Annotated in this window: 114 protein-coding genes (2 of these 114 only partly in view); 47 read left to right on the plus strand and 67 right to left on the minus strand. The window is 65.3% G+C overall.

The annotated features are described in order from the left end of the window. The 7 genes in view from FBY33_RS05335 to FBY33_RS05365 are tightly spaced (at most 38 nt apart) and all read right to left on the minus strand, a layout consistent with a single transcriptional unit that may run on beyond the window. Window positions 1-388, minus strand: the beginning of a protein-coding gene (locus FBY33_RS05335; RefSeq protein ID WP_142029617.1) for a Gfo/Idh/MocA family protein. Its footprint begins 728 nt before the window's first position; only the first 388 of its 1,116 coding nucleotides appear in the window; it begins with the start codon at window positions 386-388; the stop codon falls past the left edge of the window. Continuing rightward, window positions 373-1,071 (minus strand): ThuA domain-containing protein, encoded by a 699-nt coding sequence (locus FBY33_RS05340; protein ID WP_142029618.1) that lies wholly within the window; start codon window positions 1,069-1,071, stop codon window positions 373-375. The genes FBY33_RS05335 and FBY33_RS05340 overlap by 16 nt, the downstream gene beginning before the upstream one ends. 38 nt (window positions 1,072-1,109) lie before the next feature. Next, complete coding sequence (locus FBY33_RS05345) at window positions 1,110-2,114, minus strand: sugar phosphate isomerase/epimerase family protein (protein ID WP_142029619.1); 1,005 nt, start codon at window positions 2,112-2,114, stop codon at window positions 1,110-1,112. Between the two features lie 34 nt (window positions 2,115-2,148). Beyond that, window positions 2,149-3,339: a Gfo/Idh/MocA family protein gene (locus FBY33_RS05350; protein WP_142029620.1), complete on the minus strand. Its 1,191-nt coding sequence runs from the start codon at window positions 3,337-3,339 to the stop codon at window positions 2,149-2,151. 28 nt (window positions 3,340-3,367) lie between these two features. Then, window positions 3,368-4,273, minus strand: a complete 906-nt coding sequence (locus FBY33_RS05355; RefSeq protein WP_142029621.1) for a carbohydrate ABC transporter permease — start codon at window positions 4,271-4,273, stop codon at window positions 3,368-3,370. Window position 4,274: 1 nt separating this feature from the next. Further along, window positions 4,275-5,210, minus strand: coding sequence for a carbohydrate ABC transporter permease (locus tag FBY33_RS05360; protein WP_142029622.1), 936 nt, complete (start codon window positions 5,208-5,210; stop codon window positions 4,275-4,277). After that, complete coding sequence (locus tag FBY33_RS05365; RefSeq protein ID WP_142029623.1) at window positions 5,207-6,535, minus strand: extracellular solute-binding protein; 1,329 nt, start codon at window positions 6,533-6,535, stop codon at window positions 5,207-5,209. The genes FBY33_RS05360 and FBY33_RS05365 overlap by 4 nt, the downstream gene beginning before the upstream one ends. 238 nt (window positions 6,536-6,773) lie before the next feature. On the opposite strand from FBY33_RS05365, the gene FBY33_RS05370 reads away from it, so the two are divergent. Both FBY33_RS05370 and FBY33_RS05375 read left to right on the plus strand, forming a co-directional pair. Then, window positions 6,774-7,817: a LacI family DNA-binding transcriptional regulator gene (locus tag FBY33_RS05370; RefSeq protein ID WP_142029624.1), complete on the plus strand. Its 1,044-nt coding sequence runs from the start codon at window positions 6,774-6,776 to the stop codon at window positions 7,815-7,817. A 10-nt stretch (window positions 7,818-7,827) separates the two neighbouring features. Continuing rightward, window positions 7,828-9,015 carry a mandelate racemase/muconate lactonizing enzyme family protein gene (locus FBY33_RS05375; RefSeq protein WP_142029625.1) on the plus strand — a complete coding sequence of 396 codons (1,188 nt, stop codon included), beginning with the start codon at window positions 7,828-7,830 and terminating at the stop codon, window positions 9,013-9,015. 77 nt (window positions 9,016-9,092) lie between these two features. Here the strand turns inward: FBY33_RS05375 and FBY33_RS05380 are convergent, their stop codons facing one another. Continuing rightward, a complete protein-coding gene (locus FBY33_RS05380) occupies window positions 9,093-10,259 on the minus strand; it encodes an endo-1,4-beta-xylanase (protein WP_142029626.1) in 1,167 nt (388 codons plus the stop codon). Between the two features lie 188 nt (window positions 10,260-10,447). Between FBY33_RS05380 and FBY33_RS05385 the strand changes: the two genes are divergently transcribed. Next, window positions 10,448-11,476, plus strand: a complete 1,029-nt coding sequence (locus tag FBY33_RS05385) for a LacI family DNA-binding transcriptional regulator (protein ID WP_142029627.1) — start codon at window positions 10,448-10,450, stop codon at window positions 11,474-11,476. Window positions 11,477-11,576: 100 nt separating this feature from the next. Further along, entirely contained in the window at window positions 11,577-12,308 is a 732-nt protein-coding gene (locus FBY33_RS05390) for a polysaccharide deacetylase family protein (RefSeq protein ID WP_142029628.1), read from the plus strand. A gap of 128 nt (window positions 12,309-12,436) precedes the next feature. On the opposite strand, the gene FBY33_RS05395 is transcribed toward FBY33_RS05390, so the two are convergent. The 6 genes from FBY33_RS05395 to FBY33_RS05420 all read right to left on the minus strand — a co-directional run bounded on the left by FBY33_RS05395 (window position 12,437) and on the right by FBY33_RS05420 (window position 18,599). Continuing rightward, entirely contained in the window at window positions 12,437-13,297 is an 861-nt protein-coding gene (locus FBY33_RS05395) for a phosphogluconate dehydrogenase C-terminal domain-containing protein (protein ID WP_142029629.1), read from the minus strand. 2 nt (window positions 13,298-13,299) lie between these two features. Next, window positions 13,300-14,100: a sugar phosphate isomerase/epimerase family protein gene (locus tag FBY33_RS05400; RefSeq protein WP_142029630.1), complete on the minus strand. Its 801-nt coding sequence runs from the start codon at window positions 14,098-14,100 to the stop codon at window positions 13,300-13,302. After that, entirely contained in the window at window positions 14,097-14,900 is an 804-nt protein-coding gene (locus FBY33_RS05405; RefSeq protein ID WP_235010456.1) for a triose-phosphate isomerase family protein, read from the minus strand. Before FBY33_RS05405 ends, FBY33_RS05400 begins: the two co-directional genes overlap by 4 nt. Further along, entirely contained in the window at window positions 14,884-15,354 is a 471-nt protein-coding gene (locus FBY33_RS05410) for a ribose-5-phosphate isomerase (protein WP_142029632.1), read from the minus strand. Before FBY33_RS05410 ends, FBY33_RS05405 begins: the two co-directional genes overlap by 17 nt. Next, the gene (locus FBY33_RS05415) at window positions 15,351-17,123 is read right to left on the minus strand and encodes a dihydroxyacetone kinase family protein (RefSeq protein ID WP_142029633.1); all 1,773 of its coding nucleotides are present in this window, start codon (window positions 17,121-17,123) and stop codon (window positions 15,351-15,353) included. The genes FBY33_RS05410 and FBY33_RS05415 overlap by 4 nt, the downstream gene beginning before the upstream one ends. Window positions 17,124-17,234: 111 nt before the next feature. Next, on the minus strand, window positions 17,235-18,599 hold the full coding sequence (locus tag FBY33_RS05420) for an MFS transporter (RefSeq protein ID WP_142029634.1): 1,365 nt from the start codon (window positions 18,597-18,599) through the stop codon (window positions 17,235-17,237). A gap of 229 nt (window positions 18,600-18,828) precedes the next feature. Between FBY33_RS05420 and FBY33_RS05425 the strand changes: the two genes are divergently transcribed. Then, window positions 18,829-19,572 (plus strand): FadR/GntR family transcriptional regulator, encoded by a 744-nt coding sequence (locus FBY33_RS05425; protein ID WP_142029635.1) that lies wholly within the window; start codon window positions 18,829-18,831, stop codon window positions 19,570-19,572. Window positions 19,573-19,583: 11 nt separating this feature from the next. Here the strand turns inward: FBY33_RS05425 and FBY33_RS05430 are convergent, their stop codons facing one another. Then, complete coding sequence (locus FBY33_RS05430) at window positions 19,584-20,693, minus strand: LacI family DNA-binding transcriptional regulator (RefSeq protein ID WP_142029636.1); 1,110 nt, start codon at window positions 20,691-20,693, stop codon at window positions 19,584-19,586. A 181-nt stretch (window positions 20,694-20,874) separates the two neighbouring features. Here FBY33_RS05430 and FBY33_RS05435 point away from each other — a divergent pair, with 181 nt between their 5' ends. The 5 genes from FBY33_RS05435 (at window position 20,875) to FBY33_RS05455 (ending at window position 25,674) form a co-directional block, all read left to right on the plus strand. After that, the gene (locus FBY33_RS05435) at window positions 20,875-21,723 is read left to right on the plus strand and encodes an ABC transporter substrate-binding protein (RefSeq protein WP_200831440.1); all 849 of its coding nucleotides are present in this window, start codon (window positions 20,875-20,877) and stop codon (window positions 21,721-21,723) included. A 107-nt stretch (window positions 21,724-21,830) separates the two neighbouring features. Then, entirely contained in the window at window positions 21,831-22,619 is a 789-nt protein-coding gene (locus tag FBY33_RS05440; protein WP_142029638.1) for an amino acid ABC transporter permease, read from the plus strand. Then, complete coding sequence (locus FBY33_RS05445) at window positions 22,616-23,419, plus strand: amino acid ABC transporter ATP-binding protein (RefSeq protein ID WP_142029639.1); 804 nt, start codon at window positions 22,616-22,618, stop codon at window positions 23,417-23,419. Before FBY33_RS05440 ends, FBY33_RS05445 begins: the two co-directional genes overlap by 4 nt. Before the next feature lie 14 nt (window positions 23,420-23,433). After that, window positions 23,434-24,477 (plus strand): Gfo/Idh/MocA family protein, encoded by a 1,044-nt coding sequence (locus FBY33_RS05450; RefSeq protein ID WP_142032569.1) that lies wholly within the window; start codon window positions 23,434-23,436, stop codon window positions 24,475-24,477. Window positions 24,478-24,552: 75 nt separating this feature from the next. After that, window positions 24,553-25,674, plus strand: a complete 1,122-nt coding sequence (locus FBY33_RS05455; RefSeq protein ID WP_142029640.1) for an NAD(P)/FAD-dependent oxidoreductase — start codon at window positions 24,553-24,555, stop codon at window positions 25,672-25,674. Window positions 25,675-25,749: 75 nt separating this feature from the next. Here FBY33_RS05455 and FBY33_RS05460 read toward each other — a convergent pair whose 3' ends face one another. After that, window positions 25,750-27,249, minus strand: a complete 1,500-nt coding sequence (locus FBY33_RS05460) for a SulP family inorganic anion transporter (RefSeq protein WP_142029641.1) — start codon at window positions 27,247-27,249, stop codon at window positions 25,750-25,752. Window positions 27,250-27,444: 195 nt separating this feature from the next. Here FBY33_RS05460 and FBY33_RS05465 point away from each other — a divergent pair, with 195 nt between their 5' ends. Continuing rightward, complete coding sequence (locus tag FBY33_RS05465) at window positions 27,445-27,834, plus strand: MerR family transcriptional regulator (RefSeq protein ID WP_442858319.1); 390 nt, start codon at window positions 27,445-27,447, stop codon at window positions 27,832-27,834. Between the two features lie 189 nt (window positions 27,835-28,023). After that, the gene (mptB, locus tag FBY33_RS05470; protein WP_142029643.1) at window positions 28,024-29,643 is read left to right on the plus strand and encodes a polyprenol phosphomannose-dependent alpha 1,6 mannosyltransferase MptB; all 1,620 of its coding nucleotides are present in this window, start codon (window positions 28,024-28,026) and stop codon (window positions 29,641-29,643) included. 12 nt (window positions 29,644-29,655) lie between these two features. Here the strand turns inward: mptB and FBY33_RS05475 are convergent, their stop codons facing one another. Together FBY33_RS05475 and FBY33_RS05480 are read right to left on the minus strand one after the other, a co-directional pair. Then, entirely contained in the window at window positions 29,656-30,912 is a 1,257-nt protein-coding gene (locus FBY33_RS05475; RefSeq protein WP_142029644.1) for a glycosyltransferase 87 family protein, read from the minus strand. Window positions 30,913-30,940: 28 nt separating this feature from the next. Then, entirely contained in the window at window positions 30,941-32,209 is a 1,269-nt protein-coding gene (locus FBY33_RS05480; RefSeq protein WP_442858343.1) for a glycosyltransferase family 87 protein, read from the minus strand. A 384-nt stretch (window positions 32,210-32,593) separates the two neighbouring features. On the opposite strand from FBY33_RS05480, the gene FBY33_RS05485 reads away from it, so the two are divergent. Continuing rightward, the gene (locus tag FBY33_RS05485) at window positions 32,594-32,797 is read left to right on the plus strand and encodes a hypothetical protein (protein ID WP_142029646.1); all 204 of its coding nucleotides are present in this window, start codon (window positions 32,594-32,596) and stop codon (window positions 32,795-32,797) included. A 12-nt stretch (window positions 32,798-32,809) separates the two neighbouring features. Here the strand turns inward: FBY33_RS05485 and FBY33_RS05490 are convergent, their stop codons facing one another. Together FBY33_RS05490 and FBY33_RS05495 are read right to left on the minus strand one after the other, a co-directional pair. Continuing rightward, the gene (locus FBY33_RS05490; RefSeq protein WP_142029647.1) at window positions 32,810-33,067 is read right to left on the minus strand and encodes a DUF3072 domain-containing protein; all 258 of its coding nucleotides are present in this window, start codon (window positions 33,065-33,067) and stop codon (window positions 32,810-32,812) included. Window positions 33,068-33,216: 149 nt separating this feature from the next. Further along, entirely contained in the window at window positions 33,217-34,266 is a 1,050-nt protein-coding gene (locus FBY33_RS05495; RefSeq protein ID WP_142029648.1) for a TerC family protein, read from the minus strand. A 201-nt stretch (window positions 34,267-34,467) separates the two neighbouring features. Between FBY33_RS05495 and FBY33_RS05500 the strand changes: the two genes are divergently transcribed. The 4 genes from FBY33_RS05500 to FBY33_RS05515 all read left to right on the plus strand — a co-directional run bounded on the left by FBY33_RS05500 (window position 34,468) and on the right by FBY33_RS05515 (window position 38,887). Continuing rightward, on the plus strand, window positions 34,468-35,340 hold the full coding sequence (locus FBY33_RS05500) for an NAD(P)-dependent oxidoreductase (RefSeq protein WP_142029649.1): 873 nt from the start codon (window positions 34,468-34,470) through the stop codon (window positions 35,338-35,340). Window positions 35,341-35,560: 220 nt separating this feature from the next. After that, window positions 35,561-36,928 carry an MFS transporter gene (locus tag FBY33_RS05505; RefSeq protein WP_142029650.1) on the plus strand — a complete coding sequence of 456 codons (1,368 nt, stop codon included), beginning with the start codon at window positions 35,561-35,563 and terminating at the stop codon, window positions 36,926-36,928. Between the two features lie 127 nt (window positions 36,929-37,055). Continuing rightward, window positions 37,056-37,721: a GntR family transcriptional regulator gene (locus FBY33_RS05510; RefSeq protein WP_142029651.1), complete on the plus strand. Its 666-nt coding sequence runs from the start codon at window positions 37,056-37,058 to the stop codon at window positions 37,719-37,721. Then, window positions 37,718-38,887, plus strand: coding sequence for an MFS transporter (locus tag FBY33_RS05515; RefSeq protein ID WP_142029652.1), 1,170 nt, complete (start codon window positions 37,718-37,720; stop codon window positions 38,885-38,887). Before FBY33_RS05510 ends, FBY33_RS05515 begins: the two co-directional genes overlap by 4 nt. Window positions 38,888-39,014: 127 nt before the next feature. Here FBY33_RS05515 and FBY33_RS05520 read toward each other — a convergent pair whose 3' ends face one another. From FBY33_RS05520 to FBY33_RS05535, 4 genes are all read right to left on the minus strand, one after another. Beyond that, window positions 39,015-39,587 (minus strand): MOSC domain-containing protein, encoded by a 573-nt coding sequence (locus FBY33_RS05520; RefSeq protein ID WP_142029653.1) that lies wholly within the window; start codon window positions 39,585-39,587, stop codon window positions 39,015-39,017. A 21-nt stretch (window positions 39,588-39,608) separates the two neighbouring features. Further along, window positions 39,609-41,978: an ATP-binding cassette domain-containing protein gene (locus tag FBY33_RS05525; RefSeq protein WP_200831442.1), complete on the minus strand. Its 2,370-nt coding sequence runs from the start codon at window positions 41,976-41,978 to the stop codon at window positions 39,609-39,611. 111 nt (window positions 41,979-42,089) lie between these two features. Continuing rightward, window positions 42,090-42,509, minus strand: a complete 420-nt coding sequence (locus tag FBY33_RS05530) for a VOC family protein (protein ID WP_142029655.1) — start codon at window positions 42,507-42,509, stop codon at window positions 42,090-42,092. Continuing rightward, window positions 42,506-42,955, minus strand: a complete 450-nt coding sequence (locus FBY33_RS05535; RefSeq protein ID WP_142029656.1) for a helix-turn-helix transcriptional regulator — start codon at window positions 42,953-42,955, stop codon at window positions 42,506-42,508. Before FBY33_RS05535 ends, FBY33_RS05530 begins: the two co-directional genes overlap by 4 nt. A gap of 258 nt (window positions 42,956-43,213) precedes the next feature. Between FBY33_RS05535 and FBY33_RS05540 the strand changes: the two genes are divergently transcribed. Continuing rightward, window positions 43,214-43,618, plus strand: a complete 405-nt coding sequence (locus tag FBY33_RS05540) for a CBU_0592 family membrane protein (RefSeq protein WP_142029657.1) — start codon at window positions 43,214-43,216, stop codon at window positions 43,616-43,618. Window positions 43,619-43,651: 33 nt separating this feature from the next. Here the strand turns inward: FBY33_RS05540 and FBY33_RS05545 are convergent, their stop codons facing one another. The 12 genes from FBY33_RS05545 to FBY33_RS05600 all read right to left on the minus strand — a co-directional run bounded on the left by FBY33_RS05545 (window position 43,652) and on the right by FBY33_RS05600 (window position 56,707). Next, window positions 43,652-44,287, minus strand: coding sequence for an ANTAR domain-containing protein (locus tag FBY33_RS05545; RefSeq protein WP_142029658.1), 636 nt, complete (start codon window positions 44,285-44,287; stop codon window positions 43,652-43,654). Window positions 44,288-44,462: 175 nt separating this feature from the next. Further along, window positions 44,463-45,812, minus strand: coding sequence for an MFS transporter (locus tag FBY33_RS05550; RefSeq protein WP_142029659.1), 1,350 nt, complete (start codon window positions 45,810-45,812; stop codon window positions 44,463-44,465). 160 nt (window positions 45,813-45,972) lie between these two features. Beyond that, window positions 45,973-46,770 (minus strand): IclR family transcriptional regulator, encoded by a 798-nt coding sequence (locus tag FBY33_RS05555; RefSeq protein WP_142029660.1) that lies wholly within the window; start codon window positions 46,768-46,770, stop codon window positions 45,973-45,975. A 97-nt stretch (window positions 46,771-46,867) separates the two neighbouring features. Next, the gene (locus tag FBY33_RS05560; RefSeq protein WP_142029661.1) at window positions 46,868-47,605 is read right to left on the minus strand and encodes a fumarylacetoacetate hydrolase family protein; all 738 of its coding nucleotides are present in this window, start codon (window positions 47,603-47,605) and stop codon (window positions 46,868-46,870) included. A gap of 19 nt (window positions 47,606-47,624) precedes the next feature. Beyond that, on the minus strand, window positions 47,625-48,677 hold the full coding sequence (locus FBY33_RS05565; RefSeq protein ID WP_142029662.1) for a D-2-hydroxyacid dehydrogenase: 1,053 nt from the start codon (window positions 48,675-48,677) through the stop codon (window positions 47,625-47,627). Window positions 48,678-48,990: 313 nt separating this feature from the next. Continuing rightward, window positions 48,991-49,335, minus strand: a complete 345-nt coding sequence (locus tag FBY33_RS05570; RefSeq protein WP_142029663.1) for a DUF202 domain-containing protein — start codon at window positions 49,333-49,335, stop codon at window positions 48,991-48,993. A gap of 3 nt (window positions 49,336-49,338) precedes the next feature. Next, window positions 49,339-49,740, minus strand: coding sequence for a YidH family protein (locus FBY33_RS05575; protein WP_142029664.1), 402 nt, complete (start codon window positions 49,738-49,740; stop codon window positions 49,339-49,341). Continuing rightward, complete coding sequence (locus FBY33_RS05580) at window positions 49,658-51,442, minus strand: thiamine pyrophosphate-binding protein (RefSeq protein WP_235010458.1); 1,785 nt, start codon at window positions 51,440-51,442, stop codon at window positions 49,658-49,660. The genes FBY33_RS05575 and FBY33_RS05580 overlap by 83 nt, the downstream gene beginning before the upstream one ends. A 40-nt stretch (window positions 51,443-51,482) precedes the next feature. Continuing rightward, window positions 51,483-52,862 carry an FAD-binding oxidoreductase gene (locus FBY33_RS05585; RefSeq protein ID WP_142029665.1) on the minus strand — a complete coding sequence of 460 codons (1,380 nt, stop codon included), beginning with the start codon at window positions 52,860-52,862 and terminating at the stop codon, window positions 51,483-51,485. Between the two features lie 16 nt (window positions 52,863-52,878). Continuing rightward, entirely contained in the window at window positions 52,879-53,763 is an 885-nt protein-coding gene (locus tag FBY33_RS05590; RefSeq protein WP_142029666.1) for a formylglycine-generating enzyme family protein, read from the minus strand. 98 nt (window positions 53,764-53,861) lie between these two features. Continuing rightward, window positions 53,862-55,196: an MFS transporter gene (locus FBY33_RS05595; RefSeq protein WP_235010459.1), complete on the minus strand. Its 1,335-nt coding sequence runs from the start codon at window positions 55,194-55,196 to the stop codon at window positions 53,862-53,864. A 56-nt stretch (window positions 55,197-55,252) separates the two neighbouring features. Continuing rightward, window positions 55,253-56,707 (minus strand): sulfatase-like hydrolase/transferase, encoded by a 1,455-nt coding sequence (locus tag FBY33_RS05600; RefSeq protein ID WP_142029667.1) that lies wholly within the window; start codon window positions 56,705-56,707, stop codon window positions 55,253-55,255. A gap of 71 nt (window positions 56,708-56,778) precedes the next feature. On the opposite strand from FBY33_RS05600, the gene FBY33_RS05605 reads away from it, so the two are divergent. Then, entirely contained in the window at window positions 56,779-57,690 is a 912-nt protein-coding gene (locus tag FBY33_RS05605) for a LysR family transcriptional regulator (protein WP_142029668.1), read from the plus strand. Between the two features lie 298 nt (window positions 57,691-57,988). Here the strand turns inward: FBY33_RS05605 and FBY33_RS05610 are convergent, their stop codons facing one another. From FBY33_RS05610 to FBY33_RS05630, 5 genes are all read right to left on the minus strand, one after another. Next, window positions 57,989-58,555: a recombinase family protein gene (locus tag FBY33_RS05610; protein WP_142029669.1), complete on the minus strand. Its 567-nt coding sequence runs from the start codon at window positions 58,553-58,555 to the stop codon at window positions 57,989-57,991. A gap of 261 nt (window positions 58,556-58,816) precedes the next feature. Continuing rightward, window positions 58,817-59,221 (minus strand): universal stress protein, encoded by a 405-nt coding sequence (locus FBY33_RS05615; RefSeq protein ID WP_142029670.1) that lies wholly within the window; start codon window positions 59,219-59,221, stop codon window positions 58,817-58,819. Between the two features lie 13 nt (window positions 59,222-59,234). Continuing rightward, window positions 59,235-60,788 carry a tripartite tricarboxylate transporter permease gene (locus FBY33_RS05620; protein ID WP_142029671.1) on the minus strand — a complete coding sequence of 518 codons (1,554 nt, stop codon included), beginning with the start codon at window positions 60,786-60,788 and terminating at the stop codon, window positions 59,235-59,237. Continuing rightward, entirely contained in the window at window positions 60,785-61,312 is a 528-nt protein-coding gene (locus FBY33_RS05625) for a tripartite tricarboxylate transporter TctB family protein (protein ID WP_142029672.1), read from the minus strand. The genes FBY33_RS05620 and FBY33_RS05625 overlap by 4 nt, the downstream gene beginning before the upstream one ends. Continuing rightward, window positions 61,309-62,316 (minus strand): Bug family tripartite tricarboxylate transporter substrate binding protein, encoded by a 1,008-nt coding sequence (locus tag FBY33_RS05630; protein WP_200831326.1) that lies wholly within the window; start codon window positions 62,314-62,316, stop codon window positions 61,309-61,311. Before FBY33_RS05630 ends, FBY33_RS05625 begins: the two co-directional genes overlap by 4 nt. A gap of 160 nt (window positions 62,317-62,476) precedes the next feature. On the opposite strand from FBY33_RS05630, the gene FBY33_RS05635 reads away from it, so the two are divergent. Next, window positions 62,477-63,253, plus strand: a complete 777-nt coding sequence (locus tag FBY33_RS05635) for an IclR family transcriptional regulator (protein ID WP_142029673.1) — start codon at window positions 62,477-62,479, stop codon at window positions 63,251-63,253. 12 nt (window positions 63,254-63,265) lie between these two features. On the opposite strand, the gene FBY33_RS05640 is transcribed toward FBY33_RS05635, so the two are convergent. Continuing rightward, window positions 63,266-63,985, minus strand: a complete 720-nt coding sequence (locus tag FBY33_RS05640; RefSeq protein WP_160141940.1) for an IclR family transcriptional regulator — start codon at window positions 63,983-63,985, stop codon at window positions 63,266-63,268. Window positions 63,986-64,169: 184 nt separating this feature from the next. On the opposite strand from FBY33_RS05640, the gene FBY33_RS05645 reads away from it, so the two are divergent. The 8 genes from FBY33_RS05645 to FBY33_RS05680 all read left to right on the plus strand — a co-directional run bounded on the left by FBY33_RS05645 (window position 64,170) and on the right by FBY33_RS05680 (window position 70,973). Continuing rightward, window positions 64,170-65,120: a hydroxymethylglutaryl-CoA lyase gene (locus tag FBY33_RS05645; protein WP_142029675.1), complete on the plus strand. Its 951-nt coding sequence runs from the start codon at window positions 64,170-64,172 to the stop codon at window positions 65,118-65,120. Beyond that, window positions 65,117-66,328, plus strand: a complete 1,212-nt coding sequence (locus FBY33_RS05650; RefSeq protein WP_142029676.1) for a CaiB/BaiF CoA transferase family protein — start codon at window positions 65,117-65,119, stop codon at window positions 66,326-66,328. Before FBY33_RS05645 ends, FBY33_RS05650 begins: the two co-directional genes overlap by 4 nt. A 60-nt stretch (window positions 66,329-66,388) precedes the next feature. Further along, complete coding sequence (locus tag FBY33_RS05655; protein WP_142029677.1) at window positions 66,389-67,315, plus strand: SMP-30/gluconolactonase/LRE family protein; 927 nt, start codon at window positions 66,389-66,391, stop codon at window positions 67,313-67,315. 144 nt (window positions 67,316-67,459) lie between these two features. Next, window positions 67,460-68,215 (plus strand): amino acid ABC transporter ATP-binding protein, encoded by a 756-nt coding sequence (locus tag FBY33_RS05660; RefSeq protein WP_327436742.1) that lies wholly within the window; start codon window positions 67,460-67,462, stop codon window positions 68,213-68,215. A gap of 12 nt (window positions 68,216-68,227) precedes the next feature. Next, window positions 68,228-69,115 (plus strand): glutamate ABC transporter substrate-binding protein, encoded by an 888-nt coding sequence (locus FBY33_RS05665; RefSeq protein WP_142029678.1) that lies wholly within the window; start codon window positions 68,228-68,230, stop codon window positions 69,113-69,115. Window positions 69,116-69,164: 49 nt separating this feature from the next. Next, complete coding sequence (locus tag FBY33_RS05670) at window positions 69,165-69,812, plus strand: amino acid ABC transporter permease (RefSeq protein ID WP_142029679.1); 648 nt, start codon at window positions 69,165-69,167, stop codon at window positions 69,810-69,812. After that, complete coding sequence (locus FBY33_RS05675) at window positions 69,809-70,621, plus strand: amino acid ABC transporter permease (protein ID WP_200831327.1); 813 nt, start codon at window positions 69,809-69,811, stop codon at window positions 70,619-70,621. Before FBY33_RS05670 ends, FBY33_RS05675 begins: the two co-directional genes overlap by 4 nt. A 64-nt stretch (window positions 70,622-70,685) precedes the next feature. Next, window positions 70,686-70,973: a hypothetical protein gene (locus FBY33_RS05680; RefSeq protein ID WP_142029680.1), complete on the plus strand. Its 288-nt coding sequence runs from the start codon at window positions 70,686-70,688 to the stop codon at window positions 70,971-70,973. 246 nt (window positions 70,974-71,219) lie between these two features. On the opposite strand, the gene FBY33_RS20325 is transcribed toward FBY33_RS05680, so the two are convergent. From FBY33_RS20325 to FBY33_RS05710, 6 genes are all read right to left on the minus strand, one after another. Further along, entirely contained in the window at window positions 71,220-71,393 is a 174-nt protein-coding gene (locus tag FBY33_RS20325; protein ID WP_160141941.1) for a hypothetical protein, read from the minus strand. A 91-nt stretch (window positions 71,394-71,484) separates the two neighbouring features. Continuing rightward, window positions 71,485-72,399, minus strand: a complete 915-nt coding sequence (locus FBY33_RS05685; protein WP_142029681.1) for a hypothetical protein — start codon at window positions 72,397-72,399, stop codon at window positions 71,485-71,487. 275 nt (window positions 72,400-72,674) lie between these two features. Next, window positions 72,675-73,550: an RNA polymerase sigma-70 factor gene (locus tag FBY33_RS05695; protein WP_142029682.1), complete on the minus strand. Its 876-nt coding sequence runs from the start codon at window positions 73,548-73,550 to the stop codon at window positions 72,675-72,677. A gap of 4 nt (window positions 73,551-73,554) precedes the next feature. Beyond that, complete coding sequence (locus FBY33_RS05700) at window positions 73,555-74,550, minus strand: NAD(P)/FAD-dependent oxidoreductase (RefSeq protein ID WP_142029683.1); 996 nt, start codon at window positions 74,548-74,550, stop codon at window positions 73,555-73,557. Window positions 74,551-74,878: 328 nt separating this feature from the next. After that, window positions 74,879-75,985, minus strand: a complete 1,107-nt coding sequence (locus FBY33_RS05705) for a GTP pyrophosphokinase (RefSeq protein ID WP_142029684.1) — start codon at window positions 75,983-75,985, stop codon at window positions 74,879-74,881. 47 nt (window positions 75,986-76,032) lie between these two features. Beyond that, a complete protein-coding gene (locus FBY33_RS05710) occupies window positions 76,033-77,022 on the minus strand; it encodes a LacI family DNA-binding transcriptional regulator (RefSeq protein ID WP_442858344.1) in 990 nt (329 codons plus the stop codon). A gap of 215 nt (window positions 77,023-77,237) precedes the next feature. On the opposite strand from FBY33_RS05710, the gene uriH reads away from it, so the two are divergent. The 3 genes from uriH to FBY33_RS05725 are packed head-to-tail and all read left to right on the plus strand — an operon-like array spanning window position 77,238 to window position 80,755. Beyond that, window positions 77,238-78,350, plus strand: a complete 1,113-nt coding sequence (gene uriH / locus FBY33_RS05715; protein ID WP_142029686.1) for a uridine-preferring nucleoside hydrolase UriH — start codon at window positions 77,238-77,240, stop codon at window positions 78,348-78,350. Then, on the plus strand, window positions 78,351-79,796 hold the full coding sequence (uriT, locus tag FBY33_RS05720; protein WP_142029687.1) for a uridine transporter UriT: 1,446 nt from the start codon (window positions 78,351-78,353) through the stop codon (window positions 79,794-79,796). Continuing rightward, window positions 79,793-80,755 carry a ribokinase gene (locus FBY33_RS05725; RefSeq protein ID WP_142029688.1) on the plus strand — a complete coding sequence of 321 codons (963 nt, stop codon included), beginning with the start codon at window positions 79,793-79,795 and terminating at the stop codon, window positions 80,753-80,755. Before uriT ends, FBY33_RS05725 begins: the two co-directional genes overlap by 4 nt. A 98-nt stretch (window positions 80,756-80,853) precedes the next feature. On the opposite strand, the gene FBY33_RS05730 is transcribed toward FBY33_RS05725, so the two are convergent. From FBY33_RS05730 to FBY33_RS05740, 3 genes are read right to left on the minus strand one after another with little or no spacing between them, the layout of a single operon-like run. Continuing rightward, a complete protein-coding gene (locus FBY33_RS05730; protein WP_142029689.1) occupies window positions 80,854-81,591 on the minus strand; it encodes an SDR family NAD(P)-dependent oxidoreductase in 738 nt (245 codons plus the stop codon). Between the two features lie 39 nt (window positions 81,592-81,630). Beyond that, window positions 81,631-82,362 (minus strand): hypothetical protein, encoded by a 732-nt coding sequence (locus FBY33_RS05735; protein ID WP_142029690.1) that lies wholly within the window; start codon window positions 82,360-82,362, stop codon window positions 81,631-81,633. Window positions 82,363-82,386: 24 nt separating this feature from the next. Next, complete coding sequence (locus tag FBY33_RS05740; protein WP_142029691.1) at window positions 82,387-83,148, minus strand: DUF5058 family protein; 762 nt, start codon at window positions 83,146-83,148, stop codon at window positions 82,387-82,389. Window positions 83,149-83,418: 270 nt separating this feature from the next. Between FBY33_RS05740 and FBY33_RS05745 the strand changes: the two genes are divergently transcribed. After that, window positions 83,419-84,861 carry an amidase family protein gene (locus tag FBY33_RS05745; protein WP_142029692.1) on the plus strand — a complete coding sequence of 481 codons (1,443 nt, stop codon included), beginning with the start codon at window positions 83,419-83,421 and terminating at the stop codon, window positions 84,859-84,861. Here FBY33_RS05745 and FBY33_RS05750 read toward each other — a convergent pair. The 4 genes from FBY33_RS05750 to FBY33_RS05765 form a co-directional block, all read right to left on the minus strand. Next, window positions 84,842-85,795 (minus strand): Lrp/AsnC family transcriptional regulator, encoded by a 954-nt coding sequence (locus tag FBY33_RS05750; RefSeq protein WP_142029693.1) that lies wholly within the window; start codon window positions 85,793-85,795, stop codon window positions 84,842-84,844. The two genes, FBY33_RS05745 and FBY33_RS05750, sit on opposite strands and share 20 nt — an antisense overlap. Before the next feature lie 84 nt (window positions 85,796-85,879). After that, complete coding sequence (locus FBY33_RS05755) at window positions 85,880-86,251, minus strand: hypothetical protein (RefSeq protein ID WP_142029694.1); 372 nt, start codon at window positions 86,249-86,251, stop codon at window positions 85,880-85,882. A gap of 83 nt (window positions 86,252-86,334) precedes the next feature. Beyond that, complete coding sequence (locus FBY33_RS05760; protein ID WP_142029695.1) at window positions 86,335-87,288, minus strand: hypothetical protein; 954 nt, start codon at window positions 87,286-87,288, stop codon at window positions 86,335-86,337. A gap of 121 nt (window positions 87,289-87,409) precedes the next feature. After that, a complete protein-coding gene (locus FBY33_RS05765) occupies window positions 87,410-88,057 on the minus strand; it encodes a cyclodeaminase/cyclohydrolase family protein (protein WP_142029696.1) in 648 nt (215 codons plus the stop codon). A gap of 147 nt (window positions 88,058-88,204) precedes the next feature. On the opposite strand from FBY33_RS05765, the gene FBY33_RS05770 reads away from it, so the two are divergent. Next, entirely contained in the window at window positions 88,205-89,002 is a 798-nt protein-coding gene (locus FBY33_RS05770) for an alpha/beta hydrolase (RefSeq protein WP_235010460.1), read from the plus strand. A 42-nt stretch (window positions 89,003-89,044) separates the two neighbouring features. Continuing rightward, window positions 89,045-89,992, plus strand: coding sequence for a carbohydrate kinase family protein (locus FBY33_RS05775; RefSeq protein WP_235010461.1), 948 nt, complete (start codon window positions 89,045-89,047; stop codon window positions 89,990-89,992). A gap of 149 nt (window positions 89,993-90,141) precedes the next feature. On the opposite strand, the gene FBY33_RS05780 is transcribed toward FBY33_RS05775, so the two are convergent. Together FBY33_RS05780 and FBY33_RS05785 are read right to left on the minus strand one after the other, a co-directional pair. Further along, a complete protein-coding gene (locus FBY33_RS05780) occupies window positions 90,142-90,897 on the minus strand; it encodes a matrixin family metalloprotease (protein ID WP_235010462.1) in 756 nt (251 codons plus the stop codon). A 431-nt stretch (window positions 90,898-91,328) separates the two neighbouring features. After that, window positions 91,329-92,507, minus strand: coding sequence for an ABC transporter substrate-binding protein (locus FBY33_RS05785; protein ID WP_142029700.1), 1,179 nt, complete (start codon window positions 92,505-92,507; stop codon window positions 91,329-91,331). Between the two features lie 240 nt (window positions 92,508-92,747). On the opposite strand from FBY33_RS05785, the gene FBY33_RS05790 reads away from it, so the two are divergent. Next, complete coding sequence (locus tag FBY33_RS05790) at window positions 92,748-92,894, plus strand: lmo0937 family membrane protein (protein WP_142029701.1); 147 nt, start codon at window positions 92,748-92,750, stop codon at window positions 92,892-92,894. A 57-nt stretch (window positions 92,895-92,951) separates the two neighbouring features. On the opposite strand, the gene FBY33_RS05795 is transcribed toward FBY33_RS05790, so the two are convergent. Together FBY33_RS05795 and FBY33_RS05800 are read right to left on the minus strand one after the other, a co-directional pair. Further along, window positions 92,952-94,250 carry a Y-family DNA polymerase gene (locus tag FBY33_RS05795; protein WP_200831328.1) on the minus strand — a complete coding sequence of 433 codons (1,299 nt, stop codon included), beginning with the start codon at window positions 94,248-94,250 and terminating at the stop codon, window positions 92,952-92,954. 23 nt (window positions 94,251-94,273) lie between these two features. Continuing rightward, window positions 94,274-94,705 (minus strand): LexA family protein, encoded by a 432-nt coding sequence (locus FBY33_RS05800; RefSeq protein WP_142029702.1) that lies wholly within the window; start codon window positions 94,703-94,705, stop codon window positions 94,274-94,276. A gap of 134 nt (window positions 94,706-94,839) precedes the next feature. On the opposite strand from FBY33_RS05800, the gene FBY33_RS05805 reads away from it, so the two are divergent. From FBY33_RS05805 to FBY33_RS05815, 3 genes are all read left to right on the plus strand, one after another. After that, window positions 94,840-95,658 carry an HAD family hydrolase gene (locus FBY33_RS05805; protein ID WP_142029703.1) on the plus strand — a complete coding sequence of 273 codons (819 nt, stop codon included), beginning with the start codon at window positions 94,840-94,842 and terminating at the stop codon, window positions 95,656-95,658. 111 nt (window positions 95,659-95,769) lie between these two features. Beyond that, window positions 95,770-96,063: a hypothetical protein gene (locus FBY33_RS05810; protein ID WP_142029704.1), complete on the plus strand. Its 294-nt coding sequence runs from the start codon at window positions 95,770-95,772 to the stop codon at window positions 96,061-96,063. Further along, entirely contained in the window at window positions 96,060-96,884 is an 825-nt protein-coding gene (locus FBY33_RS05815; protein WP_142029705.1) for a glycerophosphodiester phosphodiesterase, read from the plus strand. Before FBY33_RS05810 ends, FBY33_RS05815 begins: the two co-directional genes overlap by 4 nt. Here FBY33_RS05815 and FBY33_RS05820 read toward each other — a convergent pair. After that, complete coding sequence (locus tag FBY33_RS05820; RefSeq protein ID WP_142029706.1) at window positions 96,881-97,327, minus strand: hypothetical protein; 447 nt, start codon at window positions 97,325-97,327, stop codon at window positions 96,881-96,883. The two genes, FBY33_RS05815 and FBY33_RS05820, sit on opposite strands and share 4 nt — an antisense overlap. A gap of 135 nt (window positions 97,328-97,462) precedes the next feature. On the opposite strand from FBY33_RS05820, the gene FBY33_RS05825 reads away from it, so the two are divergent. Then, window positions 97,463-97,699, plus strand: a complete 237-nt coding sequence (locus tag FBY33_RS05825) for a DUF6480 family protein (protein WP_142029707.1) — start codon at window positions 97,463-97,465, stop codon at window positions 97,697-97,699. Between the two features lie 54 nt (window positions 97,700-97,753). Here FBY33_RS05825 and FBY33_RS05830 read toward each other — a convergent pair whose 3' ends face one another. The 3 genes from FBY33_RS05830 to FBY33_RS05840 form a co-directional block, all read right to left on the minus strand. Further along, window positions 97,754-98,824: an EAL domain-containing protein gene (locus tag FBY33_RS05830; RefSeq protein WP_235010463.1), complete on the minus strand. Its 1,071-nt coding sequence runs from the start codon at window positions 98,822-98,824 to the stop codon at window positions 97,754-97,756. A 171-nt stretch (window positions 98,825-98,995) separates the two neighbouring features. Next, on the minus strand, window positions 98,996-100,546 hold the full coding sequence (locus tag FBY33_RS05835; RefSeq protein WP_142029708.1) for a putative bifunctional diguanylate cyclase/phosphodiesterase: 1,551 nt from the start codon (window positions 100,544-100,546) through the stop codon (window positions 98,996-98,998). Window positions 100,547-100,566: 20 nt separating this feature from the next. After that, window positions 100,567-102,258, minus strand: a complete 1,692-nt coding sequence (locus tag FBY33_RS05840) for a hybrid sensor histidine kinase/response regulator (protein WP_142029709.1) — start codon at window positions 102,256-102,258, stop codon at window positions 100,567-100,569. 184 nt (window positions 102,259-102,442) lie between these two features. Here FBY33_RS05840 and FBY33_RS05845 point away from each other — a divergent pair, with 184 nt between their 5' ends. The 5 genes from FBY33_RS05845 (at window position 102,443) to FBY33_RS05865 (ending at window position 106,441) form a co-directional block, all read left to right on the plus strand. Next, window positions 102,443-103,219: a class I SAM-dependent methyltransferase gene (locus FBY33_RS05845; RefSeq protein ID WP_142032583.1), complete on the plus strand. Its 777-nt coding sequence runs from the start codon at window positions 102,443-102,445 to the stop codon at window positions 103,217-103,219. Window positions 103,220-103,374: 155 nt separating this feature from the next. Then, window positions 103,375-103,824, plus strand: coding sequence for a hypothetical protein (locus FBY33_RS05850; RefSeq protein WP_200831329.1), 450 nt, complete (start codon window positions 103,375-103,377; stop codon window positions 103,822-103,824). 89 nt (window positions 103,825-103,913) lie between these two features. Next, window positions 103,914-104,357, plus strand: coding sequence for a hypothetical protein (locus tag FBY33_RS05855; protein ID WP_142029710.1), 444 nt, complete (start codon window positions 103,914-103,916; stop codon window positions 104,355-104,357). A 48-nt stretch (window positions 104,358-104,405) separates the two neighbouring features. Further along, on the plus strand, window positions 104,406-105,215 hold the full coding sequence (locus FBY33_RS05860; RefSeq protein WP_142029711.1) for an SDR family oxidoreductase: 810 nt from the start codon (window positions 104,406-104,408) through the stop codon (window positions 105,213-105,215). Window positions 105,216-105,316: 101 nt separating this feature from the next. Further along, window positions 105,317-106,441, plus strand: coding sequence for a glycerate kinase (locus FBY33_RS05865; protein WP_142029712.1), 1,125 nt, complete (start codon window positions 105,317-105,319; stop codon window positions 106,439-106,441). A 5-nt stretch (window positions 106,442-106,446) separates the two neighbouring features. On the opposite strand, the gene FBY33_RS05870 is transcribed toward FBY33_RS05865, so the two are convergent. The 3 genes from FBY33_RS05870 to FBY33_RS05880 all read right to left on the minus strand — a co-directional run bounded on the left by FBY33_RS05870 (window position 106,447) and on the right by FBY33_RS05880 (window position 108,080). Further along, window positions 106,447-106,812, minus strand: coding sequence for a LuxR family transcriptional regulator (locus FBY33_RS05870; RefSeq protein WP_142029713.1), 366 nt, complete (start codon window positions 106,810-106,812; stop codon window positions 106,447-106,449). Between the two features lie 80 nt (window positions 106,813-106,892). Further along, window positions 106,893-107,555: a DUF6766 family protein gene (locus tag FBY33_RS05875; RefSeq protein WP_142029714.1), complete on the minus strand. Its 663-nt coding sequence runs from the start codon at window positions 107,553-107,555 to the stop codon at window positions 106,893-106,895. A 3-nt stretch (window positions 107,556-107,558) separates the two neighbouring features. Then, entirely contained in the window at window positions 107,559-108,080 is a 522-nt protein-coding gene (locus FBY33_RS05880; protein ID WP_142029715.1) for a DUF6328 family protein, read from the minus strand. Window positions 108,081-108,300: 220 nt separating this feature from the next. Between FBY33_RS05880 and FBY33_RS05885 the strand changes: the two genes are divergently transcribed. The 3 genes from FBY33_RS05885 to FBY33_RS05895 all read left to right on the plus strand — a co-directional run bounded on the left by FBY33_RS05885 (window position 108,301) and on the right by FBY33_RS05895 (window position 110,715). Then, on the plus strand, window positions 108,301-109,200 hold the full coding sequence (locus FBY33_RS05885; protein WP_142029716.1) for an SDR family oxidoreductase: 900 nt from the start codon (window positions 108,301-108,303) through the stop codon (window positions 109,198-109,200). A gap of 48 nt (window positions 109,201-109,248) precedes the next feature. Next, a complete protein-coding gene (locus tag FBY33_RS05890; RefSeq protein WP_142029717.1) occupies window positions 109,249-109,614 on the plus strand; it encodes a hypothetical protein in 366 nt (121 codons plus the stop codon). Between the two features lie 231 nt (window positions 109,615-109,845). Beyond that, a complete protein-coding gene (locus tag FBY33_RS05895) occupies window positions 109,846-110,715 on the plus strand; it encodes a glycosyltransferase (RefSeq protein WP_142029718.1) in 870 nt (289 codons plus the stop codon). A gap of 7 nt (window positions 110,716-110,722) precedes the next feature. On the opposite strand, the gene FBY33_RS05900 is transcribed toward FBY33_RS05895, so the two are convergent. After that, window positions 110,723-110,972, minus strand: the 3' portion of a protein-coding gene (locus tag FBY33_RS05900; protein WP_142029719.1) for a TolB family protein. 632 nt of this gene lie beyond the right edge of the window; the window shows 250 of its 882 coding nt (coding positions 633-882); its start codon lies beyond the right edge, outside the window; it ends in the stop codon at window positions 110,723-110,725.

Raw genomic sequence — 110,972 nt, forward strand, 5'->3', positions numbered from 1 at the left:
CGGTGCCCAGTACAGTGTCCGGAGCACAGCCGACGACGACGCCTGCCTGGCGTGCCGCATCCAGCACCTGGCGTGCCTCCGCAGTTGTGGCGGCCAGCGGCTTTTCGCCGTACACGCTCTTGCCCGCCGCGATTGCCTTCAGTGCCACGTCCGCGTGCGCGGCGGGGATGGTCAGGTTCAGGACCAGGTCGACGTCGTCAGCTGCGAGCAGTTCCTCCACGGAGACAGCGCGGACGCCGTCGTAATCATCCGCCACCGCCTGGGCACGTGCCGGATCCAGGTCCGCTACGGCTACCAGCTGGACCTGGTCCAGCCGCCGGAAGTTGGTGAGGTACTGCGCGATGATGGCTCCGCAGCCAATGATTCCGACTTTCAACGGCTTGCCCACAGCAGGCCCCTTTCAATGATGGTGCGGACGTTCTGGTCCTGGAGGATTTCCACGCGGTGTCCCGGGGTGGCCACGAAGATCCGGCCCTTGCCCCACTGGCGGGTCCAGATGGCAGGTGATGTCACTTCGCGGTTCCACGGGTCCCACTCGCGGACTTTTTGGGTGGTGGTGGCCAGGACGTCGATGTAGTCGTCCGAGAGCACCCAGTACTGCTCGGTGACCAGGTCGAAGTCCTTGAGGCCTTTGGTGATGGGGTGTTCCGCGGCTGCGGGGAGCATGTTCACGGTGTAGGGGACGTAGTTGTCCGACTGCTCGCCGATGCGCTCGTCCGGGTGCTTGCCGGGGTGGCAGGCGAACTGGCCGCCGATCAGGTGGAGGTAGTCGGAGTTGTTCCGGTAGGAGTCGGCGATTCCGCCGTGCCAGCCGGCCAGGCCGGTGCCGTTTTCGACGGCGGCGCGCAGCCCCGCGAACTCGTCCTTTTCGATGGTGGTCATGGTCATGCACTGCATGATCAGGTCCACGCCCGCCATGTATTCGGCGTCCGCGTAGACCTTGGGGGATTCCTCCACGCGGACGTCGTAGCCATTGTCCTTGAGGAAGGGGATGAAGAGCTCGGTGGCCTCGTAGGGCTGGTGTCCGTCCCAGCCGCCCCGGACCACAAGGGCTGTCTTTTTCTCGGTCATGAAGTGGTTCCTTAATATGTGGAAAGGTGGCGTAGGTTTCAGCGGCTGGAAAAAGCGGCGTCGAAGGCAGCTGCGGGCGGGGCGATGCGGGCCAGGTCCTGGACCATGGCCAGCGCCTGCGGGGCGCCGATGAGGCGGTCCATCCCGGCATCCTCCCACTCGATGCTCGTGGGACCCTCGTAGCCGATGGCGTTCAGGGTCCGGAAGATCCTGTTCCACTGGACATCGCCATGTCCGGCAGTGACGAAATCCCAGCCGCGCCGCGGGTCCGCCCAGGCCAGATGCGAGCCGAGGCGGCCATTGCGGCCGTCGAGCTGGCGGACGGATTCCTTTACATGCACGTGGAAGATCCTGTCCGCAAAGTCCTGAAGGAACATCACCGGATCCAGGTCCTGCCAGATGAAGTGCGAGGGATCGAAGTTCAGGCCGAAATTCTCCCTGTGGCCAATCGCCTCAAGGGTTCGTTTCGCCGTCCAGTAGTCGTAGGCGATTTCGGACGGGTGGACCTCGAGTGCGAACCGGACGCCCACCTCGTCAAAGACGTCGAGGATGGGGTTCCAGCGGTCCGCGAAGTCCTGGTATCCGGCGTCGATCATTGCCTGGGACGCCGGCGGGAACATGGCCACCGCCTTCCAGATGGAGGAACCGGTGAACCCCGTCACGGTCTTGACGCCAAGCCGCGCGGCCGCCCTGGCGGTGTCCTTCATGGCTTCCGCTGCCCGGCGGCGGACTCCTTCAGGCTCGCCGTTGCCCCAGACCTCCGCTGACAGGATGCCCTGGTGGCGCTCATCGATGGGGTCATCGCACACGGCCTGACCGGTCAGGTGGTTCGCAATGGCGAAGACCTGGAGGTTGTTCTTCTCGAGGATGTCCAGCCGGCCCTGGAGGTAGTTGTCGTCCTCCGCTGCCCGGCGGGTGTCCAGGTGGTCGCCCCAGCAGGCGATCTCCAGCCCGTCAAAGCCCCACTCGCCGGCAAGCCGCGCCACCTCTTCAAAAGGCAGGTCGGCCCATTGCCCTGTAAACAACGTGATTGGTCGTGTCATGTGTGTTCCTTGGTCGGTTGAAGCTGGACGTTGCTTAGACTTTTTGCCACTGGCTGGAGTTCGCGGCGCTGGACTCCACTGCGGCGAGGACCCGCTGCACCTGCAAAGCGTCGCCGAAGGACGGCTCCGGCTGGTGGCCTTCGCCGATTGCGGTGACCAGGTCCACCACCTGGTGGGTGAAGCCGTGCTCGTAGCCCAGGCCGTGGCCGGTGGGCCACCAGTTTCCGACATAGGGGTGCTCGGGCTCGGTGACGAAGATCCGGCGGAAACCGGCGTCAGGGGATTCGGCCGCATCGTAGAAGGACAGGACGTTCATCTCCTCGAAATCGAAGGCGAGGGAGCCTTTTGTGCCGTTGACCTCCAGCCGCATGGCGTTCTTCCTGCCCAGGGCGTAGCGCGTCGCCTCAAACACGCCGATGGCACCCGGCGAAGCGCCGCCGTCGAACTTTGCGCTGAAGATGGCCGCATCATCCACGGTGACCTCCCCGCGCGGGGTGTCGCTGCTGAGGTCACCATGGCCGCCAAGGCCCACCAGGTCGCCGGCCAGCGGACGCTCCCGGACAAAGGTTTCCAGCATCGCGGATACCCCGCTGATGTATTGGCCGGTGACCCACTGGGCGGCATCGATGCTGTGGGCTCCGATGTCGCCCAGGGAGCCGGAGCCGGACTTGCTCTTGTCCAGCCGCCAGGTCATGGGGGCGTTTGCGTCCGAGAGCCAGTCCTGCAGGTACTGCGCCCGCACATGCCGGATCTCTCCCAGCCTGCCCTGGTCCACGAACCGCTTGGCCAGTGCCAGGGCGGGGGTGCGGCGGTAGCTGAAGCCGCACATGGAGAAGACGCCGTTTTTTGCGGCGGTTTCCGCAGCGAGCGTCATCCGTTCGGCCTCCTCCACGGAGTTTGCCAGCGGCTTTTCGCACAGTACGTGCTTGCCGGCTTCAAGGGCGGCGATGGCAATCTCGGCATGGGTGTTGCCGGGGGTGCAGATGTCGATGAGGTCGATGTCGTCACGCTCAAGCAGGCGCCGCCAGTCAGTCTCAACCGACTCCCAGCCCAGTTTGTCTGCCGCCGCGCGAACGCCGTCGGCGTTCCTGCCCGCCACCGCGGTGAGCTGTGGCTGCAGCGGCAGGTCGAAGAACCGTGGTGCCGTGCGCCAGGCATGGGAGTGGGCGGCACCCATGAAGGCGTAGCCCACCATTCCTACGCGCAGGGGTTTGGTCTGTGTCATCGGTGATCCTTTCTACTTGCTGAAGCCGTTACTTGCTGAAGCCGGCCGTCAGGCCTGCGAGCAGCTGGCGGCGGCCGATGACGTAGAGCACGAGGATGGGCAGGGTGCTCAGCACCACCGAGGCGAGCACGGCGGGGATGTTGACGCTGAACTCTCCCTGGAAGCTCCACAGGCCCAGGGGCAGGACCCGCAGGCTGGGGCTCTGGGTGAGCACCAGAGGGAGCAGGAAGCCGTTCCATACATGCAGGCCGTTGTAGATGGCGACGGTCACGATCGCCGGGCGGGTCAGCGGCAGGGCGAGCCGCCACATGGTCTGCCACTCGCTGCAGCCGTCCAGCCGCATGGACTCGAACAGTTCGTTCGGTACGTCGCGGATGAAGTTTGACAGGATCAGTACCGTCAGCGGGATGGCAAAGGCAATGGACGGCAGCATCAGCGCGAGCAGGCTGTCATACAGGTTGAGCCGGATGATCATCAGGTAGATCGGGATGATCGTCGCCTGCAGCGGGATGGCAAGGCCCATGAGGAACATGCCGTTGACCAGCTTGAGGAATCGTCCGCTGCCGCGGACGATGGCGAACGAGGCCATGAAGGAAATCAGCACGGTGGGAATCACGGAACCGAGCGTCACGATGACGCTGTTCATGAAATACGTTGCGAAATCCTTTTCCAGAACCAGCTGATAGTTCTCCAGTGTCGGTGACGTGGGCACCGCCAGGGGATTCTGGCCAAAGTAGCCGGCCTGGGTCTTCAGGCTGGTGATGACCACGTAGTAGACCGGCAGGATGATGATCGCCAGCCAGATCCAGCCGCCCAGGCCGCCCGGGATGTTGAGGCGCCTCAGCCGTGAGCCGAGTCCCCGCCTGGGGCTCGGGGCGTTGGTGGGGGAGCCGGAGGGAGCCCCCGCCGTGCTGCTTTTCAATACGGTGCTCACCCTACAAACCTTCCAATTGGCTGCCCTGCTTGTCCTTGCCCCCAAGGCGCTGGAGGAACAAGGCAAGTGCAAGGCCAATGATGACGAGAATGACGGCGATGACGCTGGCCGGGCCCATCAGGTTGGCCCGGAAGCCCCGGAGGTACATGTCCAGTGCCAGGATCCGTGTGGAGTTTCCCGGGCCGCCGCCGGTGAGGATGAAGATCAGGTCGAAGTACGTCAGCGAGCCGACCACCATGAGGGTGGACGAGGTGATGATGGTGTACTTCAGCTGGGGGAGGGTGATGTGGAAGAACTGCTTCACCGTCCCGGCTCCGTCGATTTGCGCGGCTTCGTAGAGGGACTTCGGGATCTGCCGCACGCCGCCTTGGTAGATGAGGGTGTGGAACGGGACGAACTGCCAGGCGATGACAAAGATGACCAGGCCGACGGCGAGCTGCGGGACCCCCAGCCAGTCCTGGGCCAGGAAGGGTAACCCCAGGCCGGTGGCCAGGCCGAAGTTGGGATCCAGCAGGGCCTTGAAGGCGATGGCGACAGCAGCGGATGACAGCAGCAGGGGCAGGAAATACAGCACGGCCAGTGCCGCCCGGTACCGCTGGCTTCCTGCCGTGAAGACACCCAGCAGCAGGCTGATCGGAGTCTGGACAAGCCAGGAGACGATCATGATCAGGAAGGTCAGGCCCAGGGCGTTATACAGCCCGGGATCCACAAGCACGGAGAACCAGTTGCTCATGCCCGCCACCCCGATGGCACCGATGCCGTCCCAGCTGGTGAAGCTGAGGATGAGCACACCGGCCAGCGGGATGACGGCGAACACCACGAAGAAGAAGAGTGCAGGCACTGTCAGCCACGCCAGGGCGGCCCCGCGCTTTTCGGTTTGCTTGGAATCGTTCACCCCGGCGGCGGCCCTGGGGGCAGTGGAAACAGCGTTACTCATTTCCCGAGGGTGCCATTCATGTTCTCGGCGAACTGCTGCGGGGTGATCGACTTCAGGAACAGCTGGTCGATGTTGTTCAGCAGGGCCTCCGCTGCGGTGGGGCTCAGCGCCTGGTCCCAGGACTGCTGGAAGCTCGGCGCGTTCTTGGCCATGTCGTAGACGTAGTTCAGGAACTCCTTGTCAGGGGAGGTGTTCAGCTTGTCCTCGATGCCGTTGACAATGGGAACCGAGCCGGAGTTGATGTAGGCGTCAATGACGGTGTCGGTCAGGATCCCGTCCTTGAAGAACTTCTTGGCGGACTCCTTTTCCTTGTCACTGGCCTTGGCGGAAATGGACATGTAGGCGGCCGGGTTGCCGACGCCGTTCTTCGGGTCACCCTTGCCGCCGGCAACGGTGGGGAACGGGACGAAGCCGAGTTTTCCGTCCTGGACGAAGTTCTGGCCGGCCTTCTTCATGGCGCCGTAGGTCCAGGAACCGTGCAGCATCATGGCAGCCTTGCCGGAGAACAGGAGCGCCTGGTCTGCCTGGGAGTCCGCGGTGATGGAGGAGAAGCCCTTGATGAAGCCTTCGGCAGAGACCAGTTCCTGGATTTTGGTGCCGGTCTCGATCACGGCAGGGTCCAGCCAGGCATTGGGCTTGCCTTCGAAGATGGCCTTGAAGACCTCGGGCCCGCCGATGCGGTCCAGCAGGTATTCCAGCCACATCATGGAGGTCCAGCGTGACTGGCCGCCCAGTGAGAACGGTGCAACACCCATCCCATTGAAGGTCTTCACCAGCGACATGATGTCGTCCCAGGTCTTGGGCGGCTGGACGCCTGCCTTCTGGAAGAGTTCCTTGTTGTAGAAGAGCACGATCGGGGCGACGTACTGGTTGGGCAGGGCATAGATCTTGCCGTTGACAGTGGCTGCTCCGAAGACGGACGGGAAGAACTTCTTCTTCAGGTCCGGGTTCTGGTCAAACCAGCCGGTGAGGTCCTCCACCTGGTTGGCCTCGGCGTAGGTCTTCAGGCCACCGCCGCCCCAGCCGTAGATGATGGTGGGTGCCTGGTTGGCGCCGATCGCGGTCTTGATCTTGGTCTTGTACGCGTCGTTCTGGAAATAGGTGACCGTGATCTTGTCGGCGGAGTTTGCCGAATTGAAGGCATCCACCGCTTTCTGCATGGTGGTCTGGTTCGGCTCGCCGGACAGGTACCACATGCTGGCGCCCCCGCCGCCGCTGGAGGCGCCCGGTCCGGACGTCCCGCAGGCACTGGTTGCGGCAACGGCAAAGGGAGTAAGGGCAGCGAGGGCGAGGAAAGAGCGCCGGGAGGTCTGGGGTTGCTTCATTGCTTCTCCATTGTGATTTGCAGTTGGGTTCCGGTCGTCATCTTCGACAGTCCTTCGAAATATTTCGACTCGGTGATATAAGTCACGTTGTAAACTAAAGCGGGAAAATCCCGCGCGGTCAAGGGATCATGGAGGATATTTTTTCCGTCACGACCCGAGTTCCTCATGGGCCTTGACCCGCGAAGAGCCTGTTCTGCACAATGAAAACGTTTCCCCACCTTCGAAAGATTGCGAACCCATGACGACCAGATTGTCGGAGCGGAATAAGCCCACGCTCGCTACGGTGGCCAGGCAGGCAGGGGTTTCGGCCCCCACGGTGTCCAAAGTGGTGAACGGCCGTGACGACGTTGCCCCCGAAACCAGGGCCAGGATCCTTGCCGCACTGGAGCAGGCGGGGTATCAGTCCCCGCTGCAGCGACGGGCCGCCGCGGAAAGCGGGACCGTGGTTGAAGTGGTGATCGACGTGCTCGACTCCGCCTACACCATCCAGGTCCTGAACGGCATCCTGCAGTCCGCGGCCGGCGCCGACGTCGAAATCCTGGTCAGCGTGACCGGTCAATCCACCCCTGGCCGCCACACTCCGGAGCGCCGGGCGCAACGGATGCTGGAAGAGGGCCGGGCCGGGATGATCGTGGTGACCTCGGCCTTCAGTGAGGCGCAACTGCATGCGTTCAGGCGCCGCCAGATTCCCGTCGTCGTCATTGATCCCCTGAATCCGCCCTCAGCGGATGTTGTCAGCGTTGGCGCCACCAACTGGGCCGGCGGAAAAGCGGCCACCGAACACCTGTTGGGACTGGGACACCGCCGTATCGCTTACATCGGCGGCATAGAGGGCGCCGAATGCAACCAAGCGCGGTTGCACGGCTACATGGCCGCCCTCATGGCACAGGGCATCAAGGTGGACCCCAGCTACATTGTGTCCGGCGGCCGGTTCCGGACCGAGAGCGGGGTCAGCGGCTTTAAGGAGCTGCTGAAGCTCGACTCCCTTCCCACGGCCATCTTTGCCGGCAGCGACGCCATTGCCCTGGGTGTGCTGAGCGAAGCGCGGCACCATGGGATCAGGGTTCCCGAAGACATCAGCCTCATCGGTTTCGACGGCACCAACCAGGGTGAGCAATCCGTGCCATCGTTGAGCTCTGTGGCCCAGCCGCTCGAGGAGATGGGCCGGGCGGCCCTCGGGTCGCTGCTGCGCCAGGTGCGCGGCGAAGTCCTGGATTCCCACCGGGTGGAACTGGCCACCCAGGTCATCGTCCGTGAATCCACCGCTCCTCCGGCCGGCTGAAAGACGTTAGATGAAAATAACCAACCTCGATACGGTGGTGGTGGACTTCTACCGGACCAACCTCATCTTCGTGCGGCTCACGACCGATGAAGGCCTCACCGGTATCGCCGAGGCCACCCTCGAAGGGCAGGAACACGCGGTCCGCGGCGCGGTTGCCGTCCTCGCCGATGCTGTCAGGGGCAAGGACCCCACCAGGATCACGCAGACCATTTATGAGGTGAACCGGGACGCCTATTGGCGTGGCGGCCCGGTGTCCATGACGGCACTCAGCGCCCTTGAGATGGCGATGTGGGATGTTTCGGCCCGCGCCCTTGGGGTCCCGGTCCACCGGATGCTGGGTGGACAGGTACGTGACAGGGTCCGGGCCTACGCCAACGGCTGGTTCTCCGGAGCCAAGACGCCTGAAGAATTTGCTGAGGCAGCCGTACATACAGTTGCCCAAGGTTTCCGTGGACTGAAGTGGGACCCTTTCGAGGCCGCGGATCTTTTCCTGGAACCGCGCGACCTGCGGCGCATGCTTGAGCCCGTTGCCGCGGTGCGGGAGGCGGTGGGCGATGACGTTGAATTGTTCATCGAAGGCCACGGCCGCTTTGATGTCCCCACGGCCATCCGGGTGGCACGTGAAATGGAGCAGTTCCAGCCGGTGTTCTTCGAGGAGCCCTGCCCGCCGGACGGAATCGATGCACTCATCGAGGTGCGCAGCAAGTCCCCGGTTGCCATTGCCGCGGGCGAGCGGTGGATGGGACGGAACGTCTTCATCCCCGCCCTGGCAGGCAAGGCTGTGGACTATATCCAGCCGGATGCCACACACGCCGGCGGACTGCTGGAACTCTCATTCATTTCCACGCTCGCCTCAGCCCACTATGTGCCGTTCGCCCCCCATAATCCGAGCGGGCCGCTCAGTACTGCGGCAACGCTGCAGCTTGGCGCGGCGCTGCCGAATTTCCGGTACCTGGAAATCATGGCCACGGATGTGCCGTGGCGCAGTGAGATTTCGAACGAGCGCCTCGAGTTGACGGAGGAGGGCGACGTCATGATCCCAGAAGGAGTCGGACTTGGTATCGAGCTCGACTTTGACGCGATCGCCGAGCACCCTTTCACACCGCATCCCATGCGGATCTTCAGCGACGTGGTGGCCGATATCCGGCCGCCGGACGCGCGGTCCTACTTCAACCTCGAGCGCACGTCCGCCAAGTGAACCGATAGGCGTGGAACAATGCGGCCCGGACCGACATGGTCCGGGCCGCAGTGCTTTTGGCGGTATTTAGCAGGCTGCTACTTCTGGTAGGCGGGGTGGTGGGCGTCGCGCTGCTCTCCGCCCGGGTTTGCCTTCAGGAGGGTGGACTGCAGCGCGTAGTACGAAGGCTTGCGGGTGTAGTCCTCCCACATCACGGTAGCCTCCCCCTCCTTGGCGAAGAAGACCGGGACCCAGGAGTACTTGTCGTTAAAGCCCCAGATGGTGAACGACTTGCAGTGCCCGACGTTCAGGCATGCTTCGAGGGCCAGCTGGTAGTAGCTTGCCTGCTTCTGCAGTTGTGCCGCGGTGGGCTTGGTTCCCGCGGGGACGTCCATCCGTACGTCGATTTCGGTGATGGACGTTTCCAACCCCAGATCGTTGAAGCGCTGGAGGTTGGTTTGCAGGTCTCCGGGGAAGCCGTACCGCGTGCTGAGGTGCCCCTGTACCGCGAAGCCGTCGACCTGGACGCCTGCGGCCCGAAGCTTCGGAATGAGCGCCAGGTAGGCGTTGCTCTTCGCGTTGACGCTTTCCACGCCGTAATCATTGAAGAAGAGCTTGGCGTTCGGATCCGCTTCGTGAGCCCACCGGAAGGCGTCGGCGATGATCTCCGGGCCAAGTTCCCGGATCCAGATGTTGTCCGTGGTCCTGAGGGTGCCGTCGCCGTTGAAAATCTCATTGGCTACATCCCACTGCTGGATCTTGCCTGCGTACCGACCAACAACTGTACTGATGTGGTCCTTCAGGATGGAACGGAGTTCGACCTTGCTGAAGCTGCCCTGCTCCAGCCAGGCGGGGTTCTGGCTGTGCCAGAACAGCGTGTGGCCGCGCACAACCTGGCCGTGCTGCTGCGCGAACTCGACGATGGCGTCCATCTCCGCGAAGCGGTACTGGTCCCGCTGGGGGTGGATGAATTCCCACTTGGCTTGGTTTTCGGGTGAGACCGAGCTGAATTCCGCGGCCAGGACCTCACGGTATTGCTGGTCATAGGTGAAGGGGTTGGGGTAAGGCATGTTCTCATGATGTCCGCCGCCGGCAACTGCGGTGCCGATCCGGAAGTCCTTTGGTGCCGCCCAGCGCAGGGTGTCCTGCTTGGCAAGGCCTGGGGGCTGCGGGTTTTCGTTCCCGCCTGCGGAAGCAGGCAATGCAGTCGGAAGGACGAACGTCGACGCCAACAACGCGGCGGCCACAAGTTTTGCAACCTTCATCAAGAGCTCTCCTTTGAGATACGAGGTTTGGCAGCAGTGATGCGCTGACCGGGACCTTCCGGAAATTTCCGGAAGGTCCCGGTTGAAGCCTAGAAACATTCCGGAGAGAACGTCAAGGGTTTTCAGAGAAAGTGTCCAGCTTTACGCGGCGGAGAGGGCCTATACTTGCAGCGGACCAGGAGGAATGCGTGCAGGAAAGCCAACGCCCGGCAGTCACGATCTCGGCCATTGCTGCCGAAGCGGGCGTGTCAGTGCCCACCGTTTCCCGTGTCCTTAACGGCCGCTCCGATGTTGCGCCGCGCACGCGTGAGCGCGTTGAAACCCTTCTCCGCGACCACGGATACCAGCGGCGCGGAGTCCGCCCGGAAGGCCGTTCAGGCCTTATTGACCTGGTCTTCAATGACCTGGACAGCCCTTGGGCCGTAGAGATCATCCGCGGAGTTGAGGAAGCCGCCAATGAGGCCGGCGCATCAACCGTAGTGTCGGCAATCCATCGCGGAACCAAGCCCGGCTCTACCCGCCAGTGGCTGGACAACGTCAGCGCCAGGGCAAGCGACGGGGCCATCCTGGTAACTACCGACCTCGACTCGTCCCTGCGGGCCGAACTGCAGCGCCTCCAGGTTCCCGCCGTTGTCGTGGATCCTGCCGGCGTGCCGGACCTTGACGTGCCCACCATCGGCGCCACGAACTGGACCGGCGCGGTTGGGGCAACGGAACACCTCACCGGAATTGGCCATCGCAGGATCGGCTTCGTAGCCGGAACGCCGGGGCTGTGGTGCAGCCGGGCCAGGCTGGACGGCTACCGGGCCGGTCTTGATGCGGCCGGAATCCCCTTCGATCCCAGCCTGGCGATCGAGGGCGGCTTCGACTACCAGTCCGGGTTCCGGGCGGGGTGGAAACTGCTGGAACTGCCCGAGCCCCCCACTGCCGTCTTCGCCGCCAGCGACCAGATGGCGCTCGGAGTCTATGAGGCCGTCCGCAAGAAGGGCCTTCGTGTTCCCGAGGACATCAGCGTGGTGGGCTTTGACGACCTGCCCGAGGCCCGGTGGGCATCTCCTCCCCTCACCACCGTGCGTCAGCCCTTGGCTGAGATGGGAAAGCTCGCCGCCCGCACTGTGCTCCGGATGCTGCAGGGCGAAGTTGTTGAAAGCCCCCGCGTGGAACTCTCCACAAGGCTGGTAGTCCGCGAGAGCACCACTGCACCCCGCCAGGCCTGATCCACCAGCCTGCACCCTTGACGCGGCACCGGAGACGACTTTACGCTTGGCCCACTCCGGAAACTTCCGGAAACTTTTCAGCGACTTCAGTGAGGCAGCGATGAATTTTCCACCACGACGCCCGGCGGCTGTGCGCAAGGCGGTACTGCCCATCTCTGCCACCATGTTGGCATTCGGCGCAGTCATCCCGGCGAGCCTTGCAGACGCCGTACCTGCCCACGCGGACCAGGCAACCACCGCCACTGTTGATTCCACCCGGCATGAGGGCAAATATCTGAGCCTGACGTTTGACGACGGCCCCGACCCCATCAACACGCCCAAATTGCTGGCCGTCCTCGAGAAGCACCACGTCAAGGCAACCTTCTGCCTGTGGGGCGACCATGTAAAACAGTATCCGGACATCGTTCGCCAAATCGCGGACGCGGGACACCTGCTGTGCAACCACACCATGCACCACGACGACATGACCAACTGGAGCGCCGACGCCATCAGGGCCGACCTTGAAGAGACGAGTGCCGCGATTCGCGATGCGGTTCCGGATGCCGAAATCAACTACTTCCGGGCGCCCTATGGAAGCTGGGGCGGAACCCCGCAGGTGGCCGCGGACATGGGAATGCAGCCCCTGGGCTGGGCCACCGCCTTCGGAGATTGGGAACCGCCGGGAACGGCGGAGCTGGTTCGGCGCCTGAGGGAAGGCATCACGCCAGGAGGCGTCGTGTTGATGCATGACGGCGGTGGAGACAGGGCCCAGACCATTGAAGCGGTTGACCAGATTATCCCCGAACTGAGGTCAGAGGGGTGGCGCTTCGACAAGCCCGCCCGCCGCGGCTGACTTTTCCGCGCGGCCCAACTCTCCCGGGGTCGGTCCGTCCGCGCGCGGAAGCATCAACCAGCAAGACCAAAGACGGCTGCCACCCCCGCCAAAAGAGCAGGGTGGCAGCCGTCGTTTGCAGGGCGTTCCTAGCGCTTGACTGCCTCGAGTTTGAGCATCTTGGCGATGACGCCGTCGAGTTCGGAGTCGTCGAAGATCCTCTTCCAGTCGTCCTTGATGATGGTGTCCTTGCCATACTGGATGGCGATCTCGCAGGCCTCGGAGAACGGGTTGGAACCGCGCAGGGCGTTGGTGAGAGCGATCTGGACGTGGCCGAACAGCATGGCCTTGGCGGCTTCTTCCGGGACGCCGGCCGTGTGGACGGTCTCGTGCAGGGCTTCGTTGAGCAGGGTGCCGATCATGCAGGCAACAGTTTCCACCAGGGTGGGTTCCAGAATGGCGAGCTGCTTGACGGTCACCCAGTGGACGTCGATGACGGGGGCGTAGATGGTGCGGATGACGGCTTCAGCACTGTCGCGGGTCGCAGCGGGGGCGTCCTCGTCGATGGCGGCCACGACGTTCTGGGGGGCGCCTTCGCCACCGAAGGTGTCGGCCCATTCTTCCTTCGTGGTGCGCTCCAGGAACACGGACGGGTGGCACGGGTGTGCAACTGCCTGGACGACGTCGTCGCGCTTTGCCAGCAGGCCGGCGTATGCGGCGGCGGGGTCCAGGGTGAGGAGGATGGCGCCGGACTTCATCTGGGGGACAACGCCTTCGGAGACGATGCCCAGTACGGTGTCCGGGACGGCCAGGATCACCACGTCGGCGCCCTTGACGGCGTCGTCGGTGGCGGTGATATCCCGGCCTTCTGCCTGGACGCGTTCCTGGCCGGCAGGCGAGTTTTCGCTGTAGAAGACGGTGTGGCTGGATTTCTGGAGGTTGCGCGAGACGCGCATCCCCATCTTGCCTCCGGCTCCGATGACGGCGACGGTCAAAGTTTCTGCTGACATTTTCACTTGCTCCTTAGGAATTCGATACTTTGCCGGGTCCACTGGTTTTCGAGGCGGATGGTTTCCGCCTCGGAGTCCTGCCAGGGCAGCCAGTGTTCGAGAATCTGGTTGATGTTTCTTTCGTGCGGCCGGATTTTTTCGACCATGTACGTGTAGTCGAGCAGACCCTCGCCAAGGGGTGCGCCCGAGTATGTGAAGCCCACCCACCCGTCCTTGCGGCTGAAGGCAAAGTCCTTGATGTGCATGTTCAGGACATGGGGCGCGACGGCGTCAATCACCTCACGCGGCATCTCCAGCGCCGCGACGGTGTTGGCGGGGTCGCTGCAGATCCCCAGGTACGGGCTGTCCACGCCGCGGACCACGTCCAGGACCCGGGACGTGGGCACCTGTTCGTAGGTTTCCACCGCGATCTTCACCCCGGCCGCCTCGAACTGCGGCAGCACCTCCGTGAAGATGGCCACCGCTTCCTCCGTGGCGGGGGTGTGGCCCGGGACGTTGAACATGGTCCGCAGCAACGGCGAGCCGAGGATCGCGGCGATGTGCAGGAACCTGCGCAGGTGATCCGGGCGGATGCCCTTGGTGCCCAGCTCCAGGTCGATGCCGAGCCGGTCTGCGGTGCTCCGCACGGCCTGGAGTTCACCATCCGTCATGGCTTCCAGCGGGGCGTAGTCGCAGACCTGGAACAGGTCCACGCCCAGGTCCGCGGTCCGCTCGAGCGCCTGGTGGATGCTCAACGGCTCCGAGACCTTGTCCGAGAGCTGCCAGAAGAACGCGTAGCTGCTCAGGCCGATCCGCGAGGTCATACCGCCACCTCCACTGCGGCGGGCCTGGCGGCGGCCTCGTCCAGGATGGCCTTCAGTGCCTTCGGGTCGTGGGCAAAGCGGCCCAGGAACAGGCCGGCGACGGCGTGATCCAGCTGGGGGATCAGGCCGGGGCCGGCGCTGCCGCCGTAGATCACCCGGCTGTTTTCCTGTCCCGGCAGGCTGCGCAGGTGCGCGTCCAGGCCATTGATGATCGCGCTGATGTAACCGGGGGTGGCTGGTTCCGGGGCGCCGATGGCCCACTGCGGCTCGTACGCCACGATGGTCCGGCCCGCGGGAACCAGGGACGAAGCGCGGTTAAGTGCAGCGCTGATCTCCGCGGAGCACTGTGCGATGGCTTCCTCCACGGAGCCCCGGTGGAGTTCCCCGACGCAGAGGACGGGGGTCAGGCCGTTGCGGTAGGCGGCCGCGGTCTTCAGGCCGATGACCCGGTCATCCTCGCCGAAGATGCGGCGGCGTTCGGCGTGACCCACCTCGGCATAGCGGCCGCCCAGTTCGGCGATCGTCTTGCCGCCGACTTCGCCGGTGTAGGCGCCTTCGTCTTCCCAGAAGATGTCCTGCGCTCCGCTGGCAGCGCCGGCGGGGCCCAGGATCCGGGCGGCCTCCGGCAGTGCCGGGAGGATGGGCAGGATGAACAGCTCGATGTCCCCGCTCTGCACCGCCGGGTGGGCGAAAGCGATGGCAGCCACGTTGCGGCAGTAGTCCACCGAGCGGGCGTAGCCGAAGTACATCTTCAGGCTGACGCCGATGATGGCCTTGGGCTTCTTAGCAGGAAGTGACACCCTCATAGTCCTTAATCAGGGAGACCTTCTCTGCCGAGGCGGAGGTTTCATCGAAGGTGTAGGTGAGCCATTCCCTGGCCAGGCGGCGGGCGAGCTCCAGGCCGACCACGCGCTGGCCGAAAGTGAGGACCTGGGCGTTGTTGGACAGGATGGCGCGTTCAACGGAGAAGCTGTCGTGCGCGGTGACGGCGCGGACGCCGGGGACCTTGTTCGCGGCGATGGCCACGCCGAGTCCGGTGCCGCAGACCAGCAGGGCGCGGTCGGCCTTGCCGGCGGCGATGAGCTCTGCGGCGGCGATGGCTACGGACGGGTAGGGGGTGTGGCTGGTGGCGTCCACCCCCACGTCGGTCACGGATTCGACCAGTTCGGAGGCTTCCAGGTCAGCCTTGAGGGCTTCCTTGTAGTCGAAGCCGGCGTCGTCGGCTCCAATGACCAGGCGGAGTTTGGTGCTCATGCGTTCTCCTTGATGGTGTTGTACGCGGTGTTGTTGTTCTGGTTGAGGGTGTTGTGGATGGCCCGGACAATCAGGGCCATGGAGACGGCGCCGGCATCCGGGGTGCCCAGGCTCTTCTCCGCGTGCGGGCGGGCGCGGCCTATGAGGGGGAGCAGGTTGGCGGTGTCCTCGGCAGCCTGCTGGGCCGCGGTGGCGGCAGCGTCCCAGGCATCGGCCAGGGACTTCCCGCCGTCCACGCCAGCAGCCAGGACATCGCGGAACGGGACCAGCACGTCCACCAGCGTCTTGTCACCCACCTTGGCCTTGCCGAACTTCATGATTGCCGCGGCCGCACCGGCCACGCCGGTGGCGACAGCACCGGCGTCGGGAGCTGTCTTGTCCCCAACAGCGTTGCCCACGGCGCGGAGGGCCATTCCCCACAGGGCGCCGGAGGTTCCGCCGGCTTTGTCCGCCCAGGCGTCGGCGGCGAAGTACAGGGTGGTGGCAGCCCCGGCACCGCGGGCGACGGCGTCTGCCGCGGCTTCCACGGCGGCACGGACACCGCGCTCCATGCCGATGCCATGATCGCCATCGCCGGCGACCGCATCAATGCGGCCCAGTTCCGCGGCGTTGGCTTCCACCACGTCCTTGGCGGCGCCGAGCGCTGCCAGGACACGGGCGGCGCCGGCGCGGGACTCGGCGGTCGCTTCGGGGATGGAAAGTTCGACGTCGGCCGCCTCGCTTCCGTCACTTGCCTGCAGGGCTTCGGCGCTGACGGCGCCGCGGCGGAAGGCCGGGGCATCGGCGGGGGCGTTCCAGAGGGTCTCGAGCTCGTCGTCGAGCCAGAAGAGGGTCAGGGAAGTGCCGGCCATGTCGAAGCTGGTGACCAATTCGCCCACCTGCGGATCCACCGCTTCCAGTCCTGCTTCGGCCAGGAGCTGGGCCACGCGGCGGTAGACCACGAAGAGCTCCTCGTACTTCACGCCGCCCAGGCCGTTGAGGATGGGAACCACACGGGCCCCTGTGCTGGTTCCTGCGGCCGCGACTCCATCCGGCACCTCAGTCAGGAGCTTGGCCACGAGCAACTCGGCGAGTTCATCCGCCGTCGGAATGTCCGTTTCCCCGATGCCCGGCTCGCCGTGGATGCCCATGCCGACTGCCATCCGGCCCTCAGGGACGGAGAACAGCGGCGTTTCGGCGCCCGGGAGGGTGCAGCCGGTGAAGGCGACGCCGAAGGAACGGGTGCGGTGGTTGGCGCGTTCGGCGATCTCCACCACCTGGTCCATGCCGTAGCCGGCCTCCGCGGCCGCGGCGGCCACCTTGAACACCGTCAGGTCCCCGGCAATGCCGCGGCGCTTGGTATGTTCCTCGAGCGGGGCGGAGGAGACGTCGTCGGTGACGGCGATGCTGCGGCAGTCGATACCTTCCCTGATCAGCTTTTCCTGGGCCTGGGTGAAGTGCAGGACGTCGCCGGCGTAGTTGCCGTAGCCCAGCAGCACGCCTGCGCCGTTGTTGGCCGCCTTGGCCACGTTATAAACCTGCTGCGCCGATGGCGAGGCGAACAGGTTGCCCATGGCGGCGCCGTTCGCCAGGCCCTGGCCCACGAGTCCGGCGAAGGCGGGGTAGTGCCCGGAGCCGCCGCCGATCACCAGGGCCACGGTGTCCGGGGTGCTCCTGGTGTTGCGGACAACACCGCCGGACACGCGCTTGACCCAGCGCTGGTGGGAGGCGACGAAGCCTTCGATCATTTCGTCAGCGAAGGCTGAGGGGTCGTTGAACAGGCGGGTCATGGGAAAAGCTCCTGGGCCTAGCTGGGAAGAGTCTGCGGGGATGGGCGGTAGTTGGTGCGGGGACGCCCCCGGACAAGGAGGGCGCCCCCGGGTTCTTGCGGCTTTACGCCCTTAGGGTTCGGCGTGCTGCCCGGCGCCGGCGGGATCCAGGGCCTCGGCCCGGACGCCCTCGGCCGTGCGGCCGGAGCGGCTGAGGGCGACCATCAGGACGGCTGAGAGGAGCATGAAGCCGCCCACTACGAACATGGGCACAATGTAGTCGCCGGTCCAGTCCTTGAGCCAGCCGGTGATGTAGCCGGCGCTGAAGCCTGCCAAGTTGCCGACCGTGTTGATCAGGGCGATGCCGGCCGCTGCTGCCGCGCCGGTCAGGAACTGGGTGGGGACTGTCCAGAAGTTGGGCAGGGCCGCGAAGATTGCCATGGCCGTGATGGTGATGACGGCGATGGTGGCCGCGGGGGAGCCTGCGAACAGTGCCAGCGGGATGCTCAGTCCACCCACCAGGGCGGGGACGGCGATGTGCCAGGTCTTGACGCCGCGCTTGGTGGCGTCCTTGGACCAGAAGTACAGCGCGAAGGCTGCCGGCAGGTACGGGATGGCGGTGATCAGGCCCTTCTGGAACACATCGAACTTGGTGCCGTAGATGCCTTCGAAGCCGGAGATGATGGTCGGCAGGAAGAAACCGAGGGCGTAGAGGCCGTAGATGAAGCCGAAGTAGATCAGGGAAAGCATCCACACGCGGCCGTTGCCGAAGACGGTGCGGACGCTGACGTGCTTGTTGCCCGCGGCCCTTTCGTTCTTTTCCTTCTCCAGGGCGCCGGTCAGCCACGTTTTTTCCTCGGCGGTGAGCCACTTGGCCTTGGCGGGGGAATCGGCCAGGTAGAACCAGGAAATGATGCCGATGAGGATGGCGGGGATGGCAACGCCGAGGAACATGACGCGCCAGCCTTCGAGTCCGAAGAGGCCGTGCTGCTGGATCAGGATGCCGGCCAGGGGTGCGCCGATGACGGTGGTCAGCGGCTGGGCCAGGTAGAACAGGGCCAGGATCTTGCTGCGGTGCCGGGCGGGAACCCAGAGGCTGAGGAAGAGGATGGCGCCGGGGAAGAAGCCGGCCTCGGCTACGCCCAGGATGAAGCGCAGGATGTAAAGCTGCTCAACGTTGGCTACCCAGGTGAACAGCAGCGAGACGATGCCCCAGCTGACCATGATGCGGGCCAGCCAGCGGCGGGCGCCGAACTTGTGCAGGGCCAGGTTGGAGGGGATCTCAAGAAGGATGTAGCCGATGAAGAAGACCCCGGACGCGAAGCCGAACTGCGCGGCGTTCAGGGCCAGGTCCTTGTTCATGCCATTGGGCCCGGCAAAAGAGATGGCGGTGCGGTCGAGGTAGTTGATGAAGAACATCAGGGCGACGAACGGCACAAGCCGGACCGCCACTTTCCTGATTGCGGATTTTTCGACCACCGATTGTGTGGTGTCCACATTGACTCCTAGATGTTGGTGTCCCGGCCGCGTCCGTCACTGGAGGCGTGTGGGGCTGTCTCAGATACGCGCGGCCTTTGGCGCCACGTTCATGAAGCTGTGAGTTCCACCATAGGGTCGAATCCAAAATTGGTCAACCGGTTGACTTATTTTTTACGTCGGTCGTGGGTTGGCTGCTGCTGGTGCACCGTTGCACGTGGCGGCAAAAACCAGTTGTTACGCTTGGGGGGTGTCCGTAGAATCCGCCGCCGCGACGGCCAAGATCAGCGCCGCCCTCGGTTCCCTGGGGCAGGGCTCGGTGGTGTCGGAAGTCGCGGAGCGCCTGCTGGCCTTCTTCACCAGCGGAGACATCGCACCGGGCACCAGGCTTCCGGCAGAGCGGACGCTCGCTGCCTCTCTGGGGGTCGGCCGCTCAGCCGTCCGTGAGGCGCTCGCAGCCCTGGAGATACTCGGGATCGTGGTGGTCCGCCCTGGCTCCGGCACCTATCTGCGTGACGGCATCTCCGAACTCCTGCCGCGGACGCTGAGCTGGGGCCTGATGCTGGGCGCGCCCCGCACGCGGGAACTCGTCGAACTGCGCAGCGGCCTCGAAGTCCAGGCCGCCCAACTGGCCGCGGACCGCATCACCGACGAGGCGCTCGAGCGCATGCGGGGGAACCTTGACACCATGGCCGGGACCTTGGACGACCTGGGGGCGTTCGTCGAGGCGGATGCCGCCTTCCATCGTGAGATCGCGGCGGCTTCCGGCAACCAGGTCCTGCAGGAACTCCTGCAGAGCATCCGCTCACTGCTCCGGATCTGGGTGGATAGGGCCCTCACGGACGAAGGGCATGCCGCGGCGGCCCTCAAGGAGCACACCAAAATCTACGAGGCTTTGGCCGCCAGTGACGTGGAGGCGGTCACGGCGACCATGAGCTCACACATGCAAACCGCGTCCCGGCGGCTGCTGGCCGGCCTCGACGCTTCGCAGTAGTTTCCCGCCTCTCAGTTGAGGGTGGCCGCCAAGTCCTCCTTCGTCGTCGGCTGCCCGTCCGGCCGCCGGGGGCCCACTGAACCCCGGCGGACCAGGGTGGCCGTGAACTGCGCCGGAGCGGCAGGCGGCAGCCCCTCCATCTGGCGGATCAGCGCCTTGGCCGCTGCCACACCCATGTTGTAGACGGGCTGGGCGATGACGGTCAGGGGCGGCGTGGTAAGCCTCGTCCAGGCGAAGTCGTCGTACATCAGGAACGAAACATCGGCCGGAATGGACAGGCCCAGTTCCTGGATGGCCTCCACCACGCCGAGGGCGATCAGGCCGTCGGAAGCAACCACCGCTGTGGCGTGGTCCGGGCCGCGGAGCACCTCGCGGGTGATGCTGCGGATGGAGTCGGCGTCACCGGCGTTCAGCCTGACAAGGTCCTCCGGAAAGTCCAGCCCCGCCTCAAGGAAGGCCTGCCGCATGCCCGCCAGGCGGTCGGCGATCTGCGATGACTCAAGGGGCATTCCAGCGGTGTAGGGCGCGTCGGTGGTCAATGTTGAAATGAAGGCAATGCGCCGGTGCCCGGCGTCGAGCAGGTACTGGGTGGCCTCCCGGGAAATGCGTGCCATGTCCACGGCCATGGTCTCCACCTGCAGGTCCCCGGCGGTGCGGTCGATGAAAACCAGCGGGCGTCCGGACCGGTGCACCTCCTGCAGGTGTTCGGTGTCCACGGAGGAGGCGGGAGCGACAATGAGGCCGTCCACCCGCTTGTCCAGCAGGACCCGCACCGCGTCCACTTCCGCCGCCTGGTCCTCATCGGTGTTGACCAGGATGACGTTGTAGCCGGCTTTCTTCGCCGTGTCCGTGATGCCGCGCGTGGCGAGGCCGAAGTGCGGGTTTTCGATGTCACCCACCACCACGCCGATGGTGTGGGATTTGCCGGTGTTCATGCTGCGGGCAAGCTCGTTGGGCCGGTAGGACAATTCCTCCGCGGCAGCGAGGACGCGCTCGCGCACCTCGTCGCTGACGGCCCCGTAATTTCCCAGCGCGCGGGCGGCCTGGGCCTTGGATACTTTTGCAGCCTTTGCGACGTCGGCAACGGTTACGTCCCGCCGTCGTGCTCCTTCACCGTTCATCTTCACCTTTCGACGGGGTGTTGACGCCCCTTGTGACTTCGGCTACATTTCTACTCATCGATGTGAGTCCGGTCTCAATCCTAGGGTGTGAGACCGGACTCAACAAGAGCATCGGCGACTTTCTTCGGCGGCCCTGACAGCACCGCCTTCCCACCAACGATTGGAAAACGCTGTGAAGAAAATGAAATTCCGCCCGGCCGGCATTGCCGCGGCAGCACTCGCCGGGGTCCTGGCGCTCTCGGGCTGCAGCTCCACCTCGGCGGCCTCCACCACCGAGAACAACCCCTACGGCCTGATCCAGCCCGGCACCATCCGGGTGGCCAGCCTGGGCGACTCCAAGCCCTACACATTTGCCGACGCCTCCGGTAACTTCACCGGGTTCGATGTGGAACTCTTCAAGGACGTGGCCCACCGGGCCGGTGTGGACAATGTGGTCTTCACCGGGCAGGACTTCTCCGGGCTCCTCGCAGCGGTAAGCAACGGACAGTTCGACGCCGGCGTTGCCGCCATCGGCATCACCGACAAGCGCAAGCAAACCGTCGATTTCTCCGACGGCTACCTTGCCGGCTACCTGACCGTCATCACCACCAAGACCTCCGGCATCACCAATGCGGACGGCCTGGCAGGAAAGCGCCTCGGCGTGGTCCAGGGAACCCTCCAGGAGGCCTACGCGGTGAAGAACTTCACCACAGCCAGCCTGGTGCGCTTCCCGGACAACAACACCGCCATCGCCGCCGTGAACAGCGGAAGCGTGGACGCCCACTTCCTGGACTACGAGGCCGCCAAGGCCTACGAGGAACAGCACGGCCTGGTCAGCGCCGCGGACATCCCCTCCTTCGACGCCCCGGCAGGCTTCGCGGTGGCCAAGGGCAAGACGTCGTTCAGGGAGGCCCTGAACAAGGGCCTCGCCGCAGCCATGGAGGACGGAACCTGGAAGAAGCTCTACCAGAAGTGGTTCCCGGGCTCCCCGATGCCCGAGCAGTACCTGCCCAAGGCCGAGCAGACCGCGTCCACGGCGCCGAGCAAGTAAGCACCGGCACGTAAGCGCCCAGCAAGCAGGCCTTCGGCCGCCTGACCGGACGGGCCGCAGCACGCGGCCCGTCCGGAACCTCTACACCCCTACGTCTGAGAGCAACCATGGACTGGCTCAACACCATCATCCGAACCTTCTTCGACTTCGGCGCAATGGCCGAGGTCCTGCCCCAACTCCTGGCGGTCGGCCTGCTGAACACGCTGATCATCTCCATTGCCGCCACCGTCCTTGGCACGATCCTGGGCATGGTGGTCGCCGTCATGGGCATCTCACCATCCAAATGGGTGCGGGTGCCGGCCCGGGTCTACACAGACCTGTTCCGCGGCCTGCCCGCCATCCTCACCATCCTGCTGATTGGCCAGGGTTTTGCCCGCCTCAGCCAGTCGGTCTTCGGCCCCTCGCCCTACCCGTTGGGCATCATCGCGCTGAGCCTGATCGCCAGCGCCTACATCGGCGAAATCTTCCGCGCGGGCATCCTCAGCGTGGACAAAGGCCAGGGCGAGGCCTGCCGCGCCCTGGGCATGAGCTACCCCAAGTCCATGGCCCTGGTGGTGGTGCCGCAGGGCGTCCGCCGGGTGCTTCCGGCACTGGTGAACCAGTTCATCGCCATCGTCAAGGATTCCTCGCTGGTCTACTTCCTGGGCCTGCTGGTCACCGAACGCGAACTCTTCCGCGTGGGACAGGACGCCGCCGTCCTGTCCGGCAACCTCTCGCCGCTGGTGGCATCCGGCCTCCTCTACCTGGTGGTCACCGTTCCGCTGACCCACCTGGTCAACTACTTCGACAACAAGTTCCGCACCGGCCGCCGCCGTGCAGCACCGCCCACCAGCGGGCTGAAGGAAGTCAAGGAACTCGACGCGGCCTCGCCGCTCACTGCCGGGAGCAACACATGAACACGCCCACCCCCACCACTAACAACACGGCCACCCGCACGGGTGCGCACGCTGCGTCGGACGTCCCGACATTCCACGGATCAAGCCTGGAACTGCGAAACATGACCATGGCCTACGGCGACATCGAAGTACTGCGCAACGTCAGCCTCACCGTGGCCCCGGGCACCACCACCTGCATCATCGGCCCTTCCGGTTCCGGCAAATCCACCCTGCTCCGCGGCGTTAACCGGTTGCACGAACCCAAGAGCGGTGACGTGCTGCTGGCCGGCGACAGCACCCTGGCGGCCAACCCGGACACCCTCCGCACCCGCATCGGCATGGTGTTCCAGCACTTCAACCTCTTCCCGGACCACACCGCCGAGGAAAACGTGGCCCTTGCCCTTTGGAGCGTCAAGGGCATGCCCAAGGCCCGCGCCATGGAAACCGCCCGCCGCCGGCTCGCCGAAGTAGGGCTGGCCGAACGGGCCGACCACCGCCCCCGGGACCTCTCCGGCGGCCAGCAGCAACGCGTCGCCATCGCCAGGGCCCTGGCCATGGAACCGGAGGTGATGCTCTTCGACGAGGCCACCAGCGCCCTTGACCCAGAACTGGTCAAAGGCGTCCTGAACCTCATGGCCGGCCTCGGCAGCCGCGGCATGACCATGCTTGTGGTCACCCACGAAATGGGCTTCGCCCGCAAAGTCGCCGACCAGGTGGTCTTCATGGATGAAGGCGAAGTCGTGGAAGCCGGGACCCCGGCGCAGCTTTTCGACAACCCCCGCAGTGAACGCCTCCAGCGCTTCCTCTCGGAGGTGCTCTGATGGACGGCGATTCCATGGCAAAGCCCGCGTCAGCACCCATCCGGACGGCCGTCGTCGGCTACGGAATCTCCGGCAAGGTGTTCCACGCCCCGCTGATCGCGGCGGATTCCGACTACTCGCTGGACGTCATTGTCACGTCCCAGCCGGAGCGCGCCGCGGAGGCGGCACGCCTCTACCCGCAGGCACGAATTGTTGGGACGCCGGAGGAACTGTTTGCCAGCGCGGCGGACCTGGACCTGGTTGTCCTTGGGACCCCACCGCACACGCACTACGGCCTGGCCGCAACGGCGATCGCCCACGGCCTGCACGTGGTGGTGGACAAGCCCTTCGTCCCCACGTCCGCCCTGGGTGAGGAGCTCATCAGCAGGGCGGCCGACGGCGGGGTGCAGCTGACGGTGTTCCAGAACCGACGGTGGGATGCGGACTTCCTCACGCTCAGGAAGGTCCTGGCGTCCGGTGCCCTTGGCCAGGTCAGCACCTTCGAATCGCGGTTCGAATGGTGGCGGCCGGAAGGCTTTGGAAACTGGCGGGACACTGTTTCCCTGGCCGAAGGCGGCGGCATCCTGCATGACCTCGGCGCCCACCTGATCGACCAGGCCATCCAACTCTTCGGTCCCGTGGAGCGCACCTACGGCGAAACCGCCTACCGTGGGCCCCATCCCGACGCAGCCGACACTGAGGCCTTCGTGTCACTGCTGCACACCTCGGGGGTCCGCACCCGGCTTTGGATGAACGGGATGGCAGCCCAGGCCGGGGCCCGGTTCCACATCCTGGGCTCGCAGGCCGGCTACACCAAGTGGGGCCTGGACGGGCAGGAACCTGCCCTCGCTGCCGGGCTGCCGCCGTCGGACCCTGCTTACGGTGTGGAGCCCCAGGAGCGTTGGGGGCTCCTGGGCGTGGACGGTGCAACAACGCCCGTTCCTGCCGAACGTGGCGCGTACCCGGAGTTCTACATCCAGCTGGCCGCCGCCCTGCGCGGGAACGGTCCGCTGCCGGTCGATCCCGCCGAACCGCTTGAAGTACTGAAAGTCATCGAGGGCATTCACGCCCTGGCCTGACCTTCCCACCAAATTCTCCCCACCGGCGCAGTGTCCGCGTCATCCGCCCTCCGAACTTCACCAGAAAGGGACACCATGTCCTCTGCTCCAGCCACCAAGCGCGTCGCCGTCATCGGCGGCGGTATCCTCGGCGTCTCCACCGCGGTCCACCTGCTCCGCGAAGGCGCCTCCGTGATCCTGCTGACCGAGCGCGGCCTGGCCAGCGAAGCCAGCGGCCGCTCGCTGTCCTGGCTCAACTCCGCCGGCGAGCGGTCCACCCCGTACCACCAGCTCCGGGTCGCCGGCGTGGACCGCTACCGCACACTCTTCGCCTCGGACCCCAGCCGGGAATGGCTGCAGTTTGGCGGCGGCCTCATGTGGAACGCCGAAGGGCAGCGGGACACCACCGAAGCCCGGCACGCCTATGAAAAGTCCATCGGCTACGACTCCAAGCTGGTTGCCCCGGCTGCGATCGCAACCGTAACCCCCGGAATCGATGCGGACGCGGTACCGGAAAACGCCATCTTCAATCCCGGTGAAGGCTGGGTCAGCCTGCCGGACCTGATCGACTTCCTCATGGAGGAGTTCCACGCCCGCGGCGGCGAACTGGTCCTCAACGCCGGCAAGGCTTCCGTCATGGTGGATGACGGGCGCACCACCGGTGTGGAGACCTCTGCGGGCGGGACCTACCCGGCCGACGCCGTCCTGGTGGCCTGCGGCGCAGCGACACCCGCCGTCGTCGAACCCCTGGGAGTGCGTATCCCCAATGGTTCCCCGGTATCCATGCTGGTGGTGACCAAGCAGGTGCAGCACGACGTCGCCGCGGTGATGAACACCCCGCGCGCCGCTGTCCGGCCGAACCCGGGCGGCACCTTCGCCCTGGACCACGACTGGTACGAAGAACGCATCACCGAGCACGCGGACGGCTCCTTCAGCATCCCCGACGAGGTGGTGCAGGAACTGGCCGATGAGGCGTCCAAACTGATTGCCGGCAACCCGGAACTCAAGCCCGCGACCTGGAAGATCGGCTACAAGCCGATTCCCGGCGATGGCGAACCGGTCCTGGGTGAACTGGGCCAGGTGCCCGGCTGCTTCGTTGCCTTCACCCACTCCGGCGCCACGCTGGGACTCATTGCCGGCGAACTTCTCGCCGGGGAAATCCTGACCGGCCGGAGGCACCCGATGCTGGCCACCTTCCGGCCGGGGCGTTTCTCCTAGCCTGTCCCGGACGTTGCAGGGGACAGGGGCGGGGCCGCACGTTGCGCGGTCCCGCCCCTTAAGCGTGGTCAGGGGTCAACTGCCTAGATGACCGGTGAGGCGGCGGTGGAAGCCGGTGCTGCGCTCATCAAGGCCTTCGATCGCCACCGTGGCCCCGTGGTCCGCGTACTTCGTCTCGATGGAGTCCAGGGCGGCGACGGTTGAAGCGTCCCAGATCTGGGCACGGCTGAGGTCGATGGTCACCAGGGCGGGATCGTCGGCATAGGCGAACTGCTCCACGAGGTCGTTGCTGCTCCCGAAGAACAGCGGCCCCACCACGTCGTAGCGGACGCTCTGGCCATCCCCGGCCGGGGTCCGCTCAACACTGATGACATGGGCAACCCGGCGGGCGAACAGCACCATCGCCAGGACAACGCCCACCAGGACGCCGTAGGCGAGGTTCCCCGTAAGGACCACGACGGCGACCGTGACCACCATGACCAGGGTCTCCGGGATGGGCATCCGCTTCAGGGTGGACGGTTTGACGCTGTGCCAGTCCACGGTGGTGACAGCCACCACCATCATGACCGCGGCAAGGGCCACCATGGGGATCTGCCCCATGATCGAGCTGAGGCCGGTCACCAGGGCCAGCAGGAACAGCCCGGCCACGACCGTGGAGATGCGCGTACGGGCCTGGCCGGTCTTCACGTTGAGGACCGTCTGGCCGATCATGGCGCAGCCGGCAATCCCGCCGTAGAAACCGGCCAGGATGTTCGAGACGCCCAGGCCCCAGGACTCACGCCCCTTGTGCGATGGGGTGTCGGTGATGTCATCGACGAGTTTCGCCGTGAGGAGGGATTCCATGAGGCCCACGAACGCCACGCTCAGTGCGGTGGGCAGCACCAGCTGGAAGGTCTCCAGGTTCACCGGGACAAGGAACGGCGTGATTCCTGGCAGCTTGCCGGTGAGGGGACCTTCGTCCAGGACGTCCGGAACGGAGAGTCCCGCGATGATGACGATCGCCGTCACGACGACGATGGCCACCAGCGGCGACGGGACCACCCTGGTGAAGCGCGGAAGGATGAAAATGATCGCGAAGGTCAGGGCGAACAGCACGTAGGCGAGCCAGGGGACATTGAGGACATGGGGCACCTGCGCCATGAAGATCAGCACACCCAGGGCATTGACGAACCCGATCATCACCGACCGGGGGATGAAGCGCATCAGCCTGGCAAGACCGGCCAGGCCAAACACCACCTGGATCACTCCGGCGAGGAGCACCGCCGGCAGGACATACTGCGTTCCGTGCTCATGAACCAGCGGGGCGATCACCAGGGCGACGGAACCTGCGGCGGCAGTGACGACGCCGGGCCGTCCGCCAAGGATCGACATTGCCAGGGCCAGCACGATGGAGGCGACAAGGCTCACCATGGGATCCACCCCGGCAACGATCGAGAACGAAATGACTTCCGGGACCAGGGCCAAGGTGGTGACCATGCCGGCCAGGACCTCGCGCGACAGCTGCCGCGGAGAGCGCAGGGCGGTAAGGACGGTGATCGGTTGCCGAATGGGGCGGGGACGGTCGGCGACGGCCAAGGAGCGGCTCCAGGGGAATTGGCTCTTCTGCGAGAGCGGTGTGCAACGTCTTTGCGCGCCACGATGCGCGGTGGTCCAGCCCTGCCATGGAAGACAATGGGGTGGAGAAAGAATGCGCCGGTGATTCCCGGCCGCATCTGCAACACTACCCCAACGTGAGGGTTGAGCCGGATTGGTGACGTGATGGTGAAAGAGATGACCGCCGAAGAAGTGGTGGCGACGATGCACATCGGGGAGCTGGCAACCCGTTCACAGATGTCCCTGCGAACCATTCGGCATTATGACGAGGTGGGCCTGCTCAAACCGTCCGGCCGCACCGAAGGCGGATTCCGCCTTTACACCGAACGCGACTTTGCGCGCCTGCTGTTGATCCGCAGGATGAAGCCGCTGGGGTTCACGCTCGACGCGATGTCCGGGCTGCTGCGGGTGATCGACGCGTTGGAGGCCTCCGGGCCGGGTCAGGATGACACGGACATCAGGTCCGACTTGAATGAATTCATTGAAGAAGCAGCGAGGCGCCGGGCCAAGCTGGAGGAACAACTCGGCATGGCCGACGAATTCCTGGCGCTGCTTCGCGCCCAATAGCGGACCCCGGGCCCAGACAATGCCGGACGGCAGTGGGATGGAGTGTTCGCCGCCGTTGCCAAACTGTGGCGTATTACCCCGGCTCCGGCCCCGGCGGCAGTAAGCACGGCTGATAAAATGGCCGGGTTGCAGGGCGGCCTTTTTGAAGCTGGGGCAAGCAGTGCCGTAACAAGGTAGGGGACCACAATCATGACGGCAGGCGGGTCACACCTCAGGATGTCGGAGAGCCGGCCGGGCACACCGGCCGGGGTTTCCGTGCCCGCCAAGGGCCGTGCCTACCTGGCAACCCTCGAGGGTTTCATCGGCGCCCTCATGATGTTCGTCGGCTCCATTGGGACGGGCTGGATCGCCAACGGCTCGCCCATGATCCGCCAGCCGGTGGTAATTGCACTCCGCACCGAGGGCTGGGGCGTGGCGGTGTCCACCGTGCTGCTGACGGCCGGTGCCATGCTCATGATGCGTTCCTGGCTCCGGTTGGGCCAGCGGCTGGGGGACTGGGGACAGTCATCGCTGCGGTCCGTGGTGGTGGCCATATCCGCCTGGTCCCTGCCGCTGTTGTTCTGCGTTCCGGTCTTTTCCCGGGACGTCTACGCCTACACGGGCCAGGGCCGGCTGGTCCAGGAGGGCCAGAACCCCTATGAGGTGGGCATTTCCACCCTCAACAACTGGTTCGCGCTGGGTGCCGATCCCGCCTGGGCGGAAAACCGGACCCCCTATGGACCGTACTTCCTATGGCTGGCGCGTGCGGTGGTAGGACTGACCGGTGCCCAGCCCGACGCGTCCGTTTTGCTCTTCCGCCTCCTGGCCGGCGTGGGCGTGCTGCTCTGCGTCATCTACGTACCCAAGCTCGCCGAACTGCACGGAATCAACGGTGCCCGCGCGCTCTGGATCTCCGTGGCCAACCCGCTGTTCCTCATCAGTTTCATCGCCAGCGCCCACAATGACGCCCTGATGGTGGGCCTCGCCGTCGCTGGGGTCTACTTCGCCGCCACACGGCGTTACCTGCTGGGGATCCTGCTGGTGACCGCGTCCATCGGCATCAAGCCGATCACTGTGCTGCTGCTGCCGTTCCTGGGGCTCATGTGGGCCGGCCCCGGCGCATCCTGGCCGCGAAAGTTCCTGATGTGGGGCGCGACGGCGGGCATCAGCTTCGGCGTCCTGGCCCTCAGCGGCGTCCCCTACAATCTGGGCATCGGCTGGACCTGGGCCATCATGGACCCCACCCCCGGCTATACCGGCTACTCGCCGTCGGGCTTCCTGGGCCAGCAGGTGGAGATGCTCGCCAACGCCCTGGGACTGCCCGGCGGAACGCTGGCCACCTGGCTGCGGACCGGCATGAAGTGGGGCGCGATCGCGCTGGTCCTGCTGCTGATGTTCCGCGGCGACTACTCGCGGGCGGTGCGCCGGATGGCCCTGGCGTTCACCGCCGTCGTGATGCTTTCACCCATCATCCAGCCCTGGTACATCCTGTGGTTCCTGCCGTTCCTGGCTGTTACCGGGATCCGGGACGACTGGCAGATCCGCTCGCTTTACGTGGGCGTGACATTCTTTGTGGTGTTCGGGGCGCAGGACCAGCTCTCCGTCTGGTCCTTCGTGGAACTTCCCATCGACGCCTCGTCGCTGGCGTTCTTCACCGCCCTGGCGTTCACGTTCTACCTGCTGGTCCTGGACGTCCACACCCGGAAACTGCTCATCGAAGGCAAACCGCTCGACCTTGCCCGGCGGGCCTGGCAGTGGGCGGTGGAGCGCCGGGCCGAGCGCCGGGCTGATGCCCGCGCCGCCGCCGTCGAGCAATCCGAGGACAGCTAGGCGCGAAACCTGTCAGGCTCCCGCAGGTACCTGCGCTGTGGTTTTCCGGCCCAACTCGGCGGTGCGCTTCACCGACCACCACAGCAGCACCACCAGGAGCACGTTGCGGGTGGTGAGGATGGCCGCCATGACCGGGTGGGCGTGGATGAGCGGGGTGTAGAACAGCGGGTATATCACGAACGTGGTCATGGCGATGCCCATCAGCAAAGCTGCCGGAACCTTCCAGCGCTCCCAGTCGTGGGTGAGGCCGGCGATGATCACCGGTGCCAGCCAGATGATGAACTGCGGGGACCCCACCTTGTTGAACACTATGAAGGCGGTGACCATCATGAGCGCGCCCTCGAGGAAGAGTTCCTCCCGTTCGGCGCCGCGCCGAAGGGCACGCACCAGCAGGATGGCCGCGGTGATGGCCCCAAGGACCAGCAGCGGCTGCATCAGGAAGGCCACGGTACCGGCCCCCGGGCCGTAGACCTCGGTGGAGTTGATGGCCGTGTTGTCCGCCATTCTTGACCCGGCGATGTGGAAGACGCTCAGCCAGACCCAGGGTGTGGAGAAGGTGGCCTCGAGCTGCATGCCGCGCTCGCCCTGGTTGGTGAGGAAGTCCATGATGTGCGGCAGGCCGCCGGTCAGCCAAGTTCCCAGGCCGACGACGGCGGTCACGGCAGCGCCGGCGAGCACCACCTGGATCCGCTTGTGGCTGGCGATCACGATGGGTACCAGCACTGCTGCGGGCCACACCTTGATCCAGGTGGCGATGCTGAGCAGGACGCCTGCCACCACGGGCCGCTCCGCCACATAGAGCAGTGCGATCAGCACGATCGGCGCCGTAATGCCTTCCACCCGGGCGAAGCTCAGGTAGCCCATGAACACCGTGAAGAACAGCCACCACCAGGCCGGCGCAATGCCAGTCACCTTCCGCGGGCCGCGGGTGAGGTAGACCAGGCCGACGGCGTTGAGCGCGCTGATGATCAGGAACCAGACCAGCAGGTAGAGGCTGGGCCCGGCGATGTTGGCGAGGAAGATGGGGATCTGCGCCAGCACCGGGTAGACCCAGGGGCTGATCTTGCCGGTCAGGTCCGATGGGTTGTAGCCGTCCATGGCCCACTGCCGGTACTGCTCGGTGTCGCTGAAGGTATCGCCGTTCAGGAAGAAGGACGCCATCCAGCCCAGGAAGTACACATGGACGACGGCGAAGCCCCACCAGACACTGGATGGGCGGGCGAACCAGTCCACCACTTTTGCCGGGAGCAGTTTGGTGCGGACCGTCACCAGGCGGTCAAAGAACCTCGTGGAAATCTCAGGTCTCCTTGAGCGCGGGGGCGGGTGCGGTGGTCTTCTTGCCCAGCGTGTACAGCCGCCGGACGCTCCACAGGAACAGGACCACCAGCAGGACGTTGCGGATGGTCAGTACCAGCGCCATCCACGGGTTGTTGTGGCTCAGGGCGTCGTAGAAGAGGGGGTAGATGAAGTAGGTTGCCACCGCAATGGCGATCAGCATGGCCGCCGGTACCCGCCATTCGCGCCAGCTGTGCGCCAGGCCCACCGCGACGGCAGGGCCAAGCCAGACCATGAACTGGGGCGATCCCACCTTGTTGAAGACCACGAATGCCGTGGCCAGGGTCAGGGCGCCGGCCAGCAGCAGTTCGGTGCGGTCCACACCGCCGGCCACCTTGTGCTGCTTCCCGTTGTGAAGCGCCCAGAACGTCAGCCCGGCCACCAGGAGGGCGGCCAGGACCAGGAGGGGCTGCATCAGGACGGACATGGTGGCGGTGCCCGGGCCGTCCACCTGCATGGAGTTGATGTCCGTGTTCATGTACATGCGCGAGCCGCCCACGTTCAGGACGGAAAGCCAGAGCCAAGGCGTGGTGAAGGTGGCTTCGAGCTGCATGCCGCGGTCGCCCTGCTGCGTAAGGAAGTTCAGGAGCTTGGGCACGCTGCCCAGGGCTGCCGCCAGCGCAACCACGCCCGCCGTCGTCGCGATTCCTGCCAGCACCACCAGCAGGCGGTTCTTCACGACGGCGAAGAGGGCCAGCATGATGGCCGCGGGCCAGACCTTCACCCAGGTGCCGATGGCCAGCAGGACTGACGCGACGAAGGGGCGCTTGACGCCGTAGGCAAGGGCCACGAGGACCAGCGGGGCGGTGAGGCCGTCCACGCGGGCGAAGCCCAGCCAGCCCATCAGGAAGGTGAAGGCCAGCCACCACCAGCCGGCCGGGATGGCGCTGGTGTTGCGGCCCCGCTCTGTCAGCTTCAGCAGCGCCCAGCCGTTGAGGAGCGTGGTCATGAGGACCCAGATGAAGAAGAAAGGTCCGGGTCCGGCCAGGCCTGCGATCGCCATGGGGATGAGCGCCAGGATGGGGTACACCCACGGACTGGGACCTCCGCTGAGGTTGGCGTCATTGAACCCCGCCATGGCCCAGTCGCGGTAGATGAAGGTGTCGCTGAATGCTTCGCCGTGAAGGGAGAGGGAGGCGGCGAAGACCAGGAAGACAAGGTGCACCACAATGAAACCGCCCAGGAGGCCGCGACCGGTATTCAACCGGTTCCGGACCGGGCTGGGAAGGATGACGTTGCGGATCCTGGTGAGATTGCCGAAGAGAGCGTCGGTGGAAATGGCGGATCCTTGTCAGGTCGTGGCACAGGTGTGGCGTCGTGCTGGTGGCTGGGTTCTGCCGCATGGCTGGTTCAGGGGCGTCGGAGCCGTCCGGAAACAGCTTCCACTCCTGTCCAACTCTAATTCACAGGGCTTGGGCGCCAGTAATTGCTGAGCCATGCCCGCGACGTCACCCTTTTGACCTGCGGCGACTTATTACTTGATTTTTCAAGTTGCTGGTGATCCATTACTGGGGCACCATGGTGCGAGGCACGAAAGTGCCCACCGCCTATGCAGCCAAGGGGAGCGCTGGGCGGCGCATGCCCACCCACCCCTCGAAAGACATAGGCACTATCCATGAACTTCCCGCTGACCCTCACCGTGTCCGACCGCCAGAGCATGGACCGCGAGCTCGACGCCGCTGTCGCGGCCGCCAAGGCCCACGCGCTGGACGGCAAGAGCCACGGCATCCTGGTTACCCGGCACGCCGTGGACAAGTTCACCGTTGCCCTCAGCGACGCGGTTCCCTTCGGCCTCACCCGCGAACACCAGGCCTGGTAGGTCCTCTCCGGCTTAGTTGCCGGAGTTGTCCCCGTCTCCGGAAACACGGTTGCTGCGCTGCTGCAGCCGGTCGATGTGCTTTGACGCCTCCGCCTTGCTCAGGTCCGCGGGAAGTTCTTCGCCGGCCTCCCGTGCCAGCGTATCGAGGTAGCTGCGCTGCGCCGCTGTCATGGGTTCATCCCCGGTAACCCAGTCTTCCGGGTCCCTGTTGAGGCCTGCGTTGGGCTCTGGCTCCGGGCTGCCGATGGTTTCCTGGTTGCTGTCGCTCATGGTTACGAGTCTAGGGCGGGGTGCCGACATTCGGCAGGAGCTGACCTTCTTCAGACGCACACATCTTCATGGCAGCGGCTTTTTGGGCAGGCACCCGCGCGGATACCGCTGGCCGGGTGCCTGCCTGCCGCTCTAATTGCCCGCTCCTGCTACTGCAGGGACTTCTCCGCGGGCGGCAGTTCCTCCTTGCTGCCCGTCCTGCGCCACAGCGGCTCCAGGGCGTCGAGTTCTTCCGACGTGGCATTCCGGAACGGCGGTTCGGCGGGGACGGGCGGTTGCTGCGGGCCCGTGCGCCGGGTGGCGATGAGGCTTGCGCCAATGGAAATGCCCAGGATGGCAGTGATGACGGCGAGGGAGACCGGCGTGGGGATGTAGTAGACGTCGATCTTGAGCGCCATCTTGATGCCCACCCAGATCAGCACCAGCGCCAGGCCCGCCTTCAGGTACACGAAGCGGTGGATGAGGTCCGCCAGCAGGAAGTACATGGCACGCAGGCCCAGGATGGCGAACGCGTTGGCCGTGAACACCAGGAAGACCTCGTCCGTGACGGCGAAGATGGCCGGGATGGAGTCGACGGCGAAGATGATGTCCGTGACTTCAACCAGCACCAGGACCGCCAGCAGGGGAGTGGCAAGCAGTACACCGCCCTTCCGGATCAGGAAGCGCTGGCCATGGAAGGCGTCCGTCATGGGCACGTGCCGGCGGAACAGCTTCAACGCCCGCGACTTCCCGGGGTCGATGTGCTCATCACGCTGCCTGAGCATCCGGTAGCCGGTGAAGAGCAGGAACGCCGCGAACAGGTAGAGGACCCACCCGGCGCCGGCAATGATGGCCGAGCCCGCCGCGATGAACAGGCCGCGGAACACCAGTGCGCCCAGGACGCCGAAGAAGAGCACGCGGTGCTGGTACTCCCGGGGGACGGCGAAGAACGTGAAGATGATCGCCCAGACAAAGACGTTGTCCACGGCGAGGGACTTCTCGATGAGATATCCGGCGAAGTACTGCTGGCCGAATTCCGTGCCGTACAGAAACCAGACCAGTCCGCCGAAGGCTACGCCGAACAGCACCCAGACCGCGGACCAGGCCGCGGCCTCCCGGACGCTGATGACGTGGGCGCGGCGGTGGGCCACGAGGTCGATGGCAAGCATGAGGAGGATGAATCCGATGACGGCGAACCACATCCAAAGGGGCACGTTCAAGGGGTACCTGCTTCCAGTCAGTAACTACCAACTGGAGGTCTCTCCCGGCCATCGCCTGGCCCGTCCACCGGAAGGCGCAGGGGCCTCCGTACTGACGATGGACTGAAGTGGGGGATACTCCCCTCCGTATGAATAATGTACAGAATCTTTGGAACGTTGGGTAGGTAAGCAAGAACCAAAGCGAAGCGGAAGGCTGATTCGATGGATGCGAAGCTCAAAGTGGCTGTGCTGGGGACGGGAATCATGGGAGCGGCCATGGCCCGGAACATCCAGCGGGCCGGACATGATGTTTCAGTGTGGAACCGGGACCCGGCCAAGACAAAACCGCTGGTTGCCCAAGGTGCCCGGCGTGCCGCTACCCCTGCCGAGGCTGTCGAGGCAGCCGACGTCATCCTGACCATGCTCCACGACGCCGCCGCGGTGGAAGAGGTCATCCGGAGTGCAGCGCCGGGTGTGCGGCCCGGCACTGCCTGGGTCCAGTCCACCACCGTTGGGGCGCAGGACGCCCCCTCGTTGGCCGCCCTGGCTTCAGGGCTTGGCTTGGACCTGGTGGAGGCGCCTGTTTCCGGAACGCGGGCCCCTGCCGAGGCCGGCCAGCTCCTGGTGCTTGCCGCCGGTCCCGAGCCAGTGCGGCACCGCGTGGCACCGGTCCTCGATGCCGTGGGCGCCCGAACCATCTGGACGGGTGACGACCCCGCCACGGGTTCGGCCGCCCGCCTCAAGCTCGTGGTCAACAGCTGGGTCATCGCAGCCTCCAACGCCGCCGGTGAAGTGGTTGCCCTTGCCCAGGCGCTGGGCGTTGACCCGCAGCAGTTCCTTGGCGTGCTCGACGGCGGTCCGCTGGACCTGCCCTATCTGCGCACCAAGATGGACCTCATCCTGAACGACGGGCTGGAACCTGCCTCGTTTGCCGTGGACACCGCCCGGAAGGATGCCCACCTGATTGTCGACGCTGCCGCCGGGCAGGGCTTGAAGCTGGACGGCGCTGTTGCGTATGCCGCCCGGCTTGACCGGGTGGCCGGGCAGGGGCGCACCAAACAGGACATGGCTGCGGCCTATTTCGCCAGCTACTAGAGTGCCGGGCGCAAGGCTGGCCAAGCTACCGGGATAGCGCTTGCCATTGACGTAATCCTCGTCACCTTCTATATTTGATGAATCGATTCAAAGAGCTGACGCCCCATAGCCAATAAGTCCAGTACTGAGCAGGACTGCCCCGGGCGCAGACACCACCAAAGAACAGCGTGAATCCCACCAGTTCCGGTTCCTTGCCAATGAAGACGAAGGACATAAGTACATGAGCACCACCCCAACCCTCGTTCCCCTCAGCAGCCAGGGAGCTGGAACAGGTCCGCGGGACCCGAGGAAAGCGGCGATGAGCGGCTGGATCGGAAGCGCCCTGGAGTACTACGATTTCGCGCTGTACTCCCTTGCGGCCACGCTGATCTTCCCCACGATTTTCTTTCCTTCGGAGAACCCCACCGTGGGAATCATCGCCTCCCTGGCAACATATGCTGTGGGGTATGTTTCCCGTCCCGTAGGTGCCGTCGTCCTTGGAGCGTACGGTGACCGGCACGGGCGCAAGAAGGTCCTCGTCTTCGCGATGCTGCTCATGGGCTTTGCCACCTTCGCTGTAGGACTCCTGCCCACCTACGGACAGGTGGGCCTCCTGGCGCCCGCCCTCCTGGTGCTCCTCCGCCTGGTCCAGGGCTTTGCCGTAGCCGGCGAGCTTGGCGGTGCCAGCGCCATGATCGTGGAGCATTCCCCCGACGCCAAACGCGGATTCTTTGCCAGCTTCAGCCTCCAGGGCACCCAGGTGGGTTCGATCGTGGCCACCGCCGTCCTCCTCCCGCTCGCCGCCATCCTCCCGGCTGACCAGTTCGGCACCTGGGGCTGGCGCATCCCGTTCCTGCTCTCCGCCGTCGTGATCCTGGCCGGCTACTTCATCCGCCGCCGGGTGCAGGAACCGCCGGCCTACGCAGCGCAGTCAGGCAAGCCGGAAAGCAAGCGATTCCCGCTCGTTGAACTCCTGCGCACCCGGCCGGGAGCCCTGGTCCGCTGCATCGCCATGACCTTCACCAATGTCATCGGCATGGCCACCCTCATTTTCGGCGTCTCCTACGCCACCCAGAAGGGCTACGGCAACGGCTTCTCCAGCAGCGAGTTCCTGTGGGTGACCCTCGTGGCCAACATCGCGGCCGTCGCCACCATCCCGCTGTTTGGCGCACTTTCCGACAGGATTGGCCGGCGGATGCTCATGGCTGCCGGCGGTGTCATCGGCGGCCTGCTGGTGACCGGGTACCTGTGGGCCATCGAGCAGGGGAGCCTGCCGCTGGTCTTCGTGTGCGTCGTGATCGTGCAGGGCATCTTCTTCCAGATGTGGAACGCCACCTTCGCCACGTTCTTCCAGGAGCAGTTCCCCATGCGGATCCGCGTGACCGGTTTCGCGGTCTCGCAGAACATCGGGCTCATGATTGCATCGTTCTTCCCCAGCATCTTCACCGCAATCGCGCCTCCGGGCTCCACCAACGTCCCGCTCACCATCGGGTTGACCACGCTGGGCATCTGCCTGGTCTCCGCGGTGGCCACCCTGATGTCACCGGACACCAAGGGCAAGTCACTTGAGGACCTCGAGGTGCAGGAAACGGCGAAGGCCGGGGCATAGCCCAGCCGACGCGCACAACTGCAGGTTCAGGAGGGGGCAGCGCATGCTGCCCCCTCCTTCCTTATGTCCCACCCTAATGCCTGAATGTATAGATGTATACAAGTATGATGGCGGGTGGAGGTCCAAGATGCCAGAAACACCTGCCCGGAACACCGGTGCCCACTTTGTCTACGCCGAACTGAAGCGGCGGATCCTTAGCCTTGAGCTGAAGCCGGGGGAACGCCTCTACGAGCCGGCCATGGCGTCGGCCCTGCAGGTGAGCCGCACACCGCTCCGGGAGGCCATCAGGCGGCTCATCTCGGAGAGCCTGCTGGAACAGCAGCCCACCGGGGGAGTGCTGGTGCCGGTGCTGGACGAGTCCGCCATTTCCGAACTGTATGAAGTCCGCGCGGCCATGGAGTCCCTCATGGCCCGCAATGCCTGCATGAAGGCGACGCCGGCCGACATCGAAGCCCTCCAAGGCATTCTTGAACGCAACGCGGCCATGGTCAAGTTTGCCGACGACGCCATGCAGCAGGGCATGGCACTGCACGCAAAGATCGCCACGATCGCAGGGAACTCCTGGGCCCGCCGGTTCCACAGCCAGATTTCCAGCCAGATGGAACGCTACCGGCACTTCACCAACAGCAGCCAGGAACGCCGGGACCAAGCGCTGGCCCAGCACCGGGTCCTGGTGGCGGCCCTCGCCGGCGGGGACCCGGACAAGGCAGCCACGATCGCGTTCGACCACGTCATGGGCGCCCGCGACGCCGCGGTCCGGGCCATCTCCGGCAACAGTGCCTCCGGCTCATGATCGGTGAGCTGGGGCGGCGCCCGGCCGTGGCCCTGCTGGTCCATTCGGCGCTGATCCAGGCCGTCACCTTCCTGGTCCGGCCGGCAGCCACCTACCGTGCGCTGGAGCTGGAGGTTCCGGACTTCGCCCTGGGCCTGCTTGCAGCCAGCTACGCGGTCTTTCCCCTGCTGCTCGCCGTTCCCACGGGCAGCCTGGTGGACCGCCTGGGTGAGCGGCGGCTCATGGCGATCGGGTCCGCCGTCGTCCTTTCCTGCTCTGCCTTCCTGCTGCTGTGGGGTTCGTCGATTTTGGCCCTGGTGGCCGGGACCGCGCTGCTGGGGGCCGGGCAGCTGGCCTGCGTGGTGGGGCAGCAGGCGGTGGTGGCCAACAACGCTGCCTCGTCGCGGATGGACTCCGCGTTCGGTTACCTGACGTTCGCAGCATCCCTGGGGCAGGCCCTGGGGCCGCTGGCGATTTCGCTGGTGGGCGGCGCCTCGGTCCGGCCCGACACCCAGGCGATCTTCCTGCTCTCGGTGGTCATGAGCCTGGTGCTCTTCCTGACGACCTTCGTCCTCCCGGCGCACGTCAGCGTCCGGAGGAAGAAGGGCGCGGCCGCCACCAAGGGCAGCGCCCTCTCGCTGCTGAAGGCCCCCGGGGTGGCCCGCGCGCTGGCCGCCAGCGCCACCGTCCTTGCAGTGGTGGACCTGACCATGGTGTACCTGCCCGCCCTGGGCGCCGACCGGGGACTCACTGCGGCAACGGTGGGTGCCCTGCTGACCGTGCGGGCGGTGTTTTCCATGGTTTCCAGGCTCCTGCTGGGCAGGGTGTCCCGGAGGATCGGCCGGATGCGGCTGCTGGTGGTGAGCCTGGCCCTGTCCACGTTTGCGTTGGCCGTTGTGGCCATCCCGATGCCCGTGTGGCTGCTGTTTGCCATCATGGCGGTGCTCGGGCTGGGGCTCGGCATCGGCCAGCCCCTGACCATGTCCTGGCTCTCGGCGCAGGCCCCGGCGGGGCAGCGTGGCAGGGCGCTGGCTTTGAGGCTCGCCGGGAACCGGGTGGGGCAGGTGGTCCTGCCGAGTGCCATCGGCGGCGTGGCGGCCGGGCTCGGCTCGGGCGGGGTGTTCCTGGCCTCCGCGGTTGTGGTGGGCGGGACGCTCCTGCTGCTCCGGGGCGTGCAGCTGGACTGATCGCGGCACGCGCGTCACGCAGGGCATGCTTTCGGGATATGGCCGACGGCGGCACCCCGGGTTTCCGGGGTTTCCCCGCCAAAGGTGGGCCGGAAGCGTGCCGTGCGTGACGCCGTCGTTTGGCCTCCTACGGCAGCCGCGACGGCCGCAGCAGGCTTGCGTCCCCGCCCCGGGCCGGATCCAGCGGCACCGGGCTGACCAGCACCGCCTGGCCCCGGCGCAGCAATCCGCTGGAGACGGCACGGCAGCGGATGCCGCCCCGCCCCCGCATGGCGGGATGCGCGCCGGGGGCCAGCACCTCGTTCATCCACGCACAGGGCTGGGCGTGCCGGCCACCGTGGAGGGTAACCGAGGACCCGCCGGACTCCAGCGCGAAGTCCTGCCCCAGCAGCGGTGCCAGCTGGGCGCCGCGAAGCACCACGTTCCGCCGGGTCAGCAGGGGGTCGAACGGCCCGGCGCCGAGCTCCTCGGCGATGGCCTCAAGGGACTCGATGGCGAACAGGGTCACCGCGGCGTCCATGTGGGCGGCCTTGCCGAAGAACCGGTCACCCACGATGCCCTTGCCGCCCACCACCTCAGCCTGTTCAGCATCAGTGGTGGGAACGTCGGCGGCGCCGTCCCTGGCGCGGCCGAAATAGGCGTGCGCGGGGGACACCAGCAGGTGCAGGATCTCGACGTCGTAGCGGAAGTTTTCGGCCATATGGCCAGCGTACGCGCGGATTCAGGCCCCTACATACGCTGCCAGATGCTGCCCGGTGAGCGTGGCCCGCCCGGCCACCAGCTCGGCCGGCGTGCCCTCGAAAACGATCCTGCCGCCGTCGTGCCCTGCTCCGGGACCAATGTCGATGATCCAGTCCGCGTGCGCCATCACCGCCTGGTGGTGCTCGATCACGATGACCGACTTGCCGGAATCCACCAGCCGGTCCAACAGTCCCAGCAACTGTTGGACGTCGGCCAGGTGCAGGCCCACTGTTGGCTCATCCAGGATGTAGACGTCGCCGGTCTCCGCCATCTGCGTGGCGAGCTTGAGCCGCTGGCGCTCGCCGCCGGACAAAGTGGTCAGCGGCTGGCCGAGCGTGATGTAGCCCAGGCCGACGTCCGCGAGACGTTCAAGGATTTTGTGTGCGGCCGGCGTCCTGGCCTCACCCTCCGCGAAGTAGGCCAACGCTGCGTCCACGGACATGGCCAGCACGTCGGCGATGTTCTGCCCGCCCAGGGTGTACTCCAGGACGGCGGGCTGGAAGCGGCGGCCCTCGCAGTCCTCGCAGGTGGATTCGACCGTGGCCATCACGCCGAGTTCGGTGAAGATCACGCCCGCGCCGTTGCAGGTGGGGCAGGCGCCCTCGGAGTTGGAGCTGAAGAGTGCCGGCTTCACGCCGTTGGCCTTGGCGAAGGCCTTGCGGACGGGCTCCAGCAGGCCGGTGTAGGTGGCCGGGTTGCTGCGCCGGGACCCCTTGATGGCGCCCTGGTCGATCACCACCACGCCCTCGCGCATGGCCAGCGAGCCGTGGATCAACGAGCTTTTGCCGGAACCGGCCACGCCCGTCACCACGCACAGCATGCCGAGCGGAACGTCCACGTCCACGTTGTGCAGGTTGTTCGTCGAGGCGCCGCGGACCTCCAGTGCGCCCGTCCGCTGCCGGAATGAATCCTTCAGCCGGGCGCGGTCGTCCAGGTGGCGTCCGGTGATGGTGCCGCTGGAACGCAGCCCGTCGACGTCGCCCTCGTAGACAATCTCGCCGCCGCCGGTGCCGGCCTTGGGGCCGAGGTCGACGACGTGATCGGCAATGGCGATCATCTCCGGCTTGTGCTCCACCACCAGGACGGTGTTGCCTTTGTCCCGCAGCTGCAGCAGGAGGGTGTTCATCCGCTCGATGTCGTGCGGGTGGAGCCCGATGCTGGGCTCATCGAAAACATAGGTGACATCGGTCAGGGAGGAACCCAGGTGGCGGATCATCTTGGTCCGCTGTGCCTCGCCGCCGGAGAGGGTTCCGGCCGGCCGGTCCAGCGAGAGGTAGCCCAGGCCGATCTCGGCGAACGAATCCAGCAGGTCCCGCAGCCCGACGAGCAGCGGGCGGACGGAGGGTTCATCCAGGCCCCGGATCCACTGCGCCAGGTCGCTGATCTGCATGGTGCAGAGGTCCGCGATGTTCTTCCCGTTGATCCGTGCGTTGAGCACCTCCGGAGTGAGCCGCGTTCCGCCGCAGTCCGGGCAGGTGGCGAACGTGACGGCGCGCTCCACGAACCGCTTCACGTGCGGCTGCATGGCCTCCACGTCCTTGGAGAGCATGGACTTCTGGATCTTGGGGATGACGCCCTCGAACGTGAGGTTGACGCCTTCCACCTTGATCTTGGTGGGCTCGGCGTACAGCATCGTGTCCAGCTGCTTCGCCGTGAACTTGGCGATCGGTTTGTCCATGGGCAGGCCCATGCCCTCGAACAGGCGGCCGTACCAGCCATCCATGGAGTAGCCGGGAACGGTGAGCGCACCTTCGGACAGGGACTTCGTATCGTCGTACAGGGCGGTCCGGTCGATGTCGCTGATGTTCCCCATGCCCTCGCAGCGCGGGCACATGCCACCCAGGTAGGTGACCTGGCGGACCACGTTCTTCTCCACCCGGCCGCCCTTCTCGGTGCTCATGATGCCGCTGGCCTTGCGGGTGGGCACGTTGAAGGAGAAGGCCGTGGGCGGGCCGACATAGGGCTTGCCCAGGCGGCTGAACAGGATCCGCAGCATGGCGTTGGCGTCGGTGGCCGTGCCCACGGTGGAGCGCGGGTTGGCACCCATCCGTTCCTGGTCCACAATGATCGCCGTGGTCAGGCCCTCCAGCCGGTCCACGTCCGGCCGGGCCAGGCTGGGCATGAACCCCTGGACAAAGGCGCTGTAGGTTTCGTTGATCATCCGCTGCGACTCGGCGGCGATGGTGGCGAACACCAGGGAACTCTTGCCCGAGCCGGAAACACCCGTGAACGCGGTCAGCCGGCGCTTGGGCAGATCCAGGCTCACGTCCTTGAGGTTATTCTCCCGCGCACCCTGGACGCGGATCAGGTCGTGGGTGTCGGCAACGTGCGCCGCCTGCCTGGTTTCCATGTCTGCTTCCGTGCTCAAGGTGTCCCCCTTCTTCCTGGAGCGGCGCCGAAGCGTAGCTGGCCTGCAGCCCCGCTCCGGCGTCGTCCGTTATATACGTGTCTGTTTATATGCCTAGGGCTGCTGGTTGATGCGGACCGTGTTGCCGGCGGGGTCGCGGAAGGCGCAGTCGCGGATGCCGTACGGCTGGTCGATGGGTTCCTGGACGACGTCGGCCCCGGTTGCCTCCACTATGGCGAACGCGGCGTCCACGTTGGGGGAGGAGAGGACGATGGTGGCGTAGGTGCCTTTGGCCATCATCTCGGAGATGGTGCGGCGTTCGTCCTCGGTGATGCCCGGGTCCACGGCAGGCGGGTGCAGGACGATGGAAACGTCCTTCTGGCCTGCGGGGCCAACGGTGATCCAGCGCATGGTGCCGCGGCCCACGTCGTTGCGGATTTCGAAGCCCAGGGCGTCGCGGTAGAACGCCAGGGAGGCGTCCGGATCGGTGGCGGGAAGGAAGGTTGAGGAAATGTTGATGTCCATGGCAGTCATGCTAGTAACGGCTCGGGGAGGGGCGCTTCTCGATTCCTGACCGGTCTGGTGACCTGCTTGGCCACGCAGGCGGGGATTCCCGCCGCCGCGCTTTGTGCCTCCTGTTTGTAGACGCTGGGCGGCATGCCCACCAGCTCGCTGAAACGGGTGCTGAAGGTCCCCAGGGAGGAACAGCCGACGGCGAAGCACACCTCAGTGACGCTGAGGTCGCCGATGCGCAGCAGCGCCATGGCCCGTTCGATCCGGCGGGTCATGAGGTAGCTGTAGGGGGATTCGCCGTAGGCGAGCTTGAAGCGGCGGCTGAAATGGCCGGCGGACATGTGGACGTCCCTGGCGAGGGATTCGACGTTCAGCGGCTGCGCGTACTCCCGGTCCATCCGGTCCTTGACGCGCCTCAACTGGGTGAGTTCGCGGAGGTACGGATCGGAAGCGGGGCTGGTGGTCACAGCTCTGATCGTGCTACGCGGCAAGGGTCTCGTCCACCCTTCGGGCAGCGGGGAATGGTGCGTCAAATGAGCGCTTCGGCGCGGGGTATGATTATGCCGCCGCCAGCGAATGAGGTCCTCGCCCGAACAGGGCTTGAGGCAACGCAGAGCTGGACGCTGCCGGTCCTTCCAGGACGGCATCCGGCGCAAACCAAACCTTGAATTACCCATCTTCAGCCCTGCCCTGATACTGCGCAGGCACCACTTTGGAAGGACGCCATGGAACTGCTGTGGGAAATTGCCGGCTGGGCAGGCGCGGCGGCGATACTGAGTGCATACCTCGCCGTTTCCATGGGCTGGCTGAAAGCCGGCAAGGGTTTCCAGACGGCCAACCTGTTCGGCTCCGTGGCCTTCATCATCAACGGGACCCTGCACGGGGCGTGGCCCTCCGTGGTCACGAACGTAGCGTGGTTCCTGATCTCCGCAGTGGCGCTGGTCCGCATGCATTCCGAAGGCCCCGTTGCTCCCGTTGAGCCGGCGCAGGTTCAGTACCCCGGGGTCCCCGATACAACCGGCCAGATGGCTGTTGTGGAGGCGTTGACCGGTTCCATTCCTGTTGTAGCTTCCAGGCCTGTTGTTGGTTCCGTGCCTGTTGCGGCGGACGGGCCGCGCCTGGCGTTATAGGTTTCCACGGCGGTCCAGGCCTGGGTGCGGCCGCTACAGCAAGGGGTGGTCCTGGTCCTGCGGGTCACCGCCCTGGACGGTTGCCCGTTCCACGATTTCCTGTGCGATGGCATACACCTTGCGGTTCGAATCCTGGCTCAACTGGCTGATGAGTTCAAAGGCCTGGTCCGCGGTGACCCCGGTGCGCCCCATCAGGACGCCCTTGGCCTGTTCGATCACTGCCCGGTTGACCGCTGATGCGGCGACGGCCTCGGTGGCAAGTCGGTGGCGGTCCGTATGGATTGACTGCGTGAGGTCCACCACCACACCCCAGACACCAACGGGAGTGTCCCCTTCAAGGATGTAGTCCGCGGAGTAGAGCAGTTTGTGCTGGCGGTCCTTCCGGTCCCGAATGGACACGTAGATGGACGATGGCCCGCCTGCGGACGAGACGCGTTCCCAATAGGCCTGGACCCTTGGCCGGTCTTCCGGCTCGATGTGGGCCATTGCCATGTCCATGGACGGGACAACCTCGCCGCGCTCATACCCGTAAATCCGGTACAGCCCATCCGACCAGCGGAAGATGCCGTCTGAGAAGTAGTACTCGACCAGTCCGGTGGGACAGTCGAGGAAATCCTCATGCGGGAGGTTGACTGACGCAAGTCCTGGAAGATCGCTGCTGGGAATCATTGAAGGGCCATTCGACGTGCTGTGTCCTGGCCACCCCCTGGACCGGATTCAAAGGAACAGAATATCGCAGGGTTAGTAGTCCGTGGTGAGTCCTTCGGCTGGGGTGGTGCCCGGCGCAAGGGATCCCGCACCCAAGGGTGCGGGATCCGTGGCGTGGGCGGGGTGGTGTGGTTGTTTAGCTGGCATCCTCTACGAGCACCAGGTCGCGGCCGTTGGTTTCCGGGGTGAAGAACGTGGTGGCGAACGAGATTGCCGCCAAAACCAGCGAGTAGAGCGCGGGCACCAGCCAGGAGTGGTTGGTGGCCGCCAGCAGTGCGACGCCGATCATCGGGGCGAAGCCGCCGGCGAGCACCGCGGACAGTTCACGGCTGAGGGCCACGCCGGTGAAGCGGTGCTGGGAGCCGAAGAGTTCCGGCAGCAGGGCGCACTGCGGGCCGAGCATGGACTGCACGCCGAGGGCGATGCCCACCACCATGACTGCCCAGACCAGTGCCACATTGCCGAGCGTGACCAGGTAGAAGGCCGGCAAGGCGATAACGGCCTGGAAGAGTGCGCCGTAGCGGTAGACGGGGACCCTGCCGAAACGGTCGGACAGGGCGCCGAAGGCAACAACCAGTACCGCGGCGAAGCCTGCGGCGATCAGCAGGCCCGTGGGGCCGATGAACTTGTCGCCGGCGAAGACACCGGCCGGCATGCTGATGAAGGACACCAACAGCGCGGAGTAGATGGACGAGTTGCCGTTTTCCCCCATGCGGAGGCCGATGCCGACCAGCACGTTCTTCTTGGAGTGCTTCCAGATCTGGCCTACCGGGTTCTTGACCACGGCCTTGTGCTTCTCCAATTCCTGGAAGACCGGGGTCTCTTTGAGCCGAAGCCGGATGAAGACGGCGACGGCGATCAGGATGATGCTGGCCAGGAAGGGAACGCGCCAGAGCCAGCCCTGCAGGACCTGCTTGTCCGCCAGGGCCATCAGGGCGAAGGTGCCGGCGCCCAGGAGGGTGCCCAGCTGGATGCCCACGAACGGCAGGGCGGCGAAGAAACCACGACGGCGGCGCGGTGCCACCTCCGAGATGAGGGTGGTGGCACCTGCCTGTTCGGCACCGGCGCCCAGGCCCTGCAGGATCCGCAGTGTTACCAGGAGCACCGCTCCCAGCATGCCTGCCTGTTCAAAGGTGGGCAGGAGGCCGATGGCGCAGCTGGACAGGCCCATCAGGCCGATGGTCAGGATCAGCACCATCTTGCGGCCGAAGCGGTCCCCGATGTGGCCGAAGACCACGCCGCCGAAGGGCCGCGCCGCGAACCCCACGCCGTAGGTGGCGAAGGAGGCGATGACAGCGCCACTTTCACCCAGCGGCGCGAAGAACAGCGGACCGAAGATCAGGGCCGACGCAAGGCCGTAGATGTAGAAGTCGTAGTACTCCAGGGCTGAGCCCACGGAGCTGGCAAGTGTTGCACGTCGCAGCTGGTCCGGATCGACGACGGCGCCGTCCGTGGTGGCCTGCGGTGAGTTAGTACGAGTTGTCACGAGAACTCCCTCTAATGCACTCCAGGCCCCCGTTGGCCTGGTGGGATAGCGACAACACCTGTTGTGTCGATCACTATGCTGAACACAATACAGCAAGCTGAACGGCTGGCAACAGTTTTGGGTTTGAGTTACGACCCGGAATGCTCGGCCCTCCAGGTACCTATCCCATGGGGTTGCCCAGGGAATGAGCCAGTTCCTGCAGTTCCTTGACTATCTGGGAACCCTGTTCCGGCGTGTAGGTGGCCTTGAGCGCCGTTACGGACAGGCCCAGGCTGGGACCGTGCGCACCCCGCGTGGGGACGGCAACGGCCAGGCAGACCACGCCGGTGGTGGATTCTTCATCCTCGAAGGCGAAGCCCTGCTCGCGGATCTCCCGCAACTGGGCCTTCAGTTCCGCGCCCGTCCGCAGGGATTTTGGCGTGAGGACGGGCAATTCTGCATCATCGGGGAACATCTCCTCAATGTCGTGCACGTTCAGCCGGGCGATCAGCGCCTTGCCCACTGCGCAGAGGGATACGGGCATCTTGTCCCCGATGTTGGAGGTGAGCCGGACTGCGGGGTGGCCCTCGTACCGGGCAAGGTAAATGACGTTGGTTCCGTCCAGCATGGCGATCCGGACCGTCTCGCGGGAAAGGACGGAGGCTTGTTCGCAGTAACGGTAAAACTCCTGGACTTCGTCCATGCGGCCCAGGTAGGCGGCACCGAGTTCCACCAGCTTGCGGCCGAGGGTGAACTCCGCGCCCTGCCTGCTGACCAGGCGCGCCTCCTCCAGGGCCAGCAGGAGGTTGGAGGTGGATGACTTGGGAATTCCCACTTCGCGCGACAGGTCGCTCAGTGTCAGCCGGCCGGTTGCCGAGGCGGCCAGGGCATCCAGGACGGCCGCGGCGCGCGTGACGGCGGGCGCCGGAGAGGCGGTTCCCGATTTATCGGATGAAGCGGGAATGGGGGAATCGGCCATGATTCTCCTTAGGTTGCCGGACGGGCTTCGCTGGTGTTCAGTCAACTGAACGTTATCCATCTTAAGGTCTCGCGACGCCCCCTAATGCTGCCCCGGCTCAGGCCACGGCGCTGCTCAGGGTTCCGATTCCCTCCACTACAACGTCCACCCGGTCACCGGGCGCCACGGGTACCGCGGTGCCGGGTGCGCCGGTCATCACCACGTCCCCCGGCTCAAGGGTGAGCCAGGACGTGACGTAGACAAGGCATTCGGCCACGCTGGATGGCAGGTTGAAGGTGCCGGAGTTGGCCCTGGCTGTTCCGTTCACGTACACGTCGATGCGCGTACGCTCCGGGTCCGGGAGTCCGGTTTCGATCCACGGTCCCAGTGGCGTGTAGTTGACGCCGGCCTTACCCTGGAAGTTCCTTTCGTCCACCGCGTTTTGGTCAACGTTGGTGATGTCGTTGACGCAGGTGTAGCCCAGGACGTGGTCCAGGGCGTCCTCCACCGTGAGGTTGGTGGCGGTCTTGCCGATCACCACGGCGAGTTCCCCTTCGGCATTGACGATGCCGCGGTTGCGGGCGGCCGTTACCGTGTCCCCGGGGTCGGCGATGGTGTGCACCGACTTGTGCCAGGCCTGGATGGGCAGCGGATGGTCATTCAGGGTCAGGTTGTGGCCGATGCCGAGGACGACGGCGGGCGTCACCGGGGCGAGGAAGATGGCCTCACTGTGTGCCGTGGTGCCGCCGGTGTACCGGAGAGCTCCCTCAAACGGGTCGATGATGTGGTCCCACGTGCCGTCGCGTTCCACTGCGTACTGGGGACCTGCCGCTGTGTTGAGCCTGGCGATGCGCATCTTTTCTCCCTGCCGCGGCCTAGTAGAAGTGCACCGTGTCCACGAGGTGGGGGAGATCCCCGCCGTCGAGGAACGTGCGCAGGTTGCTGCAGAAGCGCTCGGTGATGAGGCGGTTCTCGGCTGCGCTGAGGGCCGAGGTGTGGGGCGAAACCATGACCCGGGGGTGGTTCCATAGCGGGCTGTCCTTTGGCAGCGGCTCCACGGCGAAGACGTCCAGGCAGGCGTAGCCCACCTGGCCGTTGTCCAGTGCCTCCAGCAGCGCATCCTCGTCCACTACGGTTCCGCGGCCTACGTTGACGAAGGTGGTTCCTGGCTTCATGGCGGCAAACATCTCGCGGTTGAACAGCTTTTCCGTGTACTCCGTGCCCGGCAGGGTGTTGACGACGGCGTCTGCCGTGGACAGGAGGGCGGGGAGGCCGGCGTTGTCCACAACCTCCTCGATCCCGTCGATGGGCTCCACTGTCCGCTTGCTGCCGCTGACCTTCATGCCCAGGGCGCGGGCGATCCTGGCTGTTTCCAGGCCGATTTCCCCCAGCCCGCTGATAACCAGGGTCGATCCGTTGACCAGCCGGGTGGGGACCCGGAGGTTGGGCCAGGACTTCGCCGCCTGATCCTGGGCAAGTTCGGCGCTGCGCTTGAAGCCGTTGAGGATTCCCATCGCTGCGAACTCTGCGAGGGGCAGGGCGTGTACCCCGGCGGAAGTGGTGATCTTGAACTTCTGGAGGAGATCCTGGCTCAGTCCGGACGCCTTGACCGCTCCGCCTGCTCCCGCGGCCATGGCATGGACCCATTGCAGTCCGGGGTTGTCGAGGGCGATGCGGGCAAGCCCGGCAGGGCTTTCGTTGGGAAACCCGTAGAGCACCTCCGCGCTGTTGAGCATGGCCCAGTAGCGTTCCTCCTGCTCGTCGGTGCGCTTAAAGGCGGGATCACCGGCATGGTCTGCCGGGTAGCGTTCCGGCGGCAGGAGGTCCGGCTCATAAAGGACGGTGACTGATGGATCGACGGCGCGGATGCGGTCCACGAGCTCAGCTTCGAGCGGTACTGCGATGGCTACGGTCTTACGGGAAGTCATCTGTTCATCATAAAGGATGACGAACAGTATGCTGAACGATCTTTCGAAGTCGTATCTCTTGTAGAGCACCCGTATTTGATCTCCGGAATAAAGGGCTCTCGGGTACGGACGTCCTGAGGGTAGGTGTCAGGTTGAGGTCTTTGAACGTCGGACTAGGGCGTCAGGAATATCGGTTTTGGACTCCAATTGGACGTAGTTCAGACCCTTACCTGACGTCAGGTTGGGGTGTGCTTCAACCTGATACGAAAGTTGCGCCCAAGTTCATTGGGCTGCGGATTGCTGTTGCTAGTGGCCCATGTGCCCCTGCTGTCAGCTACTCGAGTGGAAGGAAGAGGACGGCATAGATTCCGAGCAGGGACAGGATGACGACGCTGGCTGCGAGGGCTGCTGCGGAGGCAGTGTCCGGGACCATGCGCTCGTGTTTAATGCCATAGATGGCGCGGTGGAAGCGGCGCCTGCGCGTGAGGCTGATGGCTATTGCGGTGAGCGTGGCGGCTGTGACGAGGGTGCCGATGAACCAGCCGTGGTGGGGCAGCCAGCGCAGGAAGAGGGCGGCGGCTACGACCAGGGACAGGGTGGTGCGGCCCCAAGCCAGGTCAGTCCGTTCGGGTTGGAGGCCGGCGTCGCCGTGCGTCAGCGTATTCCTTGGCGCAGGCATGGGTTAGGCGGGGTGAGCGATGACGAACACGACCATGGCGGCGGCGACCAGGGCGCCTCCTGCTGCCAGGATCGGCGTGATCCAGGGCAGCGGCAGGGGGATGTTGTGCCGCATGGCGCGTTCGACCTTGAGCCAGCGGAAGAAGGAGCCGCCGGCGATGGCGAGGGCCAGGACCAGTAGCAACACGGCGACGGTCTTCCGCAGTTCCGAGCCGAAGAGGTCGGCCATGAAGGCTTCGACTGCAACACCTCCGGCGAGCAATGCCAGCGAGGTGCGGATCCATGCCAGGAAGGTACGTTCGTTAGCGAGTGTGAATCGAGGATCAGGCTCGCTGCCGCCCTGGAGTATTCGGTCCGTGAACCCGCTGCGGCGTTTGTTTTGCGGGGTTTTTGTGGCGTCTGTCAAGCGACGGCAACTTCATGTTGCCGGACTCTAGGGATGCGGCCATGTATTCGACTACGACTTTTTGGGAGATGGCCACGTCGAGGACGAAAACGCCGGTGTCATGTGTGGCTAGCCAGTCTTCCAAGGTGGTCAGGTCGGCTAGGGTCCGGGCTTTTGTTCCCTCTGCTCCGAGTGCATGTCCGATGGCGGCGAAGTCCACTTCATCGATGAGCATGGCCTTGTCATCCAGACCCTTCGAGGCGTATTGGTGCAGTTCGGCGCCGTAAGCGGAATCATTTAGCACTACGACCACGCCGCGGCGGGTGGTGCGCAGGAAGGTTTCGAAGTCGGACAGGCCCATGAGTCCGCCGCCGTCCCCGGTGATGAAGACGGTGGTGCGGTCCGGTCTGGCTGCGGAGACGCCTGCGGCGGAGCCGAATCCCAGTCCGATGGACTGGAAGGCGGTGCCGACCGTGATCATGGCCTGGGGGTCCGGCACAGACATGTACATTGGGGCCCAGCCCATGAAGTGGCCCCCGTCCATGACCACTGAGCGTTCCTTGGGCAGGATGTCCTCGAGGGCAGCCACGACGGTGCGGGGATTAAGCCGGCCGTCGGGGCCGAATTCGGAGGGGTCTTCTACTGGTTCAGCGGAACGAAAACTGGGGCTGGCAACCTCTGGGACACGCTCTCGCCACACGCCTTGCGGCTCAATGCTCTCGATGCGGGGGTTGAGTTCTTCAAGGAAAGGACCCAGATCCGCGCGGACGTAGTCGGTTACCTGAGCGTGGGCAGCGTCGGGTTCGTTGTCCACCCGGATAACCTTGGCGTCCGGCCCGAACAGGGTTCCGTAACGGAGTTGGAAGGCGTTCATGGATGCCCCGGCCACCAGCACGACGTCGGCGGCTTGGGCGAGTTCCAGCCGGTGGGCCCTGGTGAACCCGCCGGCGATGCCCAGATCCCAGGGACTCGCGAAGGCGTTCGCGGCCATGACGGAGGTCATGAACAGGGCTCCGAGCCGGTCTCCCAGTTCCCGAAGGGGCGCCACCGCGTCTGCGAGCAGTATGCCGCGGCCGGCAAGAATCAGGGGGCGTTTGGCGGTTCGAAGAGCCGTTGCCACCCGGTCCAGTTCAGGAGTGGAGGCGGACCAGGACGATTTGGCTGGCAGCGGGTCCAGGCTAACTGGATCTGTGAGCGGGGCAGTTGCCAGATCATAGGGGATGGCCAGCACCACGGGCTGGACAGTTTGCAGTGCCAGGTCGAACGCGCGGTGGGTGATGGCGGCGGCGTTGTCCGGTGCCGCCATCAAGGTGGTGACCCCGGTGGCTGCGGCGGCGGCCGTCTGGTCGATGTCAAAGCTACGTTGTGCGGCGGAGGGGGCATCACCGACGACGAGAACGAGTGGGATTCTTGCCAGACGGGCCTCGGCCAGGGCGGTGTAGGCGTTGGTGAAGCCGGCCCCGTAGGTGGTGGTCGCTGCCCCGATCCGGCCGGTGGAGCGGTGATAGGCGTCCGCCATGGTGACTGTTGCCGCCTCGTGCCGGGCGGAGGTGTAGGGGAAACCGGCCTGGGTGAGGTGGCTGATCAGCTGGGCGTTGCCGTTGCCCATCAGCCCGAAGAGGTGGCCAGTGCGCTCTCTCAGCGCCTCACCTACGGCAGTGGAAACGGTCGGGGCTGCCGGGGTGTAGTAGGAGGAGGTGGAGACTGTCGCAGTAGTGGTCACGGCGTTCTTTTCTTTGAAGGGCTGTCGGGCGGGGTGACTGCTAGCTGTCGGCGAACACTTTTCCGGGGTTGAGGATGTTGGCCGGGTCGAAGACCGCCTTGATTTGGCGCTGCAACTCGTACTGGTCGGGCCCGAGCTCCTCGGCGAGCCAGGCGCGCTTGAGCAGCCCGATACCGTGCTCGCCGGTCAGAGTGCCGCCGACTTCCAAGGCGTAGGTGAACAGCTCCCCGGCGGCCGTCCAAATGGTTTCCGGGACGGTGGTGCCCTCGAAAACAAAGGTAGGATGCAGGTTTCCGTCACCGGCGTGGCAGGTGGTAGGGATGATGAGAGCGTACTTTTGCTCCAGTTCACGGATCTTGGCGAAGGTAGCGCTCATCATGTCCCGGGGCACAGCGATGTCCTCAACAAGCATGGTGCCCATGGCTTCGAGGGCAGGGAAGGCTTGGCGGCGCAGGCCCAGCAGGTGTTCAGCCTCGGCTGGATCGACAGTTGTTTCTGCTCTGCCGCGGGCGGTTTGTATGAGGTCGGTAATTAGTTGTGCGGTCTCTGCAGCGTCGGGCCCGTCACACTGGACAAGGAAGTACGCCCCGCCCCGGGCAAGCAAATCAGTGCCGGTATATCGGGCCACGCACTCCAGTGTGCGGCGGTCGATGAGTTCCATGATCGCCGGGACGTGGCCGGCGCCTGTGATGGCAGCGGAGGCACGTGCACCTTCTTCGATGGTGTCGAAGAAGGCTCCGATGGTGACGACGTCACCGCGGACGAGGGGCTGCAGCTTCAGGGTTGCCTCGACGATGATGCCGAGTGTTCCTTCCGAGCCGATCATCAACGCGCAGAGGTCGTAGCCGGTGACACCCTTGACCGTGCGGTGCCCGACGGACAGCAGGCGCCCGTCTGCCAGAACGACCTTGAGGGCCAGCACCGATTCCCGGGTCACCCCGTACTTGGCGCACAGCAGTCCGCCGGCATTCATGGCGATGTTGCCGCCGACGGTGGAGATGTCCCTGCTGGCCGGATCCGGGGCCCACCACAGGCCGTGCTGCTCGAGGGTACGGTTCAAGGTTCCGTTGAGGATCCCGGGCCTGACAACGGCCAGTCGGTTCTCGACCGAGATCTCCAGGATCTGGTCCATCGCCTGGGTGGAGAGGACAATTTCCCCGGGGCTGGCAATGGCGCCGCCGGCGAGGCCAGTGCCGGCACCACGGGTGACGATGGGGGTCCGGGTTTCGGAGGCGATGCGGCAGGTTTTCTGCACGTCCTCGATCGTGCGCGCGTGGACTACCGCTGCCGGCACGCCGTCGGAGCGGTGGCCAGAGCGGTCAGAAGTGTAGGCCAGCAGGTCACCGGGTTCGGTTTCGACGATCCCGGGAAGGGCTGCCCGGAGTCGTTCGGTAGCTTGCGAGCGTTCAGCGACGTGCATTTTTCCTCTGGTTTCTTCACGTAAGGGACCGGGCGGTGCGGAATCCGCAGTTACCGCTGGCAGAGTCAGCGGGGGAGAAGCTGCGGGCGGCGACGCGGTAACGGTTGCAGTAGGACTCATGGCACAGGTAGGAGCCGCCGCGCATCACACGTCCGGCGCCGATGGTCGGGCCCTGGGGGTCGTTGTCAGGTGAATTGCGGTAGTACTTGGGCAGGAACCAGTCCTGGCACCACTCCCACACGTTCCCGCTCGTGTCGTACAGGCCATAGCCGTTGGGTGGAAAGCTTCCGACTGGGGCTGTGCCCAGATAGCCGTCGGCCTCGGTGTTGAGCAGTGGGAATTCTCCCTGCCATATATTGCAGCGATGCTTGCCGTCCTGGGGGTGCAGGTCATCGCCCCAGGCGTAGCGCTTACCGGCTAACCCGCCCCGTGCCGCATACTCCCACTCGGCTTCGGTTGGCAGGCGCCGTCCACCCCAGGCGCAGTAGGCCATGGCGTCATTCCAGGACACGTGGACCACCGGATGTTCGGCGAAGTCCTCCCAGGCTGAGCGGGGGCCGTGGGGGTGTGCCCAGTCGGCGCCGCGTACTGTCAGCCACCAGTTGGCGCCGTTCACAGGGCCCAGGATGTCTTCTTCCTTCGCCTGCACGAGAAGATGGAACACGGCCGAGGAGCCGAGTTGTTCGGATTCAGTCCGATATCCGGTGGCCTCGATGAACTTGGCGAATTGCGTGTTGGTGACAGGCGTGGCATCCACGGCGAAGGAAGATACTGCCACTGTGTGGACCGGGGTCTCCCCGTCGGCGGGATAGCCCTCATCGAATGCATCCCCCATCTGGAAAGCCCCCGCGGGAATGACCACTTCCTGACCCGTTTGAGTTTCCCTTCCCCCGCGTGGCATTTCCGCGCGAGACAGGAGAGCTACGGCAGGGGGGAGGAATGTCGTGTCGGCAGAGGCGGTGCGGGGTGTGCAGCAGCTGCCGTGCGGGGCACCGGCAGTCATGAGAGCTGGGTCTGCTGAATGCGGGTCGCTGTCACCTGCCGGCGGCCTGACCGGACGGAGCGCAGGAACAGCAGCGAAACGAGGGTGACGGCGCCGCCGGCGGCCAGGTACAGGGACACCGTCCAGGACTGCCCGCCGGAGCCTTCCATGAGGAGGCTGGCGATGAAAGGTGCCAGGCCGCCACCGAGGACAGCGCCGAGTGAGTAGCCGACCGAGACTCCGCTGTAGGCGACCTTCGTGGGAAACAGTTCTACCAGGAATGCGGCCAGGGGCCCGAACACGGCCGAGGCGCCGATGAAGCCGATGACCATCGCTGTCATGACCACCGGAGGTTGGGCGGTGTTGAGCAGCCCGAACATCGGGAAGGGGTACAGGACAAGGAACAGGGCTCCGGCGAGCATAACTTTCATCCGGCCGATGCGGTCAGAGAGCCAAGCGAAGAGGAGGATTGAGATGATCATTGCCACCGATCCGATCTGGGTGCTTTGAAGCATGAAGTCCCGGTCGAGCTTCAAATACTGGGTCCCGTAGGCCAGTGAGTAGCTGATGAGTACCCACACGAAAGCGTTGAAACCCAGGTTTACACCGATGGATACCAAGACCAGGCGCCAGGATCGTTTGATGACCTCGACCATAGGTGCCTTGGCGTGACCCTCGGTTTTTTTCAGCTTCTGAAACTCCGGGCTTTCGGTGACGGTCGCGCGAATGACAACACCCACTCCGAGCAGGATGAAGCTGATCACAAAGGGCACGCGCCAGCCCCAAGTGAGGAAGTTCTCACCGGTGGTGGCGATGGTGATGCCCATGACCCCGGCCGCCAGCAGGGTGCCTCCGGGGCTGCCCAGGAAGGCCCAGCTGCCGTACCAGCCGCGGCGGTGGGCCGGTGCGTGTTCGACGGCCATCAGTACGGCGCCGCCCTGCTCGCCTCCATGGAAAAGGCCTTGGAGCAGGCGCAGTGCGACCAGCAGGATTGGTGCCCAAAGCCCGACCTGGGCATGGGTGGGGAGCAACCCCATCAGGGTGGTGCATCCGCCGGCTCCCATTAGGGAGATGACCAGCAGCTTTTTGCGTCCCAGTTTGTCCCCATAGTGCCCGAAGATCATGGCGCCCAAGGGGCGGGCCAAGAAGCCTACGCTAAGGGTGGCAAAGGAAAAGACAATGCCCAGTGAGGTAGGGATGTTGGAGAAGAAGACGGTGCTGAAGACCAGGGCTGAGGCTACGCCGTAGATCTGGAAGTCGTAGGCTTCGATTGTGGTGCCGACGGCGCTGCCGACGGCGGCCCTGCGCACCATGTGCAGCTGGGCAGGAGAGGTTTCGGTTGTTGCGGACATTTGCACACCTTTGTGATTAGACCGGCTGGAATTCGGTTGGCTGGGTAGGCCGGGGCTTAGGAACTGGCGGCTGGTGAGTAGGCCATCAGAGGCTTCTTGAGGACGTTGGCGACTCCGCCGTATTCTTCGATCCGCTGCCGCTGGCGTTCCCGTACCTGCTGGTCCACCAGATCTGGGTCGCAGATCTCGCGCATAGCCGCCCGGCACTGCTCCAGCTGATCGGCGTAAGCCGGTTCCGGGGCAAGATCGTGCTCCTCCCACTGGTCGGACTCCAGGTTGTACAGCCGTTCCTCGAAGCCGGTGTAGTTGACGTACTTCCAAGGGCCGCGGCGGATCATGAACGAGCCCGTGTAGGAGTTGGCCGAGTGGTACTCGCTGAAAACAGTCCGGGTCGTATCATCCGGCTCGTTGGCGATGCCCAGCAGCGATCGCCCGGGCAGATCGGCGTCTTCAAGGGCGGGGGACAAGCCGAGGGCGTGGAGGACCGTGGGGAAAACGTCGATCAGGCTGACGTTGGTGCCGCAACGGTGGCCGATGGGGACTCCTGGCCCAGAAAGAATGGTCGGGATGCGTACCGAACCCTCGCCCATGGTTCCTTTGAACCACAATCCGTCGGTGCCCAGTAGTTCTCCGTGGTCCGAGACATAAAGCACGATGGTGTTATCGGCCTGGCCGGTCTCCTCCAGAGCGTCCAGGACAATGCCGACCTGCGCATCCATGAAGCTGACCAGCCCATAGTATGCCTGCACCGCCTTCAGGGTTTCCTCGCGGGTCAGAGGCTGGTCTAGGCCACAGGCCTGCCGGTAAATATCCACCGCCGGATGCCGGTCCCATTCCTGTGAGTCGTTCCGCCGAGGCAGCGGCAGCGTTTCGAGCGGATACAGATCCAGGAATTCCTTCGGAACAGTGAACGGATAGTGGGGGGTGACAAATGAGACTTTCCCCAGCCACCGGTCCTGCTGTGCGGACCGCTCCTGCAGCCAGTTGGCTGCCTCAGAAGCGACAGAACGATCGAAGCGGCTGTAGTCAGACTCGCCGGGCCGGGCGTCAGCGACGGCGGCCCGCAATTGCAGGGCGGGAGGCTGCAGGCTTCGCAGGGTATGGAACAGGTCCCCCATGCCGTCCCGGACGTGAAGTGGCCGGCGCTGATCAGGGAATCCGGTGTCATCCTCAACAGACCTGTAGTGCAATTTGCCGATAGTGGTGGTTGGGATGCCTGCCTGCGCCGCCCGGTGGCCCCAACTGGCAGCCTCAGTACCCAAATAAGGGGAAGCATTATCGGGATTACCGGTCTGATGAACATACCGACCCGTGGCCATGGCAGCCCGGGACGGAACGCAGATGGGCGAGTTGCAGTAGGCAGCGTCAAAGACCGTGCCGCGCTCAGCCAGGGCGTCCAGATTCGGTGTCCGAGCCATCGTGCTGCCGTAGGCCCCACAGGCGAAAGGAACGTGCTGATCAGACATCATGATGAGAAGGTTCGGTCCCGAGGACTTAGTGGAATCCGTCATGTGATCCACGTTACTTGCGCGGCCATATAGCGTCCAATGATAATTTTCTAAGAAATCAATAGCTTTTCTCTATGGAGGCTTCAATGGAACGGCGACAGCTTGAGTACTTCCTGGCCGTGGCGGAGCACGAAAGCGCGACAGCGGCCGCTGCCCAGCTCCACGTAGCGCAACCGACCATCTCAGTCGCCCTGCGTTCGCTGGAAAAGGAATTTGGGGGCCAGCTGTTTGAAAGGACGTCAATTGGGCTCGCTTTGACTGCGGCGGGGTTGGCCCTTTTGGAACCGGCCCGACAGGTGCTCCGTGACTTCGCCGTGGCGCAGGAAAGCGTCCGTGACGTCTTGGGGCTGGCGGCCGGGCATCTGGACATAGTCGCCGTTCCCGCGGTCGCCGCGGGATGGCTTTTGGAGGCGTTGGTCGGCTTCCGCCGGGCATATCCTCAAGTCGGCGTGAGGGTCTACCCCGAAACCGACGATAATGCCATCGCCGCCGAAGTCCGCAGCGGGCGTTACAACCTCGGCCTGACGGTCTCTTCCCCGGTTACGGGACAGTTGACTAGTCAGCAGGTGGGAACCCAACGCCTGAATGCCCTCCTTCCCCCCGGCTCATCAGATGCAAGCGAACCAATTGGGGTCGATGAGCTCGCGGCCATGAGTCTGGTCACCATGCACCCCAGCCTGTCGACCTCCAGGCGGTGGCTCGAAACTCAACTAAACCAAAGAGGGACCAGTCCCAATATCCGAATCGAACTGGGCAGTACTGAAGGAATCATGCCCCTGGTTACCGCAGGAGCAGGCTACGCGCTCTGGTGGACGCCAATGATGGGATCAGACATAGGCGAATGCGTGCTTCGGCCCATCCTGCCCTCTCTGGAACGACCTATCATCATGTCTCACCGCAGCGGTGCCCTCTCGCCCGCAACAGAGGCCTTCCTGAAAATCGTGGGCACTGATGCGGCCAATACGACCAGTCATGTCACTAAATGAGGTCCCTCAGTGGTTGGGGGAGCCTCACAGCGCAATGAACGGAGGGGGGTCTACGCGCATTTAGACGACCGCCCTGGCTTTAGGCAAGCGTTGGAATCTTTGCCCTCTTTGACCGACCGGCTTACGGGCACGACTGCTTTCCATGAAGCAAGCAGGTTCTTTCCTTGGCGCTGGGCGGCCCTTGAGACTCGTCTTCTTCCCGCGCTCCCCGGGCCGCTTTGAACCGCCGATAATCGACCTTCCGTCAACCTGCCGCGGTTCCATATATGGCATGTCAGCCTTGGCGGCGGGGGAGTGTTTAGTCCAGCTTGGCGTGGCGCAGGTATTGGTAGACCGTTTCCCTGCTGATTCCGTAGTCCCGGGCCAGGTCGGCTTTCGGAACACCGCTGCCGGCGCGCTGGGCCAGTTCGGCCGCTTGGTCCGGTGCGAGGATCTTTTTCCGTCCTTTGTAGGCGCCCCGCTGCTTGGCCAGGGCGATGCCTTCCCGCTGCCGCTCCTTGATGAGGGAGCGTTCGAATTCAGCGAAAGCACCCATGACGGAGAGCATGAGATTGGCCATGGGGGAGTCCTCCCCCGTGAAGACCAGGCTCTCCTTGACGAACTCCACCCGCACCCCCTTGCGTGTCAGGCCCTGGACGAGCGCGCGTAAGTCGTCGAGGTTGCGGGCGAGCCGGTCCATGCTGTGCACCACCACGGTGTCCCCGTCGCGGGCGAACCGCAGCAGTTCGGTGAGCTCTGGTCTGGCGGTGTCTCTGCCGGAGGCCTTGTCGGTGAAAACCCTGTCAAGAACTTGGCCTTCGAGCTGGCGTTTCTCATTTTGGTCCAAGGTGCTCACCCGCACGTACCCGATCCGCTGTCCAGCCATCCGCGCCTCCAAGCCTCATTCTGTCAGGTTGACTACTAGGCCTGTCCCAGAAGAAAGTCAAGGCCTACCGCGCAGGGGTCGTCAGGTTTGGGTGTAGTCCAGGTTGTCGTTTGTTGGAGAGGTAACCAGCTGCCAGTGACGAAGAGCGGCGGCGGGAAGGTTCCCGCCGCCGCTCTTTTACGGAAGATTCAGCCTTTGTCCCTCGCGGGCGCGGCTGTGTTTGAACGTGCTCTGGTGTCCTATTCTGATGTCAGCATCTCGTTAGGCTCTGACAGTCAGGACCGGGCAGTCGGCGTTCAGGAGAATGTTTTGGGCCGTGCTTCCGAGGAGAAGTTTTCCTACCGCTGAGCGCCGTCGCAGTCCCAGGATGATCATTGCGGCTTCGCGCCTGTTGGCGACGTCGAGAATATCTGTGGCTGGGTCGCGGCCAATGTGCTGAATAATCTCGTGTTTTAGGCCTGACGCCTGCAGCGTGTCGTGAAGCGCCTTGAGTTGGCTTTCTTCGGCCAGGTTTGTGTCGACGTAGGATTCGGCGCGGCTGACGTTGACCACGAGCAGAGCAGCTTTATGGGTTTGCGCTTGGGTGACGGCAAGGTGAAGCGCAGCTTCGCCTTGCGGTGTGGGAGTGTAGCCCAAGATGAAGGGACCGGAGTGGCTGTTGGACATCGAGACTCCTTCCTTAGTCTTCGTCGCCGAAGGACAATTTGCCCGCGGTTGCCGGTGAGCGGCCGCGGAGCTTTGCGGTGATTTTCGGCAGGTAGGGGAGCAGCAGAGCCAGGAGGGCCAGCAGGAGGATCGCAACTGTCAAAGGGCGTTCAATGAACGTGCCGAGGTTGCCGTTGGACAGTGTCAGGGCCCGGCGGAACTGTAGTTCAAGCTCGGGGCCGAGGATCGCTCCCAAGATTGCCGGGGCGACGGGGAAGTCGAACTGCCGCATGAAGAACGCGATAATTCCTATTCCGAAGGCGATCATGACGTCGGTGATTGAGCCGGACACGGAGTAGATCCCCAGGCTGGCGAAGACCAGGATGCTGGCGTACAGCACGGGGCGGGGTACCTGCAGTACTTTCACCCACAGCCGGATCAGGGGTAGGTTGAGCGCCAGCAGCAGGACGTTGCCGATGAAGAGTGAGGCGATGACGGCCCAGACCAGGTCCGGGGACTTCGTCATGAACTGGGGCCCGGGCTGGAGGTTGAAGATCTGGAAGGCCGCGAGGAGGACTGCCGCGGTGGCTGATGTGGGCAGGCCGAGCGTCAGCAGCGGGACCAGAACCCCGGAAAACGAGGCATTGTTCGCCGCTTCGGGCCCGGCTACGCCTTCGATGGCGCCGCTTCCGAATTCGTGTTTGCCTTTGGAACGGTTCTTTTCGTAGGTGTAGGACATGAAGGTCGGAAGTTCCGCGCCGCCGGAGGGCAGGACGCCGAACGGGAATCCGAAGGCGCTGCCCCTGAGCCAGGCGGGGATGGAACGGCGCCATTCGCTGCGGGTCAGCCACATGAAAGTGCCGGGCTGCTTGGGTTCCAGGGGAGTGACCTGGCCCGGGCGGGTGCGGCCTTTGACCATGACGTAGAGTGTCTCGCCGATGGCGAAGAGCCCGATGATCAGCAGGACTACGTCGATGCCGTCGAACAGTGCCGGGTTGTCGAAGGTGAACCGTGCCTGCCCGGATTGGTTGTCCAGTCCAATGAAGCCGATGAGTATGCCGAAGCAGAGCGAGATCAGGCCTCGCACCAGGGAGCTTCCGACTAGGGCCGTGACTGCCACGAGGGCCAGTACCATGAGCGCGAAGTAGTCTGTGGCCCGGAAGGTTACGGCCAGTCGACCCAGCGGTTCTGCCACGAAGGCCAGGAGCAGGGTGGAGATGAGTCCGGCGACGAAGGATCCGATGGCGGCGGTGGCCAGCGCTGCACGGGCTTTGCCGCGTCGTGCCATCTGGTGGCCTTCGAGGGCCGTTGCCACTGATGCGGATTCACCTGGGGTGTTGAGCAGGATCGACGTCGTTGATCCGCCGTACATGGCGCCGTAGTAGATTCCGGCGAACATGATGAATGCCCCGACCGGATCGCTGAAGTTGTAGGTGACTGGCAGCAAAAGCGCGATGGTAACGGCGGGTCCGATGCCGGGCAGTACTCCGACCAGGGTTCCGAGTGTTACACCGATGAGCGCGAACAGGAGGTTTTCAGGAGAGATGACGGTGGCAAAGCCGCCCAGGAGGCTTTCGAGATTGTTCAAAGTCCTAGTATCCCTTCGGGCAATCGCACGCCGAGTGCCTGGGTGAATGAGAAGTAGAGGACGGCGCTGAGCAGAACGCCGACGGTGATGTCGCGTGCCCAGTTCCGGCTTCCCAATAACCTGGCTGCCACGATGAAGAACAGCGCGGTGGCAATCAGGTACCCGATGTAATCGAGTATCAGCGCGTAGACGATGAGGGCTAGGACCAACAAGGCCGCCGGAACCATCCGGGCAAACTTTTCCGCGGCCTCGCCTTGTCCGGTGCGGATGATTTTGGCCATGTGGGTGGCGAGGTAAATGACTGAGAGTAGCAACCAGACCAACACGACGCAGAGGGGAAAGAAGCGCGGCCCTTGAGGGTCGAAGCCTTCGCCGGGAATCCGGAACGTCTGGACCAGCAGGACCACCCCGATGGCCAGCATGACCGCTCCGACGATGAAAGGGCCCGCTTTGGAGGTGCTGCTGTGGTCTTCGTCGAGTTCGTGTACGTCAGCTGGCGGGGAGGCTGCGTCGGGGAGTGTCACAGCCCCAGTTCTTCCAGGAGGCCGGCGACACGGGTGGTTTCGTCGGAGATAAACTTTTTGGCTTCGTCCCCAGTGCGGTAGAAGTCGGTCCAGCCGTTCTTCTGCCGCACATCGGCCCAGGCCTGTGAGCTGTGGATCTTGTCGATCATGGCGGCGACTTCTTTCGTCTCTTCCTCGGAGATTCCCGGGGCGGCAACGATGGCGCGCCAGTTGTTGAAGTCGACGTCGAACCCGGCTTCCTTGAGCGTGGGGGCAGGGGAGCCCGCCACGTCCCGCTTTTCCGCGCTGCTGATGGCCAGCAGGCGCATGTCGCCGGATTCGATCTGACCTTCAAATTCGCTGATCCCGGAAACTCCTACTGCAACATCGCCCGACAGGATGCCCGCGGTCGCTTCTCCGCCGCCGGAGTAGCCGACGTACTTGATGTCAGAGGGCTTCGCGCCGGCAGCCTTGATGAGTTGCCCCACGACGAGGTGGTCAGAGCCGCCGGCGCTGCCTCCGCCAAAGGTGACTGATGCCGGGTCCGCCTTGAAGGCCTGCACGACATCGTCGATGGTCTTGAATTTCGACGCTGCCGGGACAACAAAGGCTTCCGCTTCGGCCGTCAGGGTTGCGATCGGGGTGGAGTCGGTGAGTTTGACCGGGGAGTTGGCCTTCTTCAACGAACCGATCATGACCAGCCCGGTCATCATCAACTTGTGCGGGTCACCCTTGTCGCCCTGAAGCTGGGAGAGACCGGTGGCTCCGCCGCCGCCTTCGACGTTGAAGACCTCAACGGGCTTACCGGAAACTTTTTCGCTTTCCATGACTTTCTGGAGAGCGCGTCCAGTGGAGTCCCATCCGCCGCCGGCTGCCGCGGGGACCATGATCTCCAGGGTCTTGGATGGATAGGCGGCGTTGGATGAGCCTGCGGGCGCACCGCAGGCGCCCAGCAGGACGCTCAGGCTGAGGGCAGAAGCCGTTACAGCGAAGGTACGGCGGGTCATGGGTGAGTTGACAGTCATTGCTTCTCCTGGGACGTCTTCGTCGAAATTCCCGAAAACCGCTATGCGGTTTGCAAAAACCATAGAATGGTTTGTGGGTCAGGTCACTATGGAAGCATGGAAGAGTGATAGGCGCAACCTTCCGTTCGCGGAGCTGGATGCAGACGAGGTGAGGAAGCATATGGAGCCCGACCAGGAGCAGGTCCACAAGATGGACGGCAGTGTACGCAGTATCGGACGGGCGGTGGATGTCCTGTCCCTCTTTGACACCCACCATCCCCTGCGCGAGTTGCGGGAAATTGTGGAACTGACCGGCCTGCCAAAGACGACAGTCGTGCGGATCCTGGCCACGCTGGGCGCCAGGGGACTGGTCTCAGCCCGGCCGGACGGGACGTACGGGCTGGGTGCGTCGTTTCTGCGCTGGGTGAGACTCTCGCAGTCCATTTGGGACGTTAACGCCTTAACCCGTCAGCTCATGCGGGAACTGGTGGAGCAGTGCGGGGAAACCGTCAACATCTATGTCCGTCTGGACACCCACCGGGTCTCGATCGCCCAGGAGGAAGGCACTGCCACGGTACGCAGCGTCATCGACGTTGGCGTCGAAATGCCCATCACCGCAGGGGCAACGGCAAAGATCCTCCTGGGAGGGGCCCCTGAGGCCGTCATTGATGAACTGGCCCGCTCTGCCGGGCCGCTGGACAGCACATCATTCAAGGCGGACATTGAAACCGCCGCGCGCCTTGGCTACGCCGTGACTCATGGGGAAAGGGAGCTCGGCGCCTCTGCCGTCGCTGCCCCCATCTTCAACCAGGACGGCCGCGTGATTGCAGCCGTCTCCGTCAGTGGCCCTACGCCGCGCTTCACCGAGGAACGGGTCAGTACCTACGTTCAGCATGTCACCCGGACCGCCGAGAAGATTTCCGCGGCCGGCCTCGGAAGCGTCGAAGCGTTCCTCTGAACCGGGGAAGTCTTAGCGGGCCGCCGCTGAGGGGGCACCGCGGTGGTTACTTGTCCCGCTCAAGGCCGTTGAGAGCGCGGCGGCCCGTTCGAGCAAAAGATCCCTGATTTCTTCTGCCCTGCCCTGGTCTGTACGGCTCAAGGCAGCAATCACGCCAAGGGCTCCCATGAACTGGTGCTGCACGCCAAAGACCGGCACCGCGACAGCGGCCGCCTGCGGGTTGCGTTCACCCATCGAGATATAGAAACCGGCCGCCCGGACATTTTCATAGAACTCACCGGCGCCGGTGGTGTAAGCGGTGAGAATATGCCCGCCCGCCCCACGGTCCAGGGGGAGCTCAGCCCCCTCATCCTGGTGGTGGCGCAGCGACTGCCGCGGCTCGTGCCGGTACAGGCAGATCCGGTGTTCACCCTCACGGATGTAGTAGGCGGCCGTTTCATCGACCTGCTCCGCGACATCAGCCAGCACAGGCCGCACGTAGTCCGCGAGCTTGAAGCTGCGCTCATACAGCGATCCCAGCCGCCATAACGTTGCCCCCAAGCGGAACTGGCCATCGGCGCTGCGCGTCAAATATCCGTTGCGCTGCAGCGAGCCGGCAAGGCGCAGGATGGTGCTCCGGTACATCTCCGTGCGCTCCGCCAGCTGAGCCAGGGACAGGCTCTCTGAGCCGTCGCCGAAGCACTCCAGCAGCGCCAACGCGCGCTCGACAGCTTCCACACGCTGCTCTGCCATGATTCTCCTCCTGCTAGTCAGTCCGCCTTGCGCGGAAGACCTCTTTGATTCTAGGTGCGCACCCCAGCGGTCCCGACGGGGTTGACGTGCAAGTGTGACATCTCTTACTATTTCTATCAGACGCACTACCGTTCTGCACAGTAGAAAGGTAGGGATGGAAAAGGTTCCGACGCCGGGAGGCAGCATGAGCAGCAGTTCTGAAATCGACGTTCTCGTCAGTGAAGTTGGTCCGCGTGACGGGCTCCAAAGCGTGGACCGCATTATGCCTACGCAGGCCAAGAATCACTGGGTGTCCGCTTTGGCGGCCTCCGGGCTGAGGGAAATTGAGGTTGGGTCTTTCGTTTCCCCCAAGCGGCTTCCGCAGATGGCCGACGCCGCGCAGGTTGTGGCTCATGCACTGACCCTGGACGGATTGAATGTCCTTGCCCTGGTGCCGAATCTGCGCGGGGCCGAAGCGGCCATTGCCGCCGGCGCCCACGCCCTGACGATGCCCGTGTCAGCGTCCCGGCTTCACAGCCAGGCGAATATCGGCAAGACCCCGGAAGAGGCCATTGCCGAAGTCGCCCGGGTCTGCGCCTACCGGGATGCGGTGAACGACCCTCGGGTGAGCGTTGAGGTGGGTCTCTCGACCGCTTTCGGCTGCACGATGGAGGGACCGGTGTCCGAGGACTGGGTCATGGAGATGGCCGTGCGCTGCGTGGAGGCCGGTGCAGACAGCGTCGGTTTGTCCGACACGACCGGGTACGCCAACCCCGCCCAGGTAAAGCGCATGTTCACCAGACTCCGCGAGGAAATCGGGGACAAGAGCGGCGGAGCCCACCTGCACAACACCCGCGGCCAGGGGCTGGCAAACGTTGTCGCAGCGCTTGAGGCAGGCGTGAGGACTTTTGACTCATCCCAGGCCGGCCTCGGGGGTTGCCCGTATGCTCCCGGTGCAAGCGGAAACATTGTTACCGAAGACCTGGTGTACATGCTCGAATCCATGGGTCTGCGCACCGGAGTGGACATCGAGCGCCTCGTGAAGGCGCGGCGGTACATCCTGGAAGGACTGCCCGGCGAAGAGCTCTACGGAAGCGTTGCCGACGCGGGGCTCCAAAAAGGATTCACCTACGCTGCTGCAGGAGCAACGGCATGAGCCGGCTGCCGCTGCAGGGCGTGAAAGTCGTCGAGTTCTCACACATGGTGATGGGCCCGGCCGCCGGCCTGGTCCTGGCAGACCTGGGCGCCGAAGTCATCAAAATCGAACCCGTGGGGGAGGGGGATAAGACCCGCAGGCTCCCCGGCTCCGGGGCTGGCTACTTCCCGATGTTTAACCGGAACAAGCAGAGCCTTGCCGTGGACCTGAAGTCCACCGAGGGCCTGGAACTGGTCCGGAAGCTGGTCGCCGGCGCCGACGTCGTCACCGAAAACTTCCGTGGCGGTGTCCTCGACAAACTCGGACTGGGCTACGAGGAGCTGCGCAAAGACAACCCGGGACTGGTCTACCTGTCGATGAAGGGATTCCTCACCGGCCCGTACGAGAACCGTGCCGCTATGGACGAAGTGGTGCAGATGATGGGCGGGCTGGCATACATGACCGGCCCTCCCGGCCAGCCGCTGCGCGCCGGGACTTCGATCAACGACATCATGGGGGGCATGTTCGGTGCGCTTGCCGTCATCGCAGCTCTATATGAACGCGTCCACACAGGCGAAGGCCAACTGGTCCGCAGTTCCCTCTTCGAAAACAACGTCTTTCTGGTGGGCCAGCACATGGCCCAATTCGGGGTCACCGGCAACGCGGCCCGCCCAATGCCCGTCCGTCTTTCCGCATGGGCCGTCTACGAAGTGTTCGAGACCCTCGATGACGAAAAGATCTTCGTCGGCGTAGTCAGCGACACGCAATGGGCAGCGTTCTGCCGAGCCTTCGACCTGGAGGACCTGGCTTCCGTGGAGGAGTACCGCACCAATCCCGGCCGCGTTGCTGGCCGGGAGACCATCATCCCCATCATCAAGGCAAAAATCGCGTCCATGACAAGGGCCGAGGCGGCAAGCCACTGTGAGGCCGCAGTTCTCCCGTTCGCACCGATCAACCGCCCCGAAGAACTGTTTGATGATCCACAGCTTGCTGTTCCCGGCGCAATGACACCTCTGACGCTTCCCAACGGCAAGCAACTGCCGCTGCCTGCCCTCCCTGTGGAATTCGACGGGGAACGGCCCGGGCTAAGGCTCGATCTTCCCGGAATCGGAGAGCACAGTGCCAGCGTGGCCGCATCGCTGGGCTACAGTCCGGAACAAATCGACCGCATGCTTGAGGATAACATCATCTCCGCCGAAACTGCCGGCGTCCTGAGCGCCCGCGGCTGATCCGCATCCCCCACCCTCCCCGCTTCGGGGCCACCCACCACTGTTGCCAAAGGGGCCAACATGTATCTCGATAAGCAACCCACCGTCACGGACTCCGGGGTCTTCAGCACCATGCCCGTGGAATTCCGCAGCAGCGGGGCCTCGGAGTGGGCGGCGGTCAACAAACCCGGCCAAAGAGTTGATTCCTTCATTGAAGGACCCGCCTTTGACCGTGACGGAAACCTGTACCTGGTCGACCTTGCCTTCGGCCGGATCTTCCGGGTCACCCCGGAAGGCGAATGGACGCTTGTTGCCGATTACGATGGTGAGCCCAACGGTCTGGCGGTCCACCCGGACGGGCATTTGATCGTGGCCGATTACCGGCGCGGGCTGCTGGCCATTGACCCGCAATCGGGCAGGGTCAGCACCTTGCTTGGCCGGCGTAATGCCGAGTCCTTCAAGGGCCTGAACGACCTCACCATCGCCGCCAACGGGGACATCTACTTCACCGACCAAGGCCAAACCGGCCTTCACGACCCGACCGGGCGCGTCTACAGGCTCCGCCCCAATGGCCAGCTGGAGTGCCTGATGAACAACCTGCCCAGCCCCAACGGACTCGTCCTGGATGTAGAAGAACGTGTCCTCTTCGTCGCCATGACCCGGGACAACTCCGTGTGGCGGGCACCGCTGACAAGCGACGGCAATGTCAGCAAAGTAGGAAGATTTTGCACCCTGTTCGGCACCAGCGGACCTGACGGGCTCGCCATGGACGAGAACGGCCGGCTGGTTGTCGCCCACGCCTCACTGGGACAGGCGTTCGTGTTTGCCCCCGACGGGCAGTGCGTCGAACGCATCCGGTCCACCGCAGGTCCAACCTGTACCAATGTCGCATTCGGCGGCAAGAACAACGCAGAGCTCTACATCACCGAGTCATCCACAGGAAGTGTTCTCCGGGCGACTCTAACTACCCCGGGAGTCCCTGTGCCCAGAAGCGGCTGGACCGCTTAGCGTCCGCCCCCCTTTGAACAGGACGCATCCGATCCGCCGGGAACCGGCGAATCTTCCGAAGCAACATTGCGCTAATCACCACCCCGGACGCCCCAAGACCGTAGCCCAGACGGGTCATCCACCCGTCACCAGCAGGAGCAAGCCATGACAACCACCACAACGACCGAGCCGATCATCTCGATCCGCGGCGTCAACAAACACTACGGACCCCTCCACGTACTCAAGGACATCAACCTCGACATCGCCCCCGGCGAGGTCGTCGTCGTCCTGGGCCCCTCGGGATCCGGGAAGTCCACCCTCTGCAGGACACTCAACCGACTTGAGACCATCGACAGCGGCGAGATCTTCTTTCAGGGTCGTTCCCTCCCTGCCGAAGGCAAGGAACTGGCCGCCCTGCGCGCCGAGATCGGCATGGTGTTCCAGTCGTTCAACCTTTTCGCCCACAAGACGATCCGCGAGAACATCACCCTCGCCCCGATCAACATCCTGAAGCAGAAGAAGGACGCCGCCATTGCCAAGGCCGACCAGCTGCTGGAAAGGGTCGGCGTCGGACGTCAGGCCGATAAGATGCCCAGCCAGCTCTCCGGGGGCCAACAGCAGCGTGTCGCCATCGCGCGTGCCCTGGCGATGGGCCCCAAAGCGATCCTCTTCGACGAACCGACTTCCGCGCTCGACCCCGAAATGGTCAACGAAGTGCTCGAAGTCATGAAGGAACTGGCCGCGTCCGGCATGACCATGGTCGTAGTCACCCACGAGATGGGCTTCGCACGCTCAGCAGCGGACCGCATCATCTTCATGGACGCCGGAGAGATTGTCGAGGTCGCCGCTCCCGAAGAGTTCTTTGCCCGCCCAAAGTCCGAACGCGCGCGAGACTTCCTGTCCAAGATCCTCGTTCACTAGAAGGCCAGACCCATGCAAACAATCCGAAGCGTCACCGCACCGGCCGTCTTCCTCCTGGCCCTGGCTTTGGTCGCCCTTTTCGGCTCCACCTCCATGGTCAGCCCGGGCCTCGAACCCCAACCCGTCCAAGCACCCCAACTCGTTCCAGGGAGCACACCTGCCGCCATTGCCCAGCGCGGCGTCCTCAGGGTGGGCGTCAAATTCGACCATCCCGGGCTGTCCATGAAAAACCTTCAGGGCACTCCCGAAGGCTTCGAAGTGGACATGGTCGAATACATCGCCGCGAAGATGGGTCTGCCCAAGGGCTCCATCGCTTGGACCGAGGTCACCTCAGCCAACCGCGAGCAGCTGTTGAACCAGGGCAAGGTCGACATGGTCGTCGCCACCCTCACCATCACGGACAAGCGGAAGCAGATCATCGACTTCGCCGGCCCCTACCTGGACATCACACAAGACCTCATCGTGCCTAAAGGCAACCCCGAGGGCATCAAATCCCCTGTCGACCCAGCCGGCATCCAAGTCTGCTCGACCCTCGGCGGCGCCGTTTCGCAGGCAACCCGAAAAATCTACCCTGACGTCAAACTCATCGAGTTCGACAATTCCGCCAAGTGCATCGATGCCATCAAGACCGGAGCCGTCGACGCGTACGCGACCCAAAGCGCAATCGGCGCAGGCTACGTGTCCAAGGACAAGGAATACCTCGAAATGCTCGGCAACCCCTACGCGCCGGAGAAATGGGGCATCGGGCTCAAGAAGGGCGACCCCACCATGTGCTCCTTCGTCAACGAACAGCTCACCTCGTTCGAATCCGACGGTTCCTACGCCGAAGCCTGGAACAAGTCCATCGGCCAATACTCCAAAGAGCCAGCCGCCCTTCCCGAGCTGGTGACCTGCCAGTGAACACCCTCCCGTCCACCCTCACCCGACCCCACATTCTAAGGAGCCTCACGTGGACGTCGTGCTAAACAACATGGACCTCCTCCTTCAGGGGTTCACGGTCACCCTGCAGCTCATTGGCCTCTCGACCATCTTCGCCTTCGCAGGCGGGTGCATCCTTGCCATGATGCGCATCTCCCCGGTGCCCCTGCTCCAGAAGATCGCCACCGCCTACACCGAAACCTTCCGCAACGTGCCCACAGCGGTGATCCTCTTCTTCACCCTGTTCGCCCTGCCCCAGGTCGGCTTGAAGCTGTCCTTCTTCGGAGCAGCGGTCGTGGGCCTGTCGATCTATTACGCGGCGTTCTTCGCCGAATCCATTCGCTCCGGCATCAACTCCATCCCGGCCGGACAATTCGAAGCTGCCCGGGCCGTGGGCATGCCCTTCGATATGACAGTCAGGCTCGTCGTGCTGCCGCAATCCCTGCGTGCCGTTGTACCACCGCTGATCAACAACTTCATCGCCCTGGCGAAGAGCTCCGCCATCGCCAGCGCCTTCGGCGTGGCCGAACTCCTGACCTCGGCAGACCAGCTGATCCCCGCAAACCCCGACGCAGTCATGGTCATCCTCGCCGCCGTCGCCCTCTTCTACCTCGCGATAACTGTTCCCGCAGGACTCGCCTCCCACTACCTCGAACGAAAGGTGGCGATGACCAAATGAGCGCCCCAGCCATGTACGACGTCATGGGCCCACGCGCCGAACGCCGCGTCCGCCGCTTCACAGCCACCGGAGCAGTCATAGCCGCAGGCTTGGCCGCCCTTGCCCTCTGGCAACTCGGCTCCAACGGCCTGTTGCGCTGGGAGGTATGGTCAATCCTGGGCAACCGCGACTTCGCCCGGCTCATGTTCGACGGCGCCTGGGCCACTCTCCAAGTCGCTTTGATCGCCATCGTCCTCTCCTTCGCCGGTGGCCTGGGGCTGGCCCTCTGCGCCCTGTCCGAATCCAAGACCCTGTACTACGCCGCCAAGGTGTGGATCGAGATCTTCCGCGGCATCCCCCTGCTGGTGCTCGTCTTCTTCCTTTACCTCGGGCTCCCCGCCATCGGCATCGTCCTGAACCCTTTCTGGTCCCTGATCCTGGCCATCGCGCTCTACAACAGCGCAGTCATGTGCGAAATCCTCCGCTCCGGAGTCAACGCCCTGCCACGTGGTCAATCCGAAGCCGCCTACGCCCTGGGATTCCGCAAATACCAGGTCCTGGCCAAAGTCGTCCTCCCTCAGGCCATCAAAATCATGCTCCCCGCACTCGTGAGCCAAATGGTCATTGTCCTCAAGGAAAGCTCCCTGGGCTTCGTCATCGGCTACGGCGAACTGCTTCGCAACGGACGCATCACAGTGGACTACTCCGGCACCATCCACGCCATCCCCGTCTACCTCACCATCGCGCTGCTGTACTTGTCCATCAACATCCTGCTCTCCAAAATCGCCCGCGAAATCCAGCGGCGCAACTCCCGAGAAGCAATCGCCTGACCCAGGCAAACCCCCAAGACGACCCACCCCAAAGCCCCGGCACAACAGAAGACAAAACGCCCCTATGGAAAATGCAAAATCCAACACCCAGTCCGCGCTAAAGCCCAGACCTACCCACTACGGATACCGGCGCACCGCAGTCGCCGACTGGCGCCACCTCATTCCCGGCGACAAACTCATCCTGGAACCAGCGAAAACCAACGAAGACAGGATCTCCGGAACCGTGGATGCCGTTTCCGAGAACGGCGCATTCCTCTGGGTCGTTCAAGACGACTGCGGCGAACGGCGACTCTTCTGCCGCACCGACGGGTACAAAACCTTGATGAATGCCCGCATAAAAAGTTCCTGCTAGCGCCTACGAGGGCGCACTCATCCAGGACTAAGTTAGCCCTTCTGCGCCTAATTCAAAGAGCCGATAACCGGCCTTCTGTCAATCTCGCGATTACGGACCTAGCAGTCGGTTGGGCGTTGCCGACTCGCAGAGGCAGTCGACATTAAGCGATTGAGCCAGTTCAGGTTTAAACACCGTGATGTTGTTCCCGCACAGCCTCGTGGCCGTGCGGGAACAACAGTAGTTCGTGTCCTTATCCGACCTGGATCATGAACCCGAGGGGTGGCTGCTCCGGGTGCTGTGGTTGGGCCAGTTGCCGGTGTGTGCACGCATGGGATCTGGCCAGTTGCCGGTTGCACGTCCCGCGGGATCCGGCCAGTTGCCGACGTGGGAGCGGCGGGACTGGTCTGAGGCAACGGAAAGCGGGGTGTGGTTGGACATAGCATTTCTCCTGAACTGAACGTTGAGTCCGTAGGCCGAATGCGGCGTACGGCTGGTCTTATCTGGCTGTGTGAAGGCAGAGCTGACCTGTTCAGTCGGGGGAAGACCCCGGATCGGCGGCGGGACCGGAAGGGGGTGTTACCGCTGCGCCGGCGGCGAGGGCACCGGCAGCGGGGGAGAGCCCCTTCCAGGAGGCGGCGATATCGGCCGTGGGTGAGGCGGAGCTGTTTGAGCCGGAGGAGCCCGCCTCGCCGTGCGTTACAGCATTATTCAGCCACTCGGTGAGGGGGTGTTCGTGCGGCAGCCCTCGGACCGGCGCCTGGATAGCGCTGGCCAGAGGGCGGGTTGAGGCAGTGATCTTCAGCCGGGCGAGTGTCTTGAACGGCGAATCAATGTTTTGCACTGCATGCACCTTCCCGGACGGATGGTCAGGGCCGGGCTGCCCGACGTCCGCAACAGGTGATGGCAGCGCAGTGGACACCGCCGCCGGCGGTGTCTCGCGAACGGTAGCGACAGGAATGTCCGGGTCAGTCAGTTCTGGGGGATTGACCGCCGGAAGGGGCAGCCGCGGTAGCGGCTGGGTCATGGAAGCAACGGCGTCGTCCACGAGAGCGGACACTAAAGGGGCCACCGTCCTGTTCACGGTGGCGGTCACCGATGTGGCTGTCTGAGAAACGGCGGAGACTGCCGGTGCCGCAATCCGGGTCACCGGCAAGACCACCGGCTCGGTCGCCGCGGTCACTGTGGAAACAGCGGGCGCGGTCGAGCCGACGACGGCATCTGCCGCAGTTGCAACGTGCTGCACGGTGGAACTGGCGGGGTCCTGCCCGGCAGGCAGAAGCTGAGCAGCCGGGGATGACGGAGCATTGACGAGGCTAGGGCCGAGCGCGCTTTCAGAGATGGCGGCCTTGGAAGGGTCCGTTGACGCCTGCGCGCTGCCAGCACCCCACACGAGCCAGGCCAGTGCAATCAGGGCGGGGACCAGAAGGGCGCGCACAGACATCATGCGGGAATAGTGAAGCAAGCTGCCCATTCCATTCACCCCCCCGAGCAATGAGAGATCAGAATATGCCCGGGGGAGGAAAACATCCAGAGAATATTTGGAGGCTGACTGGGCATTTCTGCATTCCGGGTCAAGGGAAAACGCCCGACCGTTGCATCACGGACTCAGCAGGCGAGCCATTCACTCCAGCTTCGCGTGGCACAGGTAGGGGTAATCCGTTTCCCTGCTGATTCCGTAGTTACGTGCAAGCAAGACTTTGGGACACCGCCGCCGGCGCGTTACCGGCTGACCTGCCTTGTGGTGGCGGCGGCGCCAAGTTTGTCCGGGTTCCGGACAAGGTAAAGGCCGGTCACGTGGTCGTTGCTGGACTCCACCATGACGGCGAGGTCAACCTTGTCTCCGCTGTAAATCAGGATGGCCGGCATCCCGTTCAGTGACGACATCTCGACCCGCATGTCGGGAATGGGTTTGCCTGCGATACCAAGCAGGAAGCGGGCGACGTGATCCGCACCGATAACGGGTCTGCGGGCAGCCGAGGCCTTGCCGCCACCGTCCGAGAGGAGGACGGCCCCGGGCGCGAGTACGTCCATGAGCGTCTGGAGGTCGCCGCCAAGAGTGGCTGCGATAAACCGCTCTGTGACGGCTTTTTGCCTTTGAGCGTCCACTTCGAAGCGCGGTTGCCTCGCTTCTACGTGTTCCTTGGCCCGGTGCGCCAGTTGGCGCACCGCCGGCAGGGTCTTGCCGGTCGCCTCCGCAATTTCGGAGTACGGGAAATCAAACACCTCGCGGAGGACGAAGACAGCCCTTTCCTCCGGGGAGAGGCTCTCAAGGACAACGAGCATGGCGAATGACAAAGAGTCAGCCAGAACGGCGTCTTCGGCCACATCAGGGAGGGTCACTACCGGCTCTGGCAGCCAAGGGCCGATGTAGTCTTCCCGCCGCCGCTGGCTCGTCCGAAGGGAGTTCAAGGCCTGGCGCGTTACCGTCTTAGCCAGATAGGCCCGCTGATTTCCAATGCGGTCGCTGTCCACCGCCGACCACCTCAAGTAGCTCTCCTGAAGGACGTCCTCCGCGTCCGTGACAGTTCCAGTGATCTCGTAGGCAATAGTGAACAGCAGGGAGCGGTGTTCATCGAATGCGCTTGCAGAGCCCATCCCGCTACCGGGCTTCCAGTGGCACGGCAACGTCGACCGGCAGGGGGCCCTTTGGCCACGCGAACGAACCACTCCTGCGCATCTCGCCCCTGATCCACGACAACGTCAACCTGCAGATCTGCTCTTTTGCCAGCCCCGCAAGACGACCCCCAACGGCAAACCGCCGTGGCCGGTCATCAGCGGTGACGGCCTGGATCACGCCGTACCTGCGCCCCAGACTGATGCACCTGATCATGTACCCCACCGACAGGGTGGCCGGTGACCGGTTCTCAAGACGTGCCATGATGCTGTCTGCAGCGTGGTCGCCCAGCGGCAGGGCCGACGCGCAGCTCATCCGCAGATGGCGGCCCACTGAGTCCGGAACGCGGACAGCATCGCCTGCCCCGAAAATTTCCGGATACTCCAGGCAAGACAGCGAGCCGCTGACGAGGAGCCTGCCCTGCGCATCCGTCCGGAGCCCGCTGTCCCGTGCCAGGCACGGCACCGTGAATCCTGCGGCCCAGACCGTGCAATCCGACAAGAGGGCCTCCCCGCCAGAGGTTGTAAGCGTCCGATCATCGCAGCGTTGCACCTCAGCATTCTCCACGACGTGGACGCCTAACGCTGCCAGCCGGCCTCGCACCGCTTGCGCACCCGAACGTGACAGATCGCCGGCAATAATCCCGCGGGACATGAGACGGACCCGCAATTGGGGATGTTGCTGGGCTATTTCTGTCGCCAGCTCGATCCCGGTCAGGCCAGCGCCGACGATGCTGACGACGGCGCCCTGGTCCAAGCGCGATAACCGGGTCCGGAGCCGGGCCGCTGACTCCGGGTCGCCAAATCCGTATGCGTTGTCCGGGACTCCCGGGGATGCCGTGCCGCTGCCCACGGCGTAGAGCAGCGCGTCGTAGCCCACCGGTGTGCGGCCGCTTGCGAAATGTACCCGGCGGTTGTCCGGATCGATCCGCGAGGCACTGTCCTCCACGATATTCACCCGCCCGCTCAGGAGCGACCTCATCGGCACCGCCGCCGTTGCCCTGCTCCCTGCTGCCACCTCGTGGAGCCGGATCCGCTCAACAAAGTCGGCCAGGGGATTGATCAGGGTGATACTCAGGTCCTACCCATTCCCGGCAAGCCTGTTCGCTGCCATGACGCCGGCATACCCGGCTCCGATGATGACCACGCGCCGCTCTGACATGTTCAACTCCGATCGATAGATCAACTGGTGAACATAGGACACCGTCGAACCTTGAAATGTGACAGACGGGGCCCCCGTCAGCCCCCGGAGGAGTTCCTGAGGGTTTTCCCCGCCCTGCCTGCTGATCGGCCGGTCATTCAAACCGCTCCTACTGTTTCGTCATCCTGTACCGCTCGATCTGCCGTAGCCGCCGCAGGAGGCTGTCGCGCCGCGGGTGCGGGACGGCGTCGGGCTCTTCCGCGGTGAGGTCGATGTGCTTGGTGCCGTACTGCCAGAGCAGGAGGTCGTCCAGGAGCCGGTCCGGGCCGGGGGAGTAGCGGTGATCGAGGGCCTTGCGGACTTCCGTGATGCGGTTGGCGCTGAGCAGGCCGGCCAGCTGCATGGTCTGGTTCATCCCGTGCGCGGCGAGGAGTTCGGCGGCCCAGCCCCAGTCATCGTCCACCTTGCGGTCCACGTGCGGGAGGAGCGTGCGCCATACGTCCCGGATCCGGTTGGGCGTGAGCGGTGCGGCCCCTTCGCCGTCCACATCCCAGAAGCTCCGGACTTCCTCATACCGTTCGTGCAGGTCCGCGAAGGCCGTCTCCACGGTTTCCAGCATGGCCGCGGTGGCCGTGAACTGGCGGTCGAAGTGGGGGGTCCAGGCCCGCGGGTCCTCGGCCTTGAACCGGATGTCATGCTCGATCTCGCTCCAGGCATGGGCAAAGATAGTGCGGATCTGGCACTCGAAAAAGTAGCTGCCGTTGGGCTGCAGGTCCGGGTTGAAGACCTGCTGGTACTCCTTGACGGCCTCGTTCTGGATGGTGCGCAGGATCAGGTGCCGGCTTGAATATCCATACGTGCCGGATTCGATGGACCCGATGTCCTTCTCGCGGTCGCCGCGGCAGTCAAACAGCTGCCGCTGGCGCTTGATGATGTTGGCCACCGCGGCGTTCTCGGCCGGCAGCTTGGTGATCACCCGGATGCCCACCATGTCATTAAGGGTGCGGAACGGGTCAGGGAACTTCAGCAGCCGGCGGCCGCCGGGCTCCAGCGGCTCCTCGGTCCGGGAGATCTTTTCCTTGAACGATTCCACGGTCTTGGTGCGGCCGGTGACAAAGAGCGGCGTGACCTCGCTGTCCTTGAGCATGTCCCGCAGAACCAGCAGAACGTCCCGGGTAACCAGCTTCAGGGCAGGCCGGACGCGCTCATAGATCTCCACGTTGTGCTGCACCGACTCACGCAGCGGCTCGTCCAGGTTTTCCCAGTTACTCGGCATGGTCCCAGCTTACGGCGGAGGTCCGACAGCCAGCCGTTTTGTTGCCCCTACGTTGAGGCGGCCGATGTGGACCCGCGCACCACCAGGGAGCTCTCCAGGATGAGTTCCTCCTGCTCCAGCGGCTGCCCCTCCATCAGGTGCCGGAGCTGCTCGCCGGCCTTGAGGCCCAGGAGCGCTGCGGGCAGGTGCACGCTGGTCAGGCCCGGGCTGCTGGTGGCGGAGTAGGGCAGGTCATCGAAGCCGGCTACGGCCAGCTCCGCCGGAATCCGGACCCCTTCCACGCGGGCCTCCTGCAGCACACCGTACGCATGGGTGTCAGTGGCGCAGACGACGGCGGTCACCCCCTCGCGCTGCCAGTCCGGCCAGGCGGCGGCAAAGGCCGCCGCCGCTTCGCCGACGTCGATGGTGGTGGCCGGGATATGCTCCGGGTCCACTGTCATGCCCCTGGCCGCAGCTTCCGCCAGGAACGCCTCGCGCCGGATGGCGAAGGTTTCCGTTCCGGTGACGCTGTCCAGGTAGGCCACGCGCCGGTGGCCCCCGTCGGCGAGGTGTGCGGCCAACGCCCGGGCGCCCTGCGCGACGTCAAGGTTCACGGCCGGGGCGGCCGATTCGAGGCCGGGGGCGTCCAGCAAAACCAGGGGGCCCGCAATGGAGAGATCGGCCAGGAAGCCGGCGTTGGGTGCGTCAACCAGAAGCCCCGCCGGGCGCAGGGACATCAGCTTCCGCACGTCGTCGGCCTTGGGGAACTCGCCCGAATCCGTGACGGAGAGCAGCAGCTGGTAGCTGGGGCCCAAGGCCTCCCGCACCCCGCCGATCACCTTGGCGAAGAACGGGTTGGAGATGTCCGGCGCCACCAGGATCACAATGGAGCTGACGCCCTTGGCCAGCGAGCTGCCGATGCCGTCCACCACGTACCCCAGCTCGGCGATGGCCTCCCGCACCCGGGAAATGTTGTCCTCGGAGACCCGGCCCGCCGTCTTGCCGTTGGCCACGAGTGACACCGTGGCCACGGAGACGCCGGCCCGTGCCGCAACCATTGCCGCTGTCACCCGCCGAGGCCGCGCCCGCTGCTGCACCTGTTCCCCGGAATCCATACTTCGATCCTAGCCGCCGCGGGGAACGCACCAGCAGCCGCAGGACATCAAGCGCTTGACGTGCGACAACGTAAGCGGAACGTTAAGCGCTTGACGCAAGCCACAAAAGCCTGCCATGATCACTCCCGGAATACTGAAACCCTGCCCGGCAGGCCCCAATGACGTGGAGAACCATCGTGGAACCAAATCCCCGGTCCGCAGACATCAAGACAGAGCCCAGGAAGATCATCCTGGACTGCGACCCCGGCCACGATGATGCCGTGGCCCTGCTGCTGGCGCACGGCAACCCGGACATCGAACTGCTGGCCGTCACCACGGTGGTGGGCAACCAAACGCTTGAAAAAGTCACCCGCAACGCCCTGGCCGTCGGTACCATTGCCGGCATCACCGGCGTCCCCTTCGCCGCCGGCTGCCCCCGGCCCCTGGTCCGAAGCATCGAAACCGCGCCGGACATCCACGGCGAGTCCGGCATGGACGGCCCCGCCCTCCCCGAGTCCACCATCGAACTGGACCCGCGGCACGCCGTCGACCTCATCATCGACACCGTCATGGCGCACGAACCCGGCACCGTCACCCTGGTCCCCACCGCCGGCCTGACCAACATCGCCCTGGCCGCCCGCAAGGAACCGCGCATTGTGGACCGCGTCAAGGAAGTGGTCCTCATGGGCGGCGGCTACCACGTGGGCAACTGGAGCGCCGTGGCGGAGTTCAACATCATCATCGACCCCGAGGCCGCGCACATCGTCTTCAACGAAAAGTGGCCCGTGGTCATGGTGGGCCTGGACCTCACCCACCAGGCGCTCGCCACCCCGGACGTCGTGGAAAAGATCGCGGCCATCGGCACCCAGCCTGCCAAGTTCGTCACCGAGCTGATGGACTTCTTCGCCCACACCTACAAGGATGCGCAGGGCTTCGACTACCCGCCCGTCCACGACCCCTGTGCCGTGGCGTACGTGATCGACCCCAGCATCGTCAGCACCCGCAAAGTGCCCGTCAACATCGAACTGCAGGGCACCCTCACCCTTGGCATGACGGTGGCGGACTTCCGCGCCCCCGCCCCGGCCGACTGCAACACCAGCGTGGCCGTGGACCTGGACCACAAGCGGTTCTGGGACCTGGTCACCGACGCGCTGGAACGCATCGGCGAGCCGGGCGAGAAAACCAAAGCGGACGACGGCGACCCGCGCCAAGGTGCGGACTGCGCCGAAGGCAACGCGGCCGACGTCGTACGCCCGGAAAGTGCCCGCCTCACCGCCGGAGGGGTCAAGTAGATGACTACCGCAACCATGGCCGAAGCCAAGACCGGCCGCGGCAACGTTGCCGCCCTCATGACCGCCCTGCTGGCAGCCTGCGTGGCCTTCCAGTTGAACGCCTCGATGCTCAGCCCCGCCCTGGTGACCATGGGCGAGGAGCTCAACACCGACCAGGCCGTCATCGGCCTCTCCCAGACCTGGTTCTTCACCGCCGCCGCGCTGTTCTCCCTCTTCCTGCCCCGCCTCAGCGACATCATCGGCCGCAAGAAGGTCCTGGTGGGCATGATGCTGCTCATGGCCGTCGGCTCCGTGATCGCAGCCCTCGCCCCGGACGTCACCTGGCTCTTCGTGGGCCGCATCATCCAGGGCGTCAGCGGACCCACCGTGCCGCTCTGCCTGATCATGCTCAGCTCGGCCGTCAGCAACCCGCGCAAGTACGGAACGCTGATGGGCCTGATCACCGCGGTCAACGGCGGCGTGGCCGGCGTGGACTCCTTCGTGGGCGGCTACTTCGCGGAGCACTTCGGCTTCCGCAGCATCTTCTGGCTGATGGTTGTGCTGGCCATCGCCGCCACCGCCCTTATCCTGTTCCTCGCCTCCGAAAGCAAGCCCGCCGCCGGCACCCGGATGGACTGGCTGGGCGTGTTCTTCATCGTGGTGGCCGTCGGCGCCCTGCTGACCGCGCTCAACGAGGCCGCCAAGCTGGTGGGCGGCTTCTCCGCCGCAACGCTGATGCTGAGCCTGGCGCTGGTCCTGGTGGCCGCCGTCGCGTTCTTTGCCTTCTGGCGGACCGAACAGCGCGCCGCGCAGCCCATGGTGGAAACGGTGCACCTGCGCCAGCGCTCCACCTGGGCGCCGCTGCTGACCACCACGCTGACCATGACCGGCATCTTCGCCGTCATCAACGGGATCGTCCCCGCCTACGTCCAGGCCGCAAACCCCGGCTTCGGCGTGGGTCCCACCGAGATGTCGCTGATCATCCTCACCCCGTACGCGCTGCTGGGCTGGCTGGTGGGCCCGCTCTCCGGCAGGCTGGCGCCGGTGCTCGGCTACACCAAGGTGCTGCGGATCGGCCTCCTGGGCAGCATCGCGGCGCTTGCGCTGGTTGCGTTCCTGGGCCTGAACAGCCTGCCGCTGATGATCGCCGGCACGGTCTTGCTGGGCATCATGTACGCCGGTACGGTCAACATCATGCTCAACGGACTCGGCGTTGTCCTCTCGCCCGCCGGCAACCCCGGCTTCCTGCCCGGCATGAACGCAGGCGCGTTCAACCTGGGCGCGGGCCTCAGCTTCCTGATCCTGCCCGCGGTACTGGTGGCGACGCAGGCACTTGGCGATGCCAAGGCGTCCTACCTGACGGTCGTGGTCGTCGGCCTGGCCCTGACGGTGGCCGCGTTCGCCGCCTCGCTCCTGATCCCCAAGCCTGTTGAGGCCGAGGTGGCCCCGGCTGAGGTGGCCCCGTGAGTGCCGCGGCTGGGAACACCGGCCGGATCGTCGTCGTCGGCTCCCTCAACGCCGACCTCACCATCTACTGCGAACGCCTCCCGCAGCCCGGCGAAACCGTCCAGGGCAACGGGTTCGCCGTAAACCCCGGCGGCAAGAGCGCCAACCAGGCCGTGGCTGCCGGCCGGCTGGGCGGGCGCGTCAGCCTGGTGGGTGCCGTGGGGAAGGACGCCAACGGTGCCATGCTCGAGGCCTCGGTGGCCGGCGCCGGCGTGGATGTTGGGCATGTGCGGACCTCGGATGAGCCCACCGGCGTGGCCGTCATCGCCGTGGACGCCAGCGGCGAGAACAACATCATCATCTCGGCCGGGGCCAACGGCACCTTGTCCCCGGCCGACGTCGCGGACGCCGCGGACGTCCTGGACGGGGCCGCCGTGGTGAGCCTCTGCCTCGAGGTGGGCATGGACACGGTGCTGGCCGCCGCCCAGGCAGGGCACGACGCCGGCGCAACAGTTTTGCTGAATCTCTCGCCCTACGCGGAGATCCCGTCGGCGCTGGCCGGGCTGGCCGACGTCCTGTTGGTCAACGCCCACGAGGCCGCGCTGTTCCTTGGAGTTGCCATACCCGATGCCCGTGCGGCTGCCGGCGAGTGGGACGCGGTGCGTGAGCGTTTTGCTGCCCGCGGGATCGTGCAGGTGCTGGTGACGCTGGGATCGCAGGGGTCCATGGTGCTGGACTCGCTGGCTCCGGCTGGCTCCCGCGTGACTCTTGTCCGGGCCACCCAGGTGCACGCTGTGGACACCACCGGCGCCGGCGACGCGTTCACGGGGGCGGTGGCCGTGCGGCTGGCCGCCGGCGATGGGCTCACCGATGCCGCCGCCTTCGCCTCCGTTGCCGCGGCCCTGGCCACCACCCGCAAAGGGACGCAGGCAGCGTACCCGGACACAGCCGACGTCGAACGCCGCCTCCGGGCCTCCTGACCCCCAATAACCGGCCCCAACTCAAAAAATCCCATCCATTGCTCCGTACTTGTCGTTTTCAGGCGCGGAAACGACAAGTACGGAGCAATGGATGGGACCTACAGGGCGTCGAGCGTGACACCGGTGTGCGCGGCGAGCCGGGCCAGGAGGGCGTCCTGGAACTGGGGGTCCTTCACGGCCGAATGCGGGGTTTTCCGGCGCTGGTGGTACCAGTAGCCGCCGCTGGCCAATGCGGCCGGATCATCGCTGGTGGCCAGCCATTCCTGGGTCCGGTGCCCCAATTCGAGGCTGTCCGGTGCCGAGCGGCCACCCATCCGCGTGGGCACCCAGCCAGGGTCCACGGCGTTGCTGGCGACGCTCGGCACCAGCCGGGCCACCGCTGCCGACAGCGCAGTCACCTGCAGCTTGGTGGTGGAGTAGGAGGCCGTCGTCGTCCGTCCTGCCCAGTCCAGGCCCTCCAGCCCGGTATCGCCCCCGCGGTGCATGCCGCTGCTGAGGTAGATGAGCCGGCGCGGTCCGGGGATGAGGGCGGTCAGCAGGTATGGCGCCACCACATTCACCGGCAGCAGCGCCGGGCCGTCCAGCACTCCCGCGTTGTGGATGACCGCATCAATGCCGCCGATCCCGCTGGCCTCATCAGCGACCTGCCGGACTTCCTCTTCAATGCTGAGATCACCCGTGACCAGCTGGGCGCCGCGGTCCAGGAGGTGCTGGACTGCGGGGACCCGCCGGGAGGAACGGGCGTGCACGATCACCTCGTGGCCGTCCCGCAGCAGTGACGCCGCCGCTGCCCGGCCCAGCCCGTCGGTGGATCCGGTGATGAAGACGCGTGCCATGCGGGGCCTCCCTGGTTCTCGGGTGTTGTACCAGTATCCCTACTCGATGTGGACGGGCACCCCCGGCGCGGCAGCCTTCCCGCGGAAGAACCAGGCCAGCAGAATGGTGGCGAGCACCGTTATCGCGGTCGATACCATTGCCAGTGAGGGTGCCAGCGGCACCACGCCGAAGACGACAATGGCCGACGCCACCAAGGCGATCACGGTTGTGCGCGGCTGCTTCATGGACACGATGGCCTGCACCAGCACCGCACCGAGGACCGCAGGCAGCACGTACAGCCGGGTCACCAGGAGGACCGACGGCGGAATTGCGCTGATCAGCCAGCTCCCCAGGAGTCCCACGAAGACAGCCAGGGAGACCAGGTGCACCGCGGCCGCACCGCAGATGGCGACGACGGCGGCCAGCTCGGCTCGCTTGCTGCCCGGCTTCGCGCCGATGTTGGTCTGGGCGATCAGGGCAGCGGGCAGGAGTTTGTTGGAAATGTTGCCGATCATGAACGCCTGGTACATGGCGGCAGGTCCAAGGACGGGGTAGTAGGTGAGGGGTTCGACGATCCAGATGATCCCGAACGTAGCGGCGACGGCGGCGAACGCGATCCAGAGTTGCGCGGGCGCGATGTCCAGGCCGCTGGCGAAGACAAGGTACAGGGGGCCTGCTACTGAGATGAGGAGGCCGGCGACCATGGTGATCTGGCCCCAGCGGGACGTGGTGCGTGAGAAATCCGCCATGGCGGTGCTGGCGGCCGGAGCGGCTGCGGTGGTGGAGGTCATGGTGTTCCTTTCGGGGAGGTGGGCCTAGGCGCCAACAGCGGGGCCGACGGCAATGAAGGCTGCGCCGAGGGCGCTTACGATGGCGAAGCCAAGCCCCCATTCGCGCAGCCAGCTTTTCCGGAGCTTCCGGGCCAGCAGCAGGCACAGGCCCATGACCGCGCCAGAGACCAGGAAGGACAGCACATGGATGCCTGACTTGGGCAGTTCGCTCAGGCCCAGGCACGCGAACGCCCCGATCAATGCAGCGGCTGGCACGATGGCCATGGCCAGGGGGTTGATGGAACGGATTTTTGCGTCGCCCCTGCGCAGGACCGGCGTAAGGATGAGGGTGGCCAGCATCCACATGGCCCCGCCGATGCTCATCGCGAAGAAAGCAACCGCAAAGACGCTCTGGGTGTAGGTGGCGTCCCCGAGCTTCGCTCCCATCGAGCCCGCAGCAATGCCCGCCGCGGACACGTCGTAAGCGGCCGAACCGATCAGGCCGATCCGGGACAGTACCGCCGGGGCACCGAACAGGCCGAGCAGGGCAACGGCCACCAGGGACACGGCCAGAGACGGCCCGATGGCCGAAACCGCGCCCGACCTGAAGGATGTCCTGATGTCCGCGGGGCTCATCTCCACCGCCGGCGCGGCCCGGCGGGCCGCTTTCAGGAAGATCGCCGACTGGATGATGATTACGGCGAAGACGCCCGCCACGCAGATCCAGAGAACGGGATTGTTGGCCACGGCGAGGATGTCCGCAGGGCCGGAGCCAGCGGCCGTTTGAAGTGCCAGGGGTAGATGCATGGAGACCTCCGGGTGAGTGCTTTGGGCAGTGCAGTCCGACGGCCTTGTGCGGCCTGCATCACCGAGGGCAAGTTTGTCCCGCAGAACGAATCGGCCAGCGGGTAAACAACAGGCTCTACTAGGAGGCGGATCACAGGCAATGACTGACGGAATCGGCCAACCTGATGACCGAAACCGTCAGAATGCCATCGCCGGGCAGGCTGCACTTCCTTGCTCCACTTGTGACGAGGCACACTTTCTGGCAAAGGATACATTCAGCAAAGGAGCACCATGCCCGGCACCATTGGCGACCTTTCCGCCGTCGAGCTCACCGCAGCCATCCGCAACAAGACAATTTCTGCCCGCGAAGCCCTGGAAGACCATCTGGCACGCATCGCCGCGGTCAACCCGGTCATCAACGCGGTGGTCACGCTCGACGCCGAAGGAGCACAGGCGATCGCTCTGCGCGCGGACCAGCTCACGGCGTCGGGCGAGGAACTGCCGACATTGCACGGGCTGCCCATGACGCACAAGGACACCAACAACACGGCCGGGATGCGGACCACACAGGGCTCACTGGCCCTGCGGGACTTCGTTCCCGGGGCCGACGACCTCATCGTGGCCCGTTTGAGGGCGGCAGGCGTGGTCACCACGGGAAAATCCAATGTTCCCGAGTTCGGCGCCGGTTCCCACACATTCAACGAACTCTTCGGCACCACCACCAACCCCTATGCCCCCAGCTTGAGTGCCGGCGGCAGCAGTGGAGGAGTGGCCGCCGCCATCGCGGCCCGGATCCAAAGCATCGGTGACGGCAGCGATATGGGAGGTTCGCTGCGCATCCCTGCGTCGTTCTGCAATGTGGTGGGGTTCCGGCCGTCGACGGCGGTCATCCCCATGCCGTCGGCCACCAACGCGTACGCCTGGCTGGGCAGGACCGGACCCATGGCCCGGACTGTGGAAGACATTGCGTTGTTCATGTCCGTTACCGCCGGCAAGGATCCGAGGGTTCCCTATCCGCAGGTCCTTGGTCCTGAGACCTTCCGGGCCGGCCTCGAAACGGACATGACAGGGGTCCGCATCGGTTGGTCCAGCGATTTTGGCATCGGTGTGCCGGTGGAAAAGGAGATTGTTGAGCACCTGGAGCGGCAGCTCGCCGTGTTCGAAGGCTTGGGCGCGGTTGTCGAGGAGGCGACACCGGACTTCAGCGAAGCAGACCTGGTCTTCGGCAACACGCGAGCCCTGGACTTCGCCGCGGGTCTGGGGCCGGTGGTGGAGCGCTCAGGCCACGTAATCAAACCCGAGGTGCGCTGGAATGTGGCGAAGGGACAGGCGCTCACAGCCCGGGACCTGATCGAGACCACTGCCGCCCGGACGCGCCTGGAACTCAGCGTGCAGGACTTCTTTAGCCGGTTCGATCTCTTCGCCAGCCCCTGCGCCCAGGTGCTGCCGTTCGATGCCTCGCTGCGGTACCCGGCCGAGGTGGCGGGCGTGGCAAGCGAAACCTACCTGGACTGGATGCGTTCGGCCTGCCTGCTGTCCGCTACTGGGTTGCCTGTGCTGAGTGTCCCCGCCGGCTTCAGCTCGGCTGGTTTGCCCATCGGCCTACAACTGGCCGGGAACCACTACACGGACATGCAGTTGCTGCGCTGGGGCCGGGCCTTCGAGGAGCGCAGCGAATATGCTTCCGTCGCGCCTGTCCTGGCGGGTGCGGGGCTCAACGTGGCGTCCGCATGACGCGGCCACCGCGTTTGCACGCATCCAGCAGCACGGAGACATCAACCATGGAGGCGTGCTGCGCCCAGTCGGATGCGGTGATGAAGCGGTAGAGCGAGGGCATATCGCTGACCGTAACGTCGGCGACAATTTGATAGTCGCCCGCTATTGCCGCGGCGTAGCGGATCATTGGAAGCTCAGCCAGGCTCTTGCCCAACTGTTCCACGTGCTGCGGGGAGGCGCGGATCCAGAGCAATGCCTCCACGTCCAGTCCGAAGGCACTGGGCGCGACGACCGTCCGCAGCTGGATCTGGTTATTGGCCAGCAGCCATTCACTGCGGCGCCTGGCGGTGGCCTCGGAAACCCCAACCCTGCGCCCCAAGGCCTCATAACTCATCCGTCCGTCCGCGCAGAGTGCTTCCACCAGTTCCACATCCTGCCGGCTCAGTTCGTTGCGGACTTCAAGGGTTCCAGAGTCAGGGGTCAGGCTGGAGCGCAACGCCTCGACGCTTGCCGGGCTGAGAATTTCCGGGCGCCAGCCGCGGATTGTCCGAAAGTAGCGGAGAACCGGGTAGCTGGTGGAGTCCCGGAGGCCAATGGTTGACGGGAGTTCGTCCGACAGGACGTTAGCCATACGTCCTGTTTCCATAAGGAGCTCGGCCACGCAGTCGCCGGATCCGGTGGTGGTGTAGACGAACGTGGTGTCGCTCCGCTGCGCAAGGGCCTGGGCCGCGGCGCGGGTTGTCCCCGGCATGCAGCGCATTTCGATCAGCACGGCCGCTGGCTGTGGCCTGATCCCCACCACGGCAACGGCACCGGATTCCAGCAACTGGGATCCGCGCCGTGCCACGGTCCGTTCGGCCTCACCCAGTACCGCCGCCACCTTGCGCCAGGGGCACCTCGGGTCCAGCTGAAGGGCGGCAACAATCTGCCGCTCCAATGCGTCAAACACCACGCCAACTCCGTCCGTTCCGTCCGCTCAATTTCATCACGGCCGGTTCGGTGGTTTGTGAATACTACTGACGCCGGCTGAGGGGAATCAGCTGCGCTTCCTGCCAAGGATCAGCGCAAGCAGTCCTCCGAAGGCCAGGAGTAAAACTCCCACCACCAGCAGGCCGCTGTTGGCGCCTGCGGTGACGGCCGAGGGCTGGGCTGCAGGGAGTTCCGTGCCCAAGCCGGCAAGCTCGGGAGTGGCCACGGCGGCCTTCGTTACAGGCAGCAGGGTATCCGCCAGGGGAGTGGCCCCGAGGCTAGTGGAGGTGTTGAACGGGGCTACCGCGTGAGTGCCGGACAGCAGGCGGTGGGTCCCGGAGGTTGTGTCCGCCGCGTTGGCGGCAACGCCACCAGAGCCCAGCAGGCTGAGGGCGATCAGGGCGCCGAGCAGGCAGCCACGGATATTACGGTGCATCATGAAGTTCTCCTGAAAGATGGAAGGGGCCTACTGCAGGGCCCGGAATGGGCTTGTTTCCGCGGAGTAAAGCGGAAGGGCCTCAACTAGTCAGGAGATGAACCGGGGTCGAAGGACACCGGTGCGGGGACAGCTAACAACCTGGCCTGGGCGGCAGCCCAGCCGGCCGGAGGGATCTGGAAATGATAGGCGCCGAGCCACCCCGGCATGGCTGAGCCGTGGCCGCCGGACGGGCTGCTTCCGCCGGCAGTGACCGCTGGGCCGGCCGGTTCTTGCGGTGCATCGACCGGTGCTTTGCCAGGTCCTGCCGCGGGCAACACCGCAGGTGCGGATGCCGGCATCATCTGGGCATCGCAGGCCGCGCCGTTACGGTGCAGGGTGTCGAAGCTGGTCGCAGGGGCGGAAACGGGCACAGCGCCCTCAGGCTCCGCTGCCGTTTCGGCCGGGTGGGCCGCCGTCTCCCCACTCACCTGAGGCGCCTCGGTAACCGCGGGTGGAATGCCGTCGGGTGCACCTTCCGGCGCCGCCACTGGCAGCGGCACGGTGCTGATTGCCGGTTCAAGGACGGGGTCAAGGGGTTCAAGGGCTGCGCCGGCCAGGGGAACAAGAGTCCCCACCGCCCCGACGAGGCCGTCCACGGTGCCCGTGGCGGGATCCACCACGGCCGCCACCGTGCCGTCCGGCACCATCCGGTCGACCGCCGGAACGGTCTCCACAACCTGACCAACCAGGCCGGTGGCTTCCTCCACTGTCGCGTGGAGGGGTGGCGTTGTGACGGGCGGTGGGGTGGAGGAAGCGGGCGCTGATGCAAGGTTGCCGTCCAGCACTGCTTCTACTGGTTCCACGACGTCCTTGGCCGGATGGGTGACGGTGGTGGGCGCCGGGATCAAGGTAGCCGGGCCAGCGCCGTGGAGCGGGTAACTGGAAGCGGAAGAGTCAGCGGATGCGCCGGCGGCCGACAAAACGATCCACGATGCGGCTGCCGCCAGGGCAAGCAGCAGGGGGCGGAGAAACGCCCAGGCATCCAGTCTTGACTTCACGAAGTACGCCTCCCCCAGGCTCACCGGCAAACAATGCTGCCCACCATAAGCACAGGTCAGGGGCAGAGTCCAACCACTGACCGGCGCAACCCATAGGAAGCTCTCAAGGAGTTTGGGCAGGTCAGGCGGCGTCGGTGGGGGCGGCGCGGTGGTCGATATCGGCCGTCAGTTCGTCGATGCGGTCCATGGCGCCGTTGAGCTTCTCGACGGCGGCCCACAGCTCCGGATGCTGCTCCCGGACCTGGTCCAGGGTGGCGCCGGCGGACCGCAGGGACCCGAGGTCAAAGCTGACGTTGGTGCGCGCCCCGGCCACGGCGGCCCGAAGGGCACCAAACGCGACGACGACATCAGCCACCAGCGACCGGTTGCCGTTGGTTGCCAGCCAGGCGAGGTCGTCAATGGCGGCAATGGCCCGCTCGCCGAGCACGGCAGAGGAGGCGGCGGCGTTCACGGAGGCGCGGCGGATCGCTTCGTCCCGCTCCGGTCCCGGCTCCAGCCGGAAGGCGGCCCCGAACGCCTGGGAAGCGGACGCGTCGTCATCCGCCAGGCGCAGGGCTTCCTCCCGCAGTGCCCGTGCCCGCGTCCGTATCCCTGCCGGCTCCCCGCCGTCGTCCCCGCTGTAGCCGGCCACCATGGACGTGAGCGAGGCGGCGACGGCGAGCATCAGCCCTGTTCCGGCCCCGCCGCCTGGGGAGCCCGTAGATTCTGCCAGCGCGCGGGTCCACTCTTCCACCGTTGACCCCTGGGTGGTCACAACAGGTTCATCCATGCCAGGAACCGTGCCCAGAAACGCGCCCGGCTAAACGGGGGGAGGACGACGGCGCTCGGCACCGCAGGATTACAGCCCGGTTTTGGCGGGTCGAGCCCCGGAAATATGCGGTACTCCCGGCGATTCGGGCAGCTAAAGTGGGCCACTGTGACACAACGCCACCGCTACGACTACGGCCAAGACCCCAGCCAGTGGGGTGAGCTTTTCCTCCCCGACGTTCCGGTCGGCGCCAGGCACCAGGGCGTGGTGGTGGTGATCCACGGCGGGTACTGGCGCTCCACCTACGGGGCCGAACTGGGTGAGCCGCTGGCGCAGGACCTGGCGGAGCACGGTATGGCGGCCTGGAACCTCGAGTACCGGCGCGCGGGCAACGGCGGGGGCTGGCCGGCCACTTTCGAGGACATCCTGGCCGGTATCGACAAGCTGGCCGACCTGGGGGAACAGCATGCGCTGGACCTAGGCAAAGTGGTTGCGCTGGGGCATTCCGCCGGCGGCCATTTGGCGGTGTGGGCGGCAGGCAGACACAAGCTGGAGGGGCTTGTGCCGGGGGAAGGCGGCCAGGTGAACAACAGTAACGACGGCGTCCGCCTCACCGGAGTGGTGAGCCAGTCGGGGGTCCTCAACCTGGGCGAGGCCGAGCGGCTCAACCTTAGCGATGGTGCGGTGGCAAACCTGCTGGGCGGGCCGTCGTCGGAATTTCCCGGGCGCCATCGCATGGCCGACCCTATGACCGCGCTGCCGCTGGACATTCCTGTTTATGCCGTGCACGGCATAAACGACGACGACGTCCCCCTCAGCATGTCCACGACCTTTGTTGACGCCAGCGAGGCCGGACCCGTGCCGGCACAGCTGGTCATGGTGCCGGGGGACCACTTCGCCCTGATCGACGTTACGGCGGAGGCATATCTCACGTGCCGGGAGCTCGTGGGGCGGCTGCTCCGCTGACACGAACTGCTGGCGGCGCCCTGTTTCTGGCAGAGTATGACCATGCTCACAGTTATCGGCGAAGGCCTTGTTGACGTTGTCCAGCGCGCCTCAGGAATCGAGGCCCACGTGGGCGGCAGCCCGCTCAACGTTGCGGTGGGCCTGGCCCGGCTGGACCATCCGGTTCAGTTCATCGGCCGCTACGGCCGGGACGCCTACGGCGATTCGGTGGCGGCCCACCTGCGCGCCAGTTCGGTGATGCTGCCGCTGCCTCCGGACGGGTTGCCCACCAGCGTGGCCACGGCGTTGATTGACGACGACGGCGCCGCCACCTACACATTCGACCTCACCTGGGAGCTGCCGGGCATCGCAGACCGGCTCGGCTTCATGCTGCAGGGCACCACGCTGCTGCACACCGGCTCCATCGCCACGATGCTGGCGCCTGGTGCCACCGAGGTGCTGGCCGCCGTCGAATACGCCCACCCCTCCGCGACCATCAGCTTCGATCCCAACTGCCGGCCCAGCATCATCGCGGATGTGGACTTTGCCCGGCGGCAGGCGGAAAAGTTCGTGGCGCTCGCCGACGTGGTCAAGGCCTCCGATGAGGACCTGGCCTGGCTGTACCCCGGGCAGGACGTGCTTGATTCGGCCCGCAAGTGGCTGGAGTTGGGCGGCGAGGAAGGCCCGGCGATGGTGGTGGTCACCCGCGGCGCGGACGGACCTTGGGGTGTATGCCGGGCCGGCGAGGCATCCGTGCCCGCGCCAAAGGTGGACGTGGCGGACACTGTGGGGGCCGGGGACTCCTTCATGGCGGCGCTGTTGTCCGGCCTGGTGGACAGGGAGCTGGACGGCGCGCAGAACCGGCAGGAGCTGCGGGAACTGCCGGCGGAGGGGCTGGCTGAACTCCTGGAGCACGCAGCCCGTGCGGCGGCCGTCACCGTCTCCCGTCCCGGTGCCAACCCGCCCACGCGGGCCGAGCTTCACGGGGCTGAAGATAACTCCCTGGAATGAATCGATTGCTCCGTAAATGTCGTCATGAGGGCTCAAAAGGACATCTACGGAGCATTCGATGGTGGTGGGCGGGCCTGGTCCTCGCCGAGGTCCTCTTGGTGTTCGAAAGGCGGCTTCAGTTCTCCAGGTGCGGCTGGTTCGTCCCGGCGCTAAAGCTGTGGCACGCAGGGGCCGGTCCCCAGCAGGGCGAGCCCGGCGCGGTCACCTGCCGCGAAGTCTGTAACGCCCATGTTTTCGGCGTACATGAGTTGCGTCGGATCCTTGACATGGTCGAGGCCCAGGACGTGTCCCAGCTCGTGCATGATGATCGCGCGCACGTCTGCCGCACCGTGCGGCCGGCTGCCAACGATATCGGCAAGATCAGGTGCGTCAAGGCGCACCTGGCCCGCGGCGAGGACCAGCGGCAGCAGTGGCTGCCCTGCGGCCTGTGCATAGCCGCTTCCGCCGAGTCCGGCAACGTCTCCCGCAAGAGCGGGAGTTTCCGCAGGCGTCGACCAGGCGATCAACACCGGCGCCCACCGTTTCCCATAGCGGTCAGGCTGGAATGCCTGCCGATCATCGGTTGGAGCCTCTGCAGTGGTTCCGTCATATACAAACTGCAGCCCGGATGCCTGGGAAGCTGCTGCTACTGCTTCCCGGATCAGGGTGTCTCCCCCTGCCAGCGCGTTGTCCGGCCGGACAACGTAATGGACTGGGCGGCATGGATCATAGGCGACCAGCTGCTGGCCTGCTTTGGGTGACTCCTGCAGTACAAAGGCGGTGGAGCCTGTGCCTGCCGGCGGGGTGCCCAGGGGTGCGGGAGCCTCCTCATACCCCGGCGGTGGGACTTTCGCTCCGGGGAGATAGGGAGCCGCAAGGGGAAGAACCACGCGGTCGAAGAGCGTCGGTGTGAAGTACAGGCACACAACGACGGCGATCCCGACTGTGGTTCTGAACCGTACCGACCGCCCGGTCGGACGCGGCTTCCTGTACCACCGGTGTGTCTTCTTCCGTTGCGTTGGTGTGGGCTCAGCACTCCGCCACGGTGCAGCCGTCCCGGCCTTTCCGAACGCCTCATCGATGGCCCACTGGGGGATCCGTCCGCTGGGGGAACGCCGGACAGCCGGGGGTGCGAATTCACCCGAATTTTCTGGCCGCGCATTGCTGCTCTTCCCCAAACCGGTCACCGGCATCCCCCTAAGCCCTGCCGCCCGCCGCTGGGCAACCTCATTAGCGTAGCCGCGGGCTGCCCAGCCTTGGCACTGCAAAAGCGCAGGATTTCCGCAGGAATCGATTGCTCCGTAAATGCCGTTCTGAGGGTTCAAAAGGACATTTACGGAGCAATCGATGGGGGCGCCTACTCCTTGCCGAGTCCCGCCGCCGAGGTCTTCTCGCTCGAAGCGCTGTTGAGCGCCCGCAGGTCAAAGATGCCGTTGATGTCCGCCTGCTTTGTGGTGCCGGCAGTCACGCCATCGGCCAGGAGCTTTTGGTAGGTTCCGGCCAGCGGGTCCACCGTGAAGACAATGTTCTTGAGGGACCGGTCAATGACGTCGGCCTTCAGTTCGGCGCCGGCCGCTTCTTTGAGTGCGGCATTGATGGCTGTGGCCTTTTCACCGGCGGGGGCGGCGTTCAGCCACTCAACCGACTTCACGTGGCCCTTCAGCAGGGCTGTGACCGTGTCCGGGTGGTCCGCGGCAAACTTCTGATTCACGATCAGGATGGTGGTGGGAAACTCTCCCGGCTTGCCGGACAGCGAGCCGTCCCACAGGTCCTTTTCATCCACCAGCACCTTCGCTCCGGCCGTCAGCACCAACCGTGAGGCCCACGGCTCAGGCAACCACGCGCCGTCGAGCTTTCCGTCCTGGAACAACTTGAGGGTCTGCGCGTTTTCCGTGGGGTTGATGGCCACGTCGCCGCTGCCGTCCACGTTGGTCTTGTAGCCCTGGGATGCCAGCCAGGCGCGGAGGGCCACGTCCTGGGTGCCGCCGAGCTGCGGGGAGGCAAGGGTCTTGCCCTTGAGGTCGGCCGCGGATTTGATCTCCGGCTTGACCACCAGCTGGGCGCCGCCGGCCGCAGCTCCGGCGATGATGTTGATCGACTCGCCACCACTCTTGACGAACGAGTTGATGGCCGGGTTCGGGCCGATGTAGGTGGCATCGATGGCGCCCGCGTTCAGTGCTTCGATGGCCGCGGGGCCGGCGTTGAACACCTGGGTGCTGAGCTTGGTGCTGCCGAGTTCACCGGCGATGAAACCCTTGCTGACCCCTACCAGGGCCGGGGCGTGGGTGACGTTGCCGAAGTAGCCAAGCTTCAGCTCGGCGGCGGGGTTGCCAGCCGGGGCCACGTCGGCTGCCGGTGCGGGCGCACCGCTGTTGATGGCGGAGGCGACGGCGGCACCACCGCCGATGAGGGCCAGGGCGGCTGCGGCGACGCCGATCTTCAGGCCGAGCGGCCGTTTAGGTTTGGCGGAGCCGCCGGCGACGATGCGGGTGGAGGCCGGCTGGTTTTGCGGACTCGTCTCGTGTGGGTTTGCCATGGCGAAATTCCTTTGCTGGGGCGGATGCTGAGACGAGATTACGGAGGGCCCAGCAGCCCCACAATCATTCGTGTCGCACTGGTTCATGGGGCGACTCGAAGGCTCAACGCGGCGTAGCGGGGCGTCAAAAATCGTCGCGGACCGTCTTTTTCATCGGCAGCTGTCGGCCTTGATTTGCCCCACGTACTTGTGGGTACGTGCAGGTCATGGGGACTTTAGGAAACTGAACAAGGAGACATCATGTTGCTTTGGATCGCTATTGTCATCGCCGTTCTCTGGCTTCTCGGGCTGCTGACGAACATCGGGGGTGGGCTTATTCACATCCTTTTGATCGTTGCCGTGGTGGTCCTCATCTTCCACTTCATCCAGGGCAGGTCCCGGGTCTAGAGACGGGCGTCCCGCCGCTGGCTGTGGTGCTTGCGGCGGGACGCGACGCGAAGCGATTCATGCGGCCTTTACCAAGGGCAACTCGTCCCAGTGCGTGGTGTAGCGGGGCGAACGCATCTCCCGCTTCATGGTCCAGTCCAGGCCCGACCTAATGCCCGCATGCCCCAAACCAATGGACCCGCGCCCAAACCGGCGGCTCACGTCCTCAAGCAGTGGACCGATGTCTCGTTCCTCGTGCCGGTTCTCGAAGATCTCCAATGGGGGCTGGTTCCCGGTGGGCCGCAGGTCGGTGAGCATCAGGCCCGCCTTGGCGTATTTCAGCCCGTCCCTGATGCTGGGCAGCAGCGCATGGGCCGCTTTGGTGAGCAGGAGCGGATCCGCCGTGGGCATGGGCAATGAGACGCAGACAGAAGGATGGTGCTGTTCGTGGTCCCTGAAGGGGGACGTGGCAACGAACGCCGTCAGGACTTTCGCCTGCAGTCCGTGCTTGGAGAGCCTGGCGCTCGCCTGCTGCCCATAGATGCTGAGTACCTCCCGCAGGCCGGTCGCGGTGGTCACCGGTGTGGCGAAGGACCGGGAAAAGATCAGCTGGTCGCGGCCGATGCGCTCTTCCTCCATGGGTATGCAGGGCGTGCCGCGCAGTTCGAGGACCGTCCGCATGAGCACCACCGAGAACTTGTCCCTGATGGCCACCGGATCCGCCCGGACCAGGTCCAGCACGGTGAAGATCCCTAAGACGTTGAGCCGCTTCATCAGCCGGCCGGCGATGCCCCAGACCTCATCCACCGGCAACCGGGCCATCAGTGCCTCGCGGACATCGGCGGGGACCGACTCCCAAAGGCAGACCCCACCGAAGACGGCGTTGTTCTTGGCCCACTTGTTGCACAGCTTCGCCAGGGTTTTGGTGGGTGCAATGCCTACGCAGACCGGCACCCCCACATGCCGCCGGACTGCCTCCTTCATCCTGCGGCCCAGGGCCAGCAGTTCGTCCGCTCCGCCCTTCACCCCCAGGAACGCTTCGTCGATGCTGTACACCTCAAGCCAGGCCGAGTACCGGCCCAGCAGTTCCATCACCCGCGAGCTGATGTCTCCATAGAGCTCATAGTTGCTGGACTTCGCCACCAGGCCCCACTCTTTGGCCCGCGGCGCGAGCTTGAACCAGGGCTCCCCGGTGGTGATGCCTAGCGCCTTGGCCTCGGGGGAGCGGGTCACCGCGCAGCCGTCATTGTTGGACAGCACCACCAGCGGGCGCCCCTCCAGCGAGGGATCGAACGCGCGCTCGGCGGAGGCGTAGAAGCAGTTGACGTCGACGTGGGCAATCTGGGGCATCCGCCGCATGAGCGCGGGCTTAGGCATGGTGCTCCTCGGGCCGGCGTACCTCAGACATGGTGCAGGCACCGGGTGGCAACACCCCAGATGGTCAGTTCGGACAGCGCGGGGACGTGGATGTCCGGGTACTTCGGGTTCTCCGCCTGCAGCACCACGCCGGTGCGGGTGATGCGGAGGCGTTTTACCGTCAGTTCCCCGTCCAGCACCGCGATGACCACACACCCGTCCTTGGGCTCCAGCGCCCGGTTGACGATCAGTTCATCGCCGTCGCTGATGCCGGCGCCCTCCATGGAGTCCCCGGTGACCCGGACCACGAAGGTGCTGGTGATGTCCTTGATGAGGTGCGCGTTCAGGTCGATTCGGCCGTCGAAGTAGTCCTGGGCCGGCGACGGAAACCCTGCCGCCACCGCCACGGGGGAGATCAGCACCGAGAATAACGAGGCGCCCGCATCTATCACGCGGGGACCGATAATAACGCCCACAACACACCCTTATTCGAATATATGTTCGATAACTTCAGTGTAGCCCCGGGCGCTGACAACCGGCACCCACCCAAAGGCCGGGGCGCTTCGCAAGGGAGTGCGACGGCGGCCGGCAGCCCACGTAGACTGGCAGGATGCGGCTGGTAGCAAGCGATATCGACGGAACGATTCTTGGGCACGACGGAAAAATCAGCCCCCGTACTATCCGCGCCTTCCACGCCTGCCGCAATGCCGGCGTCGAGCTTGTCTTCGTCACGGGGCGCCCGCCGCGCTGGCTGCACCCCCTGGAGGAGCAGTTGGGCCACACGGGGCGCGTGATCTGCTCCAACGGCGCCGTGGTCTGGGACCTGGAGGCGGACCGGCTGGTCTCCGCCCGCACGCTGGCCATCGATACCGTCCTGGAAGCCCGCCGCATCATCAAGGGGCTCCGCCCCGCCGCCTTGTTCGCCGCTGAAACGCTCACCGGATTCCACCTCGAACCGGGCTTCATCGAAAACGAATCCAGCGAACTGCTGGCCGAATTCACCCCGGCGCCGCTGAAGGACACGCTCACGCGCGACGATTCAGTGGTCAAATTCCTTGCCATCGTCCGCGACGGCACGCCCGACGACTTCCTGGCCGAGGTGGCGCCCGCCGTCGAACATCTGGCCGCCACCACGCACTCCTCGCCCGGTGTCCCCATGCTGGAACTCTCCCTGCCAGGGGTCAACAAGGCCGTCACCCTGGCTGAGTACGCCTCGGCCCTGGGCATTGACGCCGCGGACGTGGTGGCCTTCGGTGACATGCCCAACGACATCGAGATGCTGCGGTGGGCGGGCCATGGCTATGCCATGGCCAGCGGCCATCCGGAGGCCATCCGGGCGGCGGGGCAGCAGGCGCCGCATTTTGACGACGACGGCGTGGCCCAGGTTCTGGAGGCAAGGCTCGCCTCCCTGGGCGTCCAGTCTTCCTGATTCCCGCTACCCCCGTATTCACAGCCTGCGCTCACCTGGCGTTTACTTTCCCGCCGTAGCGTAAAGCGTGGAAGGCAGGCACTTCGCAGGCCGGCTCACAGGGGGGCAACCATGGCAAGAAACGTCAAGCAGCACATGGCAGATGGGCCGCTGCGCAAAGCAACGCCCGCTCCACACTGGAAGCAGCTGCGCCAGGGCGACCGCGTCCGGGTCCTCTTCTCACCCGGCTTTGAGGCGGGCGGCGTAGTGGACACGATCACCGCGGACCACGCGGCCGTCTGGGTGCACCTGGACGGCGGCCGCGGCCGGACCCTGCTGCACTGCGGGGATGGGGTGGACATTGTTCCGTGCGGGAGACCGGCTGCCGGGACTGACAGGCACGTCCGGGGTACGCTCGCAGTGTGACCCTGCCCTTTTTCGAGCACAAGGACGACGCCGGGCGGCAGCTTCCCATCGCCATGGCCCACCGCGGATTCTCGGCCGAGGGTCTGGAGAACTCCATGGCCGCGTTCCGCTCCGGCGTCGAACTCGGCTTCCGGTACCTCGAAACGGACGTGCACACCACGGCCGACGGCGTCCTGCTGCTCTTCCACGATGAAACCCTTGATCGGGTGACCGATGGCAGGGGGCGCGTTGCGGAGCTGCCGGCCGCGGACGTCGCGAAGGCGCGGATCAACGGCCGCGAGCCCATCCCCACGTTCGATGAGCTGGTGACCCAGCTGCCCCACGCCAGGCTGAACCTGGACGTTAAAGACTGGAATTCAGTCCAGAGCACTGCCGCGGCCATCGAGCGGCACCAGGCGCACCAGCGGGTGTTGGTCACCAGTTTTTCGGACCGCCGACGGCGGGCGGTGCTGAAGCTGCTCAGCCGGCCGGTCGCCTCATCGGCCGGCGTGGCCTCCAGTGCCCTCTTCACCCTGCTGGGCCCGGTGCTTCCGCGCCCGTTGTTCCGCCGGCTCATGCGCCGGGTGCTCCGGGACGTGCACGCGCTGCAGGTCCCCGTCCGCTATGGACGGGTGCCTGTTGTCAGCGCCGGCTTCATCCGCCGGGCCCACGCCCTGGACCTGGCCGTGCACGTCTGGACCATCAACGACGCCGACGAGATGCACCGGCTCCTCCAGTTGGGCGTGGACGGCATCGTCACGGACCGGGCGGACCTGCTCCGTGGCGTGCTGATGGAGCGCGGCGAGTGGCCAGAGGGCCACTCGCCTGGCGCGGCCTCCTAGCCGCGGCCCGTGCTGGTTGACGGGTCCTGGTCTCCCTCAGTGGGGTCTGCCCGCAGCTCATCAGGATTGCTGTCAGGAAGTCCTGCCGGTCCGGGAGCTGTCCCTGCCCCGCCCGCGGGCGCTGTGGCGTCTCCGGCCAGCGCGGCGTCGTCCGGAGCACGGCCGGTCTGCCCGCCACCGTCTGCGTTGCTGGTTTCGTCCACATCCCCGCCGAACGGGTTCTCGGACACCGGCCCCGGGGCTGCCCCCGTCTTAAGGCCGGGCGCCTTCTGCTTCTCCGCCTCCATGGCGTTTGAACCTTCGCTCAGGGACGAGTGGACTTCCACGTCGTCATTGGGGTCCGTGGGGTCGGGCACATCCATTTTTTCCGTTGGCTTGGATGTCCCGGCCAGGTCCTCCATGGCGTTTTCTGCTGCCTTGCCGATGCTGTCGCCGATTCCCATGTGACTGCTCCTTCCGACATCGCATGCCGGCGCCCCAGCGGCATACCGGCCCTACTCCTCCAGAATTATCAGCATGCTTACAATTAGTCCAGTGCTGGGGAATCAGACCGCAGCCGGAAAGGAAGGAAGAGCAGCATGAGCACTTACCATCCGGAAAATGACCCCGCGAACCCTGACCGGCCGGGGAAGGAAGAGGTTGGCGCCGCCCAGTCCCACCTGTCGGAGCAGCGCAGCCGCGAGTCGGCCGGCTCGCCGAATCCGGACCCGGCGGAGGGCAATGTCACCGGCCTTGAACCGGGCGGGGGAGTGCCGCCGGGAGAGACGCCGCCGGCCGAGGACCAGATGAGCCGGGACCAGGGCCACTCCGAATAGCGAGCAGCTGGTCAGCGCGGCGGCGAACACTTTAGCGGGCCGCGCTGACCCGCGTCAGGAAGGCTTTTTGCCGTGGCGGCCGTGGGACTCTGCCGGGCCCGCAGGTCCGGCTAAATGACGCTCCAGGCCGTCCACGTCCAGGCGCGTGTTCCAGTTGGCCCAGTCCTGCGGCCGGACCGACGGGCGCCCCAGCAGGTACCCCTGGCCGGCGCTGATCCCAAGTTCGGTGAGGACCGTGAGTTCGCCCACCGTTTCGATGCCCTCGGCCACCAGGGTGGTGCCGATCTGGTCGGTGAAGTCCACCAGGCACGCAGCCAGGGCCCGCTGGAGGCCGTCCTTGTCGACGTCGCCGATCACGTTGCGGCCCACCTTGAGGAAATCGGGCCGCAGGTGAATCATGCGGCTAAGCGCGCCGGCACCGGTGTGGGCATCATCGACGGCGATCCGCAGGCCTTGCTCCCGGAGCGGATTGATCGCGGAAATGAACTGCAGATATTCCTCTTCGGGAATGTCCTCGGTCATTTCGAGCACCACGCGGTGGATGGGGAGTTCAATGTGGTCGAACAATTCCGGCAGGCGCGGGTCCATGCAGGACGTCGGCGAAATGTTGAGGGACACATAAATGTTTTCCGGCAGGTCGCGGGCCGCGGCTGCCGCGGAACCCAAAGCTGAGAATTCAAGGTTTGCGCCGAGGCCGACGGCCGCTGCCTCGGCGAACCACAACTCCGCGGCAGCGCCGTCGTCGCTGACGAAGCGGGAGAGGGCTTCCGCGCCCACCACGGTTTTTCCTTCCAAGCCGTAGATGGGCTGGAAGGCGGTCATCAGCATCTGGTTTTCAAGCAGGGCGCTGATCCTCGAGATGCTGCGGATGGCGTCGAGCTGCTCGGCGAAGTGCGGCGGCAGCGTGGGCGGCGTGAGGCGCATTTCCCGAGCAGTTTCCAGTGTTTCCACAGTGTTGGCGTCGCTGCGCCGGGTCTCGAGGAGATACTCCAGCAAAGCGCGTTCGGGCACGCCGGGATTCTCATCGAGGCTGTTGCTCAGCCGTTGCCGGACGGCGGCTCCCGCAGGATCCGTATCCGCCAGCACGCCGGCGATAATTCCCCATGCCTGTACCCGAACCGACATTAGCGACGCCCCCAGTTGACGAAGTAATGACCCCATGGCCCATTAATGTTCAAATTTTCCAAACGCCTTATAAAAGTACGGTGTTGCCAGACCTGAATTCCGCGGCGGCGAAAAACGTGACACCGCACGCTGATCGTATAACGGCGGCCACAAAAGCGCAGTAGTTTTCCGTTACTGGTTAGCGCTTTCCTGCTGGTCAGCCAGCAGTTGGGGAATCCGGTCCGGGGGAACAGGGCGGCAAAAGTAGTAGCCTTGGGCGCTGCGGCAGCCCAGACCGCGCAGGATCTCCGCCTGCTCTGCCGTTTCCACGCCTTCCCACACGGCTTCCAGCCCGCACGCCCGCACCAGCTGCAGCACCGCAGCCACCAGGGCAGGCTGGCTGGGGTCGGTCTCCAGCCCGGCAATCAGTGATTTGTCCACCTTGACCCGGTCCACCGGAAGGCGGCGGAGGTAGCTGATGGAGGAATAGCCGGTACCAAAATCATCAATTTCGATGCCGACGCCCAATCCCCGGAGCCCGCCCAGCGAATACCGGTCCAGCTCATTGCCTTTGACGATGGCCACTTCCGTCAATTCCAGGACCACCTGCTCGGGCCTGACCCCGGTCTCCATGAGCACCTTCCGCACGTCCTCGATGAACTGCAGGCTCTGCAGGTCGGTGGCGGAGATGTTGATCCGAACGGAAAACGTGGTGTCCAGCAGGGATGCGTCACTCCAGGCCCGCAACTGCCTTACCGCCGTCCTGAGCACCCACAGGCCCAGTTCCGAGATCAGTCCTGCCTCCTCGGCAAGGGGAATGAACTCGTCAGGCATGATGAAGCCGCGGGTGGGGTGGTTCCAGCGGACCAGTGCCTCCACGCCTTCGATCCGTCCCGTGGCGAGCTCCACCACCGGCTGGTAGTAGAGCGTCAGCGCGTCGTCCTTGATGGCTGCACGCAGGTCATCCACCAGCTGGCTGCGGAGCCGCCGCACCAGCAGCATTGCCGGCTCGAAACGGTGCAGCTTGTTCTGCCCCTCGGCCTTGGAGGCATACATGGCGACGTCGGCCTCCATCAGCATGTCCTCCGGGCTTTGGCCTTCGCTGCCCACGCTGAGTCCGATGCTGGCACCGCAGCGCACACTGCGGCCGGGCAGCTCAACGGGCTCGCTGAGGTCCGCCAGGATTCGGCGGGCCACGATGGCCGCCTGGTCCGCCGACGCCGACGGCATGACGATCGCGAATTCGTCACCGCCCAGCCGGGCCACGACGTCGGACGTGCGGACAGCGGTCCGGAGCCGTTCACCTACGGTCACCAGGACCTGGTCGCCAGCGGTGTGCCCCAGGCTGTCATTGATGGCCTTGAACGCATCCAGGTCCAACAGCAATATGGCCGGGCCTTCCTCCGCCGGCTCGCCGTCAGCATCATCGCGGGCCTGCAGGGAGCTGCGAAGCGCCTCGATCAGGGCCGAGCGGTTGGCCAGCCCGGTGAGCGGGTCCTGCATGGCCATCTTCTGCATCTCGAGGTGTGCCTCGTGCAGCAACTGGGTCCGGACCTGGACCCGCTGCTCAAGCTCCTCGTAAATGACCTGCAGGTCCTCGGCCAGGAGGTTGGTGCCCATGATGATCGCGTCCAGTTCATCCCGGGCAGGTGAGACCTCAATCCGCGAGCTGAGGTCCCCGGAAGCCAACCGGACAATGCCTTCCAGCAATTGGGAAAGCCGGGGGTCGTCGTCGGCAAACATGGCAGGTCCTCCTCCGGCGCCTAGTTGGCCTGGACGTTGTCTGCGCCGAGGGGAAGGCTGACGGTGACGGTGGTCCCGGCGCCCAGGGTGGAGGCGACGTCGATCCGGCCGCCGTGGCGGTCCACGATGTCCTTGGAGATGGCAAGGCCCAGGCCTGTCCCCGGGATTGCGCCGTTCATGGCGTTGGAGGCCCGGTAGAACCGGGTGAAGACGTGGTTGATTTCATCACTCGAAATGCCGATCCCGGTATCGGCGATGCGCACGGTGGCCCACTTGGAGCCGTCCGCGGCGGCGTGGGATTCGCTGCCCACCTCGATCCGTCCGCCGCTGGGCGTGAACTTGATGGCGTTGGACACGAGATTGGTGAAGACCTGCTGGAGCTGTACTTCATCAGCGAGGATCTCCGGGTCCTCCGGAACCGGGTCCACGTCGATGGTGACGTTCTGCAGTGTGGCCAAGGGGCGGAGCGCAGCGGCCACCAGGTCCAGGGTCTGCCCCAGCCGCACCGGTGCCAGCTGCATGGCCATGTTGTCCAGCCCGCCGCGGGAGACGCTGAGCATGTCCTCGATGAGCGTTCGGAGGCGTTCGGTGTTGCGGACCACGATGTCCAGCATCTGGTGGACTTCCCTGGACACCGGATGATCAGTACTTTCCTGGATCATGTCCAGGTACGCCATGATCGAGGTCAGCGGGGTCCGCAGCTCGTGGTTCACCGTCGCCAGGAAGTCCGTCTTGGCCTTGTCGAGCTCCCGCAGCTGCTTCACCACCTGCTGCTGGCTGTTGATCAGGTGGCTCTGGATGAGGCCGTAGGCGACGTTGCCGGCCACGTGCTGGATCAGCCCCAGTTCAGCGCTGGACCAGGTCCGGGGCCGGTCCATCATGGCGATCCAGATGATGCCCAGGGAGGAATTTCCCTCGCCGATAGGGACCGCCAGTGTTGAGGCGGCTCCCGCGATGTCGGGGCCGGGACCCGGCTTCGCCTCGCTGCGGGCGACTTGTTCGTTTCCGTCGGCGGAGAGCGTCTCCGTCCCTGCCCAGAGGGCGTCTGCCCTAGCCCGGGCCTCATCCTCGTGCGGAAAGGCCTCGGCGGGCAGCCCCATCAGGCCCCGCCTGTGCCAACTGGCCGTGATGTGGGGAACCCGGTGGTCCTCGAAGGTTGCCAAAACAACGTGGTCGGCCTTGAAGGTGCGGCCGAATCCCGCGACAACGTGGTTCGCAATCTCCTGCGGATCGTTGGTGGCGCGCACTGCGGCCGAAACACCGCGCAGCTGCTCCCGAAGCCCTTCGGCTTCCTGCCGGGAGGCACGGCGCCGGGATACCTGGTCGATGAGGACGGATGCGCGGTGCACCAGCTCCTGCGGTGCAGGCGGCTTGGTGATGCAGTCGTGGATGCCGGGAGGATTGGCGGCTTCGATCTCAGCGGGGTTGTCCAGGTCCACCATTACCAGGACTGGTGCCGTGGACGTGGCAGTGGACAGGACACCGGACAGGAAGGCGTCGACGACGACGACGGACGGTTCAGCGGCGTCCAGCACCGAGGCCAGGCTCTGGGCGTCGGGGGCTTCGAGGACGGTGTACCCGGCGTCGCGCAATGCCTGCGCATTAAGGGCCAGCCGGCCGGCGTCGGGATCGGCGACGACGGCGGTGCGGGGCAGGCGCACGTCACTCGGGACAGCCGTCACAGTGCTCCCTTCCCTCCCAGTTGAGTACATTCTAGGGGGATGCGGGCGCGGCGGGTCCACGGGGTGCGGACCCTTACGTCCACTTTGTGCCGCTGCCGCCAGGGCTGGGGCACGCCGTAATGTTGCCGGAGGTCCGCCGCTGCGGCGGCCGGGACCATATATTTGAGCCGTGTCTCCAACAAAGCCGCCACGGTCCGCCTGGCAGAAGTACCTGATGATCCCCAAGCTTGTCAGGCTGTCGCGGAGCGCCCCGAAGGACCGGCACAAGGCGTGGGACCGGTATTGGGCCGGCATTACCGCCACCGGCCCCGGCGGCGAGGTCCTGTGGGACTCGGGCAGCAACCACGAGTTCCAGGGCTACCAGGACAGCCTCCTGCGCTACCTGGACCCCGCCCTTCCCGTGGTGGATACCGGCTGCGGGCACGGCAGCTTTACCCGTGCGCTCGCAGGAATCTTTCCCCGCGTCATCGGCGTGGATGTCTCGCCGCATGCTGTTGCCCGGGCACGGGCGGAGTCCGCAGGAATCGGAAATGCCGCCTTCGACGCCCGGGACATGACGGCGGAGGGCGCTGCGGGGGACCTGGCGGAGTCCTTCAACCTGGACGCGGACGGCGCCAATGTCTTCATCCGCGGCGTGCTGCACGTCCTCGATCCCGCCCACCAGACAGCGATGGTCGGAAACCTGCGGACCCTGGTGGGCCGCCGCGGCACGGTTTTCATGGCGGAAACCAACTTCCAGGGCAACCCGGTGGAGTACGTCACCCACCTTGGCGCAACCACCCGCGGCATTCCTGCACCATTGGAGCTGGCCATCCGCGGACTTCCCATGCCGGGGCACTTCGGGCCCGAAGAGCGCGAACGTGCGTTCCCGGCGTCGGCCTGGGAACTCCTTGAAGATGGCCATGTGGCCATCGAAACCAATCCGGTGACCGGCGTGCCGGGCCAGGACCGGGTTCCCGGGTATTACGCAGTGGTCCGCCCACGCCGGTAACCACGGCCGGCAGACGTTCCAGCCGTTCCGCAAACTTCGCGCAGATCCCCGCACCCTGCCCACAGGTTGTCTTCCATCCCCTTGACAGGGGACGGATCCGGAGGCTCCATAGTAAGTAGACTTACTAGTTAGCCAGAGGTGAAAGGAAGAGCGCCATGGCACAGGACAAAGGCAACAAGACCCGCGAAGCGGATGGCAGCAGGGGCGGGGACGACCTGGGCGCAGGCCCCGAGGGCGGGAAGATCCGCCACGGCCCGGACTCCTCCAAGTCCCTGACGTACTCGCAGGAAGTCACCTCACCGGACGACGAGCCGGAACGCGAAGGCCGCAGCCTCGCCACCACCCACCACGAAGTCATCAGGCGGTGGGCGGAGGAGCGCGACGGCGTGCCCGCCACAGTGGAGGGCACGGAACACGGCGACCACCTTGGAGTGCTGCGGATCGACTTCGGCGGCAAGGACGACAAACTCCGCCACGTCAGCTGGGACGAATGGTTCGACACCTTCGATTCCCGAAAACTGAATTTCATCTACCAGGAACAGCGCAGCGACGGCACCCAATCCAATTTCTTCCGGTTGGAAAATCCCAACCGCGAAGACGCCTAAGCCGCACCGCGCCCCAGCGTTCGGGCCGGCACCGGATCACCCTCCGGCGCCACGCACCGGCCACGGGCGCAAGACCTACAGGAACCAACATGAGCAACCTCATTCCATCCGGCGCACTGCGCCGGATGCTCCTTCCCCCCACCTATGGGCGGCACGTTACCTCCGCAACTGAGTTCACCATCCTGTCCGTGGAGGTATGGGCATCCGGGCTGGTGGTCAACATCCACCTTCCCTCCGACGATGCCGCCGAACCCCGCCTCACGGTTGAGGACCACTTCGGGACCGAATACACCCTGAAGGAATCGGCCACCGTGGGTTCCCGCAACCTGCAGGTGTTCACCCCGTCAGTGCCGCCCGGCACCAGGAGCCTGACCATAAGGTCAGCGGACGACGGCGACGGCCGGCCCGTGGTGACCTTCGCGGTCCCGTTGATGGCCGTGCCGGAAGCGCAGCCGGACTTCGAGGCAGCCGGCCGCAGGGTCGCGGCCGCCCACGACGAGTCCTACGAGGACGACCTCCGCCGCCCCGCCTGACCAGACCGAACCAGAAACCACACTCCTGACCCGAAGAAAGGCTCCGCCATGCCGGACACCAGCATCTTCACGCCCACCACCGCCATCGTGACCGCCTCGGACTCGGGGATCGGCAAGGCCACCGCCGTGGCCCTTGCCCGCGCCGGAATGGATGTCGGCGTGACATGGCATTCTGACAAGGCAGGTGCCGAGGAGACTGCCGAAGAGATCCGCGGCCTGGGGCGCAAAGCCGTGGTCCGGCAGCTGGACACTACCGAACTCGGTGCCGCTCCGGGCGTGATCGATGAACTCGCCGAGGAACTGGGCGGGCTGGACGTCTTCGTGAATAACGCCGGCACCGGTGCAAGCACGAAGTTCCTGGACATGGGCATCGATGACTGGATGCAGATCCTGGACACCAACCTCAACGGCGCGTTTGTCTGCCTGCAGGCGGCAGCACGCCGCATGGTCAAGGCCGGCAGGGGAGGCCGGCTGGTGGCGGTGTCCAGCGTCCATGAGTTCCAGCCGCGCGTGGGCTCGTCCGCCTATGATGCGTCGAAGCACGGGCTGGGCGGCCTCATGAAGACTCTCGCCTTGGAGCTGGGCCAATACGGCATCACCGCCAACACTGTGGCGCCGGGCGAAATCGCCACCCCGATGACGGGGCAGGAGGACCAGGATCCCAGGACGACGGAGCGGCCTGGGGTGCCGCTGGGCCGGCCAGGGGACGCGCGGGAGATCGCCGACGTCATTGCCTTCCTCGCCTCGCCGGCCTCAAGCTACGTGACGGGTGCGGCTTGGGTGGTCGACGGTGGCATGCTCCAGATGGGTCCGCAGGCGGGATCGCACATCACCAGCAACGACTGGCGCGAGGCGTAACCCCGGCGGGGCCCGCCTGGGACTCCATGTGGGCGGTCACAGAAGCCCGCCCAACGCATGTGGCAAGCGCATTCCCAAGACTTGCTGGCATGATGGAGCCCATGCGCATTCTTATCGCTCCGGACAAGTTCAAGGGGTCCCTGACCGCAGCCGAAGCTGCCGCCGCCATCGCGGAAGGCGCCTTGCGGGTGTACCCGGAAGCCGTCGCCACCCAATTTCCCATTGCCGACGGCGGCGAGGGCACCCTTGAGGCGGCCGTGGCCGCGGGCTACGAAGAGCGGCTGAATGCCGTGGTTGGTCCCATCCTCACCCCGCTCGGCGCCGCCTGGGCAATCCACAAGGCCGGCGACGGCAAGGTGACGGCAGTGATCGAAACGGCGCAGGCTTCCGGCCTGGCCGACATGGAACCAACTCCTGCCAACGCCTTGCGTGCCCACAGCTACGGCTGCGGCCAGCTCATCGCAGCCGCCCTGGACGCGGGGGCCACCGAGGTTGTCCTGGGCCTCGGCGGTTCGGCCATGACCGACGGCGGCAGCGGCGCACTGCGCGCTTTGGGCCTGAAGCCCCTGGACTCCGCCGGGAACGTGGTGCCCCTGGGCGGTGGTTCGCTGGCCGACGTGGTGGCCCTGGACACGACCGGGTTGGATCCGCGGCTGACCGCGACAACGTTCCGCATCGCCGTCGACGTCCGTAACCCCCTGTACGGACCTTCGGGCGCCGCGCATGTCTTCGGCCCCCAAAAGGGCGCGGACCAGGACGCTGTGGAAATGCTCGACGCCGGGCTGCGCAACTGGGCGTCCGTGCTGCGGGAAGCAACGGGCCGGGACGTGAACGTCCCCGGCGCCGGCGCCGCCGGCGGCTTCCCGGCGTCGTTCCTTGCCTTTACCGACGCCACGCTGGAAGGCGGCTTCGCGCTGGTGGCCGGGCTGACCGGCCTCGCCGCGCAACTGGAGCAGGCAGACCTGGTGATCACCGGTGAGGGATCCATGGATTCGCAGTCGCTCACCGGCAAGGCGCCCATTGCGCTCGCGGACGCGGCCCGGGAACGCGGGATCCCCGTCATCGTGGTGGCCGGCAGGATCCTGGTGACCCTTGAGGACCTCGCCGGGCATGGCGTGGTTGCCGCGGCGCAGCTGCTGGACGTCGCGTCGAGCCCTGAAGACGCCGTGGCGAACGCCGGCAAGTACCTGGCCTGGGCAACAAGCCAGGTACTTGAGGGCGCCTAGTTTTACTAGCCCACGATGGTGGTGTTGCGGCGGCGCCGGAGGATCAGGACGGCAATCACGACCAGGACGGCTACTCCCGCGATGACCCACGGGAAGTAGTTCAGGCGGGTGGACTCGTTCTGGGCCGATTCACCCGTGCCGGGATTGGCGGGTCCGGTGGACGCGGTATCACCGGGAGAAGGTGTGGGAGACGTGCCTGCGGCCCATGCCGCGCCTGTTGATCCCGAGGCCACCTGTGCCGTGTCTGCCTGTACTGGGCTCGCCTGGCTGATGGCAGATGCGGGCGCCGCTGCAACGGCGGCGCTGGCCGGAAGGGCCGGGGCGGCCAGGAGCAGCAGGGCCAGCAGGATGGTTCGCAGGGAAGTTCTCATACAGTCTCTCCTCTTGGATGGGGCTGGGTGATTGGACGGCCTAGGACTGGATAACTGGCCCGGGGAACTGGGCCGGGATTTCAGGCTCCGGTTTCGTAGTGGGGTTCGGCAACAGGCTTTGACTCCGGGGAGCCCTTCTCCCGCAGGTAGACGGAGGCGCCCACCAGGACCGCGACGGCCAGGAACTCGCTTTGCCAGTTCTGGAAAGACTCGAACCAGAAGCGGCTGGTGCCCAGGTACTGCAGGAAGGTGATGGTGGACTGGCCATGGCTTTGCTGGTCCTGGTTGTACTCGTCCACGCCCCCGGCGGCGTGCAGGAAGAACGATCCGAGGAACAGCGCGAACAGCAGGATCGACAGGGAATGCTCGTAGACCTTGAGCACCACTCCGCCCCGCCGTACGGGCCATGGCGTGGCTTTCCTGAGAGTCGCCTGGCGCGGGTCTTCATCCTGGGGCGCATCCTTGCCCACGGGCTTGGATTCGGATGAGCCTTTTTGGAACAGGAACACGGTGAGGACCACGTACATGGCCATCTGCAGGAACTCCGACTCCCAGTTCTCGAACGTGGCCTCGACGAAGGCGCCCGTGCCCAGGAACTGCAGGACCGAGACGGCGGGTTCCCCATGGGCCTGCTGATCCTCACTGTAAGAGGCGGCCCCGGAGAGGATCATGCCCACGAAGAACGCAAGAAAGCACCCCAGGTTGGCCAGCAGCAGGCCATGTTCTTTTGCCCATTTGCGCATGTCTTACTCCTTTTCTGATGCGGGCGGGATGATCCTTCCCGTGGCCCGCTTGTTCAGTCGAAGCGGTACGAATACCAGCATGACCACCATGACGCCCAGCAGTGCGGCCCCGGCGGTGATCCCGGCAGACCGCCCGGCGGCAACATCGAACACCAGGGCGGCAGTTCCGGCGCTCAGCAGGGCAATGCCGCTAAGGGCGATCTTGGTGATGGTGTCAGCGCTGGAGACCAGTGTTTCCTTGAGCCGCTTGCGGAAGAGCCGCCGGTGCACGCTGACCGGGAGGAGGATGAAAGCGGTGGTCAGCGCGGCGATCACAACGTTGGTCAGGTAGAGATTGACCTCCCAGTCGTCCAGCTTTTCGAACCGCTGCTGGAATGGCAGCGTCAGCAGGAAACCGGCCAGGATCTGTACCCCGGTCTGAAGCACGCGCAGCTCCTGCAGGAGTTCCGCCCAGTTGCGGTCAAGCTGCTCCTCGCGGGTCTCATTGCGTCCCGTCCGGCCCGTGTAATCCTCAACTTCGGACATCGGCTCTCCTTCCTCTCCGGCCGCGGCCATGGCCTTCTTTCTACTCCTCCCCTACCCAGAAACAAGGCCGGCCGTTGCGCGAGCTACAACATTTGATAAGTTTACTGATTATTACCGCTGAGTGGTGGACTTGGTCCTCCGCCCGGGATAGCTTCGAAGGGCCAGAGCACGACGGTGCCCTTCCCACCGACCCAGGTCAACCGATACAGGCAGGCGGACTATGAGCGAGACGGACAAGCAAACAGACCAGCCGAAGGATCCCCGCGGCGGTTACCACTCGGGCCCCTTTCCGGAACAGGAACAAAAGCAGCCCGGACTGACCGCGCCCATGGACCCCAAGCCCGACCACGGGGAGCTGAGCTACGAGGGGCACGGCAAGCTCGAAGGCAAGGCCGCGCTCATCACCGGAGGGGACTCCGGCATCGGCAAGGCTGCCGCCATCGCCTTCGCCCGTGAGGGGGCCGACGTCGCCATCTCCTACCTGCCCGAGGAGGAAGACGACGCGCAGGACACCGCGGAGTGGATCCGGAAAGCCGGACGCCGCGTGCTGCTGTTGCCCGGCGACGGACGCGAGGAGGAGTTCAGCACCCGCATCGTGGAGGAAACGGTCTCCGAATTCGGCCGCCTCGATGTGCTGGTCCTGAACGCCGCGTACCAGAAGAACCGCGAGAGCCTGGAGACCCTTCCCACCGAGGAGTTTGACCGGGTCTTCCGGACCAACCTTTACTCGCTGCTGTGGTCCGCGCGGGCGGCCGTGCCGCACCTGAAGGCCGGGGCCTCCATCATCACCACCGCCTCCATCCAGGCCTTCAACCCCTCGCCGGGGCTGATCGACTACGCCATGACCAAAGCGGCGCAAGTGGCCTTCACCAAGGCCCTGGCCCAGGAACTGGGGCCCAAGGGGATCCGTGTCAACGCCGTGGCCCCCGGCCCCATCTGGACTCCGTTGATCCCGGCCACCGAGTGGCCGGACAAGCTCCCCTCCTTCGGGCAGGACACGCCACTGGAGCGCGCGGGGCAGCCGGCGGAGCTCGCCGCGGCGTATGTACTGCTCGCCTCTGAGGACGGTTCCTACATTTCCGGTGCAGTCCTGCCCGTCACGGGCGGCAAGGGGCTTTAATCAGGATCACCAGACCAGCAATATCGGCAATGAACAACAGGAGGAAGCATGACGCAGGAAAACCAGCAGGCTGAACCCGAGACGGCTCCGGGCGGCTACGGCACCCCAACCGCCGAGCAGGAGGCCGCCGGGACGCAGGGCGGCCAGGGCCAGCAGTCCGGTGGCGGTGCATCCTCGGGCGGCGCGGACACCAACGAACCGCAGTCCGGCACGGGCCAGGAGCCCGTTCCGCACGACATGGATCTTCCGTCCAGCGCGGCCGAGATCGACGAGTCCAATGACGATTCACAGGGGTCGGCGCCGGTGTCCTCGGAGTCCGGGCAGGAAGCCACGGGCATTCCGGATGGCAGCGGAAACGACCTTCCCAAGGAGAAATCGCCCAACGACAACGACGAAAGCTTCGACGCCGGATAAAGCCTTCTGATCCATCCAGGCCCCCGTTTCTGCTGCCCCCCAAAGGTAGCGGAACGGGGGTTTTTGGCGTCCGGCGCGCCCCGGTCTCATCGACCCCTTGGCGGGGGCGGCACTGACGAATACATCCCTCCCGGCTGGGTACGGAACACGCAGAACCCAAATCGCCGGCAGGCAGCAGAGAGCAACCTGTGCAGCCGTCGGCGGCAAATTTCAACGCCGGGAAGGTGGACTGTGGGCAGGAGATCTTCGGAGCAGTGGGCGAGGCCGCAGGACCGGCCTGTCAACGTGGCGGTGGACGTCCTGGTGCCCACCTGCAACCGGCCGGCCGAGCTCGCCGTCACCCTCGCGGGACTGGCCGGACAGACCGAGCCCGCGTTCGCCGTCGTCATCAGCGACCAGTCAGCCGGGCAGCCGGCCTGGGACCATCCCGCTGCCGCAGCAATGGTGCGCGTGCTGGAGGCGCAGGGCCGGCCCGTCACCCTTCTGCGGCACCTGCCGCGGCGCGGTCTGGCCGAACACCGCCAGTTCCTGCTGGACCAGGCCACGGCGGATCAGTGCCTCTTCCTTGACGACGACGTCTGGCTGGAGCCGGGCGCCCTCGAGCGGCTGAGCACGGCGCTGGATGAGCTTCAGTGCGGTTTTGTAGGAATGGCGCCGCAGGGCCTGTCCTTCCTGGCCGACCGCAGGCCGGAACAGACGGCCGCGTTCCAGGCCTGGGAAGGCCCGGTGACTCCGGAGCGCATTCGGCCAGGTGCCCCGGGCTTTGAACGCTGGCCACTGCACAGCGCTGCCAACCTCAGCCACCTCAGCGCGGAACTGTCGCTGCAGCCGGGCGAATGGGTGCCGTACCACGTGGCGTGGCTGGGCGGCTGCGTACTGTACCGCAGGGAGGCGCTGAACGACGCCGGCGGGTTCCTTTTCTGGACCAGCCTCCCCGCCGACCACGCCGGAGAAGATGTCGTGGCGCAGTGGCAGGTGATGGAACGGTACGGCGGGGCGGGCATCCTGCCGTCCGGCGCGGTCCACCTGGAGTCGCCCACCACCGTGACGGACCGGCGGGTGGAGGCGTACGACGTGGTCCTGAAGGAGGATGCTGTCTGATCAGGTCCTAACCGCGCCCGGCGCCCGGCGGATATGCCACGTATGCGAACTGTCCCGAATCCGGGAACCAGCTGTTGACGTTCAGGGTGCCCTGGCCACCGAATACCGGCCAGGTGTGCAGTGGTGTGGTCCAGTCACTGGTGGACACCAGGACGACCTCCACCGGAAGGTCTGCGGGGTGGCCCAGGGTTCCAGCGGGAAAGCGGAGATAGCTGGCCAGGCGGCCGTCGGGGGAGAGGTGCGGGAACCAGTCGACC

It is taken from the genome of Arthrobacter sp. SLBN-112 (assembly GCF_006715225.1).
In the GTDB taxonomy this organism is placed as follows: Bacteria; Actinomycetota; Actinomycetes; order Actinomycetales; family Micrococcaceae; genus Arthrobacter.

Bases quoted from the DNA above. Each gene is read 5' to 3' on its own strand.
- FBY33_RS05340 (WP_142029618.1), bottom strand. From the start codon at position 1,071: ATGACCGAGAAAAAGACAGCCCTTGTGGTCCGGGGCGGCTGGGACGGA.
- FBY33_RS05345 (WP_142029619.1), bottom strand. From the start codon at position 2,114: ATGACACGACCAATCACGTTGTTTACAGGGCAATGGGCCGACCTGCCT.
- FBY33_RS05350 (WP_142029620.1), bottom strand. From the start codon at position 3,339: ATGACACAGACCAAACCCCTGCGCGTAGGAATGGTGGGCTACGCCTTC.
- FBY33_RS05360 (WP_142029622.1), bottom strand. From the start codon at position 5,210: ATGAGTAACGCTGTTTCCACTGCCCCCAGGGCCGCCGCCGGGGTGAAC.
- FBY33_RS05365 (WP_142029623.1), bottom strand. From the start codon at position 6,535: ATGAAGCAACCCCAGACCTCCCGGCGCTCTTTCCTCGCCCTCGCTGCC.
- FBY33_RS05370 (WP_142029624.1), top strand. From the start codon at position 6,774: ATGACGACCAGATTGTCGGAGCGGAATAAGCCCACGCTCGCTACGGTG.
- FBY33_RS05375 (WP_142029625.1), top strand. From the start codon at position 7,828: ATGAAAATAACCAACCTCGATACGGTGGTGGTGGACTTCTACCGGACC.
- FBY33_RS05380 (WP_142029626.1), bottom strand. From the start codon at position 10,259: ATGAAGGTTGCAAAACTTGTGGCCGCCGCGTTGTTGGCGTCGACGTTC.
- FBY33_RS05390 (WP_142029628.1), top strand. From the start codon at position 11,577: ATGAATTTTCCACCACGACGCCCGGCGGCTGTGCGCAAGGCGGTACTG.
- FBY33_RS05395 (WP_142029629.1), bottom strand. From the start codon at position 13,297: ATGTCAGCAGAAACTTTGACCGTCGCCGTCATCGGAGCCGGAGGCAAG.
- FBY33_RS05400 (WP_142029630.1), bottom strand. From the start codon at position 14,100: ATGACCTCGCGGATCGGCCTGAGCAGCTACGCGTTCTTCTGGCAGCTC.
- FBY33_RS05410 (WP_142029632.1), bottom strand. From the start codon at position 15,354: ATGAGCACCAAACTCCGCCTGGTCATTGGAGCCGACGACGCCGGCTTC.
- FBY33_RS05415 (WP_142029633.1), bottom strand. From the start codon at position 17,123: ATGACCCGCCTGTTCAACGACCCCTCAGCCTTCGCTGACGAAATGATC.
- FBY33_RS05430 (WP_142029636.1), bottom strand. From the start codon at position 20,693: ATGAACGGTGAAGGAGCACGACGGCGGGACGTAACCGTTGCCGACGTC.
- FBY33_RS05435 (WP_200831440.1), top strand. From the start codon at position 20,875: ATGAAATTCCGCCCGGCCGGCATTGCCGCGGCAGCACTCGCCGGGGTC.
- FBY33_RS05440 (WP_142029638.1), top strand. From the start codon at position 21,831: ATGGACTGGCTCAACACCATCATCCGAACCTTCTTCGACTTCGGCGCA.
- FBY33_RS05445 (WP_142029639.1), top strand. From the start codon at position 22,616: ATGAACACGCCCACCCCCACCACTAACAACACGGCCACCCGCACGGGT.
- FBY33_RS05450 (WP_142032569.1), top strand. From the start codon at position 23,434: ATGGCAAAGCCCGCGTCAGCACCCATCCGGACGGCCGTCGTCGGCTAC.
- FBY33_RS05455 (WP_142029640.1), top strand. From the start codon at position 24,553: ATGTCCTCTGCTCCAGCCACCAAGCGCGTCGCCGTCATCGGCGGCGGT.
- FBY33_RS05465 (WP_442858319.1), top strand. From the start codon at position 27,445: ATGACCGCCGAAGAAGTGGTGGCGACGATGCACATCGGGGAGCTGGCA.
- mptB (WP_142029643.1), top strand. From the start codon at position 28,024: ATGACGGCAGGCGGGTCACACCTCAGGATGTCGGAGAGCCGGCCGGGC.
- FBY33_RS05485 (WP_142029646.1), top strand. From the start codon at position 32,594: ATGAACTTCCCGCTGACCCTCACCGTGTCCGACCGCCAGAGCATGGAC.
- FBY33_RS05490 (WP_142029647.1), bottom strand. From the start codon at position 33,067: ATGAGCGACAGCAACCAGGAAACCATCGGCAGCCCGGAGCCAGAGCCC.
- FBY33_RS05500 (WP_142029649.1), top strand. From the start codon at position 34,468: ATGGATGCGAAGCTCAAAGTGGCTGTGCTGGGGACGGGAATCATGGGA.
- FBY33_RS05505 (WP_142029650.1), top strand. From the start codon at position 35,561: ATGAGCACCACCCCAACCCTCGTTCCCCTCAGCAGCCAGGGAGCTGGA.
- FBY33_RS05510 (WP_142029651.1), top strand. From the start codon at position 37,056: ATGCCAGAAACACCTGCCCGGAACACCGGTGCCCACTTTGTCTACGCC.
- FBY33_RS05515 (WP_142029652.1), top strand. From the start codon at position 37,718: ATGATCGGTGAGCTGGGGCGGCGCCCGGCCGTGGCCCTGCTGGTCCAT.
- FBY33_RS05520 (WP_142029653.1), bottom strand. From the start codon at position 39,587: ATGGCCGAAAACTTCCGCTACGACGTCGAGATCCTGCACCTGCTGGTG.
- FBY33_RS05525 (WP_200831442.1), bottom strand. From the start codon at position 41,978: ATGGAAACCAGGCAGGCGGCGCACGTTGCCGACACCCACGACCTGATC.
- FBY33_RS05530 (WP_142029655.1), bottom strand. From the start codon at position 42,509: ATGACTGCCATGGACATCAACATTTCCTCAACCTTCCTTCCCGCCACC.
- FBY33_RS05540 (WP_142029657.1), top strand. From the start codon at position 43,214: ATGGAACTGCTGTGGGAAATTGCCGGCTGGGCAGGCGCGGCGGCGATA.
- FBY33_RS05545 (WP_142029658.1), bottom strand. From the start codon at position 44,287: ATGATTCCCAGCAGCGATCTTCCAGGACTTGCGTCAGTCAACCTCCCG.
- FBY33_RS05555 (WP_142029660.1), bottom strand. From the start codon at position 46,770: ATGGCCGATTCCCCCATTCCCGCTTCATCCGATAAATCGGGAACCGCC.
- FBY33_RS05560 (WP_142029661.1), bottom strand. From the start codon at position 47,605: ATGCGCATCGCCAGGCTCAACACAGCGGCAGGTCCCCAGTACGCAGTG.
- FBY33_RS05565 (WP_142029662.1), bottom strand. From the start codon at position 48,677: ATGACTTCCCGTAAGACCGTAGCCATCGCAGTACCGCTCGAAGCTGAG.
- FBY33_RS05570 (WP_142029663.1), bottom strand. From the start codon at position 49,335: ATGCCTGCGCCAAGGAATACGCTGACGCACGGCGACGCCGGCCTCCAA.
- FBY33_RS05585 (WP_142029665.1), bottom strand. From the start codon at position 52,862: ATGCACGTCGCTGAACGCTCGCAAGCTACCGAACGACTCCGGGCAGCC.
- FBY33_RS05590 (WP_142029666.1), bottom strand. From the start codon at position 53,763: ATGCCACGCGGGGGAAGGGAAACTCAAACGGGTCAGGAAGTGGTCATT.
- FBY33_RS05595 (WP_235010459.1), bottom strand. From the start codon at position 55,196: ATGTCCGCAACAACCGAAACCTCTCCTGCCCAGCTGCACATGGTGCGC.
- FBY33_RS05600 (WP_142029667.1), bottom strand. From the start codon at position 56,707: ATGACGGATTCCACTAAGTCCTCGGGACCGAACCTTCTCATCATGATG.
- FBY33_RS05605 (WP_142029668.1), top strand. From the start codon at position 56,779: ATGGAGGCTTCAATGGAACGGCGACAGCTTGAGTACTTCCTGGCCGTG.
- FBY33_RS05610 (WP_142029669.1), bottom strand. From the start codon at position 58,555: ATGGCTGGACAGCGGATCGGGTACGTGCGGGTGAGCACCTTGGACCAA.
- FBY33_RS05615 (WP_142029670.1), bottom strand. From the start codon at position 59,221: ATGTCCAACAGCCACTCCGGTCCCTTCATCTTGGGCTACACTCCCACA.
- FBY33_RS05630 (WP_200831326.1), bottom strand. From the start codon at position 62,316: ATGACTGTCAACTCACCCATGACCCGCCGTACCTTCGCTGTAACGGCT.
- FBY33_RS05635 (WP_142029673.1), top strand. From the start codon at position 62,477: ATGGAGCCCGACCAGGAGCAGGTCCACAAGATGGACGGCAGTGTACGC.
- FBY33_RS05640 (WP_160141940.1), bottom strand. From the start codon at position 63,985: ATGGCAGAGCAGCGTGTGGAAGCTGTCGAGCGCGCGTTGGCGCTGCTG.
- FBY33_RS05645 (WP_142029675.1), top strand. From the start codon at position 64,170: ATGAGCAGCAGTTCTGAAATCGACGTTCTCGTCAGTGAAGTTGGTCCG.
- FBY33_RS05650 (WP_142029676.1), top strand. From the start codon at position 65,117: ATGAGCCGGCTGCCGCTGCAGGGCGTGAAAGTCGTCGAGTTCTCACAC.
- FBY33_RS05655 (WP_142029677.1), top strand. From the start codon at position 66,389: ATGTATCTCGATAAGCAACCCACCGTCACGGACTCCGGGGTCTTCAGC.
- FBY33_RS05660 (WP_327436742.1), top strand. From the start codon at position 67,460: ATGACAACCACCACAACGACCGAGCCGATCATCTCGATCCGCGGCGTC.
- FBY33_RS05665 (WP_142029678.1), top strand. From the start codon at position 68,228: ATGCAAACAATCCGAAGCGTCACCGCACCGGCCGTCTTCCTCCTGGCC.
- FBY33_RS05675 (WP_200831327.1), top strand. From the start codon at position 69,809: ATGAGCGCCCCAGCCATGTACGACGTCATGGGCCCACGCGCCGAACGC.
- FBY33_RS05680 (WP_142029680.1), top strand. From the start codon at position 70,686: ATGGAAAATGCAAAATCCAACACCCAGTCCGCGCTAAAGCCCAGACCT.
- FBY33_RS20325 (WP_160141941.1), bottom strand. From the start codon at position 71,393: ATGTCCAACCACACCCCGCTTTCCGTTGCCTCAGACCAGTCCCGCCGC.
- FBY33_RS05685 (WP_142029681.1), bottom strand. From the start codon at position 72,399: ATGATGTCTGTGCGCGCCCTTCTGGTCCCCGCCCTGATTGCACTGGCC.
- FBY33_RS05695 (WP_142029682.1), bottom strand. From the start codon at position 73,550: ATGGGCTCTGCAAGCGCATTCGATGAACACCGCTCCCTGCTGTTCACT.
- FBY33_RS05700 (WP_142029683.1), bottom strand. From the start codon at position 74,550: ATGAGGTCGCTCCTGAGCGGGCGGGTGAATATCGTGGAGGACAGTGCC.
- FBY33_RS05705 (WP_142029684.1), bottom strand. From the start codon at position 75,985: ATGCCGAGTAACTGGGAAAACCTGGACGAGCCGCTGCGTGAGTCGGTG.
- FBY33_RS05710 (WP_442858344.1), bottom strand. From the start codon at position 77,022: ATGGTTGCGGCACGGGCCGGCGTCTCCGTGGCCACGGTGTCACTCGTG.
- uriH (WP_142029686.1), top strand. From the start codon at position 77,238: ATGACGTGGAGAACCATCGTGGAACCAAATCCCCGGTCCGCAGACATC.
- uriT (WP_142029687.1), top strand. From the start codon at position 78,351: ATGACTACCGCAACCATGGCCGAAGCCAAGACCGGCCGCGGCAACGTT.
- FBY33_RS05730 (WP_142029689.1), bottom strand. From the start codon at position 81,591: ATGGCACGCGTCTTCATCACCGGATCCACCGACGGGCTGGGCCGGGCA.
- FBY33_RS05735 (WP_142029690.1), bottom strand. From the start codon at position 82,362: ATGACCTCCACCACCGCAGCCGCTCCGGCCGCCAGCACCGCCATGGCG.
- FBY33_RS05740 (WP_142029691.1), bottom strand. From the start codon at position 83,148: ATGCATCTACCCCTGGCACTTCAAACGGCCGCTGGCTCCGGCCCTGCG.
- FBY33_RS05745 (WP_142029692.1), top strand. From the start codon at position 83,419: ATGCCCGGCACCATTGGCGACCTTTCCGCCGTCGAGCTCACCGCAGCC.
- FBY33_RS05755 (WP_142029694.1), bottom strand. From the start codon at position 86,251: ATGATGCACCGTAATATCCGTGGCTGCCTGCTCGGCGCCCTGATCGCC.
- FBY33_RS05765 (WP_142029696.1), bottom strand. From the start codon at position 88,057: ATGGATGAACCTGTTGTGACCACCCAGGGGTCAACGGTGGAAGAGTGG.
- FBY33_RS05775 (WP_235010461.1), top strand. From the start codon at position 89,045: ATGCTCACAGTTATCGGCGAAGGCCTTGTTGACGTTGTCCAGCGCGCC.
- FBY33_RS05785 (WP_142029700.1), bottom strand. From the start codon at position 92,507: ATGGCAAACCCACACGAGACGAGTCCGCAAAACCAGCCGGCCTCCACC.
- FBY33_RS05790 (WP_142029701.1), top strand. From the start codon at position 92,748: ATGTTGCTTTGGATCGCTATTGTCATCGCCGTTCTCTGGCTTCTCGGG.
- FBY33_RS05795 (WP_200831328.1), bottom strand. From the start codon at position 94,250: ATGCCTAAGCCCGCGCTCATGCGGCGGATGCCCCAGATTGCCCACGTC.
- FBY33_RS05805 (WP_142029703.1), top strand. From the start codon at position 94,840: ATGCGGCTGGTAGCAAGCGATATCGACGGAACGATTCTTGGGCACGAC.
- FBY33_RS05810 (WP_142029704.1), top strand. From the start codon at position 95,770: ATGGCAAGAAACGTCAAGCAGCACATGGCAGATGGGCCGCTGCGCAAA.
- FBY33_RS05820 (WP_142029706.1), bottom strand. From the start codon at position 97,327: ATGGGAATCGGCGACAGCATCGGCAAGGCAGCAGAAAACGCCATGGAG.
- FBY33_RS05825 (WP_142029707.1), top strand. From the start codon at position 97,463: ATGAGCACTTACCATCCGGAAAATGACCCCGCGAACCCTGACCGGCCG.
- FBY33_RS05830 (WP_235010463.1), bottom strand. From the start codon at position 98,824: ATGTCGGTTCGGGTACAGGCATGGGGAATTATCGCCGGCGTGCTGGCG.
- FBY33_RS05835 (WP_142029708.1), bottom strand. From the start codon at position 100,546: ATGTTTGCCGACGACGACCCCCGGCTTTCCCAATTGCTGGAAGGCATT.
- FBY33_RS05840 (WP_142029709.1), bottom strand. From the start codon at position 102,258: ATGTACTCAACTGGGAGGGAAGGGAGCACTGTGACGGCTGTCCCGAGT.
- FBY33_RS05845 (WP_142032583.1), top strand. From the start codon at position 102,443: ATGATCCCCAAGCTTGTCAGGCTGTCGCGGAGCGCCCCGAAGGACCGG.
- FBY33_RS05850 (WP_200831329.1), top strand. From the start codon at position 103,375: ATGGCACAGGACAAAGGCAACAAGACCCGCGAAGCGGATGGCAGCAGG.
- FBY33_RS05855 (WP_142029710.1), top strand. From the start codon at position 103,914: ATGAGCAACCTCATTCCATCCGGCGCACTGCGCCGGATGCTCCTTCCC.
- FBY33_RS05860 (WP_142029711.1), top strand. From the start codon at position 104,406: ATGCCGGACACCAGCATCTTCACGCCCACCACCGCCATCGTGACCGCC.
- FBY33_RS05865 (WP_142029712.1), top strand. From the start codon at position 105,317: ATGCGCATTCTTATCGCTCCGGACAAGTTCAAGGGGTCCCTGACCGCA.
- FBY33_RS05870 (WP_142029713.1), bottom strand. From the start codon at position 106,812: ATGAGAACTTCCCTGCGAACCATCCTGCTGGCCCTGCTGCTCCTGGCC.
- FBY33_RS05875 (WP_142029714.1), bottom strand. From the start codon at position 107,555: ATGCGCAAATGGGCAAAAGAACATGGCCTGCTGCTGGCCAACCTGGGG.
- FBY33_RS05880 (WP_142029715.1), bottom strand. From the start codon at position 108,080: ATGTCCGAAGTTGAGGATTACACGGGCCGGACGGGACGCAATGAGACC.
- FBY33_RS05885 (WP_142029716.1), top strand. From the start codon at position 108,301: ATGAGCGAGACGGACAAGCAAACAGACCAGCCGAAGGATCCCCGCGGC.
- FBY33_RS05890 (WP_142029717.1), top strand. From the start codon at position 109,249: ATGACGCAGGAAAACCAGCAGGCTGAACCCGAGACGGCTCCGGGCGGC.